Origin of the sequence: Streptomyces cinereoruber (assembly GCF_009299385.1) — a bacterium.
Classification (GTDB): Bacteria; Actinomycetota; Actinomycetes; order Streptomycetales; family Streptomycetaceae; genus Streptomyces; species Streptomyces bikiniensis.
On the sequence record NZ_CP023693.1, the window covers coordinates 5,678,878 to 5,794,220 of the forward strand.

92 protein-coding genes and 1 riboswitch (2 of these 93 only partly in view) are annotated in these 115,343 nt (G+C 73.0%); of the genes, 62 read left to right on the forward strand and 30 right to left on the reverse strand.

The window, feature by feature from the left end:
* The 4 genes from dapF to hflX form a co-directional block, all read left to right on the forward strand.
* Positions 1-80 carry the end of a diaminopimelate epimerase gene (gene dapF, locus CP977_RS25720; RefSeq protein WP_152370877.1) on the forward strand. It extends 838 nt beyond the left edge of the window, so only the last 80 of its 918 coding nucleotides appear in the window; the start codon falls outside the window, past its left edge; it ends in the stop codon at positions 78-80.
* A 137-nt stretch (positions 81-217) separates the two neighbouring features.
* Entirely contained in the window at positions 218-2,590 is a 2,373-nt protein-coding gene (locus tag CP977_RS25725) for a RelA/SpoT family protein (protein ID WP_104860380.1), read from the forward strand.
* A 162-nt stretch (positions 2,591-2,752) separates the two neighbouring features.
* Positions 2,753-4,267: a M1 family metallopeptidase gene (locus CP977_RS25730; protein WP_229991756.1), complete on the forward strand. Its 1,515-nt coding sequence runs from the start codon at positions 2,753-2,755 to the stop codon at positions 4,265-4,267.
* A 155-nt stretch (positions 4,268-4,422) separates the two neighbouring features.
* Complete coding sequence (gene hflX, locus CP977_RS25735) at positions 4,423-5,916, forward strand: GTPase HflX (protein WP_062751877.1); 1,494 nt, start codon at positions 4,423-4,425, stop codon at positions 5,914-5,916.
* A gap of 94 nt (positions 5,917-6,010) precedes the next feature.
* Here the strand turns inward: hflX and CP977_RS25740 are convergent, their stop codons facing one another.
* Both CP977_RS25740 and CP977_RS25745 read right to left on the reverse strand, forming a co-directional pair.
* Positions 6,011-7,183, reverse strand: a complete 1,173-nt coding sequence (locus tag CP977_RS25740; protein ID WP_062751876.1) for a trypsin-like serine peptidase — start codon at positions 7,181-7,183, stop codon at positions 6,011-6,013.
* Positions 7,184-7,321: 138 nt separating this feature from the next.
* Positions 7,322-8,497 (reverse strand): trypsin-like serine peptidase, encoded by a 1,176-nt coding sequence (locus CP977_RS25745; RefSeq protein WP_062751875.1) that lies wholly within the window; start codon positions 8,495-8,497, stop codon positions 7,322-7,324.
* A gap of 341 nt (positions 8,498-8,838) precedes the next feature.
* Here CP977_RS25745 and CP977_RS25750 point away from each other — a divergent pair, with 341 nt between their 5' ends.
* From CP977_RS25750 to CP977_RS25775, 5 genes are all read left to right on the forward strand, one after another.
* A complete protein-coding gene (locus CP977_RS25750; protein WP_372460783.1) occupies positions 8,839-10,422 on the forward strand; it encodes a diaminobutyrate--2-oxoglutarate transaminase family protein in 1,584 nt (527 codons plus the stop codon).
* A 37-nt stretch (positions 10,423-10,459) separates the two neighbouring features.
* On the forward strand, positions 10,460-12,673 hold the full coding sequence (locus CP977_RS25760; RefSeq protein WP_244412633.1) for an IucA/IucC family protein: 2,214 nt from the start codon (positions 10,460-10,462) through the stop codon (positions 12,671-12,673).
* Positions 12,674-12,742: 69 nt separating this feature from the next.
* Positions 12,743-13,639, forward strand: a complete 897-nt coding sequence (locus CP977_RS34925) for a GNAT family N-acetyltransferase (protein WP_079131000.1) — start codon at positions 12,743-12,745, stop codon at positions 13,637-13,639.
* Between the two features lie 62 nt (positions 13,640-13,701).
* Positions 13,702-15,624: an IucA/IucC family protein gene (locus CP977_RS25770; RefSeq protein WP_183953395.1), complete on the forward strand. Its 1,923-nt coding sequence runs from the start codon at positions 13,702-13,704 to the stop codon at positions 15,622-15,624.
* A gap of 37 nt (positions 15,625-15,661) precedes the next feature.
* Entirely contained in the window at positions 15,662-17,635 is a 1,974-nt protein-coding gene (locus CP977_RS25775; protein WP_152370878.1) for an ATP-dependent DNA helicase, read from the forward strand.
* 115 nt (positions 17,636-17,750) lie between these two features.
* Here CP977_RS25775 and lexA read toward each other — a convergent pair whose 3' ends face one another.
* Complete coding sequence (lexA, locus tag CP977_RS25780) at positions 17,751-18,539, reverse strand: transcriptional repressor LexA (protein WP_030220842.1); 789 nt, start codon at positions 18,537-18,539, stop codon at positions 17,751-17,753.
* Positions 18,540-19,042: 503 nt separating this feature from the next.
* Here lexA and nrdR point away from each other — a divergent pair.
* Together nrdR and CP977_RS25790 are read left to right on the forward strand one after the other, a co-directional pair.
* The gene (nrdR, locus tag CP977_RS25785) at positions 19,043-19,552 is read left to right on the forward strand and encodes a transcriptional regulator NrdR (protein WP_062751870.1); all 510 of its coding nucleotides are present in this window, start codon (positions 19,043-19,045) and stop codon (positions 19,550-19,552) included.
* A 178-nt stretch (positions 19,553-19,730) separates the two neighbouring features.
* Entirely contained in the window at positions 19,731-22,628 is a 2,898-nt protein-coding gene (locus CP977_RS25790) for a vitamin B12-dependent ribonucleotide reductase (RefSeq protein ID WP_062751869.1), read from the forward strand.
* A 60-nt stretch (positions 22,629-22,688) separates the two neighbouring features.
* On the opposite strand, the gene CP977_RS25795 is transcribed toward CP977_RS25790, so the two are convergent.
* Entirely contained in the window at positions 22,689-23,219 is a 531-nt protein-coding gene (locus CP977_RS25795) for a TerD family protein (RefSeq protein WP_152370879.1), read from the reverse strand.
* A 374-nt stretch (positions 23,220-23,593) separates the two neighbouring features.
* Here CP977_RS25795 and CP977_RS25800 point away from each other — a divergent pair, with 374 nt between their 5' ends.
* The 5 genes from CP977_RS25800 to CP977_RS25820 all read left to right on the forward strand — a co-directional run bounded on the left by CP977_RS25800 (position 23,594) and on the right by CP977_RS25820 (position 27,697).
* Positions 23,594-24,199 (forward strand): YdbC family protein, encoded by a 606-nt coding sequence (locus tag CP977_RS25800; RefSeq protein WP_062751867.1) that lies wholly within the window; start codon positions 23,594-23,596, stop codon positions 24,197-24,199.
* 66 nt (positions 24,200-24,265) lie between these two features.
* On the forward strand, positions 24,266-24,925 hold the full coding sequence (locus CP977_RS25805) for a histidine phosphatase family protein (protein WP_062751866.1): 660 nt from the start codon (positions 24,266-24,268) through the stop codon (positions 24,923-24,925).
* 12 nt (positions 24,926-24,937) lie between these two features.
* Positions 24,938-25,846: an ADP-ribosylglycohydrolase family protein gene (locus CP977_RS25810; protein WP_062751865.1), complete on the forward strand. Its 909-nt coding sequence runs from the start codon at positions 24,938-24,940 to the stop codon at positions 25,844-25,846.
* A 397-nt stretch (positions 25,847-26,243) separates the two neighbouring features.
* The gene (locus CP977_RS25815) at positions 26,244-26,960 is read left to right on the forward strand and encodes a ribonuclease HII (RefSeq protein WP_109184164.1); all 717 of its coding nucleotides are present in this window, start codon (positions 26,244-26,246) and stop codon (positions 26,958-26,960) included.
* Positions 26,961-27,064: 104 nt separating this feature from the next.
* A complete protein-coding gene (locus CP977_RS25820; protein WP_062751863.1) occupies positions 27,065-27,697 on the forward strand; it encodes a hypothetical protein in 633 nt (210 codons plus the stop codon).
* A 164-nt stretch (positions 27,698-27,861) separates the two neighbouring features.
* On the opposite strand, the gene CP977_RS25825 is transcribed toward CP977_RS25820, so the two are convergent.
* Positions 27,862-28,491 carry a hypothetical protein gene (locus CP977_RS25825; protein WP_109184165.1) on the reverse strand — a complete coding sequence of 210 codons (630 nt, stop codon included), beginning with the start codon at positions 28,489-28,491 and terminating at the stop codon, positions 27,862-27,864.
* A 346-nt stretch (positions 28,492-28,837) separates the two neighbouring features.
* Between CP977_RS25825 and CP977_RS25830 the strand changes: the two genes are divergently transcribed.
* Positions 28,838-30,997 carry a RecQ family ATP-dependent DNA helicase gene (locus CP977_RS25830; protein WP_152370880.1) on the forward strand — a complete coding sequence of 720 codons (2,160 nt, stop codon included), beginning with the start codon at positions 28,838-28,840 and terminating at the stop codon, positions 30,995-30,997.
* A 112-nt stretch (positions 30,998-31,109) separates the two neighbouring features.
* Here CP977_RS25830 and CP977_RS25835 read toward each other — a convergent pair whose 3' ends face one another.
* On the reverse strand, positions 31,110-32,645 hold the full coding sequence (locus tag CP977_RS25835) for an ATP-dependent DNA ligase (protein ID WP_109184167.1): 1,536 nt from the start codon (positions 32,643-32,645) through the stop codon (positions 31,110-31,112).
* Positions 32,646-32,736: 91 nt separating this feature from the next.
* Complete coding sequence (locus CP977_RS25840) at positions 32,737-33,852, reverse strand: winged helix DNA-binding domain-containing protein (protein WP_152370881.1); 1,116 nt, start codon at positions 33,850-33,852, stop codon at positions 32,737-32,739.
* A gap of 317 nt (positions 33,853-34,169) precedes the next feature.
* Here CP977_RS25840 and CP977_RS25845 point away from each other — a divergent pair, with 317 nt between their 5' ends.
* From CP977_RS25845 to CP977_RS25875, 7 genes are all read left to right on the forward strand, one after another.
* Positions 34,170-35,660 carry a DUF4192 domain-containing protein gene (locus CP977_RS25845; protein WP_152370882.1) on the forward strand — a complete coding sequence of 497 codons (1,491 nt, stop codon included), beginning with the start codon at positions 34,170-34,172 and terminating at the stop codon, positions 35,658-35,660.
* A gap of 115 nt (positions 35,661-35,775) precedes the next feature.
* A complete protein-coding gene (locus CP977_RS25850) occupies positions 35,776-37,830 on the forward strand; it encodes a glycogen debranching N-terminal domain-containing protein (protein WP_152370883.1) in 2,055 nt (684 codons plus the stop codon).
* Between the two features lie 121 nt (positions 37,831-37,951).
* Positions 37,952-38,716: an NUDIX hydrolase gene (locus CP977_RS25855; protein ID WP_152370884.1), complete on the forward strand. Its 765-nt coding sequence runs from the start codon at positions 37,952-37,954 to the stop codon at positions 38,714-38,716.
* A 121-nt stretch (positions 38,717-38,837) separates the two neighbouring features.
* A complete protein-coding gene (locus CP977_RS25860; RefSeq protein ID WP_152370885.1) occupies positions 38,838-40,637 on the forward strand; it encodes an ATP-binding cassette domain-containing protein in 1,800 nt (599 codons plus the stop codon).
* Between the two features lie 160 nt (positions 40,638-40,797).
* The gene (locus CP977_RS25865; RefSeq protein ID WP_079130998.1) at positions 40,798-41,685 is read left to right on the forward strand and encodes a FadR/GntR family transcriptional regulator; all 888 of its coding nucleotides are present in this window, start codon (positions 40,798-40,800) and stop codon (positions 41,683-41,685) included.
* A 379-nt stretch (positions 41,686-42,064) separates the two neighbouring features.
* Positions 42,065-43,609 (forward strand): RNA polymerase sigma factor, encoded by a 1,545-nt coding sequence (locus CP977_RS25870; RefSeq protein WP_152370886.1) that lies wholly within the window; start codon positions 42,065-42,067, stop codon positions 43,607-43,609.
* Between the two features lie 171 nt (positions 43,610-43,780).
* Positions 43,781-44,599: a serine protease gene (locus tag CP977_RS25875; protein ID WP_152370887.1), complete on the forward strand. Its 819-nt coding sequence runs from the start codon at positions 43,781-43,783 to the stop codon at positions 44,597-44,599.
* Positions 44,600-44,773: 174 nt separating this feature from the next.
* Here CP977_RS25875 and CP977_RS25880 read toward each other — a convergent pair whose 3' ends face one another.
* Positions 44,774-45,004, reverse strand: coding sequence for a DUF7455 domain-containing protein (locus CP977_RS25880; RefSeq protein WP_030211728.1), 231 nt, complete (start codon positions 45,002-45,004; stop codon positions 44,774-44,776).
* A gap of 434 nt (positions 45,005-45,438) precedes the next feature.
* On the opposite strand from CP977_RS25880, the gene CP977_RS25885 reads away from it, so the two are divergent.
* From CP977_RS25885 to CP977_RS25895, 3 genes are all read left to right on the forward strand, one after another.
* Positions 45,439-47,556, forward strand: coding sequence for a DNA gyrase/topoisomerase IV subunit B (locus CP977_RS25885; protein WP_062751852.1), 2,118 nt, complete (start codon positions 45,439-45,441; stop codon positions 47,554-47,556).
* A 199-nt stretch (positions 47,557-47,755) separates the two neighbouring features.
* Entirely contained in the window at positions 47,756-48,241 is a 486-nt protein-coding gene (locus CP977_RS25890) for a DUF485 domain-containing protein (protein ID WP_229991760.1), read from the forward strand.
* The gene (locus CP977_RS25895; RefSeq protein WP_062751851.1) at positions 48,238-49,830 is read left to right on the forward strand and encodes a solute symporter family protein; all 1,593 of its coding nucleotides are present in this window, start codon (positions 48,238-48,240) and stop codon (positions 49,828-49,830) included. The genes CP977_RS25890 and CP977_RS25895 overlap by 4 nt, the downstream gene beginning before the upstream one ends.
* A 32-nt stretch (positions 49,831-49,862) precedes the next feature.
* On the opposite strand, the gene CP977_RS25900 is transcribed toward CP977_RS25895, so the two are convergent.
* Positions 49,863-50,564, reverse strand: a complete 702-nt coding sequence (locus CP977_RS25900) for a DUF7342 family protein (RefSeq protein WP_062751850.1) — start codon at positions 50,562-50,564, stop codon at positions 49,863-49,865.
* A complete protein-coding gene (locus CP977_RS25905) occupies positions 50,561-52,234 on the reverse strand; it encodes an ATP-binding protein (protein WP_152370888.1) in 1,674 nt (557 codons plus the stop codon). The genes CP977_RS25900 and CP977_RS25905 overlap by 4 nt, the downstream gene beginning before the upstream one ends.
* A 355-nt stretch (positions 52,235-52,589) precedes the next feature.
* On the opposite strand from CP977_RS25905, the gene CP977_RS25910 reads away from it, so the two are divergent.
* Positions 52,590-53,645, forward strand: a complete 1,056-nt coding sequence (locus tag CP977_RS25910; RefSeq protein WP_152370889.1) for a CobW family GTP-binding protein — start codon at positions 52,590-52,592, stop codon at positions 53,643-53,645.
* 29 nt (positions 53,646-53,674) lie between these two features.
* On the opposite strand, the gene CP977_RS25915 is transcribed toward CP977_RS25910, so the two are convergent.
* Positions 53,675-56,134: a DNA gyrase/topoisomerase IV subunit A gene (locus CP977_RS25915; protein ID WP_062751847.1), complete on the reverse strand. Its 2,460-nt coding sequence runs from the start codon at positions 56,132-56,134 to the stop codon at positions 53,675-53,677.
* 181 nt (positions 56,135-56,315) lie between these two features.
* Between CP977_RS25915 and CP977_RS25920 the strand changes: the two genes are divergently transcribed.
* The 4 genes from CP977_RS25920 to CP977_RS25935 all read left to right on the forward strand — a co-directional run bounded on the left by CP977_RS25920 (position 56,316) and on the right by CP977_RS25935 (position 61,190).
* The gene (locus CP977_RS25920) at positions 56,316-57,668 is read left to right on the forward strand and encodes a M16 family metallopeptidase (RefSeq protein ID WP_062751846.1); all 1,353 of its coding nucleotides are present in this window, start codon (positions 56,316-56,318) and stop codon (positions 57,666-57,668) included.
* A 26-nt stretch (positions 57,669-57,694) separates the two neighbouring features.
* Complete coding sequence (locus CP977_RS25925; RefSeq protein WP_208421363.1) at positions 57,695-59,062, forward strand: M16 family metallopeptidase; 1,368 nt, start codon at positions 57,695-57,697, stop codon at positions 59,060-59,062.
* Positions 59,063-59,351: 289 nt separating this feature from the next.
* A riboswitch (cyclic di-AMP (ydaO/yuaA leader) is annotated at positions 59,352-59,512 on the forward strand.
* A 13-nt stretch (positions 59,513-59,525) separates the two neighbouring features.
* Positions 59,526-60,296, forward strand: coding sequence for a M23 family metallopeptidase (locus CP977_RS25930; RefSeq protein WP_062751844.1), 771 nt, complete (start codon positions 59,526-59,528; stop codon positions 60,294-60,296).
* Between the two features lie 210 nt (positions 60,297-60,506).
* Complete coding sequence (locus tag CP977_RS25935; protein WP_062751843.1) at positions 60,507-61,190, forward strand: GntR family transcriptional regulator; 684 nt, start codon at positions 60,507-60,509, stop codon at positions 61,188-61,190.
* Positions 61,191-61,337: 147 nt separating this feature from the next.
* On the opposite strand, the gene CP977_RS25940 is transcribed toward CP977_RS25935, so the two are convergent.
* A complete protein-coding gene (locus tag CP977_RS25940) occupies positions 61,338-61,619 on the reverse strand; it encodes an HPr family phosphocarrier protein (protein ID WP_030222698.1) in 282 nt (93 codons plus the stop codon).
* A 175-nt stretch (positions 61,620-61,794) separates the two neighbouring features.
* On the opposite strand from CP977_RS25940, the gene CP977_RS25950 reads away from it, so the two are divergent.
* From CP977_RS25950 to CP977_RS25965, 4 genes are all read left to right on the forward strand, one after another.
* On the forward strand, positions 61,795-64,896 hold the full coding sequence (locus CP977_RS25950; protein ID WP_208421224.1) for a bifunctional acetate--CoA ligase family protein/GNAT family N-acetyltransferase: 3,102 nt from the start codon (positions 61,795-61,797) through the stop codon (positions 64,894-64,896).
* 98 nt (positions 64,897-64,994) lie between these two features.
* A complete protein-coding gene (locus CP977_RS25955; RefSeq protein ID WP_062751842.1) occupies positions 64,995-65,591 on the forward strand; it encodes a DUF5998 family protein in 597 nt (198 codons plus the stop codon).
* On the forward strand, positions 65,591-66,796 hold the full coding sequence (locus CP977_RS25960; protein ID WP_152370891.1) for an alkaline phosphatase family protein: 1,206 nt from the start codon (positions 65,591-65,593) through the stop codon (positions 66,794-66,796). The genes CP977_RS25955 and CP977_RS25960 overlap by 1 nt, the downstream gene beginning before the upstream one ends.
* A 51-nt stretch (positions 66,797-66,847) precedes the next feature.
* Positions 66,848-67,498: a thymidine kinase gene (locus tag CP977_RS25965; protein ID WP_062751840.1), complete on the forward strand. Its 651-nt coding sequence runs from the start codon at positions 66,848-66,850 to the stop codon at positions 67,496-67,498.
* A gap of 76 nt (positions 67,499-67,574) precedes the next feature.
* Here CP977_RS25965 and CP977_RS25970 read toward each other — a convergent pair whose 3' ends face one another.
* The 3 genes from CP977_RS25970 to CP977_RS25980 form a co-directional block, all read right to left on the reverse strand.
* Complete coding sequence (locus CP977_RS25970) at positions 67,575-68,072, reverse strand: RICIN domain-containing protein (protein ID WP_062751839.1); 498 nt, start codon at positions 68,070-68,072, stop codon at positions 67,575-67,577.
* A 188-nt stretch (positions 68,073-68,260) separates the two neighbouring features.
* Positions 68,261-69,262 carry an ArsR/SmtB family transcription factor gene (locus CP977_RS25975; protein ID WP_183953394.1) on the reverse strand — a complete coding sequence of 334 codons (1,002 nt, stop codon included), beginning with the start codon at positions 69,260-69,262 and terminating at the stop codon, positions 68,261-68,263.
* 637 nt (positions 69,263-69,899) lie between these two features.
* On the reverse strand, positions 69,900-70,568 hold the full coding sequence (locus CP977_RS25980; RefSeq protein WP_152370892.1) for a TetR/AcrR family transcriptional regulator: 669 nt from the start codon (positions 70,566-70,568) through the stop codon (positions 69,900-69,902).
* 173 nt (positions 70,569-70,741) lie between these two features.
* Here CP977_RS25980 and CP977_RS25985 point away from each other — a divergent pair, with 173 nt between their 5' ends.
* The 4 genes from CP977_RS25985 (at position 70,742) to CP977_RS26000 (ending at position 76,722) form a co-directional block, all read left to right on the forward strand.
* Positions 70,742-71,371, forward strand: coding sequence for an isochorismatase family protein (locus CP977_RS25985; RefSeq protein ID WP_152370893.1), 630 nt, complete (start codon positions 70,742-70,744; stop codon positions 71,369-71,371).
* A gap of 190 nt (positions 71,372-71,561) precedes the next feature.
* Positions 71,562-74,228 carry a YfhO family protein gene (locus tag CP977_RS25990; protein ID WP_229991762.1) on the forward strand — a complete coding sequence of 889 codons (2,667 nt, stop codon included), beginning with the start codon at positions 71,562-71,564 and terminating at the stop codon, positions 74,226-74,228.
* A 148-nt stretch (positions 74,229-74,376) separates the two neighbouring features.
* The gene (locus tag CP977_RS25995) at positions 74,377-75,342 is read left to right on the forward strand and encodes a glycosyltransferase family 2 protein (protein WP_062751836.1); all 966 of its coding nucleotides are present in this window, start codon (positions 74,377-74,379) and stop codon (positions 75,340-75,342) included.
* A 3-nt stretch (positions 75,343-75,345) separates the two neighbouring features.
* Positions 75,346-76,722 (forward strand): polysialyltransferase family glycosyltransferase, encoded by a 1,377-nt coding sequence (locus CP977_RS26000; RefSeq protein ID WP_152370894.1) that lies wholly within the window; start codon positions 75,346-75,348, stop codon positions 76,720-76,722.
* A 94-nt stretch (positions 76,723-76,816) separates the two neighbouring features.
* On the opposite strand, the gene CP977_RS26005 is transcribed toward CP977_RS26000, so the two are convergent.
* Complete coding sequence (locus CP977_RS26005; protein WP_062751834.1) at positions 76,817-77,587, reverse strand: VOC family protein; 771 nt, start codon at positions 77,585-77,587, stop codon at positions 76,817-76,819.
* A 162-nt stretch (positions 77,588-77,749) separates the two neighbouring features.
* Here CP977_RS26005 and CP977_RS26010 point away from each other — a divergent pair, with 162 nt between their 5' ends.
* Entirely contained in the window at positions 77,750-78,577 is an 828-nt protein-coding gene (locus tag CP977_RS26010) for a sulfurtransferase (RefSeq protein ID WP_152370895.1), read from the forward strand.
* Positions 78,578-78,653: 76 nt separating this feature from the next.
* Here the strand turns inward: CP977_RS26010 and sepH are convergent, their stop codons facing one another.
* Positions 78,654-79,712 carry a septation protein SepH gene (sepH, locus tag CP977_RS26015; protein ID WP_079130996.1) on the reverse strand — a complete coding sequence of 353 codons (1,059 nt, stop codon included), beginning with the start codon at positions 79,710-79,712 and terminating at the stop codon, positions 78,654-78,656.
* A gap of 451 nt (positions 79,713-80,163) precedes the next feature.
* On the opposite strand from sepH, the gene CP977_RS26020 reads away from it, so the two are divergent.
* Positions 80,164-81,117 (forward strand): hypothetical protein, encoded by a 954-nt coding sequence (locus CP977_RS26020; protein ID WP_152370896.1) that lies wholly within the window; start codon positions 80,164-80,166, stop codon positions 81,115-81,117.
* A gap of 69 nt (positions 81,118-81,186) precedes the next feature.
* Here the strand turns inward: CP977_RS26020 and CP977_RS26025 are convergent, their stop codons facing one another.
* Together CP977_RS26025 and CP977_RS26030 are read right to left on the reverse strand one after the other, a co-directional pair.
* Positions 81,187-82,527 carry a D-arabinono-1,4-lactone oxidase gene (locus CP977_RS26025; protein ID WP_062751830.1) on the reverse strand — a complete coding sequence of 447 codons (1,341 nt, stop codon included), beginning with the start codon at positions 82,525-82,527 and terminating at the stop codon, positions 81,187-81,189.
* The gene (locus CP977_RS26030) at positions 82,466-83,731 is read right to left on the reverse strand and encodes an MFS transporter (RefSeq protein ID WP_062751829.1); all 1,266 of its coding nucleotides are present in this window, start codon (positions 83,729-83,731) and stop codon (positions 82,466-82,468) included. The genes CP977_RS26025 and CP977_RS26030 overlap by 62 nt, the downstream gene beginning before the upstream one ends.
* A 220-nt stretch (positions 83,732-83,951) precedes the next feature.
* Between CP977_RS26030 and CP977_RS26035 the strand changes: the two genes are divergently transcribed.
* Both CP977_RS26035 and CP977_RS26040 read left to right on the forward strand, forming a co-directional pair.
* Entirely contained in the window at positions 83,952-85,079 is a 1,128-nt protein-coding gene (locus CP977_RS26035; protein WP_062751828.1) for a ferrochelatase, read from the forward strand.
* A gap of 61 nt (positions 85,080-85,140) precedes the next feature.
* Positions 85,141-85,950: an inositol monophosphatase family protein gene (locus tag CP977_RS26040; protein ID WP_062751827.1), complete on the forward strand. Its 810-nt coding sequence runs from the start codon at positions 85,141-85,143 to the stop codon at positions 85,948-85,950.
* Between the two features lie 109 nt (positions 85,951-86,059).
* Here CP977_RS26040 and CP977_RS34210 read toward each other — a convergent pair whose 3' ends face one another.
* On the reverse strand, positions 86,060-86,233 hold the full coding sequence (locus tag CP977_RS34210; RefSeq protein WP_167308975.1) for a hypothetical protein: 174 nt from the start codon (positions 86,231-86,233) through the stop codon (positions 86,060-86,062).
* Positions 86,234-86,581: 348 nt separating this feature from the next.
* Between CP977_RS34210 and CP977_RS26045 the strand changes: the two genes are divergently transcribed.
* The 4 genes from CP977_RS26045 (at position 86,582) to CP977_RS26060 (ending at position 90,220) form a co-directional block, all read left to right on the forward strand.
* Positions 86,582-87,235 (forward strand): response regulator transcription factor, encoded by a 654-nt coding sequence (locus tag CP977_RS26045; protein WP_030211224.1) that lies wholly within the window; start codon positions 86,582-86,584, stop codon positions 87,233-87,235.
* A 4-nt stretch (positions 87,236-87,239) separates the two neighbouring features.
* Positions 87,240-88,478: a sensor histidine kinase gene (locus tag CP977_RS26050; RefSeq protein WP_062751826.1), complete on the forward strand. Its 1,239-nt coding sequence runs from the start codon at positions 87,240-87,242 to the stop codon at positions 88,476-88,478.
* A 395-nt stretch (positions 88,479-88,873) separates the two neighbouring features.
* Entirely contained in the window at positions 88,874-89,170 is a 297-nt protein-coding gene (locus CP977_RS26055; protein ID WP_003955561.1) for a DUF4193 domain-containing protein, read from the forward strand.
* 12 nt (positions 89,171-89,182) lie between these two features.
* Positions 89,183-90,220, forward strand: a complete 1,038-nt coding sequence (locus CP977_RS26060; RefSeq protein WP_062751825.1) for a hypothetical protein — start codon at positions 89,183-89,185, stop codon at positions 90,218-90,220.
* A 34-nt stretch (positions 90,221-90,254) separates the two neighbouring features.
* Here the strand turns inward: CP977_RS26060 and CP977_RS26065 are convergent, their stop codons facing one another.
* The gene (locus CP977_RS26065) at positions 90,255-90,767 is read right to left on the reverse strand and encodes a DUF3093 domain-containing protein (protein ID WP_062751824.1); all 513 of its coding nucleotides are present in this window, start codon (positions 90,765-90,767) and stop codon (positions 90,255-90,257) included.
* A 58-nt stretch (positions 90,768-90,825) separates the two neighbouring features.
* Here CP977_RS26065 and CP977_RS26070 point away from each other — a divergent pair, with 58 nt between their 5' ends.
* The 8 genes from CP977_RS26070 (at position 90,826) to CP977_RS26105 (ending at position 98,219) form a co-directional block, all read left to right on the forward strand.
* On the forward strand, positions 90,826-91,410 hold the full coding sequence (locus CP977_RS26070) for a PaaI family thioesterase (protein ID WP_030211231.1): 585 nt from the start codon (positions 90,826-90,828) through the stop codon (positions 91,408-91,410).
* Positions 91,410-91,922, forward strand: a complete 513-nt coding sequence (gene dut, locus CP977_RS26075; RefSeq protein WP_062751823.1) for a dUTP diphosphatase — start codon at positions 91,410-91,412, stop codon at positions 91,920-91,922. Before CP977_RS26070 ends, dut begins: the two co-directional genes overlap by 1 nt.
* 1 nt (position 91,923) lies before the next feature.
* Positions 91,924-92,682 (forward strand): DUF3710 domain-containing protein, encoded by a 759-nt coding sequence (locus CP977_RS26080; RefSeq protein WP_062751822.1) that lies wholly within the window; start codon positions 91,924-91,926, stop codon positions 92,680-92,682.
* 187 nt (positions 92,683-92,869) lie between these two features.
* Positions 92,870-93,598 carry an ABC transporter ATP-binding protein gene (locus CP977_RS26085; RefSeq protein WP_062751821.1) on the forward strand — a complete coding sequence of 243 codons (729 nt, stop codon included), beginning with the start codon at positions 92,870-92,872 and terminating at the stop codon, positions 93,596-93,598.
* Positions 93,599-93,694: 96 nt separating this feature from the next.
* Positions 93,695-96,241, forward strand: coding sequence for a sensor histidine kinase (locus CP977_RS26090; protein WP_152370897.1), 2,547 nt, complete (start codon positions 93,695-93,697; stop codon positions 96,239-96,241).
* Positions 96,242-96,315: 74 nt separating this feature from the next.
* Positions 96,316-97,002 carry a response regulator gene (locus CP977_RS26095; protein ID WP_062751819.1) on the forward strand — a complete coding sequence of 229 codons (687 nt, stop codon included), beginning with the start codon at positions 96,316-96,318 and terminating at the stop codon, positions 97,000-97,002.
* 68 nt (positions 97,003-97,070) lie between these two features.
* Positions 97,071-97,469, forward strand: coding sequence for an OB-fold nucleic acid binding domain-containing protein (locus CP977_RS26100; protein WP_167308974.1), 399 nt, complete (start codon positions 97,071-97,073; stop codon positions 97,467-97,469).
* A gap of 3 nt (positions 97,470-97,472) precedes the next feature.
* On the forward strand, positions 97,473-98,219 hold the full coding sequence (locus CP977_RS26105; RefSeq protein ID WP_062751817.1) for a DUF3159 domain-containing protein: 747 nt from the start codon (positions 97,473-97,475) through the stop codon (positions 98,217-98,219).
* Positions 98,220-98,333: 114 nt separating this feature from the next.
* On the opposite strand, the gene CP977_RS26110 is transcribed toward CP977_RS26105, so the two are convergent.
* Positions 98,334-99,005 carry a potassium channel family protein gene (locus tag CP977_RS26110; RefSeq protein ID WP_030211251.1) on the reverse strand — a complete coding sequence of 224 codons (672 nt, stop codon included), beginning with the start codon at positions 99,003-99,005 and terminating at the stop codon, positions 98,334-98,336.
* On the reverse strand, positions 99,005-99,673 hold the full coding sequence (locus CP977_RS26115) for a potassium channel family protein (protein ID WP_030211255.1): 669 nt from the start codon (positions 99,671-99,673) through the stop codon (positions 99,005-99,007). Before CP977_RS26115 ends, CP977_RS26110 begins: the two co-directional genes overlap by 1 nt.
* A 245-nt stretch (positions 99,674-99,918) precedes the next feature.
* Between CP977_RS26115 and CP977_RS26120 the strand changes: the two genes are divergently transcribed.
* Positions 99,919-101,970 (forward strand): APC family permease, encoded by a 2,052-nt coding sequence (locus tag CP977_RS26120; RefSeq protein WP_152370899.1) that lies wholly within the window; start codon positions 99,919-99,921, stop codon positions 101,968-101,970.
* A 58-nt stretch (positions 101,971-102,028) separates the two neighbouring features.
* Entirely contained in the window at positions 102,029-103,357 is a 1,329-nt protein-coding gene (locus tag CP977_RS26125) for a class I SAM-dependent RNA methyltransferase (protein ID WP_152370900.1), read from the forward strand.
* Positions 103,358-103,965: 608 nt separating this feature from the next.
* On the opposite strand, the gene CP977_RS26130 is transcribed toward CP977_RS26125, so the two are convergent.
* The 4 genes from CP977_RS26130 to CP977_RS26140 all read right to left on the reverse strand — a co-directional run bounded on the left by CP977_RS26130 (position 103,966) and on the right by CP977_RS26140 (position 107,558).
* The gene (locus CP977_RS26130) at positions 103,966-105,063 is read right to left on the reverse strand and encodes a PASTA domain-containing protein (protein WP_152370901.1); all 1,098 of its coding nucleotides are present in this window, start codon (positions 105,061-105,063) and stop codon (positions 103,966-103,968) included.
* Positions 105,064-105,283: 220 nt separating this feature from the next.
* Positions 105,284-106,306, reverse strand: a complete 1,023-nt coding sequence (locus CP977_RS26135; RefSeq protein ID WP_208421221.1) for an MMPL family transporter — start codon at positions 106,304-106,306, stop codon at positions 105,284-105,286.
* On the reverse strand, positions 106,297-106,698 hold the full coding sequence (locus CP977_RS34490) for an MMPL family transporter (protein WP_229991695.1): 402 nt from the start codon (positions 106,696-106,698) through the stop codon (positions 106,297-106,299). The genes CP977_RS26135 and CP977_RS34490 overlap by 10 nt, the downstream gene beginning before the upstream one ends.
* 251 nt (positions 106,699-106,949) lie before the next feature.
* On the reverse strand, positions 106,950-107,558 hold the full coding sequence (locus CP977_RS26140) for a TetR/AcrR family transcriptional regulator (protein WP_152370902.1): 609 nt from the start codon (positions 107,556-107,558) through the stop codon (positions 106,950-106,952).
* A gap of 270 nt (positions 107,559-107,828) precedes the next feature.
* Here CP977_RS26140 and CP977_RS26145 point away from each other — a divergent pair, with 270 nt between their 5' ends.
* Together CP977_RS26145 and CP977_RS26150 are read left to right on the forward strand one after the other, a co-directional pair.
* Positions 107,829-108,230, forward strand: a complete 402-nt coding sequence (locus tag CP977_RS26145) for a VOC family protein (protein WP_062751805.1) — start codon at positions 107,829-107,831, stop codon at positions 108,228-108,230.
* Between the two features lie 141 nt (positions 108,231-108,371).
* Positions 108,372-110,057, forward strand: a complete 1,686-nt coding sequence (locus CP977_RS26150) for a PP2C family protein-serine/threonine phosphatase (RefSeq protein WP_152370903.1) — start codon at positions 108,372-108,374, stop codon at positions 110,055-110,057.
* Positions 110,058-110,080: 23 nt separating this feature from the next.
* On the opposite strand, the gene CP977_RS26155 is transcribed toward CP977_RS26150, so the two are convergent.
* Both CP977_RS26155 and CP977_RS26160 read right to left on the reverse strand, forming a co-directional pair.
* On the reverse strand, positions 110,081-110,740 hold the full coding sequence (locus tag CP977_RS26155; protein ID WP_062751804.1) for a response regulator: 660 nt from the start codon (positions 110,738-110,740) through the stop codon (positions 110,081-110,083).
* A gap of 172 nt (positions 110,741-110,912) precedes the next feature.
* On the reverse strand, positions 110,913-111,899 hold the full coding sequence (locus tag CP977_RS26160) for a sensor histidine kinase (RefSeq protein WP_104860374.1): 987 nt from the start codon (positions 111,897-111,899) through the stop codon (positions 110,913-110,915).
* Positions 111,900-112,297: 398 nt separating this feature from the next.
* Between CP977_RS26160 and CP977_RS26165 the strand changes: the two genes are divergently transcribed.
* On the forward strand, positions 112,298-112,783 hold the full coding sequence (locus CP977_RS26165; protein WP_062751803.1) for a cation:proton antiporter regulatory subunit: 486 nt from the start codon (positions 112,298-112,300) through the stop codon (positions 112,781-112,783).
* 7 nt (positions 112,784-112,790) lie between these two features.
* Positions 112,791-114,065: a cation:proton antiporter gene (locus CP977_RS26170; RefSeq protein WP_079130991.1), complete on the forward strand. Its 1,275-nt coding sequence runs from the start codon at positions 112,791-112,793 to the stop codon at positions 114,063-114,065.
* Between the two features lie 80 nt (positions 114,066-114,145).
* Here the strand turns inward: CP977_RS26170 and CP977_RS26175 are convergent, their stop codons facing one another.
* Positions 114,146-115,343: the 3' portion of a flotillin family protein gene (locus tag CP977_RS26175; protein ID WP_109184195.1), read on the reverse strand. Its footprint extends 239 nt past the window's final position; the window shows 1,198 of its 1,437 coding nt (coding positions 240-1,437); the start codon falls outside the window, past its right edge; it ends in the stop codon at positions 114,146-114,148.

The following is a 115,343-nucleotide window of genomic DNA, read 5'->3' on the forward strand; positions in this document are numbered from 1 at the left end:
AGGGCACCGTCGACCCCGTCTGGCTGGCCGCGGGCCCCGGGAACGCCGCGGTCACCGGAATCGAAACGGTCGACGACTGAATTATCGCTCGAATGGGTGATCCGATTCACGCTGAGCGAGAGCGTGACTGCGCCGCGTGGTGGGGTCGGTAGCATCAAGCACCGGCCCCCGGGCACGCCTGGCCCGCCCACCGCCGGTCTGTCGCCGGAGGTGCCCCATGAGCGCAGAGGCCGCCAACCCTGTGAGCGCGGCGGAGGACGCCGCCGCCGACACGACCGTCCGCAGACGCGGACGCGCCCGCATCGACCTGCGCCGGCTCGGCCGCGCCGCCCTGCTCGGCGCCACCGCCGGACCGGCCCCCCGCGACCGGCTGCCCGACGCCATCGGCCACGTCGCCGAGGCGCACCGCGCCCACCACCCCGAGGCCGACCTGACGGTGCTGCGCCGGGCGTACGTCCTGGCCGAGTCCTCGCACCGCGGCCAGTTCCGCAAGAGCGGCGAGCCGTACATCACCCACCCGCTCGCGGTCACCCTCATCCTGGCCGAACTCGGCGCCGAGACCACCACCCTGACCGCCTCGCTCCTCCACGACACCGTCGAGGACACGGATGTGACGCTCGATCAGGTGCGCCGGGAGTTCGGCGCCGAGGTCGCCTACCTCGTCGACGGCGTCACCAAGGTCGAGAAGATCGACTACGGCGCCGCCGCCGAACCCGAGACCTTCCGCAAGATGCTCGTCGCCACCGGCAACGACGTCCGGGTCATGTCGATCAAACTCGCCGACCGCCTCCACAACATGCGCACCCTCGGCGTGATGCGCCCCGAGAAACAGGCCCGGATCGCCCGGGTCACCCGGGACGTCCTCATCCCGCTCGCGGAACGGCTCGGCGTCCAGGCCCTCAAGACCGAGCTGGAGGACCTGGTCTTCGCCATCCTCCACCCCGAGGAGTACGAGACCACGCGCGCGCTCATCGCCGGCAACCCGCACGCCCCCGACGCGCTCGGCGCCGTCGCGGAACAGGTCGAGGCCGTCCTGCGCGAGGCGGGCATCGGCGCCGAAGTCCTCGTCAGGCCCCGGCACTTCGTCTCCGTCCACCGCGTCCGGCTCAAGCGCGGCGAGCTGCGCGGCTGCGACTTCGGCCGGCTCCTCGTGCTCGTCGCCGAGGACGCCGACTGCTACGGGGTCCTCGGCGAGCTGCACACCTGCTTCACCCCGGTGATCTCCGAGTTCAAGGACTTCATCGCGGCGCCGAAGTTCAACCTGTACCAGTCCCTGCACACCGCCGTCGCCGCCCCCGACGGGGCCGTGGCCGAGGTCCTCATCCGGACCCACCGGATGCACAAGGTCGCGGAGGCGGGGGTCGTCGCCCTCGGCAACCCGCACGTGGGCCAGGAACCGGCCGAGCAGCCCGAGGGCGCGGCGCCCGCGGCGTCCCCCGTGTCCTCGGCGTCCCTCGTGTCCGAGGACGGCGAGCGCGTCGACCCCACCCGCCCCGGCTGGCTCTCCCGCCTCCTCGACTGGCAGCAGTCCGCCCCCGACCCGGACACCTTCTGGACCTCGCTGCGCGCCGACCTCGCCGAGGACGACGAGATCACCGTCTTCCGCGCCGACGGCAGCGCGCCCGGCACGATCAGTCTGCCCGCCGGCGCCAGCTGCATCGACGCCGCCTACGCCCAGCACGGCGAGGCCGCCCACGCCTGTCTCGGCGCCCGCGTCAACGGGCGCCTCGCCCCGCTGAGCACCGTCCTGGGCGACGGCGACACCGTGCAGCTGCTGCTCGCCCAGGACCCCGTGTCCGGCCCGTCCCCGGAGTGGCTGGACCACGCCCGCACCCCCGCCGCCCGGATCGCCATCACGGGCTGGCTGCGGGACCACCCGGAGGACGCCGAACCCACCGACCCCGGGCCCGATCCCCGCCCCACCGCCTCCCGCTCCACCGGCCCCCGCGCCACCGATCCCCGGTCCGGTTCCCGCTCCAACGGCCTCCGGCCCGATGCACGAGCCACCGACGCCCGGCCCGACGCCCAAGCCGATGCCCGGCCCCGCTCCCGTCCGGAGCCCCGGCCCGAACCCCGCCCGGCCGCCGACCGTCGCCCCGGCGCCGGACCCCACGCCGAGTTCCACGCCGACCTGGACGGCGAGCAGCCCGCCGCCGTCCGCCCCGCCGGGTGCTGCACCCCCGTACCCCCCGACGAGATCACCGGCTTCCGGGTGCGCGGCGGATCGGTCACCGTCCACCGCTCCGGCTGCGCCTCCGCCGACGCCATGCGCCGGATCGGGCGCGCGCCCGTCGCCGTCCGCTGGGGCGACACCGCCCAGGGCAGGGTCACCCTCGTCGCCGAGTCCTTCGGCCGGCCCGGACTCCTCGCCGACCTCACCGAGGCCATCGCCACCGCCGGGGCCGAGGTCGTCTCCGCGACCGTCGAGCCGCCCAGCGAGCAGCGGGTCCGCCACACGTACACCCTCCACCTCCCCGACGCGGCCGGGCTCCCCGCCCTCATGCGGGCCATGCGGGACGTGCCCGGGGTGTACGACGTGAGCCGCGCCCGCCACCGCGCGTCACCCCGCCCCCGCCCGCGCCGGAGCTGAGGGAACGGCACCGTGACCGGGCGGAAGGAACACGCGACCGGCGGGGACCGGCAGGTGCCCCCGGGGCGTGACCCCCTTCGGGTGGCGGGCGGGCGAGCCGCCCCCGCGCGCGGCGAAAGCCCTGGTAGCCGTAGGGCCAGTCCTCCGGAAAGGCCCTGGCCCATGCCGTTCGCCCGATCCCCCGTGCCGTTCGACCACGCCCCCCTGCCGCCCCGCGCCCGGTGGCTCCGCTCCGCCGGTCTGATCGCCTCCTCGGCCGGGCTCGTCGCCGCCGCGCTGCCCGCCCCCGCGCCGCTCGGCATCGGCGACCCCCTCTTCCCGCACCTGGGCAACCCGGGCTACGACGTCCTCGCGTACACCCTCGACGTCGCCTACCCCGGCGTGAACACGAAGCCGCTCTCCGCCGTGACCCGGATCGACGCGCTCGTCACCGACGACCTGGAGCGGATCAACCTCGACTTCACCCACGGCGAGGTCTCCGCCGTCACCGTCGACGGCCGCCCCGCCGCGTACGCGAGCAGCGGCGAGGACCTGGTGATCACCCCCGCCGCGCCCGTCGAGGCGGGCGAACCGGTCCGGATCACCGTCACCCACACCAGCGACCCCTCCGGCCCCGCCGACACCGGCGGCTGGGTCCGCACCGGCGACGGCCTCGCCATGGCCAACCAGGCCGACGCCGCCCACCGGGTCTTCCCGTCCAACGACCACCCGGCGGACAAGGCGTACTTCACCTTCCGGATCACCGTCCCCGACGGGCTCACCGCCGTCGCCAACGGCCTGCCCGCCGGCCGCGTCCGCCACGGCTCCACCACCACCTGGACCTACCGCACCCGCCACCCCATGGCCACCGAGCTGGCCCAGATCTCCATCGGCCGCTCCACCGTCGTCCACCGCGCCGGACCGCACGGACTGCCCCTGCGGGACGTGGTGCCCACCGCCGACCGGGAGCTCCTGGAACCCTGGCTCCGCAGGACGCCGGCCCACATGGAGTGGATGGAGCGGCAGGTCGGCCCGTACCCCTTCGAGACGTACGGCGTGCTCGTCGCCGACGCCACCACCGGCTTCGAGCTGGAGACCCAGACCCTCTCCCTCTTCGAGCGCCGCCTCTTCGCGGACCGGGCCCTCCCCGAGTGGTACGTCGACTCGATCATGGTCCACGAGCTGGCCCACCAGTGGTTCGGCAACAGCGTCTCGCCCCGCAGCTGGTCCGACCTGTGGCTCAACGAGGGACACGCCAGCTGGTACGAGGCCCTGTACGCCGACGAGACCGCCGGCCGGTCCCTGGAACGGCGCATGAGGGCCGCCTACGCCGCCTCCGACGGGTGGCGGGCGGCCGGCGGGCCCCCGGCCGCCCCCGAGCCCCCCTCGCCGGACCACAAGATCAGCCTCTTCCGGCCCGTCGTCTACGACGGCAGCTCCCTCGTCCTCTACGCGCTCCGCCAGGAGATCGGCGCCGACGCCTTCCAGCGCCTGGAGCGCGCCTGGGTCGCCCGGTACCGCAACGGGAACGCCGCCACCGCCGACTTCGTCGCCCTGGCCGGCCGCACCGCCGGACGCGACCTCACCGGCTTCTTCCGGGGCTGGCTGTACGGCGAGAAGACCCCGCCCATGCCCGGCCACCCGGACTGGCGCAGCAACCCGCCCCGGGACGCGGGGAGCGCCCCGGAACGCGGGTGACGGGCCCGGCGGGTGCCGGAAAACCCGGGTGACGGGCCCCCGCGGACCGTGCCACCATCGTCCGGTCGGCGACGCGGCCGGGGTCCGGGAATCTTCCGGCGCCCGCGCGCGTTGTCACCGTCACACACCTGTTTCTCCTCAGACGTAAGGATCCAATGACCTCCTCTTCATCCCCTTCCCAGGACAACCAGAGCTTCGCGGAGACGAGCCGTACCGAGAGCCTTCGGGCCGATGCCCTGATGGAAGAGGACGTCGCCTGGAGCCACGAGATCGACGGAGAGCGGGACGGCGACCAGTTCGACCGCTCCGAGCGCGCGGCCCTGCGCCGCGTCGCCGGCCTCTCCACCGAGCTCGAGGACGTCACCGAGGTCGAGTACCGCCAGCTGCGCCTGGAGCGCGTCGTGCTGGTCGGCGTCTGGACCTCGGGGACCGTGCAGGACGCCGAGAACTCCCTCGCGGAGCTCGCGGCCCTCGCCGAGACGGCGGGCGCCCTCGTGCTCGACGGCGTGATCCAGCGCCGCGACAAGCCGGACCCGGCCACCTTCATCGGCTCGGGCAAGGCGCGCGAGCTGCGGGACATCGTGGTCGAGACCGGAGCCGACACCGTCGTCTGCGACGGCGAGCTCAGCCCCGGCCAGCTCATCGCCCTCGAAGACGTCGTCAAGGTGAAGGTGGTCGACCGGACCGCCCTCATCCTCGACATCTTCGCCCAGCACGCCAAGTCCCGAGAGGGCAAGGCGCAGGTCGCGCTCGCGCAGATGCAGTACATGCTGCCGCGGCTGCGCGGCTGGGGCCAGTCGCTCTCCCGGCAGATGGGTGGCGGCGGCGGTGGCGGCATGGCCACCCGCGGTCCCGGTGAGACCAAGATCGAGACCGACCGGCGCCGCATCCGCGAGAAGATGGCGAAGATGCGCCGGGAGATCGCCGAGATGAAGACCGGCCGCGACATCAAGCGGCAGGAGCGGCGCAGGAACAACGTGCCGTCGGTCGCCATCGCGGGCTACACCAACGCCGGCAAGTCCTCCCTGCTCAACCGGCTCACGGGCGCGGGCGTCCTCGTGGAGAACGCGCTGTTCGCCACGCTCGACCCGACCGTCCGCCGGGCCGAGACGCCCACCGGCCGGGTCTACACCCTGGCCGACACGGTCGGCTTCGTCCGGCACCTTCCGCACCACCTGGTCGAGGCGTTCCGCTCCACCATGGAGGAGGTCGGCGACTCCGACCTCATCCTGCACGTGGTGGACGGCTCGCACCCCGCCCCGGAGGAGCAGCTGGCCGCCGTGCGCGAGGTCTTCCGGGACGTCGGCGCGGTGAACGTGCCGGAGATCGTCGTCATCAACAAGGCGGACGCTGCGGACCCCCTGGTCCTCCAGCGCCTGCTGCGGATGGAGAAGCACTCCATCGCGGTCTCGGCCCGCTCGGGCCAGGGCATCGAGGAGCTCCTCGCGCTCATCGACGCCGAACTGCCGCGCCCGAAGGTCGAGATCGAGGCCCTCGTGCCGTACACGCAGGGCGGTCTCGTCTCGCGGGTGCACGCCGAGGGCGAGCTGGAGTCCGAGGAGCACACCCCCGAGGGCACCCTGCTCAAGGCCAGGGTGCACGAGGAACTGGCGGCGCTCCTGGCGCCGTTCGTGCCCGCCGCGCACTGACGGGCCCGTAGCCCCTACGCCGAAGGCGCCGGCCTCCTCCCTTCCGGGAGGGGACCGGCGCCTTCGCTGTTCTCCGGTTTCTACGCGCCGCGGGTCAGCGGGCGAACTTCTTGCTGACCATCTCGTGGGCCGCCTTGGCGCCGCTGCCCAGCTGCGGTCCGGCGAGCCAGCCGTTGCGGCCGGCCGGGCCGATCGAGGTGTTCGAGACCAGCGCCGTCTTCCCGTTCGGCAGCACCCGGAACCAGCCGCCGCCGGACGAGCCCGCCGTCATCGTGCAGCCGATCCGGTACATCACCGGGGTCGCGGGCGCCGTGGTGAACCGCGTCGCCCGGTCCAGGCACTTGTGCATGATCACACCGTTGTACGGAGCGGCCTGCGGGTACCCCCAGGCGCCGATCGTCCCGGCCCGTGCGGGCGCCGGGGCGGAGAAGTCGACCGGCAGGGCGGCACCGACGGTCTCCTCCAGGGACTTGGTGCCCCGCTGCGGCTTCACGTGCAGCACGGCGTAGTCGTACGGCCAGGCCTGGTTGGTGCCGCCGGACTTGATCCACTCGCCCGAGGTCACGGCCCAGTCGGCCCAGTACTGGCCGTACGGGTACACCTCGTGCGGCTTCGCGTTGCGCAGCGCGGCGGGGGACTTGCCGAGGTCGTTGTACGAGGGCACGAAGGTGATGTTGCGGTACCAGCCGCCCTTCTTGCCCGCGTGGACGCAGTGCCCGGCCGTCCAGACCAGGTTCGACTTCCCGGGGCGGCGGGGGTCCTTCACGATGGTGCCGGAGCAGACCATGTGGCCCTGCGGCGAGTCGAAGAAGATCTTGCCGACCGGGGCCGCGTTGCGGTGGTACGGCGTCTTCTCGCGCTGCGCCTGCACGGGCCGGGGCACCGGGTCGGTGCCACTGGCACCGGCCTGGGTGGTGATCGTCTGCTCCGGGCTCTTCGCGGACTGCATGCGCGCCGGGTCCCAGAGGCCCTCGATCACCGGGTTGACGAAGTCCTCGGCCTCACGCAGCCAGGTCTCCCGGTCCCAGTTCTTCCACTCGCCGTTCTTCCACCCCTCCAGGTCGACGCCGCGCTTCTTCAGCTTGTCGGCGAGGTCCTTGGTGAGGTCGGCGCCGCCGTCACCGGCGTCGGCCGCGGGCGCGGAGCTGCTCGCCCCGCCGGCCGGCTTGTCGGCGGCCGGGGTCTCGGTGGGCCCGCAGGCCGTGGCGGTCAGCGCGAGCGCCGTGGCCAGGCCGAGGGCGGTTGGTATGAGTCGTACGGAGCGCATGTGGTGATTTCCCCCTGAGGTGTCTACCGCTGAGATGTCCGGTCGGGACGGGGCCCTGTGTCGAGACGGGTTCCTGTGCCGAGACGGGCGCGACATGGGCGGAGGCGGGACCCGGGGGCCCCGCCTCCGCCGCCGGTCCTACTGGCCGGCGTACTTCTTGCTGACCTCGTCGAAGATGCCCTTGGCCTCGGGGCCCAGGCGCGGACCCGCGAGCCAGCCCGCCGACGCCGGGCCGATCGAGGTGTTCGAAACCAGCGCCGGCTTGCCGTCGCTGCCCTTGCCCACCCAGCCGCCGCCGGACGAACCGCCGGTCATCGTGCAGCCGATCCGGTACATCGTCGGCTGGTTCGCCTTCAGGGACAGCCGGCCCGGCTTGTCCTGGCACTGGAACATCTTCTGGCCGTCGTACGGCGCCGCCGCCGGGTAGCCGGTCGCCGTCAGACTCGCGATCTTCGGCACGGCGGGCGCGTTGAACTCCACCGGAAGCGCCGAACCGACCGTCTCCTCGAGGGACTTGCCCGAGGAGCCCTTCTCCGGCGTCACCTTGATGACCGCGAAGTCGTAGGGAGCACCCGCGCCGCCCGTGCTCGCGCCCTCGGCGATCCACTGGTCGGAGGTCTTGACCCACTCCGCCCACCACACGCCGTACGGGGCGATCTGCTCCCGCGCCGCCTTCTCCAGGTCGGAGGTCGCCAGCGCCGAGTCGTTGTACGAGGGCACGAAGGCGATGTTGCGGTACCAGCCGCCCTTCTTCCCCTTGTGTACGCAGTGCCCGGCCGTCCAGACCATGTTGGACTTGCCCGGGTGCGCCGGGTCCTTCACGACCGTGGCCGAGCAGACCATGGAGCCCTCGGGGCCGTCGAAGAAGACCTTCCCGGACTCGGGGGCGTTGTCGTGGTACTTCGCGTCCACGGCCTTCGCCCGCACCGGGTCCGGAGTCGGGTCGGTGACGCCCTTGTCGCCCGAGATGTCCTCCTCCTCGACCGGCTCGTCGGGGCGCTCGGCCTCCCGCATCCGGTCCGGGTCCCAGAGGCCCTCGATGATCGGGTTGACGAAGTCCTTGGCCTCACGCAGCCACTTGTCGCGGTCCCAGTTCTTCCACTCGCCGTTGCGCCACTTGTCGAGGTCGATCCCGTGTTCCTTCAGGCGGTCCTTCAGGTCCTCCGGAATCTTGAGCTTCTCGGCCGGGTCCAGGCTCGCGGGGGCACTGGGCTTGTCCCCCGCGTTCTCCTCGCTCGGCCCGCAGGACGTAACGGTGAGCGTCAGCGCCGCGACGGCGGAAGCGGCCGTCAGCAGCGGACGAATCGATCGCATCTCGTGATCCCCCTGGGACTACGTCAACTTGTACAGCTCGTTCAGGTGCTTGCTCGCGGGCGAACAGCGGCCGGGCCCTGGCGGATTCCGGCCGACGGCCCCCACTATGCCGGTGCCCGAGGGGACGGTACGCGCCCCGTCGGCGGTTCCGGGCACCGTTCGGCCGTTGCCGTGCCGTGATCCGGGACACGCCAAGATCTTGCCTCCGGCCCGTGATCCCGGGGAGTTCCCGTCGTTGGTACGTACGGGGGACACGGCGGAGGGGCCCGGGGCGCCCCTTGCGACCGTTCCACGACGCCCCGATGTGCAACGCAACTGTTACAGCGGGAGGACACCGAGCCGTGGCCGTGACCGAACCAGCTCCGGCCGTCCCGGCGGAGCCGCACGCCCCGCCGACCCCGACGGCCGCGCCGAACGAAGCGGGCGAGACACCTGGAATTCCTCAAGAGGGTGCTCGTCGGGAGGAAAGGGGCGAGGGGAGTGGGGGAGGCGAGGGGAGTGAAGGGGGCGCGGGGGCGCGGCCGGCCCCGTCGGGGCGGACGGTGCGGGGGACCGGGTACGAGAGCATCCTGCGCCGCCAGTCCCTGCGCGAGTCCGCCGCCCGCACCTACGCCCGCTCCCTGCCGATCGTGCCCGTGCGGGCCCGGGGGCTGACCATCGAGGGTGCCGACGGGCGCCGCTATCTGGACTGTCTCTCCGGCGCCGGGACGCTCGCGCTCGGCCACAACCACCCCGTGGTCCTCGAAGCGATCAAGAAGGTCCTCGACTCGGGCGCCCCGCTCCACGTCCTCGACCTCGCCACCCCCGTCAAGGACGCCTTCACCTCCGAGCTGTTCGCCACCCTCCCCGGCGAACTCGCCGACGACGCCCGCGTCCAGTTCTGCGGACCGGCCGGGACCGACGCCGTCGAGGCCGCCCTCAAGCTCGTCCGCACCGCCACCGGCCGCGACGGCCTCCTCGCCTTCACCGGCGCCTACCACGGCATGACCGCCGGAGCCCTCGCCGCCTCCGGCGGGGCCCCTGACGTCCGCGTGACCCGGCTGCCCTACCCGCACGCGTACCGCTGCCCCTTCGGCACCGGCGGCGAACGCGGTGCGGAACTCTCCGCCCGCTGGACCGAGAGCCTCCTGGACGACCCCAAGAGCGGTGTCACCACCCCCGCCGGAATGATCGTCGAGGCGGTCCAGGGCGAGGGCGGCGTGATCCCCGCCCCCGACGACTGGATGCGCCGGATGCGCCGGATCACCGCCGACCGCGCCATCCCCCTCGTCGTGGACGAGGTCCAGACCGGGGTCGGCCGCACCGGCGCCTTCTGGGCCGTCGAGCACAGCGGCGTCGTACCCGACGTGATGGTCCTCTCCAAGGCCATCGGCGGCTCCCTCCCGCTCGCCGTCGTCGTCTACCGCTCCTCGCTCGACGCCTGGGAACCCGGCGCCCACGCCGGCACCTTCCGCGGCAACCAGCTCGCCATGGCCGCCGGCACGGCCACCCTCGCGTACGTCCGCGAGAACAGGCTGGCCGAACGGGCCGGCACCCTCGGTGCCCGCATCCTCGGGCAGCTCCAGGGCCTCGCCGCCGCCCACCCGTGCGTCGGCGACGTCCGAGGCCGGGGCCTGATGATCGGGATCGAGCTCGTCGACCCCGACGCGGCCGGACCCGAGGACACCGCCCCGCCCGCCGCCCCCGCCCTGGCCCTCGCCGTCCAGCAGGAGTGTCTGGCCCGCGGACTCATCGTCGAACTCGGCGGCCGCCACTCCGCGGTGGTCCGGCTCCTTCCGCCGCTCACCCTCACCGACGAGCAGGCCACCGCCGTACTGGACCGCTTCGCCGACGCCCTCGCCGCCGCCGAACGGGCCCGCGTCCCCCGGCCGTCGCCCTCCCGTCGGGCCCCGGCCCCCGTGCCCGCCCCCGGGCCGTCCCACTGACCCCGGACCGCCCCCGGCCCCACCCCCAAGGAAGCCCGTGAACGCCACGCCCACCTCCCCGGCGCCCACCACCGCCCCCCTCCTCACCCCCGAACCCCTCACGACCGGGACCTTCACCTCCGGAACCGTCGGAGCCACCGGAGCCACCGGAGCCACCGGAACCTCTGGCTCTGGCTCCGGCTCCGGAACGCTCGCCCCCGAGAAGCTCGGCTCCGAGGATCCCGACGTCGAGGGGTTGGGTTCCGAGAGGGCCGACGGCAGGAGGTTCGTCTCCGAGGCGTCCGTCTCCGAGGATCCCGACGTCGAGGAGCCCGCTTCCGCCAAGGCCGGCTTCACCGGGACCGATTCCGCCGAGGCCGGCTCTGTCGAGGCCGACTTCGCGGGAACCGATTTCGCCAGGACTGGCTCTGCGGGGACCGACTTCGCCAGGGCCGGTTCCGCGGGGGCCGGTTCCGCCGGGACCGGCTCCGGTGAGCCCACCGTCCCGCGCCAGCACGCCGGACCGTACGCCCCCCGGGCCCTCCGGCCCGCCGTGGACCCCCTGGACGACCCCGACCCGGCGCGTGCCGCCGACGCCGCCGCGGTCGAGAACCTCCTGCGCTGCTGGGTCCGGGAGAAGAACATCCCGGCCCCCGGCTCCCCCACCCTGCGCGTCCCCCTCGACGCCAGCGGCACCGCCCTCCTCGTCCCCGTCCACTACTGGTCGCCCACCGGCTGGCACCGCTTCGGCGCCCCCGTCCTCGAAGGGCTCCCCACCTCGGCACCGGCGGTCGACGCCGTCACCGTCGCCGCACTCCTCAGCCGGGAGACCGGCCGCCCCGAGGGCACCGAACTCGTCGGCCGGGTCGCCGACTCCGCCCGCCGCACCGCCGACTTCATCACCGAGCGCCGCCACCGGCCCCAGCCGCACCCGGACGCCGACCTGTTCCTCGCCGCCGAACAGTCCCTCCTGCTCGGCCACCCGCTCCACCCCACCCCCAAGAGCCGCGAAGGCCTCACCGAGGCCGAGGGCCGCCTCTACTCACCCGAACTGCACGGCGCCTTCCCCCTCCACTGGTTCGCCGTCGACGCCTCCCTCCTGGCCTCCGACTCCGCCTGGACCGAACAGGGCCGGCCCGTCACCGCCGAGCAGCTCGCCCTCGGCCTCGCGGAAGGCCTCGCGCTTCCCGCCGGCACCGTGCCCCTGCCCCTCCACCCCTGGCAGGCCCGCGAACTCCGCCACCGCCCCGACGTCCGCGCCCTCCTCGACGACGGCCTCCTCCACGACCTCGGTGCCCACGGCACCCCCTGGCACCCCACCTCCTCCATCCGCACCGTGCACCGCCCCGGCGCCCCGGCCATGCTCAAGCTCTCCCTCGGCCTGCGCATCACCAACTCCCGCCGCGAGAACCTCCGCAAGGAGCTCCACCGCGGCGTCGAGGTCCACCGGCTGCTCCGGACCGGCCTCGTCGACGAGTGGCAGACCGCCCACCCGGGCTTCGACATCGTCCGGGACCCCGCCTGGCTGGCCGTCGACGCCCCGGACGGCACCCCCGTCCCCGGTCTCGACGTCATGATCCGGCACAACCCCTTCGGCCCCGGTGACGACGCCGTCTGCATCGCCGCCCTCACCGCCCCCCGCCCCTGGCCCGGAGCCACCGCCATGCGCTCCCGGCTCGCCGACGTCATCGGCCGGCTCTCCGCCCGCACCGGCCGCCCCACCGCGGCCGTGGCCGCCGAGTGGTTCCTCCGCTACCTCGACCACGTGGTCCGCCCCGTCCTCTGGCTCGACGGACACGCCGGCGTCGCCCTGGAGGCCCACCAGCAGAACACCCTGGTGCTCCTGGACCCGGACGGCTGGCCGGTCGGCGGCCGCTACCGCGACAACCAGGGCTACTACTTCCGCGAGTCCCACCGGAGCGAGCTGGAGAGCCGCCTCCCCGGCATCGGCGCCCACAGCGACACCTTCGTCTCGGACCAGGTCACCGACGAACGCTTCGCCTACTACCTCGGGATCAACAACATCCTGGGCCTGATCGGCGCCTTCGGCTCCCAGCACCTCGCCGACGAACGCGTCCTGCTCGCCGCCCTCCGCAGCTTCCTCACCTCCGCCACCTGCCTGGGCTCGCCCCTCCCTCACCGGCTCCTGGAGGCCGCGACCCTGCGCAGCAAGGCCAACCTCCTCACCCGCCTGCACGGCCTGGACGAACTCGTCGGCCCGGTCGACACCCAGTCCGTCTACGTCACCGTCACCAACCCCCTCCGCGCCTGACCCCTCCGTCCCCCCCCCCCCGCACCCGGCCCCACGTTCCGACCGCACCACCGAGAGGAGAGCGACACTGTGTCACCCACCCGCCCCCCGGCCGACCCACCGGGGGACGACACCCTCGACCTGAGGGTCGACGACCTCGTCGCCCTCCTCACCCGGGGAGCCCCGCCACAGCCCCCGGCCCCCGACACCCCCGCCCCGATCCCGGACACCCCCGCTCCCGACAACCTCGCGGTCACCCCCGCCAACTCCGCGACCACCCCCGGCGGCCCCGCCACCGGTACCTTCCTCCCCGGCACCCCCGCAACCGCCGCCGGCAACACCTCCGCCCCCGTCCCCGGCACCCCCACCGGCGCTCTCTTCCGCGGCGGCCACCCGCACCGCGAACTCCTCGACGGCGACCTGCTCGACTCCGTCGCCTCCTGGAGCCCCGCCGCCACCCCCGTCGGCTCCTTCCGGCTCGTCCCCGTCCGGCTGGAACGGGACCTCCCCCTCCTCACCCGGTGGATGAACGACCCCGCCGTCGCCGCCTTCTGGGAGCTCGCCGGACCCGAGACCGTGACCGCCGATCACCTCCGCGCCCAACTGGAGGGCGACGGCCGGAGCGTCCCCTGTCTCGGCCTGCTCGACGGCACACCCATGAGCTACTTCGAGATCTACCGCGCCGACCTCGACCCGCTCGCCCGGCACTATCCGGCGCGCCCCCACGACACGGGCCTCCACCTGCTGATCGGAGGCACCGCCGACCGGGGCCGGGGCGTCGGCACCACGCTCCTGCGAGCCGTCGCCGACCTGGTCCTCGACCACCGTCCCCGGTGCACCCGCGTCCTCGCCGAACCCGACCTCCGCAACACTCCTTCCGTCTCGGCCTTCCTCGGCGGCGGCTTCCGCTACGCGGCGGAAGTCGACCTCCCCGACAAAAGGGCCGCCCTCATGATCCGTGACCGCACCCTGCGTCACGTCCTCTGAACCCGCCCCCTTCCTTGAGTCCACCGCTCGTCCCACAGCGGTTCCCACCCCGAGGAGTCCTCGTGTCGACGTTCCCTGCACCCCACGACTCCGCACAACCCGCCCCTCCCGCCCCGCCCTCCGTCCCGGCTCCCGCTCCCGCTCCCGACGCCCTGACCTCCGCGCCCACCCCTCCCGCCCCCGGGCCCGAACTGCTCTCACCCCCCGAGCTGAACGCCGCCGCCTGGACCCGGGCCTCCTCCCGGCTCCTCGCCAAGCTCCTCGCCGAGTTCGCGTACGAGGAGGTCATCGAACCCCTTCCGGTCGAACATCTCCCGGCTGAAGCCCTCCCGGCCGAACCCCGGGACGGCGAGTCCGGCCGCTACACGCTGCGGCTGGACGACGGCACCGCGCTCACCTTCCGTGCCCGCCGCGGCGCCTACGGCAACTGGCGCGTCGCCGCCGACTCGATCACCCACGAGGGCCGGCCCCTCACCGACCCCTTCGACCTCCTGGTCCGCGCCCGCGGCCTCCTCCGGCTCGACGGCGCCACCCTCGGCCACCTCATCCGCGAACTCTCCGCCACCCTCGCCGCCGACACCCGCCTCGACCACACGGCCCTCACCGCGCACGAGCTGGCCGAGCTCTCCTACGCGGAACTCGAAGGACACCAGACCGGCCATCCCTGGCTCGTCCTCAACAAGGGCCGCATCGGCTTCTCCGCCTCCGACACCGCCCGCTGGGCCCCCGAGGCGCGCCGCCCCACCCGGCTGCCGTGGATCGCCGTCAGCAACCGCCTCGCCGCCTACCGGGGGGTCCCCAGTCTCAAAACCCCCGACCGTCTCTACAGCGGGGAACTCGACCCCGAGGTCCGTGCCTCCTTCCGCGCCGTCCTCACGGCCCGCGGCCACACGCCCGACGACTACCTCCTGCTTCCCGTCCACCCCTGGCAGTGGGACGAGGTCCTGCTCCCGCTCTATGCCCCGGCCGTCGCGGCCGGGGACATCGTCCCCCTCCCCGCCGACGGCGACCTGCGCCTGCCGCAGCAGTCCGTCCGTACCTTCCTCAACACCAGCCGCCCCGACCGGCACACGGTCAAGCTCCCCCTCTCCGTGCTCAACACCCTCGTCTGGCGCGGGCTGCCCACCGAACGCACCCTCGCCGCCCCCGCCGTGACCGCCTGGGTCCACGGACTGCGCGACGCCGACCCGTTCCTGCGGGACGAGTGCCGGGTGATCCTCCTCGGGGAGGTCGCCTCCGTCACCGTCGAGCACCCGCTGTACGACCGGCTCCCCGAAGTCCCCTACCAGTACAAGGAACTGCTCGGCGCGATCTGGCGCGAGCCCCTGAGGCTGCCGCCGGGCGAGCGGGCCCGGACCCTCGCCGCGCTCCTCCACACGGACCCGGCCGGCCGGGCGTTCGTCGCCGAACTCGTCGAGCGCTCGGGACTCGCCCCCGCCGTCTGGCTCCAGCACCTCTTCACCGCTCTGCTCCCTCCGCTGCTGCACTTCCTCTACCGCTACGGCACGGTCTTCTCGCCGCACGGTGAGAACGCGATCGTCGTGTACGACACCGACGACGTCCCCGTGCGTCTGGCGATCAAGGACTTCGTCGACGATGTGAACATCAGTGCCCACCCGCTTCCCGAACACGCCACCCTTCCGGATGATGTCCGCGACGTCCTGTTGACGGAGGAGCCCGATTTCCTGACGCAGTTCATCCACTCGGGGCTCTTCGTCGGCGTCTTCCGCTACCTGGCGCCGCTCTGCGAAGAACAACTCGGAGTGCCCGAGCGGGACTTCTGGGCCCTCGTCCGCGCCGAGATCCTGCGCCACCAGGCGCGCTTCCCCGACCTGAAGGAGCGCTTCGAACTCTTCGACCTGCTCACCCCCCGCATCGAGCGTCTCTGCCTCAACCGCAACCGTCTGCACCTGGACGGCTACCGGGACCGGTCCGAGCGTCCCCACGCGGCCGTCCACGGGACCGTCCCCAACCCGCTCGCGTGACCGGGCTGTCAGTGCCGCCCCGTAGGGTGGGAGGGCTATGACGAAGCCATCCCTCCCCGACCTCCTCCACGCCGCCGTCTCCGCCGTCGGCGGCACGGAGCGGCCCGGCCAGGTCGCCATGGCCGAGGCCGTGGCCGAGGCCATCGACGACAACTCCCACCTCCTCGTCCAGGCCGGCACCGGCACCGGCAAGTCGCTCGGCTACCTCGTGCCGGCGCTGGCCCAGGGGGAGCGGGTGGTGGTGGCCACGGCCACCCTGGCGCTGCAGCGCCAGCTCGTCGAGCGCGACCTTCCCCGGACGGTCGACGCGCTGCATCCGCAGCTGCGCCGCCGCCCGCAGTTCGCCATGCTCAAGGGCCGGTCGAACTACCTCTGCCTGCACCGGCTCCACGAAGGGGTGCCGCAGGACGAGGAGGAGGGGCTCTTCGACCCCTTCGAGGCGGCCGCGCCCACCAGCAAGCTGGGCCAGGACCTGATGCGCCTGCGCGACTGGTCGGACGAGACGGAGACCGGAGACCGGGACGATCTGACGCCGGGCGTCTCCGACCGGGCCTGGGCCCAGGTCTCGGTCTCCTCCCGTGAGTGCCTCGGCGCGAGCAAGTGCGCCTACGGGGCGGAGTGCTTCGCCGAGGCGGCCCGTGAGCGCGCCAAGCTCGCGGACGTCGTCGTCACCAACCACGCGCTGCTCGCCATCGACGCCATCGAGGGCGCCCCGGTGCTCCCGGAGCACGAGGTGCTGATCGTCGACGAGGCCCACGAGCTGGTCTCCCGCGTGACCGGCGTCGCCACCGGGGAGCTCACCCCCGGCCAGGTCAACCGTGCGGTGCGGCGGTCCGCGAAGCTCGTGGACGAGAAGGTCGCCGACCAGTTGCAGACCGCCGCCGAGGGCTTCGAGCGGGTCATGGAGCTGGCGCTGCCGGGCCGCCTGGAGGAGATCCCGGAGGACCTCGCGTACGCCCTGATGGCGCTGCGGGACGCGGCCCGTGCCGTGATCACGGCCCTGGGCTCGACCCGCGACCGGTCCGTGCAGGACGAGGACGCCGTGCGCAAGCAGGCCATGGCCTCGGTGGAGACCGTCCACGGCGTCGCGGAGCGGATCACGCAGGGTTCCGAGTACGACGTCGTCTGGTACGAGCGGCACGACCGCTTCGGCGCCTCCTTGAGGGTCGCGCCGCTCACCGTCTCCGGCCTGCTCCGGGAGAAGCTGTTCACCGAGCGGTCCGTGGTGCTCGCCTCGGCCACGCTCAAGCTGGGCGGCGACTTCAACGGCGTCGGGGCCTCGCTCGGCCTCGCCCCCGAGGGCACCACCGGCGACGACCTGCCGGTCTGGAAGGGCATCGACGTCGGCTCGCCGTTCGACTATCCCCGGCAGGGCATCCTGTACGTCGCCAAGCACCTCTCCCGCCCCGCGCGTGACGGGGACCGGGGTGACATGCTCGACGAGCTCACCGAGCTGATGCAGGCGGCCGGCGGGCGGACCCTGGGCCTCTTCTCCTCCATGCGCGCGGCGCAGCAGGCGGCGGAGGAGCTGCGGACCCGGGTCCCGGAGCTGCCGATCCTGCTCCAGGGCGAGGACATCCTGGGCGAGCTGATCAAGAACTTCGCCGCCGACCCGAAGACCTGCCTCTTCGGCACGCTGTCGCTCTGGCAGGGCGTGGACGTCCCGGGCCCCAGCTGCCAGCTGGTCGTCATGGACAAGATCCCGTTCCCGCGCCCGGACGACCCGCTGATGAGCGCCCGCCAGAAGGCCGTCGAGGAGGCCGGGGGCAACGGCTTCATGGCGGTCGCGGCGACCCACGCGGCCCTGCTGATGGCCCAGGGAGCGGGCCGCCTCGTGCGGGCCACCGGCGACCGGGGCGTCGTGGCGGTCCTCGACCCCCGCCTCGCCACGGCCCGCTACGGCAGCTATCTCAAGGCCTCGCTGCCCGACTTCTGGTACACCACCGACCGCAACCAGGTGCGGAAGTCGCTCGCGGCCATCGACGCCGCCTCGAAGGCGGCGAACGCCTGAGAGCCGGCCCGGGGAGCGTTTGAGAACGGGCCCGGAAAACCGGGCCCGGAACACGGCAGGGCCCCGGAACCGGCGCAGGGGGTTCCGGGGCCCGGTCAGAGCCGACGGGATGCGGTCACACCCGTCGCAGCACCGCCACGACCTTGCCGAGGATGGTGGCCTCGTCGCCGGGGATGGGCTGGTACGCGGCATTGTGCGGCAGCAGCCAGACGTGGCCGTCCTCGCGCTTGAAGCGCTTGACCGTGGCCTCGCCGTCCAGCATCGCGGCGACGATGTCGCCGTTCTCCGCGACGGGCTGGCGGCGGACGGTGACCCAGTCGCCGTCGCAGATGGCGGCCTCGATCATCGAGTCGCCGACGACCTTCAGAACGAACAGCTCGCCGTCGCCGACCAGCTGCCGGGGGAGGGGGAAGACGTCCTCGACGGACTCCTCGGCCAGGATCGGACCGCCGGCGGCGATCCGGCCGACCAGCGGGACGTACGACGCGGCGGGCTTGCCGGTGGTGTCCGTGGGCTGGGTGCTCGGCTGGTCGGAGCCGCGCACCTCGTACGCCCGGGGGCGGTGCGGGTCGCGGCGGAGGAAGCCCTTGCGCTCCAGGGCCATGAGCTGGTGCGCCACCGAGGAGGTGCTGGAGAGGCCCACCGCCTGCCCGATCTCGCGCATCGACGGCGGGTAGCCGCGCCGCTGGACCGAGTCGCGGATGACCTCGATGACCCGGCGCTGCCGGTCGGTGAGGCCGGAGCTGTCGGCCCGGATGCCGGGAGGTCGTCCGGGGAGGGCTCGGGCGGGACGCCCGGGCTCCTCGCCGTTCACGTTCACGTCGCTCATGGCGTGCACCGCCTCGAGTCGGCCCAGGGAGCGGTCCTGGGCGGTGATGGTGGCACTGTCTGCGGTGGTGGTCACGTCGTCGGCCCCTCTCGAATGGTCTCCCTGGCTGGCACAACGGTAGTAGCTTTCGAAAGGTTGCGCCAAACACACGTTCGAGTGAAAATTCGCGGATTGCCCTGCGTCTACCTGGGGAGAGGTGTATGCGCGTCGCCGCTTCCGGCTGCCGCGACGCCGTCCCGGGACCACCGCGCCGCCGCTCGGGCTCGGCCCTTCCGATAGCCTTCGCCGCTGGGTCTCGATCGCCCGCGACCGGTCGCCGGTTCCCTCGGTGCCGCGCCCGTCGGATCAGTGTCACACCCGTCGGGGCGGAATCCCGGGAACGGGCGCGCCGCGACACGCGGGAGGCCCCGGAAACACCCCCGACCCAAGATCTAGTGGTTGGATGTCATCGGCCACCCAGGGGTAGTGGTCCCGGTCTGCCGGGGGTGCTCGCATCGCCTATGCTGGTGGTCGCTCCGCAGGGCCCGACGGGCCGCGCGGGGCCTGTCAGTCGTGCCGTGAGGGAGGCTTTGGAACCAATGCACTGCCCCTTCTGCAGGCACCCCGACAGCCGCGTCGTCGACAGTCGCACCACCGACGACGGGACGTCCATCCGACGCCGTCGCCAGTGCCCCGACTGCTCCCGTCGTTTCACGACGGCGGAGACCTGCTCGCTCATGGTGGTGAAGCGTTCCGGCGTCACCGAGCCCTTCAGCCGCACCAAGGTCATCTCCGGCGTGCGCAAGGCGTGTCAGGGACGGCCGGTCACCGAGGACGCCCTCGCCAAGCTCGGCCAGCGGGTCGAGGAGGCGGTGCGCGCCACCGGCAGCGCCGAGCTGACCACCCACGACGTGGGCCTGGCGATCCTCGGCCCCCTGCGGGAACTCGACCTCGTCGCGTACCTGCGCTTCGCGTCCGTCTACAAGGCCTTCGACAGCCTGGAGGACTTCGAGGCCGCCATCGCGGAGCTCCGCGTGCGGCCCCCCGTCGAGAATCCCGGAAGCGGCGCGACCCCAGGGGTCCCCGTTCCCGCCACCGCCGCCGACTGACCGGCGGTCCGGGCCGTCGTACGGCCCGGTGCGACCGGCCGCCGTCGCGCGGCCCGGCAGACGTGCCCCGAACGGCCTCTCGGCCCTCGTGGCAGCAGTACTGAACGACGTACCAGAAGACGGTGCCCTGGGACTATCTGGGCGCCAAAGTGTGTTTTGCCCGTATATGGGAGGCGGCATGACAGAGACGGCGAGCGGCCCGGCACGTGGTTCCCGCACCAAGGGAGCCAAGTCGGCGAGCAAGGGCCTGCGCATCGAGCGCATCCACACCACCCCCGGCGTGCATCCGTACGACGAGGTGACGTGGGAGCGCCGGGACGTCGTCATGACCAATTGGCGCGACGGCTCGGTCAACTTCGAGCAGCGCGGCGTCGAGTTCCCCGACTTCTGGTCGGTGAACGCGGTCAACATCGTCACCAGCAAGTACTTCCGCGGCGCGGTCGGCACCCCGCAGCGCGAGACCGGTCTCAAGCAGCTCATCGACCGGATCGTGAAGACCTACACGAAGGCCGGCGAGGAGTACGACTACTTCGCCTCGCCCGCCGACGCCGAGATCTTCGAGCACGAGCTGGCCTACGCCCTCCTGCACCAGATCTTCAGCTTCAACTCGCCGGTCTGGTTCAACGTCGGCACCCCGCAGCCCCAGCAGGTCTCCGCCTGCTTCATCCTGTCCGTCGACGACTCCATGGAGTCCATCCTCGACTGGTACAAGGAAGAGGGCATGATCTTCAAGGGCGGCTCCGGCGCCGGCCTGAACCTCTCCCGCATCCGCTCCTCCAAGGAGCTGCTCTCCTCCGGCGGCAACGCCTCCGGCCCGGTCTCCTTCATGCGCGGCGCCGACGCCTCCGCCGGCACGATCAAGTCCGGCGGCGCCACCCGCCGTGCGGCCAAGATGGTCATCCTCGACGTCGACCACCCCGACATCGAGGACTTCATCGAGACCAAGGTCAAGGAGGAGGAGAAGATCCGCGCCCTCCGTGACGCGGGCTTCGACATGGACCTGGGCGGCGACGACATCACGTCCGTCCAGTACCAGAACGCCAACAACTCCGTCCGCGTGAACGACGCGTTCATGAAGGCCGTCGAGACCGGCGGCAAGTTCGGCCTGCGCGCCCGCATGACCGGCGAGGTCATCGAGGAGGTCGACGCCAAGGCGCTCTTCCGCAAGATGGCCGAGGCCGCGTGGGCCTGCGCCGACCCGGGCATCCAGTACGACGACACGATCAACCGCTGGCACACCTGCCCCGAGTCCGGCCGCATCAACGGCTCGAACCCGTGCAGCGAGTACATGCACCTGGACAACACGTCCTGCAACCTCGCCTCGCTGAACCTGATGAAGTTCCTCAAGGACGACGGCAAGGGCAACCAGTCCTTCGACGTCGAGCGCTTCGCCAAGGTCGTCGAGCTCGTCATCACCGCGATGGACATCTCCATCTGCTTCGCCGACTTCCCCACCCAGAAGATCGGCGAGAACACCCGAGCCTTCCGCCAGCTCGGCATCGGCTACGCCAACCTCGGCGCCCTCCTGATGGCGACCGGCCACGCGTACGACTCCGACGGCGGCCGCGCCCTCGCCGGCGCCATCACCTCCCTGATGACCGGCACCTCGTACAAGCGCTCCGCCGAACTCGCCGCGGTCGTCGGCCCGTACGACGGTTACGCCCGCAACGCCGAGCCGCACCAGCGCGTCATGAAGCAGCACGCCGACGCCAACACCGCCGCCGTCCGCATGGACGACCTGGACTCCCCGATCTGGGCCGCCGCCACGGAGGCCTGGCAGGACGTGATCCGCCTCGGCGCCAAGAACGGCTTCCGCAACGCCCAGGCCTCGGTCATCGCCCCCACCGGCACCATCGGTCTCGCGATGTCCTGCGACACCACCGGCCTGGAGCCCGACCTCGCCCTGGTCAAGTTCAAGAAGCTCGTCGGCGGCGGCTCGATGCAGATCGTCAACGGCACCGTCCCGCAGGCCCTGCGCCGCCTGGGCTACCAGGAGGAGCAGATCGAGGCGATCGTCGCCCACATCGCCGAGCACGGCAACGTGATCGACGCCCCGAGCCTCAAGACCGAGCACTACGAGGTCTTCGACTGCGCCATGGGCGAGCGCTCCATCTCCGCGATGGGCCACGTCCGCATGATGGCCGCCATCCAGCCGTGGATCTCGGGCGCCCTCTCCAAGACCGTGAACCTGCCGGAGACGGCCACGGTCGAGGACGTCGAGGAGGTCTACTTCGAGGCCTGGAAGATGGGCGTCAAGGCGCTCGCGATCTACCGCGACAACTGCAAGGTCGGCCAGCCGCTCTCCGCCAAGAAGAAGGAGGACGAGAAGGCCGAGGTCACCGCGAAGTCCGAGGCGACGATCCGCGAGGCCGTCGAGAAGGTCGTCGAGTACCGCCCGGTCCGCAAGCGCCTGCCCAAGGGCCGCCCGGGGATCACCACCTCCTTCACCGTCGGCGGCGCCGAGGGCTACATGACCGCCAACTCCTACCCGGACGACGGTCTCGGCGAGGTCTTCCTGAAGATGTCGAAGCAGGGCTCGACCCTCGCCGGCATGATGGACGCCTTCTCCATCGCCGTCTCCGTCGGCCTCCAGTACGGCGTCCCGCTGGAGACGTACGTCTCGAAGTTCACCAACATGCGCTTCGAGCCGGCCGGCATGACGGACGACCCGGACGTGCGGATGGCGCAGTCGATCGTCGACTACATCTTCCGCCGCCTGGCGCTCGACTTCCTGCCCTTCGAGACCCGGTCCGCCCTCGGCATCCACTCGGCCGAGGAGCGCCAGCGCCACCTGGACACCGGCTCGTACGAGCAGTCCGAGGACGAGGAGGTCGACGTCGAGGGCCTGGCCCAGTCGGCCCCCCGCACCCCGGAGCTGAAGGCCGTCGCCACCGCCCCGGCCCCGAAGGCCGAGGTCCCGGCCCCGAAGCAGGCCCACACCTCGGCGGAGCTCGTCGAGATGCAGCTCGGCATCAGCGCCGACGCCCCGCTCTGCTTCTCCTGCGGCACGAAGATGCAGCGGGCCGGCTCCTGCTACATCTGCGAGGGCTGCGGCTCCACCAGCGGCTGCAGCTGATCCGTCCGTGAAAGGGGCGCCGACCGACCGGTCGGCGCCCCTTTCACATGCCCGGAGGGGTCAGGAAGCCTCGGCTCCCAGGAGGGTGCCGAAGGTCTGGGGATCGGCGTCGAAGCCGCGTGGGATCGGGCGGTACGACCAGCTGTCCGGCCCGGTGCGGGTGAATTCCACGACCGTCGCCGCCAAGGCGTCCGGGACGTCCGCGAAGTCGTGGGTCAGGAGGTCCGCGTAGCCCTCGCGGACCCGCACGCCCGTGCCCGCTATGTCACCGAAGGACAGCCGCCCGCCGCTCTGCTGTATGGCCACGCCGACCACCACGCGCGCGTACCTCGGCGCCAGCCGGTCCAGTTCCACGGTCATGGCCTCGTCGTAGCCGAACCCCTGGCCCGTACGGCTGTCGCGGTGGAGCGTGATCGTGCCGTCCGGGGAACGGCTGCCGAAGTGCACCAGCTGGACCGGCGCGCCGTGCGGGTCGTCGGCGGTGAAGACGCCGGCGACGAGGTCCAGGTCGTGGGCCGGGGAACCGGCCGGGGCGGGGTCCCACTTGAGCGTCACCTCGACGCGCCCCACCCCTTTGTTGAGTCCGCTCATGGTGCTTCCCCTCTCCGCGCGCGCCCCCGCGCACGCCTCGCCTCGTACCGCCGGCCCGTTCGGAGGACCCTCGGCCGATCCCTCGGTCGCGGGTCGATCACTCATGGTGTCATGCGCCGGTGACAGAGGGGCCGGTGCGCGAGGGGGAGAGGGGCGCGCGGAGCGGTGACGAGCCGGATCTCGACGTCGGCCTGGCTCGAATCGGTCGGGTCGGTGGGCGGGCCGGGAAGACCGCGGTGGTGAGCGGGCCCTGACGGCCCTTCACCGGGTGCGTGTACGGGCGTTCTGTTCGAGAGCGGGGGAGCGCGCGGGCCCGGAGCGCGTGCGCCCGCCGGGGACTGCCGGGGTGCTCTCCGGCCCCGTACGATGGCGCGGTGCTGGTCAAGTGGATTCGCTGCACCGTGGTGGACCGTCGAGGGTTCGAGCGGGGGCAGCGGAAATGGGCGGGGCTGCTCGGTGAGCCGGGCTTCCGGGGGCAGGGCGGCGGGTGGAGCCGGAGTCGGCCGGACGTCGCCCACGTCTTCGCGTTCTGGGAGAGCCGGGCCTTCTACGACTCGTTCATGGCGCGGTCGCACGACCGGCTCGCGGCGTCGCAGGTGGGCACGTTCCGGGACGGCCAGGTCAAGCTGTTCGACCACCGCTTCGACGTGAAGACGGGGTTCGAGCCGCGCTTCGCCGACGCCGACGTGGCACGGGTGGCGCACTGCCGTGTCCACGAGGACCGCGCCGAGCACTTCGCCCTCATGCAGGAGAAGGTGTGGAACCCGGCGATGGCCGGATCCCCCGGCATGCTGCGAGGCATGTTCGGCGAGGCGCCCGGCAGCGAGTTCCTGGTCCTCTCGATGTGGCAGTCCACCGCCGAGCACGGCAAGTACCGCGAGGAGCGGGTGGAGCGGCTCGGGCTGCGGGCCCGGACCGCGGCCGACGTGGCGGCCCTGAACGGGGACGTGGTGCGGCTCGAACCGTCCTGGACGGTCTGAGGCCCCCGCCCCGCTGGTGACCCCCTCGGCCGAGCCTTCCGGAGGACGGCGATCTAGGGTCGGGGTATGGCACGACCGCGGCGCATCGTCCTCGTACGACACGGAGAGTCCGAGGGCAATGCCGATGACACGGTGTACGAACGGGAGCCCGACCACGCCCTGCGGCTCACCGAGACCGGGTGGCGGCAGGCGGAGGCGACGGGAGAGCGGCTGCGGGAACTCTTCGGCGAGGAGGCGGTCAGCGTCTACGTCTCGCCGTACCGGCGCACCCACGAGACCCTCCGCGCCTTCCGGTTCCCCCCGGAGCAGGTCCGGGTCCGGGAGGAGCCGCGCCTGCGGGAACAGGACTGGGGCAACTGGCAGGACCGGGAGGACGTACGCCTCCAGAAGGCCTACCGCGACGCGTACGGGCACTTCTTCTACCGCTTCGCCCAGGGGGAGTCGGGCGCGGACGTCTACGACCGGGTCGGGGCCTTCCTGGAGAGCCTGTACCGCAGCTTCGAGGCGCCCGACCACCCGCCCAACGTCCTCATCGTCACCCACGGCCTGACCATGCGCCTCTTCTGCATGCGCTGGTTCCACTGGACGGTCGCGGACTTCGAGTCGCTGTCGAACCCCGGCAACGCCGAGACGCGCGTCCTCCTGCTCGACGAGGACGGGAGATACCGTCTGGACAGGCCGTTCGAACGCTGGCGTACCCCCGAACCGTACGGCAGCACCGGATAGAGTGGCAGACCGATGACCGCTGACTCCTCACCCGACCGGCGCTTCGACCGCGCCCTGGCCAGCCTGCGCGGGCTGTCCGTGGGAGACGCCCTGGGCTCCCAGTTCTTCGTACCCGTCCACTACCCCCTGCTGAAGCGGCGCGAGCTGCCCCCCGGCCCCTGGCAGTGGACCGACGACACCGAGATGGCCTGCTCCGTCCTGGCCGTCCTCGCGCGACACGACCGGATCGACCAGGACGCCCTGGCCCTGTCCTTCGCGCACCACCACGACTTCGACCGGGGCTACGGCCCGGCGGTCAACCGGATGCTCAGGCTCATCAGGGAGGGCGGCGACTGGCGGGAGCTGGCCGCCGCGCTCTTCAAGGGGCAGGGCTCCTGGGGGAACGGCGCCGCGATGCGGATCGCCCCGCTCGGGGCCTGGTACGCGGACGACCCGGAGCAGGCGACCCACCAGGCCGAGATCTCCGCGTACACGACCCACCAGCACCGCGAGGCCGTGGTGGGCGCCATGGCCGTCGCCGCCGCGGCCGCCCTCGCCGCCGATCCCGCCGGGCCGCCCACGCCCGAGGCGCTGCTCGACGGGGTGATCGCCCTGGTGCCGCGCAGCGCGGTCGGGGCGGGCCTGCGCAGGGCCCGCGACATGCTCGACTACGGCGACCCCGGCACGGTCGCCGCCGTACTCGGCAGCGGACGGCGCACGAGCGCGCACGACACGGTCCCCTTCGCCCTCTGGTCGGCCGCGCGGGCGCTCGGCGACTTCGAGCGGATGTTCTGGACGACCGCGCAGGTCGGCGGGGACGTCGACACGACCTGCGCCATCGCGGGAGGCGTGGTGGCCGCCACGGCGGTCGGCGCGCCGCCTGCGGAGTGGCTGGGACAGACCGAGGAACTTCCGGAGTGGGTCCCCACCACGGCCTCTTGAGGCCGTGACCCGGCGCCGCCGGGTGGGGGACGCCGACCGGGTTCGGGCGTGACGTCCGCCGTGTCCGGCCGTTCCTTTCCGCTTCGCGGATGCGACCTCTCCGTGTGGGGGCGGGGGCGCGATTGGCCGGTCCGGGGTGGTCCGTTCCTTGGTTCGTCTCCTCGGATTCCCTTGCCTACCTGCGCCCGAGCAGGTGATTTTCTGTTTCCGTGCGGGGAATGGAGCGGATGGTGACCCGATCTCCGTGGCTGTTCCTTTCGGGATGGCGCGTCGGTACGCGATGTGCGGAAGCGAATCCGGGAGCGGTCGGGAAATGGTGACGGTGGGACTTCCCGGGAAGCTTGGCGGGAATCCGGGTATCGCGGGCGGTGCGGGGCGGCGTAACCTGTCTGGCGCCATGCCGTACGAACCCCCCACCCACACCGTCGAGCGATCGCTCCGCGCCACCACCGGCGCCAGAATCGTCGCCGGAGTCGATGAGGTCGGGCGCGGGGCGTGGGCCGGTCCCGTCACGGTCTGCGCGGCCGTCACCGGACTGCGCCGGCCCCCCGAAGGGCTCACCGACTCCAAGCTGATCACCCCCAGGCGCCGCGCCACCCTCGCGGTGGAACTGGAGCAGTGGGTCACGGCGTACGCGCTCGGCGACGCCTCCCCGGAGGAGATCGACGACCTCGGAATGACCGCGGCCCTGCGGCTCGCGGCGGTCCGGGCCCTCGAAGGCCTTCCCGTGCGGCCCGACGCGGTGATCCTCGACGGCAAGCACGACTACCTCGGCAGCCCCTGGCAGGTCCGTACGGTGATCAAGGGCGACCAGTCCTGCATCGCGGTGGCCGCCGCCTCCGTCCTCGCGAAGGTCCGCCGGGACACCCTCATGGCGGAGCTGGAGGTCGGGACCGGAGCGGGGGAGTACGCGCCGTACGCCTTCGGGGCCAACGCGGGCTACCCCTCGCCGGTCCACCGGGCCGCCCTCGAAGAGCTGGGCCCCACCCCGTACCACCGGCTCTCCTGGTCCTACCTGGACGCGCTGCCCCGGTGGCGTCACCTCAAGAAGGTCCGTCTCTCCGTCGAGGCGGCCGCGCTGGAAAGCGGGGGCCAACTCGGCTTCGACTTCTGAACTTCCGGTCACGGGGCCGCCGAAGGGCTGCTCACGCGCCCGGGGTGCACCTCTGTGCCCACCCGCCGATGCCCCGCGCAGCGGCGTTTGATAGACATCCACCCATGCCTCTCATCCCCGAGGAGCCTCAGATTCACGAGAGCGCCCAGGGTCCCCGCGCCACCGCGGCCGCCGGCCGCCCCGCGTCGACCCCCCGTCCCGTACCCGGTCCGCGTTCCGCGGCCTCTCCGCGCCCCGGACATCCCGTTCCCGGCCCTGCCCGGCCCGCGCCGCCGAAGCCGCGCCCCGCGGCCGGGAAGTCTCCGGCCGCCGGCACGGAAAATCGTTCCGACCAGCGTTCGGCCCCGCAGCTCCAGCTGATCCCGGCCCCTGTCGACGGCGCGCTCGACGCCGCCGAGGAGGCATTGGACCTGCTCCTGGAGAGTGGCCGGACCCCTGGCGAGGTCCTGGTCCTCACCACCGGCGAGCAGCACCCGTGGGCGGCGCACGAGCTGTCCTTCGGCGAAGCCGCCTACTGGGCCCAGCAGGACACTGCCGACGACGTGTTCTTCGCCGACGCCTCAGCCGTGGAGCGGGCAGCCCCCCGTCCCGTGGTGATCGTCGCCGTCAACGGCGGGGACGACGAGGCGACCGCCCGCGCCCTGCCCGTGGCGATGGCCCGCGCGGGCGCGCTGCTCGTCGTCTGCGGCGACCCGCAGCGCATCACGGCGCTCCTCGGAGCGGGCGCCGGCGTCTGACCGGCGACGGGGCGACCGACCGACCGATCGGCGGCTGGGTGACCAGTGGCCGGGTGACCGCGTGACTGGGCGTCCGGCCGGTTCGGCCGACCGGTCGCTCCTCCGCCGGGCCGTACAGGGCCCGGCGGAGTGCGGTGCCGTCTACGTCGGTGGTGCCCGTGTGGTCAGCGCGCGGCGGCCCGGCGCAGTGGTTCGGCCGCGCCGCTCGCCGTCCTCGGCGTGATCCGGTCGAACTCGGCCGGTCCCTCACCGAGCGGCACGGGAAGCGAGTCGGAGCTCGGCCGGCGGCCTCCGCGGCCCTCGCCGAGCACCTGCCAGCCCCCTCGGGTCAGCGTGATGTACGCGCCGCAGCGCAGCCCGTGCAGCGTGCAGGCGTCCCGGAGCCCCCACATCCAGGCCCCGTCCTCCTCCGTCCAGCGCTCGTCGCCCTCGCGGCAGTACAGCAGCACCGCGGTCCGCACGGGCGCACGCCTCCGCAGGTCGTGCGGGATGACGCGCCGCAGGTGCGCCAGGAGCGCGTTGCGGAACTCCCAGCCGTCCGCCGGGACGGAACGGCGGACGAACGAAGCGCTGGCGGCGATCCGCTCCTCGTGGTCCAGGACCGCGAGGACCGCCGTCGAGGGCGTGGGCGCGTGACGGGAGTGCAGGCCGCCGACGACCTCGCGCGGATTGCGCAGCAGGGGGATCCCCGCCTCGGCCCACTCGGAGGGTTCGAGTATCCGGGCGAGGCGGCTGGCGGACCCGGACGACGATCTGAGCGAGGCGGCTGTGGGCGGAGCGAATCCGAGGGTCACGGTCCTCCCTTCGGATACGCGCCCGCTGGGCGGGCAAGGTCGGGTGAGGGCGCACCACGGCACAGTCCTTCCGGACCGCTGACGGGCCTTGTGGGGCGGTGGTCCAATTCTTGCGGGCCCGTGCGCGAGCGGCAATGAGCAATTGAGACCGCTGACGGGAATGAGTTGGTATGCCACTCATATCCCTGCCCAGTTGCCCATTGTTCACTCCCCGTTCGTCCGACGGTTTCCTCTCCACGCGGCGGACACCCCGCAGGCACCAGCGGAAACACCCCTTCCGCTCGTGGACGGGTCGTCACGCTGGGTGAGTTCGCCGATTGTCGGTGGCATCGGGTTGCATGGAGGCATGGACAACCTGGAGCTCCGCGCCGAAGCCGATGCCGTTCTCGCCGAGCTGGTCGGAGCCCCCGAGGGGACGGCGCGGCTGCGGGAGGACCAGTGGCTGGCGGTGGCCGCCCTGGTGGAGGAGCGGCGGCGGGCCCTGGTGGTGCAGCGGACCGGCTGGGGCAAGTCGGCGGTGTACTTCGTCGCCACCGCCCTGCTGCGCCGCCGCGGTTCGGGACCCACCGTGATCATCTCGCCGCTCCTCGCCCTCATGCGGAACCAGGTCGAGGCGGCGGAGCGGGCCGGCATCCGGGCGCGCACCATCAACTCGGCCAACCCCGAGGAGTGGGAGACGATCTACGACGAGGTCGAGCGCGGCGAGACCGACGTCCTCCTCGTGAGCCCCGAGCGCCTCAACTCCGTGGACTTCCGCGAGCAGGTGCTCCCCAAACTGGCCGCCACCACGGGCCTCCTGGTGGTCGACGAGGCGCACTGCATCTCCGACTGGGGCCACGACTTCCGCCCCGACTACCGCCGACTGCGCACCATGCTCACCGAACTCGCCCCCGGAGTGCCGGTCCTCGCCACCACCGCGACCGCCAACGCCCGGGTGACCGCCGACGTGGCCGAGCAGCTCGGCACCGGGGCCGGTGAGGCGCTGGTGCTGCGCGGCTCCCTGGAGCGGGAGAGCCTGCGGCTCGGCGTGGTCCGGCTGCCCGACGCCGCGCACCGCCTTGCCTGGCTCGCCGAGCACCTGGACGAGCTGCCGGGCTCCGGGATCGTCTACACGCTGACGGTCGCCGCCGCCGAGGAGACCACGGCCTTCCTGCGGCAGCGCGGCTTCCCCGTCGCCTCGTACACGGGCCGTACGGAGAACGCCGACCGGCTCCAGGCCGAGGCCGACCTCCAGGAGAACCGGGTGAAGGCGCTCGTGGCGACCTCGGCCCTCGGCATGGGCTTCGACAAGCCCGACCTCGGCTTCGTGATCCACCTCGGCTCGCCGTCCTCCCCGATCGCCTACTACCAGCAGGTGGGCCGGGCCGGCCGCGGTGTGGAGCACGCGGAGGTGCTGATGCTGCCGGGCAAGGAGGACGAGGCGATCTGGCGCTACTTCGCCGACACCGCCTTCCCGCCCGAGGCACAGGTCCGCCAGACCCTGGCCGCCCTCGCCGACGCGGGACGGCCGCTGTCCGTGCCGGCCCTGGAGGCGGCGGTGGACCTGCGGCGCACCCGCCTGGAGACGATGCTCAAGGTCCTCGACGTGGACGGCGCCGTGCGACGGGTCAAGGGCGGCTGGGAGAGCACCGGACGGCCCTGGGCGTACGACACCGAGCGGTACGCGTGGGTGGCGCGGCAGCGGGCCGCCGAGCAGCAGGCCATGCGCGACTACGTGAGCGCCACCGGGTGCCGGATGGAGTTCCTGCGCCGGCAGCTGGACGACGAGGGCGCGGCCCCGTGCGGCCGCTGCGACAACTGCGCGGGCGCCTGGGCAGACGCCTCCGTGTCGCAGGAGACGCTGACGGGCGCGACCAGGGAACTGGACCGCCCGGGCGTGGAGGTGGAGCCGCGCCGCATGTGGCCGACCGGCATGCCCGCCCTGGGGATCGAGCTCAAGGGCCGCATCCCCGCCGGCGAGCAGTGCTCCACCGGAAGGGCCCTGGGCCGGCTCTCGGACATCGGCTGGGGCAACCGCCTGCGCCCCCTCCTCGCCGAGAACGCGCCCGACGGGCCGGTCCCGGACGACGTCCTCAAGGCCGCGGTGGCGGTCCTCGCCGACTGGGCCCGTTCCCCGGGCGGCTGGGCGCCGGGCGTCCCGGACGCCTCCGCCCGGCCGGTGGGAGTCGTCGCGGTGCCCTCCCTGGCCCGCCCGCACCTGGTCGGCTCCCTCGCCCGGGGCATCGCGGACATCGGCCGCCTCCCCTACCTGGGGACCCTGACCTACACCGGGCCGGACGGCGCGCACGCGGTGCGCCGCAGCAACTCCGCACAGCGCCTCAGGGCGCTCTCCGGGGCCTTCGCCGTCTCCGAGGAACTGTCCGCCGCCCTGGCGGCCGCTCCCGGCCCCGTCCTCCTCGTGGACGACTTCACCGACTCCGGCTGGACCCTCGCGGTCGCCGCCCGGCTGCTCCGCCGGGCGGGTGCCGAGCAGGTGCTCCCCCTGGTCCTCGCCGCGGCCGGCTGACCTCTCCGGCCCCGGCTGACCCTCTCTCCGCCTCTCCGGCTCCGGCGGGCGCCTCCGGCCGGAGAGGCGGAGAGGCGGAGAGAGGCAGTCCGAACCGGTCGGGCGCTCCCGGTCAGGGGAGGAGCGCCGTCACCGATTCCACCGTGTCCGCGTCCGCGGGAAGCTTGTCGTCGCGGTAGCGGACCACGCGGGCGAAACGGAGGGTGACACCCGCGGGGTAGCGGGTGGAGCGCTGGACCCCGTCGAAGGCGATCTCGACGACGAGTTCGGGCCGTACGGTGACGCCCCAGGGCTCCTCCGTGACCACCAGCTTCCGCAGGCGCTCGGTCTGCCAGGCGAGCAGGGCGTCGGTCAGGCCCTTGAACGTCTTGCCCAGCATGGCGAAGGAGCCGTCGGCCGCCCGCGCACCCAGATGCAGGTTGGAGAGCGTCCCGGTGCGCCGGCCGTGGCCCCACTCGGCGCCGAGGACCACCAGGTCCAGGGTGTGCACCGGCTTCACCTTCAGCCAGGAGGTGCCCCGGCGCCCCGCGCTGTAGGCCGCGTCGAGGGACTTCACGACCACGCCCTCCTGGCCCCGTTCGAGCGCCTCCGACGCGAAAGCCTCCGCGGCCGCGCGTTCCTCCGGGGCGGTGGGGTCCGCCACCACCAGGCGGCGCACGCGCTGCGCCTCGGGCACCAGCCGGTCGAGGAGCGCGCGCCGTTCGGAGGCCGGAACGGCGAGCAGGTCCTCGCCGTCGACGTACAGCACCTCGAAGAAGACCGGGGAGAGCGGCACCGCCGTCTGCGCACCCACCACGTCGAGGGTGGATCCGGTCCGTCCGGACGTCTCCTGGAACGGTCGCGGCCGCCCCCGCTCGTCGAAGGCCAGCAGCTCCCCGTCCAGCACCACCTGGCGTACCGGCAGCGTGCGGACCAGCGACACCACCTCGGGGGTCCGGTCGGTGATGTCGGCGAGCGTACGGGTGAAGACGCGTACGTCGTCCCCGTCGCGGTGCACCTGGATGCGGATGCCGTCGAGCTTCTCCTCCAGGGCGCAGGGTCCCGTCCTGGCGAGAGCTTCACCGACGTTCTTGGCGGTGTGGGCCAGCATCGGCAGGACCGGGCGCCCCACCGTGAGCCGGAACCGGCCGAGGGCGGAAGGGCCTTCGGCGAGCAGGACCTCGGCGACGGCCGCCGGCGAACCGCTCAGCATGACCGCCTGCCGGACGTCGGCGACCGGTGCCCCGGCCGCGGAGGCGAGACCCTCCACGGCCACGGCGTCGAGGGCACCCTGCCTCAACTCGCCGCTGATCAGCCGTACGAGGAACAGCTGCTCCTCCTCGGTGGCCGCGCCCATCAGCTCGTCGAGGAGCCTCTTCCGCTCGCCCTGCGCGCCCTTGCCGGACACGGCGGCGATCCGGGTGAGGAGCGCGTCGACCTCCCGTACCCCGAGCCGCGGCTCGGCGGCCGGTTCCCTTCGCTCCTTGAGCGAGCTCCAGCCGACGCCGATCCTGCGCTGGGGCAGCCGCCCGGCCATATACATGATCACGACGGGGGCGTCGGCGGGATCGGCCGCCCGGAACAGCTCGGCCAGCAGCGCGACCTTCTCCGTGCGTGCCGAGGCGGCGCCGATGTCCCGGGACGCCCGTGCGATGTCGGCGAGTCTCATGCGGAAAGCCCTCTCGGTCGGTACACCCTGCTCGTCCATGCCCGTGAGGCGCGGTGCGGCGCACCGACCCGCCGTTCGCCTCGAAGAGGCCTCAGATCGTTCGCACCGACATCGCGTACGACCGGCCGTTGCACACCTCCAGGTGCCCGACCTCGGCCTCCAGCGCCTCCTTCGGCACCTCGGGGCTCTCGGAGAACAGCTGCACGTCCACGGTCTCCTCGGTGATCTCCCATACCCCGGCGACCCGCCCCCGGTACACCACCACGGGCGTGATCCACCCGGACGTACGGCTCACCGCCTTGCGGCGCTCCGCCCGCAGGATGCGCGTGTCGGACGTGCCGGGCCCCAGCACGTACTGGTCGAACCCTGCCAGCAGCCGCACCTCCTCCGACGGTCTGGTCGCCGCCAGCGCGTCCACGTCCTCGGCGCGCAGGTAGCACGCCGTTCCGTCCACCTCCACCTTTGCCAGCTCCTCGCCGAGCGAGGCGAACCAGCCCCGCACCGCCGTCTTGCGGTGCGCGTTGCGCGTCAGCCAGGCGTCGAAGGTCTCCGGGGTCGCGGGTCCGTGCGCCCCGAGGTACGCGGGGATCACGGTCCGAACCGCCTCCTCCGGCTCGACCGTCCCGGACCAGCCGGGCACCCGGTCGCGCGGCGAGGCGAAGGTGACGCGGTTGCCCTGGTTCGGGCCGTGGCACAGCTTCCCCGTCCAGGCCAACGGTTTGAGCACCGTTCCCCAGCCGGACGTCAACTGCGCCTCCAGGGCGGCGAAACCCTCGCGGGCCACCAAGGCCTCGGTGAGCTCCTGGCGGGTGAGGGTCCTGCCGGCGAGAACCTCGTCGACGGCCTCGCCGAGAGCCGTCATCTGCGTCGGCGTGACCCCGAACGCCCGTTGCCAGGCGGGCTTCTCCCAGGTCCGCGCCGCCGCCATCAGCGACAGGTAGGCCGCCATGTGCTCGGCCGCCACCAGGTGGAGCGTGCCCCGCATGACCCAGGTCTTGACCACCTCGCGGGCGTCGAGGGCCTTCTGCACGGCACCGGCCTCCGGCCTCCGCTGCCGGGTGGCGAGGGCGAGCTCCGCGGACGAGGCCACCTGCGCCTGCACCCCCGCGAGCTCCCGCACCAGCTCCGAGACAGAAGCCGTCCGCCGGGGCGCGAGGCTCTGCCTTTGCAGCCGCCAGGCGAGTACCTGATCCTGAGTCACCTGCATGGGCGCTCCTCGGTGTAGGTCGCAGATCGCCTGCCATCCTGCCCGAACAGGGGGTCGAAACGGGTCCGTCGCACCGGGGAAGGGCCGCATTCCCGCCACCCCGGCGGAACCGGACGAACGCGGCCCGCACCGCCTCGCAGCGCGATCGGATCTTCGAGAGAGTCGTGTGAGTCATACCTCCATGCAACCCGGCGCCTCGGACATCGTGGGCACCGAAGAGCCAATCTGTGGATAACTCCGAAGAGCGGCGGATGCCGCGATCCATGAGTTATCCACAGGGGTTTCGGATTTCGGGAGAACGCGAGAACGTCCTCGCCATGAACGCGAATCGCCACGAAAACAGCGGACCCTCCCGTACCCAGCAGATCACCCTGCGAGGCCCGGCCGAACTGGCCGACGCCCTGCCGTTCATGCTGGGGTTCCACCCCACCGACTCCGTCGTCCTGGTCGGCCTCCACGGCGAACGGGGCCGTTTCGGCGGCCGGGTCAGGCTCGGCATCCCGAGCTCGCCCCGCGAATGGGCGTCCACCGCCGACCACCTCGCCGAATGCCTCGTCGAGGGAGGAGCCCGGTCCGGCGCCCGCCCGGACGGCGTCGTCGTCTTCCTCTGCCAGGACCCGGCCCCCGGTGAGACGGGCCGCCACGTCATGGAGCGACTGCGCCCCTTCTCACAGCGGCTGCGCACCGCCTGCGGCGCCCTCGACATCCCCGTCTACGAAGTCCTCTGCATCTCCGACGGCCTCTACTTCTCCTACTGCTGCCCCGACGCACGCTGCTGCCCGCCCGACGGCACCCCGCTCGCGCTCAGCGGCACGACGGTGATGGCGGCGACCGCCGCGTACGCCGGAATGCAGGTGCGGGGCACCCTGCGGGACATGGAGGCCAGGCTGAAGCCGGCCGGTGGACCCGGGGAGGAAGAGCAGCGGGCCGCGCTCGACGCGGCCGCCGCCTCGATCGTCCCCCGGATCCTCGAAGGCTCCGAGGAGCAGGGACGGGTGAACGTGCGAGAGGAGACCCTGCGCCTCGCCCGCGAGATCCTCCGCCGGTTCGCCAATCCGAAGCCTCTGAAGTCCCCGAAGTCCGCGAAGTTCCCGGAGACCGCGATGTCCCCGGAGACCCGGACGGCTTCGAAGGCTCCGAAGCCGTCGGCGAACACGGCCAATCCGCCGGGCGTGACGATCCCCGGAAGGAACCTCGTCGACACGAGCGAGAGGGATGCGGCCGACGACGCCCTGATCACGCCCGAAGAGGCCGCCGCGCTGATCCTCGGCCTCCAGGACCGGGTCACCCGGGACCGTGCCGCCGAATGGATGGAAGGCTGGGAGGGCACCGCCGCCCTGCGGCTCTGGCGCGTACTGGCCCGGCGCTGTGTCACCCCCTACCAGGAGCACGCCGCCGCGCCCCTCACCCTCGTGGGCTGGACGGCCTGGTCCACCGGCGACGAGCCGACGGCCCGGGTCGCCCTCGGGCTCGCGCTCGGCGCCGATCCCGAATACGTCTTCGCCCAGCTGCTCCACCAGGCGTGCAACGAGGGCCTCGACCCCGAATCGCTCCGCTCCTGCCTGAGGAGCGAGCGGGACTCCCGGACCGCCTCGGAGCAGATCGCCCCGGCGTCCTCCCGGAGGGTCCGGATGCGCGCGTCCCACCGGCAGGGCACCCGCTCCGCCCTCGGCAGGGCCGGTCGGCAGACCGGAACGCGGGACCGGCGCGCGGCGGCCGGAGTCCGGCCCGGCGGTCCCGCCGCCGACCGGCCGGGAAACGGCTCCCCGCGCCACGGCGGACAGCGCGGCAGCAGGAGCGGCCGGTGACGACCGTGACCCGGCCGTCCGCGAACGCGTTCAGCTCTCTGGCGGAGGCGCACGCACCGTGCCGCCGACACTCCGCCGGCCGCCCGGTCCGCACAGAGAGCATCCCGCACCCGCCATGGCCCCCAGCACCGTCCCGGCCCCCGGCCGCCCCGCCGGCCACCCGACCGGCCATGTCCCCGGCAGCCCGCTTCCGCGCGTGGCACGTCCGGTGGAACTCCCACCGGTGCACGGCGCGCTCGTCTGCGTCGCCCTGCCCGCCCTCGCCGTCTGCTCCGAGCACGGACAGCTCACCGGAGAGGGACCGGAAGGCGTGTACGCGGCGGGACGGCGACTCCTCTCCCGCTGTGTCCTCCGGGTGGCGGGCCGTGAGCCCGTCGCCCTCCAGGGCCGCATGGTGTCCGCCGAACGGGCGGTCTTCCTCGGCGTTCTGCGCGTCCCCGGAGAAGCCGGACCCGACCCCGGTCTCACCGTCGAACGCACGCGGAGCGCCGACGGCACCGAGCGGGTCACCCTGCGGAGCACCGTCGGCCGTCCCCTCCGGCTCCCGGTGGAGCTCGCTCTGGGCACGGATCTCGCGGACCTGGGCGCGGTGGCGACCGGCAAGCCCGGACCAGAGCTCGCGGCAAGCGTCCACGGAACCGGACTGCGCTGGACCGGAAGCGACGGCCGGTCGGCCACCGTCACCGCGGACCCGGCGCCCACGGACTCCCTGGCGGCGGCGGGAGTCCTGCGCTGGGAGGCCGAGTTGGCTCCCGGAACCGCTTTCACGATCAGGCTTCGCATCCGAGGAGAGGCGGCGGCCCGTCCAGCGGGCGCCTCGGGAGCGCGCCCCGGCCGACCGGGCGGTCACCTCCTCGCCGAGGTTCGGGCCGAGGCCGACGACCCACGTCCCGGAGAACTGCTGCGTACATCCGTCGAGGACCTGCGGGCCCTGCTCCAGCGCACCCCGGAGCACTCCGCGGACGTGTACCTCGCCGCCGGCGTTCCCTGGCGCTGCGGACCGGTCACCGCCGAGGCGCTCTGGGCGGCCCGGATGGCCCTTCCCCTCGGCACCCGGCTCGCCGTCACCACGCTGCGTGCCATCGGCCGCACCCAACTCGCCGGCGACGGAACAGAGTCGGGCCGCTTCCCGGGGCTCCTCAGGGACGCCGGCCCGCGCCTTCCACCCCGCTGCACGGGTATCGAGGCCACGCTCGCCTTCCCGTCCGTGCTCGCCGAGGCCCGCCGCTGGGGAGTGGCGTCGACGGACCTGGAGGAACTGCTGCCCGTCGCGGAGCGCTGCCTCGAATGGCTGCGCCGCGTCGTCGGCGCGGACGGCCTCGTGCCGGACCCGGGACCCACCAGACCCCGATGGGCCGAGACGCAGGCGCACGCGCACCGGGCGGCGCTGCTCGGCGCGGACCTCCTCGACTCCTGCGGAAGACCCGGTGGTGACGCGCTGCGCGACGCGGCGGGGACACTGCGCGAGCGGTTCCGGCGCGCGTTCTGGACCGACGACCGGGCGGGCGGCCCCGTCCTCGCCCGCACGGCGGACGGCGGGACCCGGCACCGGCCGGGCGGCTGGGCGGCGCATCTGCTCGACACCGGGCTGCTGGGCGGCGGACGGTACGCGCAGGGCCTGCTGGACGCGGCGGAGACCGAGCGGGTGGCCAGGCTGCTCGGCACCCCGGCCCTCGACTCCGGATGGGGACTGCGCGGCCTGGGCGCCAAGGAACCGGACCACAACCCTTTCGGCCACCGGACGGGCGCGGTGCGGACGCACGACACGGCGGTAGCCGTGGCCGGCCTCGCCGCCGCGGGACACGGGAAGGAAGCCGCCTCCCTATTGCGGGGACTGCTCGACGCGGCGGAGGCCTTCGGATACCGGCTCCCCGAGATGTACGCGGGCGAGCAACGGACGACGGGCGGGCGCCCGGTGCCCCACCCGGCCGCGTGCCGGCCTGCGGCCGTCGCTGCCGCCGGGGCGGTCCACGCCCTTCTCGCCCTCGCCGGGATCCGGCCCGACGCGCCCGGCCGGTCCGTCTCGGTGCACCCGCTGCCCTCCGTGCCCCTCGGGGCGATCCGTCTGTCGGGGCTCGTGGTCGCGGGCGAGCCGTTCGCCGTGCGGGTGAGCGGGCTCGGTCTCGGTATGGTCGAGGAGGCCGCGGACGGTCTTCAGCTGGGGGTGTGACGGGATGACGGGTACGGACACGAGGGATGCGTCGCGGCGCACCGGGGGACATGGCGGAGAAGCCGTCGCCGAAGATCCCGCGGGGCGTGTTTATCGTCAGGAAGACGACTATGATCGCGGCATGCCTCCCTACGACCCGTCGGCCTTTCCGCCCTTCGCCGTCACCGTCGATCTGGTCGTGCTCACCGTGCGGCGTCACGCGCTCTGCACCCTGGTCGTACGGCGGGGAGAGGCGCCGTTCCAGGACCGTTGGGCCCTGCCCGGCGGCTTCGTACGGGCGGAGGAGGACCTCGGCGCCGCGGCGGCGCGCGAGCTGGTCGAGGAGACCGGCCTCCGCGCCTACGACCCGGCCGCCCCGGCCCCCGTGCCGAGCAACGGTGCGCACCTGGAACAGCTGGCCACGTACGGGGCGCCCGACCGGGATCCCCGGATGCGCGTGGTGAGCGTCGCGCACCTGGCCCTCGCCCCGGACCTGCCCGCGCCCAGGGCGGGCGGCGACGCCAACAGCGCCCGCTGGGCCCCCGTCGAAGAACTGCTCGGGGAGGACGCGGCCGCCGGCGCCGGGGGAGCGGGGGCGCTCGCCTTCGACCACTCCCGGATCCTCGCCGACGGAGTGGAGCGCGCTCGTTCCAAGATCGAGTACTCCTCCCTGGCCACGGCCTTCTGCCCGCCGGAGTTCACGGTCGGAGAGCTGCGGCGCGTCTACGAGGCCGTCTGGGGCGTGGCCCTGGACCCGCGCAACTTCCACCGCAAGGTGACCGGCACGCCCGGTTTTCTGGTCCCGGCCGGTGGCACCACGACCCGTCAGGGCGGGCGCCCGGCCCAGCTCTTCAGGGCCGGTGGGGCCACCCTGCTCAACCCGCCCATGCTGCGCCCCGAGGTCTGAGGAAGGGAGCCTCCGGCACCCCAGAGCGTCAACCCTGCGAGAAAAGTCCGAAATGTAGCGTTATCTTGCTGCGGTATCGCCGCCCTGCCGCGGAGCGGTGCCACCTACCGCGAGAGAAGCGATGCTCCAGGCAATCGGACTGACCAGCACTCCCCGCAGCGATCGCCCGCCCGCCGTGGACGATCTGACCTTCGAGGCCCGGCCGGGCGCCGTGACCGCCCTCCTCGGCCCCTCGGGCTCCGGCAAGACCACCGCCCTCCGGCTCATGCTCGAACTCGAGCCGGGGCGCGGGATCACCTATTTCCGCGGTCGGCCGCTGCACCGCATCGCCCACCCTCCCCGCGAGGTCGGCGTGCTCCTCGGTGACGTTCCCGGCCACCCCTCCCGCACGCTCGGGGGCCAGCTCCGGATGCTCTGCGCCGCCACGGGGGTCCCGGTCTCGCGGGCCGAGGAACTGCTGCGGAGCGTGGGCCTCGTCGGCCTGGAACGCCGGCCGCTCGGCACCCTGCCGATCGGCGCGGACCGCCGACTCGGCCTCGCCTCCGCCCTGTTGGGCTCTCCTCACACCCTGCTGCTCGACGAGCCGGGTGCCGGTCTCTCCGCGTCCGAGAGTGCGTGGCTTTACGGGTTCCTGCGCGCCCACGCTGCCGAGGGCGGCACCGTGCTCTACACCACGGCGGACCCCAAGGACGCGGCCCGCAACGCCGATCGGGTCGTCACCCTCGACGGCGGCAGACTCGTCGCCGCCCAGGAGGCCGCCGAGTTCGCCCGCACCCGGCTGCGCCCCCGGGTCACCGTCCGCACCCCGCACGCCGCGCGCCTGGCCGCGGCCGTCACCCAGGAGGCGAGGGCCGCCCGGCGGCCGGTGGAGGTGGTCGCGGAGGACGGCAACCGGCTGTCCGTCTACGGCAGCGACTGCGCGTCCGTCGGCGACACGGCCTTCCGACACGGCGTACCGGTCCACCGTCTCGCCGAAGAGACGGGCGACACCGGCACCGCGAGGAGCGTGCAGGGGATCGAGGGAAGCGGCACCTCCCGGGAGCCGGCCGCCGAGCCATGGGCAACCGCGTCCACCTCGCGGGAAATCGCCTCGCCCCCCGCCCGCCACGGCGTACCGGCGGAGCGGCCGACCGCTCGCCGCCGGCCGATGCGCTCCCCCCTGCGCCCGCTCCGCTACGAGGTCCGCCGGCTCCTGGGCGTGCCCTCCACATCGCTCGTCGTGGCGGGCGTCGTCCTCGTCTCCGTGACGCTCGCCCTGCTCCTCGGGCGGGGCGGCCGTGCCGCACTGCCCGCCGTCCTCGCCGGCTGGCCCGCGATCTCCCCGTTGCCGCCCGCCGCGCTGGGGGCCGGACTGCTCGGCGCCTTCTCCTTCGCGGAGGAGTACCGCTACCCCGCGCTCACCACGGGCCGTGGAACCGTGCCCCGCAGACCGGGCCTGCTGCTCGCGAAGCTCGCCGTGGCGGCGGTCGTCGCCCTCGGGCTCGGCACGCTCGTCGTGGCGGTCGACCTGGGAGCCCTGCGGCTCTTCTACGGAGCCGAGTTGATCCCCGTACCGGGGAAATGGCCGATTCTCTGCGCGAATTGGCTGGGCCTGGTCGTCGGCTGCGCCTGGGCCGGGGTGCTCGGCGCCGGTGTGTTCCGGGCCGCCGCGGCCGGGGTGGCGGCCGTCCTCGCCGTGCCGGTTGCCTTCGTTCCGCTGCTGCAGACGGTGCTGACGGGCCCTTCGATGCGGTCGGCCGCCGGACTCCCGGCGCGGCTGCGCGAGTTCGCGGGCCCGCACTGGCCCCCGGGCGTGGACCGCTGGCTGACCGGGGGGCTGCGGGTGCTCGGGCAGCCCGCGGGGGTGGCGCTCTCCCTGACGTTGACGGGACTGTTCTGCGCTTATCTGTTCACCGGCCTTCGCCGCAGGGCCCGTTGGTGACCATGTGCGGACCGAAAGGTTCCGGGCCGCCGTCAACTGCCCTGCATTATGCGCGTTATGTCCCATTAATCGTCAATTGTGTAAGGGGTGCCGATCACCCTTTCGTGTGCTTTTCACCAAAGACCTCAAGGGCCCTGGAAGCAGCGCCGACAAAGGATGCGTGAGTACCCTTGCGCACACCATGATGACCGCCGCCCGCTCCGTCGACTCCGGCCTCGGCACCCCGGGCGATCTCGACCGCTACCCCTACGCGGAGGCCCCCGCCGCCGGCCGCGCGGGCCCCTCCTCCTGGGAGGGGGTGGAGACCGACCTGGGCCGCGTCGGCCGCAGGAGCGCCGGCAACCGGGGGCGCGGGCTGCACGGGCAGCTCGTCCAGCAGCTCGGTCAGATGATCGTCTCCGGTGACCTCGGCGCCGACCGTCCGCTCGTCCCCGAGGAGATCGGCCAGCGGTTCGAGGTCTCGCGCACCGTCGTGCGCGAGTCGCTCCGCGTCCTCGAGGCCAAGGGGCTCGTCAGCGCCCGGCCCAACGTCGGCACCCGGGTCCGGCCCGTCAGCGACTGGAACCTCCTCGACCCCGACATCATCGAGTGGCGTGCCTTCGGCCCGCAGCGGGAGGACCAGCGCCGCGAGCTGAACGAGCTGCGCTGGACGATCGAGCCCCTGGCCGCCCGCCTCGCCGCCGGGCACGGCCGCGAGGACGTGCAGCAGCGCCTCGCCGACATGGTCGAGATCATGGGGCACGCGTTCGCCCAGGGCGACGCCGTCACCTTCTCCCGGGCCGACACCGAGTTCCACTCCCTCCTCATCCAGCTCGCCGGGAACCGCATGCTGGAGCACCTCTCCGGCATCGTCGCCGCCGCACTCCAGGTCTCCGGCGGCCCGGCCACCGGCTGCGACCGGCCGAGCGAGGCCTGCCTCGCCCACCACGCACGGATCGTGGACGCGCTCGCCACCGGCGACGCGCAGGGCGCCGAGGCGGCCATGCGGCAGCTCCTCACGGTCCACCCCGAGGTGGAGCGTGTCGTCCCGGCTCCCCGCGAACACTGACCGCCGGGCCGTGGCCGGGAGCGAAGGGGCGCACGCGCCGCGTGTCGCCGGATCCGGGCGCCGTCCGGGGAGCCCGACAGGGCCGTCCCGAGACGGCGCCCGGGTTTCGACGGCGCAAAAGTGAGCAGATAGACCTGTCTGGAAGTTTCGTCGCAAATGAGGTGTGACTCGGGCCACGAAGATTGGGCGTAACACTCCTCCGAGCCGTGCGATGACCTAAGAGGTGACAGCCGAGGAAGGAATACAGCAGCCGACGGAGGCGCTGTGCAGTTCCCCGGTCCAGCCCGCGCCGTCGGCACATCCCCCGTCGACGGTCGTCGGCTCCAGTCCGATCCAGGGCGGGGCCGGAAGCCGTTTCCATCGTTCCGAGAGGTTGTTCGTGTCGGCCAGCACATCCCGTACGCTCCCGCCGGAGATCGCCGAGTCCGAGTCTGTGATGGCGCTCATCGAGCGGGGAAAGGCTGATGGGCAGATCGCCGGCGATGACGTGCGTCGGGCCTTCGAGGCTGACCAGATTCCGCCAACCCAGTGGAAGAATGTTCTGCGCAGCCTCAATCAGATCCTCGAGGAAGAGGGTGTGACGCTGATGGTCAGTGCAGCGGAGTCGCCGAAGCGCGCCCGCAAGAGCGTCGCAGCGAAGAGCCCGGCCAAGCGCACCGCCACCAAGACCGTCACCGCCAGGGCGACCGTGACGAAGTCCGCCGTCCCGGCCGCGGCCCCCGCCGCCGAAGGCGCCGACCCGGCCGACGAGGCCGGTTCGACCGCCAAGAAGGCGGCCGCGAAGAAGACCGCCACCAAGAAGACGGCGGCCAAGAAGACCGTCGCCAAGAAGACGGCGGCCAAGAAGACCACGTCCAAGAAGGACGCCGAAGAGCTCATCGAGGGCGAGGAGCTCCTCGAGGACGTCGCTCCCGGCAAGGGCGAGGACGAGGAGACCGAGGGCGAGACCAAGGGCTTCGTGCTGTCCGACGAGGACGAGGACGACGCTCCGGCGCAGCAGGTCGCGGTCGCCGGCGCCACCGCCGACCCGGTCAAGGACTACCTCAAGCAGATCGGCAAGGTCCCGCTGCTCAACGCCGAGCAGGAGGTCGAACTCGCCAAGCGCATCGAGGCCGGTCTGTTCGCCGAGGACAAGCTCGCCAACTCGGACAAGCTCGCGCCGAAGCTCAAGCGCGAGCTGGAGATCATCGCCGAGGACGGCCGCCGGGCCAAGAACCACCTCCTGGAGGCCAACCTCCGTCTGGTGGTCTCCCTGGCCAAGCGCTACACCGGCCGCGGCATGCTCTTCCTGGACCTGATCCAGGAGGGCAACCTGGGTCTGATCCGTGCCGTCGAGAAGTTCGACTACACCAAGGGCTACAAGTTCTCCACGTACGCCACCTGGTGGATCCGTCAGGCGATCACCCGCGCCATGGCCGACCAGGCCCGCACCATCCGTATCCCGGTGCACATGGTCGAGGTCATCAACAAGCTCGCACGCGTGCAGCGCCAGATGCTCCAGGACCTGGGCCGCGAGCCCACCCCGGAGGAGCTGGCCAAGGAGCTCGACATGACCCCGGAGAAGGTCATCGAGGTCCAGAAGTACGGCCGTGAGCCGATCTCCCTCCACACCCCGCTGGGTGAGGACGGCGACAGCGAGTTCGGCGACCTCATCGAGGACTCCGAGGCGGTCGTCCCGGCCGACGCGGTGAGCTTCACGCTCCTCCAGGAGCAGCTGCACTCCGTCCTCGACACCCTCTCCGAGCGCGAGGCGGGCGTCGTCTCGATGCGCTTCGGCCTCACCGACGGCCAGCCGAAGACGCTGGACGAGATCGGCAAGGTCTACGGCGTGACGCGCGAGCGGATCCGCCAGATCGAGTCGAAGACGATGTCGAAGCTCCGTCACCCGTCGCGCTCGCAGGTGCTCCGCGACTACCTCGACTGACGCGATCGGCACACCCGCCCCGGTACGGATCCGAAGATCCGTACGAGGCACACGGCGGTACGCGAAGGGCCCGGCTCCCCGAAAGGGGGAGCCGGGCCCTTCGGGTGTGCGGCGCGGCTCCGGGTGCTGGACGCTGGGTGAACCGACATCACCGGAGAGTCAGGAGGCTCCATGCGTGGTTCCCTCACCCGAGCATTGACGGGTGCTCTGGGACTGATCACCGCGGCGGCGGGACACCTCGCCCTCGCCGCCCCCGTGGTCGCCGACAGCGTCGTGGTGGGCGGCCGCCAGGTCGGGATCGCGGACGCGCCGTGGGTCGTGGCGCTGTCCAGCCGTGACCGGTTCGGGGGTACGCGCGCGGGGCAGTTCTGCGGAGGCGTGGTCGTCGCACCCACCAAGGTGCTCACGGCGGCCCACTGTCTGGGCCGGGAGGTGCTGGGCGGCGAGCCGTGGGAGGTGCGCGACTTCGCGGTCATCGCCGGCCGTGCCTCGCTGCGCGGCCAGGGCGGCCAGGAGGTGCGGGTCTCCGACACGTGGATCAACCCCGACTACGACCCGACGACCAACTCGGGCGATCTGGCGGTCCTGACGCTGGTGAGCCCGCTGCCCGAGTCGTACGTGATCGGCGTCGCCCGCCCGGAGGACGCCGCGTACGCGCCCGGTACGGCGGCGGACGTCTACGGCTGGGGGGACACGACCGGCAGGGGGAGTTACGCCTCGGCGCTGCGGACGGCGCGCGTCCAGGTGCTGCCGGACACGGCGTGCGAGCGGGCGTATCCGGGCGGTTCCGGCGTCCGGTACCGGGGCGACACGATGGTGTGCGCGGGCGACCCGCAGGGCGGCAAGGACGCGTGCCAGGGGGACAGCGGAGGCCCGCTGGTGGCCGGGGGGCTTCTCATCGGCCTGGTGTCCTGGGGCAGCGGCTGCGGGGAGGCCGAGAACCCGGGCGTCTACACGCGCGTCTCGACGGTGCTGCCGGAGCGCTTCTGAGACGTGTTCGGGAAGGGCCTCGGGGCCGGGCCGTAAAAGCTCCTGCGGCCCGGCCCCGAGGCCTCTCCCGGAAGGTTCCGGAAACGAGAACGGGCGGTCACTCCCCGCAGTACGGGGGCGACCGCCCGCCGTCCGGTCAGCGACCGGCCCTGGGCTCGTCGTGGATGCGGGGCGTCAGTGCTCGTCGCCCACCGTGCGGGCCGGCACGTCCGTGAGCCGGTCCGTCTCATCCTGTATCTCAACGGCGATCTTCTTGAGTTCCGGCTCGAACTTACGTCCGTGGTGGGCGCAGAAGAGCAAGTCACCTCCGCTGGTCAGGACGACACGCAGGTAAGCCTGGGCGCCGCAGCGGTCGCAGCGGTCAGCGGCCGTCAGGGGGCTCGCGGGGGTCAGAACAGTAGTCACGTCGCCTCTTCTCTAGCTCGACGAGCTGTCGTACCAGGGTCAACATCCAACCAGGCCGAAAACGTTCCCGCTCGTGCCTTTTCCTTGAAACTTCTTCCAAGGTGGCTGTCTGCTGCCGGTTGGCGGCGAATGAGCCGTATTGCGTCGCTCTACGGATTTCGCGTTGCTTGTCTCGGTCAGGCCCTCCCGGCGTGGTTGCCGGTTGTTCATGAGGACGTGCCCGGAGCCTAAATGGTTCATGCCTGGAAGGGAACGTGATGTTCACGTCACCCGATCGAGGGATCGAACGTACATGCGAAGCTGGACTAGCATGAGGAACCGGGGAGGGTGGCGTGACAACGGCTCTACCAGGCATCGGTACCCTCTGAAGCCGGTGACCGACGCCGGGCCTTACCCACCGGGCCAGATTTCAAATTCAGCGAGGAGCGAACCGCGTGACCGCCGAGACGTCCGTGCCGTCCAGTGCGCTGCTGACCGCAGACCGTGACGGTTCCAACTACACCGCGCGGCACCTGCTCGTACTGGAAGGGCTCGAAGCGGTTCGCAAGCGCCCCGGCATGTACATCGGGTCCACCGACAGCCGCGGCCTGATGCACTGCATCTGGGAGATCATCGACAACTCGGTCGACGAGGCCCTCGGCGGTTACTGCGACCACATCGAGGTCGTCCTCCACGAGGACGGCTCCGTCGAGGTCCGGGACAACGGCCGGGGCATCCCCGTCGACGTCGAGCCGAAGACCGGCCTCTCGGGCGTCGAGGTCGTCATGACCAAGCTGCACGCCGGCGGAAAGTTCGGCGGCGGCTCGTACGCGGCGTCCGGCGGTCTGCACGGCGTCGGCGCCTCCGTGGTCAACGCCCTGTCGGCCCGCCTCGACGTCGAGGTCGACCGGAACAGCGCCACCCACTCGATCAGCTTCCGCCGCGGCGTCCCCGGCGTCTTCACGGAGCAGGGCCCCGACAGCCCCTTCGACCCGGCCAACGGCCTCCGCAAGGGCAAGCGGATCCCCAAGACCCGCACCGGCACCCGCGTCCGCTACTGGGCGGACCGCCAGATCTTCCTCAAGGACGCCAAGCTCTCCCTGGAGACGCTCCACCAGCGCGCCCGGCAGACCGCCTTCCTCGTCCCCGGGCTCACCATCGTCGTCCGCGACGAGCGGGACCTGGCCGGGGTCGGCAAGAGCGAGGAGACCTTCCGCTTCGACGGGGGCATCAGCGAGTTCTGCGAGTACCTCGCGCAGGACAGGGCCGTCTGCGACATCCAGCGCCTCACCGGACAGGGCACCTTCAAGGAGACCGTCCCGGTCCTTGACGAGCGCGGCCACATGACCCCGACCGAGGTCACCCGCGAGCTCGCCGTCGACGTCGCCCTGCGCTGGGGCACCGGCTACGACAGCACGATCAAGTCCTTCGTCAACATCATCGCCACCCCCAAGGGCGGCACCCACGTCTCCGGCTTCGAGCAGGCCGTCACCAGGACGGTGAACGAGGTGCTGCGCTCGGCCAAGATGCTGCGCGTCGCCGAGGACGACATCGTCAAGGACGACGCCCTGGAGGGGCTCACGGCCGTCGTGACCGTGCGCCTCGCGGAGCCGCAGTTCGAAGGCCAGACCAAGGAGGTCCTGGGCACCTCCGCCGCCCGCCGGATCGTGGCGAACGTGGTGGCCAAGGAGCTCAAGGCCTTCCTCACCTCCACCAAGCGGGACGCCAAGGCGCAGGCCCGCGCCGTCCTGGAGAAGGCCGTCGCCGCGGCCCGCACCCGGATCGCGGCCCGCCAGCACAAGGAGGCGCAGCGCAGGAAGACCGCGCTCGAGTCCTCCTCCCTGCCGGCCAAGCTGGCCGACTGCCGCAGCGACGACGTGGAGCGCAGCGAGCTCTTCATCGTCGAGGGCGACTCGGCCCTCGGCACGGCCAAGCTCGCCCGCAACAGCGAGTTCCAGGCCCTGCTGCCGATCCGCGGCAAGATCCTCAACGTCCAGAAGTCGTCCGTCGCGGACATGCTCAAGAACGCCGAGTGCGGCGCGATCATCCAGGTCATAGGAGCGGGCTCGGGCCGCACCTTCGACATCGACGCGGCCCGCTACGGCAAGGTCATCATGATGACCGACGCCGACGTCGACGGGTCCCACATCCGCACGCTGCTGCTCACGCTCTTCCAGCGGTACATGCGGCCCATGGTCGAGGCGGGGCGGGTCTTCGCCGCCGTTCCGCCGCTGCACCGCATCGAGCTCGTCCAGCCGAAGCGGGGCCAGGACAAGTACGTCTACACGTACTCGGACAACGAGCTGCGGCAGACCCTTCTCGAGTTCCAGCGCAAGGGGGTCCGCTACAAGGACTCCATCCAGCGCTACAAGGGTCTGGGCGAGATGGACGCCGACCAGCTCGCGGAGACCACGATGGACCCGCGCCACCGCACCCTGCGCCGGATCAACATCGGCGATCTGGAGGCCTCGGAGCAGGTCTTCGACCTCCTCATGGGCAATGACGTCGCCCCCCGCAAGGAGTTCATCACCAGCTCCGCGGCCACTCTCGACCGCTCGCGCATCGACGCCTGAGGAACCCGTCCGTGGGCGGGGCCGAACGCTCCGCCCACGGGCCGTGCGGTACGCATATCAGCACGGTTTTGTCAGGCCACCTGGGAAAAGAGTCACCTGATGAGGTGAAGTGAGGGAGGAGAAGAGTCCGGGAAGTTCCCGCTCTGTCCATCCTTGTGCACGCGGCCGAAACGGTTCGCTGACAAGGAGAGTTGGACCGGTGGAGCAGGTGGACAAGCAGGAGGGGCGCGGCGCTTCGGCGGTGCCGGTCGACGACCCCTGGGACAACGCGCCGACCCCCGGCCGGGACGGGCGGGTGGAGAGCGGGACGACCGGCGACGGTCACCCGGGCGCGGTGCCGCGCCAGCGGGTCCCCAGCGCGGCGGAGATCTATCTGGAGGTCCAGCGGAGCCCCGCCTTCCAGGAAGTGCGCCGCCGCTACCGCCGGTTCGTCTTCCCCGCCACCTTCGCCTTCCTGGCCTGGTACCTCGCCTACGTCGTGGCGGCGACCGCCGCGCCGGAGCTCATGGCCCGGCCGGTCGCCGGAGCGGTGAACGTGGCGATGGTCGCGGGCCTCGGCCAGTTCCTCACCACCTTCCTGCTCACCTGGGCGTACGCGCGCCACGCGCGGCTGCGCAGGGACCGGGCGGCCCTCGAACTGCGCTGGGACACGCAGGAGATGACCCGAGGGGCGGTGCGGCGGTGACCGGAGACCACCAGACCCTGGCGCTCGTGCTGTTCAGCGTCTTCGTCGCCGTGACCCTGGGCATCACCACCTGGGTGAGCCGCAGCCGGCGCGGTTCGGCGGAGGAGTTCTACGCCGGAGGGCGTCTCTTCTCGCCCATGGAGAACGGCTTCGCCATCGCCGGCGACTACATGTCGGCGGCGTCCTTCCTCGGCATCTCCGGCCTGATCGCGCTCTACGGCTACGACGGCATGCTGTACTCCGTCGGCTTCCTCGTCGCCTGGCTCGTCGTCCTCCTCCTCGTCGCCGAACTGGTCCGCAACTGCGGACGGTTCACCCTGGCCGACGTCGTCGCCGCCCGGATGGCCGAGCGGCCCGTGCGGATCGCCGCCGGAACGTCCTCGGTGGCCGTCTCCGTGCTGTACCTGGTGGCACAGATGGTCGGCGCCGGAAGCCTGGTCGCCCTGCTCCTCGGCGGCACCAGCGAGGCGGCCCGGTCCTGGACGGTGATCGGAGTGGGCGCGCTGATGGTGATCTACGTGTCGCTCGGCGGCATGCGGGCCACCACCTGGATCCAGATCGTCAAGGCGGTCCTGCTCATGGCGGGCACGGTCGCGCTCACCGTCCTCGTCCTGTTCCGCTTCCACGGCGACGTGAACAGCCTGCTCTCCACCGCGGCCGAACGCAGCGGCCACGGAACGGACTTCCTCGCCCCCGGGCTCCGCTACGGCGGGGACTGGACGGCCCGTCTCGACTTCATCAGCCTCGGCCTCGCCCTGGTCCTGGGCACCGCCGGCCTGCCGCACATCCTGTCGCGCTTCTACACCGTGCCGACCGCCCGGGCCGCCCGCCGCTCCGTCGTCTGGTCCATCGGGCTCATCGGCAGCTTCTACCTGATGACGATCGTGCTCGGCTTCGGCGCCGCCGCCCTGATCGGCCCCGACGAGGTCCGGGCGTCCAACGCGGCCGGGAACACCGCCGTACCGCTGCTCGCGCTCGACCTCGGGGGCGGCGCGGGCTCCACCGGGGGCACGGTGCTCTTCGCGATCGTCGCCGCCGTCGCCTTCGCGACCATCCTCGCCGTCGTCGCCGGGATCACCCTCGCCTCCTCGGCCTCCGTCGCCCACGACCTGTACGCCTCGCTGCGCCGCAAGCACGCCAAGCAGTACAGCGAGGTGGCCGTGGCCCGGGTCGCCGCGGTGGTGATCGGCGCCGCCGCGATCGGCCTCGGGCTGCTCGCCAGCGACCTCAACGTGGCCTTCCTCGTCGGTCTGGCCTTCGCCGTGGCGGCTTCCGCCAACCTGCCGGTGCTGCTCTACTCGCTGTTCTGGCGCAAGTTCACGACCAGGGGCGCGGTCTGGGCCGTGTACGGCGGGCTGATCCCGGCCGTCCTGCTCGTCCTGGTCTCGCCGGTCGTCTCCGGCAGCCCGGAATCGCTCTTCCCCGGCGTCGACTTCCACCTCTTCCCGCTGCAGAACCCGGGCGTGGTCTCCATCCCGCTCGGCTTCCTCGCCGGATGGGTCGGCACGGTCACCTCGACCGAGCCGCCCGACGAGGCACGGCACGCGGAGACCGAGGTCCGCGCACTGACCGGCGCGGGAGCGGTCTGACGGGGCACGGACACGGGGGCCGGGAAGGGGCGTCAGACGGCGGGCGGTGAACTCGCCCAGGCGTACCGGTGCTCGGGGCGGCCCGTCTCGCCGTACCGGAGCGACAGGCGCACCCGGCCGGTCCGCTCCAGGAGCTTGAGGTAGCGCTGCGCGGTCTGGCGGCTCACGCCGGACCGCTCGGCGATCTCCTGCGCGGACAGCGGCCCGTCGGCGGCGAGCAGCACCTGCCGGACCAGCTCGGCCGTGGTGGGGGAGTGCCCCTTCGGCAGGTCGGGGGCGACGGAGCCCGCCGCCAGGGCCCCGAAGATGCGGTCCACCTCCGCCTGCTCGGCCTCGCCCCCGCCCGCTAGGGCGCGGCGGAGCGTCGCGTACGCCTCCAGCTTCCCGCGCAGGCCGGCGAAGTTGAACGGCTTCACCAGGTACTGGAGGGCGCCGTGCCGCATCGCCGCCTGCACGGTGGCCACGTCCCGGGCCGCCGTCACCATGATCACGTCGCACTGGTGGCCGCGCGCGCGGAGCTTCCGCACCGCCGCGAGGCCGTTCTCGTCCGGCAGGTAGTGGTCCAGGAGGATCAGGTCCACCGGCCGCTCGTCCAGGACGGCGAGCGCACCGGCGGTCGAGTGGGCGGTGGCGACGACCCGGAAGCCGGGCACCTTGGCGACGTAGGCGGCGTTGATCCGCGCCACCCGCACGTCGTCGTCCACCACGAGCACGTCGATGGGCACGTCGGTCATCGCGCCTCCCCGGCGGGCTCCGGGACGACCGGGGCGTCGGCCGGGGCGTCGCTCAGGGCGTCCGGGAGGACGACGGTGAACTCGGCCCCGCCGCCGGGGCCTCCGGCCACGGTCGCGCCGCCGCCCCGGCGCTCGGCGAGCCGGCGCACCAGGGCGAGGCCCAGCCCCCGCTTCCCGTGGGACGGGAGGGCCTTCGTCGTCCAGCCCTCGGTGAAGATCAGCTCGCGCCGCTCCTCCGGCACCCCCGGGCCGCTGTCCGAGACCCGCAGCACGACCGTACGGTCCTCGCAGCGGAAGGAGACGCCGACCCGGGCGTCCGGGGTCCCGACGGCCGCGTCCAGGGCGTTGTCGACCAGGTTGCCGACGACGGTGACCAGTTCGCGCGGGTCGACCAGCCGGTCCGGAAGCAGCGAGTCCGGCGCGATCCGCAACGAGACGCCGCGCTCGGCGGCGACGGTGGCCTTGCCGACGAGCAGCGCGGCCAGGAGCGGATCGTGGACCTTCTCGGTGACCTGCTCGGCGGTGGCCCGGTGCACCCCGACCACCTCGGTGACGAACTCCACCGCCTCCTCGTGCATCTCCAGCTCCAGGAGGCCGAGGAGGGTGTGCATCCGGTTGGCGTGCTCGTGGTCCTGGGCGCGCAGGGCGTCGATGAGACCCCGCGTGGCGTCCAGCTCGCGGCCGAGGTGCTCCAGCTCGGTGCGGTCACGGAGGGTCGCCACCGCGCCGCCGTCGTCCGTGGGCATCCGGTTCGCGATCAGCACCCGGTGCCCCCGGACCGTGACCAGGTCCTCGCCGGTGACCCGGCCCGCCAGGACGTCGGCGGTACGGCCCCGGCCGAGGACCTCGTCGAGCGGCCGCCCCGCCGCCTCGGGGCCGAGGCCGAGGAGCCGCTGCGCCTCGTCGTTCATGAGCCGTACGGAGCCGTTGCGGTCCAGGGCCACCACGCCCTCCCGGATGCCGTGCAGCATGGCCTCGCGTTCGGCGAGGAGCGCGGAGATGTCCGAGAATGCCAGGTCGTGGGTCTGCCGCTGGAGCCGTCGGGAGATCAGGTACGCGGCCAGGGCCCCGGCGGCGAGCGCGCCGCCCGCGTAGGCGAGGAGACCGGGGATCGCGCCGAGGAGCCGGTCGCGGACGCTGTCGTACTCGATGCCGACGGAGACCGCGCCGACGGTCCGCCCGTCCGCGTCGCGCAGCGGCACCTTGCCGCGCGCCGACCGGCCGAGGGTGCCGCTGTCGATCTCCATGACCTCCCGCCCGGCCAGGGCCTCGCTCGGATCGGTGGAGACGCGCCTGCCGATCTGCACGGGGTCGGGGTGTGACCAGCGGACCCCGCGCACGTCCATGACGACGACGTACTCGGCGCCCGTGGAGGTCCGCACCCGTTCGGCCTCCGCCTGTACCGGGCCCCGCGCGGACGGCGGTCCGGCGGTGAGGTCGGCGGCGAGCCGGGGCGACGCGGTGGTCCCGGCGATGGCCAGGGCCCGCCGCATGGCCTGGTCGTCGAGCTGGGCGCTCAGCGGGGCCAGGAACAGGCCGGTGGCGAGGACGGTCACCCCCGTCGCGACGGCCAGCTGCATCAGCAGGACCTGCGAGAACACCCGCCGGGGCCACCCGAGCCGCCGACGGCGCGTGAGGGGGCGCGAGGGGCCGGTCCGTACGGGGTTCATGTCCGAAAAGGTACGGGGACAGGCCCCGGCACCGGAAATGGGCGGGGGAGGGGGAGGGAAGGCGTGCGGTGCCGGAGCGGGGGTAGGGCCCAAGAGACCGCAGTCCGTCCCGGGGCACCCGCCCCGAGGGACCGAAACCCGTTCCGGGGCGTCCGCCCATGTAACCCGAACCCGTCCTGGGGCGTCCGCCCCCGGGACCCGAACCCGTCCCGGGGCACCCGCCCCGTACGCACGCACCCGCGTCGCCCCGGGAGCCCGTCGCCGGCTCGCGGCCCGCCTATCCTGGGCCTTCCCGCGGAACGGCCGAGCGGCGCGGCGCGGGCACCACGACCGAGCACGACCGGAGGCACGTCCCTTGACCACGCAGCAGATCCCCGTCGTCGTCCTGGCCGGGTTCCTCGGGGCCGGGAAGACCACGCTCCTCAACCATCTGCTGCGCAGCGCCCGGGGCACCCGCATCGGGGTCATGGTCAACGACTTCGGCGACATCGGCATCGACGCGATGACCGTCGCCGGCCAGGTCGGCTCCACCGTCTCCCTCGGCAACGGCTGCCTGTGCTGCGCCGTCGACGCCAGTGAGCTCGACGAGTACCTGGAGGTCCTGACCCGGCCCGAGTCCCGGCTCGACGTGATCGTGATCGAGGCGAGCGGACTCGCGGAGCCGCAGGAACTGGTCCGCATGGTCCTCGCCAGCGAGAACGAGCGGATCGTGTACGGAGGGCTCGTCGAGGTCGTCGACGCGGCCGAGTTCGGGGCCACCCGGCAGCGGCACCCCGGGACCGACCGGCACCTGGCCGTCGCCGACCTCGTGGTCGTCAACAAGGCCGACCGGGTCTCCGCCGACGAGCTGCGGAGCGTACGGGAGACGGTCGCGGGCCTCGCCGGGCGCGCCGCCGTGATCGAGGCCTCCCACGGCCGCGTCGACCCGGAACTGCTCTTCGACCGGGTCGTGCCGGACGGCGAGATCGAGGGCCAGATGTCCATCGAGGACGTCCTGTACGGCTCCGACGACGCCGCCGAACACGCGCACGCGTCCTACGAGACCGTCTCGCTGACGGCCTCGACGCCGCTCCACCCGCGCCGCCTGATGGCGTTCCTCGACTCCCGCCCCGAAGGGCTCTACCGGATCAAGGGGTTCATCGACCTCGGCGCCGCCGACCCGGCCAACCGCTACACCGTGCACGCCGTCGGGCGCTTCCTGCGCTTCTACCCGGAGCCCTGGCCCGCCGGCGAGGAGCGCCTCACCCAGCTCGTCCTGATCGGCTCCGGCATCGACGCGGCCGGCCTGCGCAAGGAGCTCGCCGCCTGCGAGCTGAGCGGCCCGCAGGACGTGCCCGACGAGTCCGGCATGTGGGGCCTGCTGCGGTACGTGCCGCAGACGGAGGAGGAGCCGGAGGAGACCCTGTTCTAGGGCCTCTTCCGACTCCTCCTGATGGTGCTCTAGCTGGCCGGGCCCGCCAGCACCTCCACCGGCTTCGCCAGCGGCGTGCCCGAGCCGTCGCGGCGGGGGTCGATCTCCGGGAGCTCGACCGGAGTGCCGTTCTTCTGGGCGGCGCGGGCCGGGACGGCGCCCGCCCACGCCAGGATCAGGACGTCCTCGCCCTTCAGGAAGCGCTGGCAGCGGACGCCGCCGGTCGCACGTCCCTTGCGCGGGTACTGGTCGAAGGGCGTCAGCTTCGCCGACGTACCGGCGGAGGAGTCCAGGGCGCCCGTGGAGCCCGCGACCGTGAAGACCACCGCGTCCGACGCCGGGTCCACCGCCGTGAACGAGAGGACCTCGGCGCCCGCGGCCAGCTTGACGCCCGCCATGCCGCCCGCGGGCCGGCCCTGGGGCCGCACCTGGGAGGCCGGGTAGCGCAGCAGCTGGGCGTCGGAGGTGATGAAGACCAGGTCCTCCTCGCCCGTCCGCAGCTCGGTCGCGCCGACGATCCGGTCACCGTCCTTGAGGGTGATGACCTCCAGCTCGTCCTTGTTCGCCGGGTAGTCCGGCACGACCCGCTTCACCACGCCCTGGAGCGTGCCGAGGGCGAGCCCCTGCGAGGCCTCTTCGAGGGTCGTCAGGCAGACCACCGTCTCGTCCGCCTCCAGGGAGACGAACTCCGACAGCGGCGCGCCACCCGCCAGGTTCGGGGCGGCCGCGGTGTCCGGCAGCTGCGGCAGGTCGATCACCGCGATCCGCAGCAGCCGGCCGGCCGAGGTCACCGCGCCGATGTCACCGCGCTGGGTGGCGGCCACCACCGACACGATCACGTCGTGCTTGACCCGCTTCGCGTCCGGGTCGGTGGGCGGCAGCTCCTCCGTCGCCGTACGGGCCAGCAGGCCGGTCGAGGAGAGCAGCACCCGGCACGGGTCGTCCGCGACCTGGAGGGACGTGGCCGCGACGGGCGTGCCGGCCGATTCGAGCAGGACGGTCCGGCGGTCGGTGCCGAACTTCTTGGCGACCGCGGCCAGCTCCGCCGAGACCAGCTTGCGCAGCTCCGCGTCGGACTCCAGGATCCCGGTCAGCTCGTCGATCTCGCCGTTGAGGCGGTCCCGCTCGCCCTCCAGCTCGATCCGGTCGAACTTGGTGAGGCGGCGCAGCGGGGTGTCCAGGATGTACTGCGTCTGGATCTCGCTCAGGGAGAAGCGCTCCATCAGGCGCTCCTTGGCCTGCGCCGAGTTCTCGCTCTCCCGGATGAGGCGGATGACCTCGTCGATGTCGAGCAGGGCCACCAGCAGGCCCTCGACCAGGTGGAGCCGGTCGCGCTTCTTGGTGCGGCGGAACTCGGAGCGGCGGCGGACCACCTCGAAGCGGTGGTCCAGGTAGACCTCCAGGAGCTCCTTGAGGCCGAGGGTGAGCGGCTGCCCGTCGACGAGCGCCACGTTGTTGATGCCGAAGGACTCCTCCATCGGCGTCAGCTTGTAGAGCTGCTCCAGGACCGCCTCGGGCACGAAGCCGTTCTTGATCTCGATGACCAGGCGCAGGCCGTGGCTGCGGTCGGTGAGGTCCTTGACGTCCGCGATGCCCTGGAGCTTCTTGGAGCCGACCAGGTCCTTGATCTTGGAGATGACCTTCTCCGGGCCGACCGTGAACGGCAGCTCGGTCACGACGATGCCCTTGCGGCGGGCCGTGACGGTCTCCACGGTCGTGGTGGCGCGGATCTTGAAGGAGCCGCGCCCCGACGCGTACGCGTCCTTGATGCCGGAGAGGCCGACGATCCGGCCGCCGGTCGGCAGGTCCGGTCCCGGCACGAAGCGCATCAGCGTCTCGAGGTCGGCGTTCGGGTGCCGGATCAGGTGGCGGGCGGCCGCGACGACCTCGCCGAGGTTGTGCGGGGGCATGTTGGTCGCCATGCCGACCGCGATGCCGGACGCGCCGTTGACCAGCAGGTTCGGGTAGGCGGCGGGCAGCGCCGCCGGCTCCTGCTCCTGGCCGTCGTAGTTCGGCGCGAAGTCGACCGTGTCCTCTTCGATGGACTCGGTCATGAGCAGCGCGGCCGGGGCCATCCGCGACTCGGTGTACCGCATGGCGGCCGGCGGGTCGTCGTTGCCGAGGGAGCCGAAGTTGCCGTGGCCGTCGACGAGCGGGAGGCGCATGGAGAAGGGCTGCGCCATGCGGACCATCGCGTCGTAGATCGACGCGTCGCCGTGCGGGTGCAGCTTGCCCATCACCTCGCCGACGACCCGGGCGCACTTCACGAAGCCGCGGTCGGGGCGCAGCCCCATCTCGTTCATCTGGTAGACGATGCGGCGCTGGACGGGCTTCATCCCGTCGCGGGCGTCCGGGAGCGCGCGCGAGTAGATCACCGAGTACGCGTACTCGAGGAAGGAGCCCTGCATCTCGTCGACGACGTCGATGTCGAGGATCCTCTCCTCGTACGCGTCGTCCGGCGGCGGTGTCTTCGTGCTGCGGCGGGCCATCGCGGCTGCGGCTCCTTCACCAACAAGGTTGATCTGACGCGGACCATTGTGGACCGTGCCACCGACAACGCCGACCGCGACCCGGAAGAGGGACATCTCGCGGGGACGGGAACTTCGCCAGGTGTCGGCGCGCTTGCATACAGTGGCAGGACTTTTTCACATCGCGATCGAAGGGACGTACATGCCCATGGGTCACACGGCCACGGCCGAGGCCGGCTCCGGCGGCCTGACAGCGACCGAGCACCGGTTGGCGAACGGCCTGCGCGTGGTGCTCTCGGAGGACCACCTGACCCCGGTCGCCGCGGTCTGCCTCTGGTACGACGTCGGCTCGCGCCACGAGGTCCGGGGCCGCACGGGGCTCGCCCACCTCTTCGAGCACCTGATGTTCCAGGGCTCGAAGCAGGTCCACGGCAACGGGCACTTCGAGCTGGTGCAGGGCGCGGGCGGCTCGCTCAACGGCACGACGAGCTTCGAGCGCACCAACTACTTCGAGACCATGCCCACGCACCAGCTGGAGCTCGCGCTCTGGCTGGAGGCCGACCGCATGGGCTCGCTGCTCGCCGCCCTGGACGACGAGTCCATGGAGAACCAGCGGGACGTCGTCAAGAACGAGCGCCGCCAGCGCTACGACAACGTGCCGTACGGCACGGCCTTCGAGAAGCTGACCGCCCTCGCCTACCCGGAGGGGCACCCCTACCACCACACGCCGATCGGCTCCATGGCCGACCTGGACGCGGCCACCCTGGAGGACGCGCGGGAGTTCTTCCGCACGTACTACGCCCCGAACAACGCGGTGCTCTCCGTCGTCGGCGACATCGACCCGGAGCAGACCCTCGCCTGGATCGAGAAGTACTTCGGCTCCATCCCCGGCCACGACGGCAAGCCGGCCCCGCGCGACGGCTCGCTGCCCGACGTCATCGGCGAGCAGCTGCGCGAGGTCGTCGAGGAGGAGGTCCCTGCGCGCGCCCTGATGGCCGCCTACCGGCTGCCGCACGACGGCACGCGCGAGTGCGACGCCGCCGACCTGGCCCTGACGGTCCTGGGCGGCGGGGAGTCCTCCCGGCTGCACAACCGCCTGGTCCGCCGGGACCGCACGGCCGTCGCCGCCGGCTTCGGCCTGCTGCGGCTCGCCGGGGCGCCCTCGCTCGGCTGGCTGGACGTCAAGACGTCCGGCGGCGTCGAGGTCCCCGAGATCGAGGCCGCCGTGGACGAGGAGCTCGCCCGGTTCGCCGCCGAGGGCCCCACCCCGGAGGAGATGGAGCGCGCGCAGGCCCAGCTGGAGCGCGAGTGGCTGGACCGGCTCGGCACCGTCGCGGGCCGCGCCGACGAACTGTGCCGGTTCGCCGTGCTGTTCGGCGACCCGCAGCTCGCCCTCACCGCCGTCGACCGCGTCCTCGACATCACGGCCGAGGAGGTGCGGGAGGCCGCCGCGGCCCGGCTGCGCCCGGACAACCGCGCGGTCCTGGTCTACGAGCCGGTGGCCACCGAACAGAGCGAGAGCGACAGCGACGAGGAAGAGGGAGCGGACCAGTGACCGACGCTGCCGCGTCTTTGACGAGCATGGACTTCCACCCGCAGCCGACGCCGGGCACCGCCCGCCCCTGGGCCTTCCCGGCCCCGGACCGCGGCACCCTGGAGAACGGTCTGACCGTCCTCACCAGCCACCGCCCCGGCCAGCAGGTCGTCGCCGTGGAGCTCTTCCTGCCGGCCCCGCTGGACGCCGAGCCCGCCGGCCTCGACGGCGTGGCCACCATCATGGCCCGCGCGCTCTCCGAGGGCACCGACAAGCACAGCGCCGAGGAGTTCGCGGCCGAGCTGGAGCGCTGCGGCGCCACCCTCGACGCGCACGCCGACCACCCGGGCGTACGGGTCTCCCTGGAGGTCCCGGTCTCCCGGCTGCCCAAGGCGCTCGGGCTGCTCTCCGAGGCCCTGATCGCCCCGGCGTTCCTGGACACCGAGGTCGAGCGCCTGGTGCGCAACCGCCTCGACGAGATCCCGCACGAGACGGCCAGCCCGGCCCGGCGCGCCGCCAAGCAGCTCTCCAAGGAGCTGTTCCCGGCCGCCTCCCGGATGTCCCGGCCGCGCCAGGGCACCGAGGAGACCGTCGAGGCGATCGACGCCGCCGCGGTCCGCGCCTTCTACGAGGCGCACGTGCGGCCCGCCACGGCCACCGCCGTGGTCGTCGGCGACCTGACCGGCGTCGACCTGGAGAAGGTCCTCGCGGAGACGCTGGGCGCCTGGACCGGCGAGCCCGGCGAGCCGCTGCCGATGCCGCCGATCACCGCCGACGACACCGGCCGGGTCGTCATCGTGGACCGTCCCGGCGCCGTCCAGACCCAGCTGCTCATTGGCCGGATCGGCCCCGACCGGCACGCCCGCGTCTGGCCGGCCCAGGTCCTCGGCACGTACTGCCTCGGCGGCACCCTGACCTCGCGTCTGGACCGGGTCCTGCGCGAGGAGAAGGGCTACACGTACGGCGTGCGGGCCTTCGGGCAGGTGCTCCGCTCGGACGCCGAGGGGAACGGCGCGGCGATGCTCGCCATCAGCGGCTCCGTCGACACCCCCAACACGGGCCCGGCCCTGGACGACCTGTGGAAGGTGCTGCGCACCCTGGCCGCCGAGGGGCTCACGGACGCCGAGCGGGAGACCGCCGTGCAGAACCTGGTGGGGGTTGCCCCGCTCAAGTACGAGACGGCCGCCTCCGTCGCCGGGACGCTCGCCGACCAGGTGGAGCAGCACCTCCCGGACGACTTCCAGGCCCAGTTGTACGCGCGCCTGGCCGAGACCGGCACCGTCGAGGCGACCGCGGCCGTGGTCAGCGCCTTCCCGGTGGACCGGCTCGTCACGGTCCTGGTGGGCGACGCGGCACAGATCGCGGAGCCGGTGCGGGCGCTCGGCATCGGTGAGGTGACCGTCGTCACCGGCTGATCGGACCCTGTCCGGCCGGCGGCCCACCGCTGCCGACCGGACGGGCGGACCAGCGAGCGGACGGAGGGCCCCGGCGTGACGGAACGTCAGGGCCCTCCGCCCGTCCGTGCGAGTCCCGTACAGGGGTCGCACGGAAACTCCCCGGTGAATTGTCCGGATTTGAGGCAAGCGTGATCATCTGCCCTGTGGCATGCCTTACAAAAGACCATGTTCGGTTGGTGATCGACTGGCGGTCCGCATAGCGTCGGTGCGGCTGTTCGCCAGTTGCACCCGCCGCGCCCGCGGCACCGGACAGTCATCGCCGAGTCCCCGTCAGGCGCGAGCCTGGGGAGCCGGGGACCCACAGTCCCTGGGGTGAATCGGACGCCTTCGCCCGGTGCGGAGGGGCCCGTAGGAGACCTTCCTGCTCCGAACCCGTCAGCTAACCCGGTAGGCGAGAAGGAAGGAAAGGAACAACGTCTTCATGGCGTTCACCCGTGCCACCGGGAAGCATCGTGGTTCGAGCCGGATGGGGCGCCGCAGCGCGGGCATCGCCGGCGCGGCGACGCTCGCCACCACCGGCGTCATCGGAACCCTCGCCTCTCCGGCGCTCGCCGCCGACACGGACAACCGCTCCCCCGAGGACACCGGCCTCACCAAGGTGATCGCCGAGGACTCCCTCGTCGACCGGCTCAACGCCCAGGCCGACGCCCAGGACCGCGAGGCCTTCGAGGCCGCCGCCGAGCAGAAGGCCCTGGCCGAGGCGAAGCGCAAGGCCGAGGCCCGCGCCAAGGAGATCCGCGAGGAGCGGGCCCGCGCCGCCCGCGAGGCCGAGCGCCGCCGCCTGAACTCCTTCCAGCTCCCCATCGCCGGCTCGTACGTCTCCACCGGCTACCAGACCGGCGGCTCGCTCTGGTCCTCCGGCAGCCACTCCGGCGTCGACTTCCACGCCGCCTACGGCAGCCGGGTCGTCTCCGTCGGCTCCGGCACCGTCGTCGAGGCCGGCTGGGGCGGCGCGTACGGCAACAACATCGTCATCCGGATGCACGACGGCACGTACACCCAGTACGGTCACCTCTCCTCCATCGGGGTGTACGTCGGCCAGACCGTCGAGCCGGGCCAGCAGATCGGCATCTCGGGCTCGACCGGCAACTCGACCGGGCCGCACCTCCACTTCGAGGCCCGCACGGGCGCCGACTACGGCTCCGACATCAACCCGATCTCCTACCTCCGCGCCCGCGGCGTCGCCGTCTGACCCGGCCTCCCGCGCGCCCCTGACCACCGGGGGCCCTCCGCGTCGCAAAAGCCCCGGCTCGTACTGAGCCGGGGCTTTTCGTCGGCCACAACGCGGTCATGGATTCCATGGGGGCATCGGAAATTCCGGCGGGCTGCAATAGAGTCGCGGATCAGGCGCAGAACAGGCGCCGCTCGAATTGTCTCGCGCGGACCAAGGCGGAGGTCGGACATGCGCATTCCCGCGCATTCGGTATGCACGGCGATCCGGGACGACATCGTCTCCGGCGTCTTCGAGCGGGGCAGCCGGCTGACCGAGGAGCAGCTCGCCCGCCGGTACGGGGTCTCCCGCGTCCCGGTCCGCGAGGCGCTGCGCACCCTGGAGTCCGAGGGCTTCGTCCTCACCCGGCGCCACGCGGGCGCGCACGTCGCCGAGCCCACCGAGCAGGAGGCGGCCGACCTGCTCGACATGCGGGCGCTGCTCGAACCGCTGGGGGCCGCCCGGGCCGCGCAGCGGCGCACCGACGCCCACCTCAAGGTGCTGCGCGGCCTGGTCAGGCTCGGGCAGGAGCGGGCCAGGCGCGGTCAGGGCGAGGACCTGCGCTCGCTCGGCGGCTGGTTCCACGAGACGCTCGCGCAGGCCTCCGGCAGCCCGCCGCTGACGGCGCTGCTCACACAGCTCCGGCACAAGATCGCCTGGATGTACGCGGTCGAGCAGCCCGAGCGGCCGGTGGAGGCCTGGGCCGAGCACGGCGCGATCGTGGACGCCGTGGCGCGCGGCGACGCCGAACGGGCGAGGGCCCTCACCGCGCTGCACGCGGAGCGCTCGATGTCGCTGCACCGGCTCAAGAGGCCGGAGCGGGGGCGTGTGAGGGTTTCGCAACACGTCGTCAACACGACGAGCGCCCGGAATTAACACGCGCACCGTATACAAAGAATAGGAATTGCGCGGGGTTTTTCGTGCTGCCCGAAAACGGGGGGGCGTGGGAACGGAAAGGCGAAAGGATGTGGCCGTCGGAATTCCGACGGCCACACCCTTTCGAGTGCGGGAGGCGTAAAGGGGTCAGACGGTCTCGGGAAGCTCGTCCAGGCCCTCGGCGACCAGCTTCGCGAGGCGGTCCAGCGCGGCCTCGGCGCCCTCGGCGTCCGACGCGAGCACGATCTCCTCGCCGCCCTGCGCGCCCAGGCCGAGCACCGCGAGCATGGAGGCGGCGTTCACCGGGGTGCCGTCGGACTTGGCGATCGTCACCGGAACGCCGGAAGCCGTGGCGGCACGGACGAAGATGGACGCGGGGCGGGCGTGCAGGCCCTCGGCCCAGCCGACGTTGACGCGGCGCTCAGCCATGGTGTTGCCCTTCAAGTCTCAAGCGGGTTGTCTAGACCAGTCTCTCACGGGATGCGAGGTGCTCACGCCGACCTCCGGCCCGGACCGGACCGCCTCTCGGCTCCCCCCACCTTGCAACGCGCACCCCCACCGCGCGACCGGTGCTCCCGGCGCGTCCCGGCCGTAGGCTGACCCCATGCAGAGCGCGTCGGAGCAGTCGGAAGCGACGGAACCGCAGGCGGAGCCGGCACGGCCGGCGCCACCGGAGCACGCCTACCCCGACCACTGGGAGGCGGACGTGGTGCTCCGCGACGGCGGCACCGCGCGCATCAGACCCATCACCACCGACGACGCCGACCGGCTCGTCAGCTTCTACGAGCAGGTCTCGGACGAGTCGAAGTACTACCGCTTCTTCGCCCCCTACCCGCGCCTCTCCGCCAAGGACGTGCACCGCTTCACCCACCACGACTTCGTGGACCGGGTCGGACTCGCGGCGACCGTCGGCGGCGAGTTCATCGCCACCGTCCGCTACGACCGCATCGACGACCGCGGACTGCCCGCCTCCGCCCCGGCCGACGAGGCCGAGGTCGCCTTCCTCGTCCAGGACGCGCACCAGGGGAGGGGCGTCGCCTCCGCCCTGCTCGAACACATCGCGGCGGTGGCCCGCGAGCGGGGCATCCGGCGCTTCGCCGCCGAGGTGCTCCCCGCCAACACCAAGATGATCAAGGTCTTCACCGACGCGGGCTACACCCAGAAGCGCAGCTTCGAGGACGGCTCCGTCCGGCTCCACCTCGACCTCGAACCCACCGACCGGTCCCTCGCCGTCCAGCGCGCCCGCGAGCAGCGCGCCGAGGCCCGCTCCGTACAGCGGCTGCTCACCCCCGCCTCCGTCGCCGTGGTCGGCGCCGGCCGCGCACCCGGCGGCGTCGGCCGGACCGTCCTGCGCAACCTCCTCGGAGCGGGCTTCACCGGACGCGTGTACGCGGTGAACGCCGCGCTCCCCGCAACCGGTGGCGACGGCGGCGGACCGGTCGAGCTCGACGGGGTCCCCGCGTACCGCTCCGTCGGCGCCATCGGCGAACCCGTGGACCTGGCGATCGTCGCGGTCCCCGCCGAACGGGTGCCGGAGGCCGTCGCGGACTGCGGCGAGCACGGCGTGCGGGGCCTCGTCGTGCTCTCCGCCGGATACGCCGAGAGCGGGCCGGAGGGCCGCGAACGGCAGCGCCGGCTCGTCCAGCAGGCCCGCTCGTACGGCATGCGGATCATCGGCCCCAACGCCTTCGGCATCATCAACACCGCCGACGACGTGCGGCTCAACGCCTCGCTCGCGCCGCAGATGCCGGCCGCCGGGCGGATCGGGCTCTTCACCCAGTCCGGCGCGATCGGGATCGCCCTCCTCGCCGGACTGCACCGGCGGGGCGCCGGGCTCTCCTCCTTCATCTCGGCCGGCAACCGCGCCGACGTCTCCGGCAACGACTTCCTCCAGCACTGGTACGACGACCCCGGCACCGATGTCGTCCTCCTCTACCTGGAGTCGATCGGCAACCCCCGGAAGTTCACCCGGCTCGCCCGCCGCACCGCCGCCGTCAAGCCGGTCGTCGTCGTCAAGGGCGCCCGGCACAGCGGCAGCGCCCCGCCCGGCCACCGGGTGCCCGTCACCCGCGTCCCGCACGCCACGGTCTCCGCGCTGCTCCGGCAGGCCGGGGTGATCCGCGTCGACACCGTCACCGAGCTCGTGGACGCCGGGCTGCTCCTCGCCGCCCAGCCGCTCCCCGCCGGGCCCCGGGTCGCGATCCTCGGCAACTCGGAGTCGCTCGGCCTCCTCACGTACGACGCCTGCCTCACCGAGGGGCTGCGCCCGCTGCGGCCCCTCGACCTGACGACCGCGGCGGTGCCGGCGGACTTCCGGGACGCGCTGGTGGCGGCCCTCGCGGACGAGACCTCCGACGCGGTCGTCGTGACCGCGATCCCGTGGGTCGGCGAGGACGGCGCCACCGAGTTCGGCGACGGCGAGGTCCTGGCGGCCGCCCTCCGCGAGGCCGTCGCCTCCGCCCCCGCCCCGGCGAAGCCGGTCGTCGTCGTCCACGTCGAGATGGGCGGCCTCGCGGAGGCCCTGGCGGCGGCGACGAGCACGAGGCCGCCTGCGGCGGGGCGGGGGGCCGGGGGCGGTACGGGTACGGCCGGGGGCGCGGGTACGGGGGTCGGGCCCGTTGCGGTCGCCTCCGTGGGGGAGAACCGTTCCGCCGGTCCTGCCGCACCTGGATCCGCCACGTCCGGGTCCGTCGCACCTGAATCCGCCACGTCCGCGCCCACCGCACCCGGCCCCGTGCCGGCGACCGCGCCGCCCGCCGCCGAACCCGCGCCCTCCGTACCCGTACCCGGACACGTCACCGAACCGGCGCCGCCCGGCCCGGTCCGGGAGGCCGGGCCGGTCACCATTCCCGCCTATCCCGCCGCCGAGCGGGCCGTGCGGGCGCTGGCCGAGGCCGTGCGGTACGGGCAGTGGCGGCGGCAGGCGGCCGACCCCGGGCGGGTGCCCGAGTACGAGGACATAGACGAGACCGGGGCCGCCGCCCTGATCCGGCGGGTGCTCGGCGGCGCGGACGCGCGGGGCGCCACCCTCGGCACCGACCAGGCCGGCGAGCTGCTCGCCCGGTACGGGATCACCGTCCTGCCGACCCTGCCCGCTCCCACGCCCGACGCCGCCGTCGCGGCCGCCGCCCGGCTCGGCTACCCCGTCGCCCTCAAGACCACCGCCCCGCACCTGCGCCACCGCCCCGACCTCGGCGGGGTCCGGCTCGACCTGGCCACCGAGGAACAGCTCCGCACGGCCTACGCCGAGCTGACCGAGGTCCTCGGCAAGCCCGAGGAGCTCCAGCCGGTCGTCCAGGCGATGGTGCCCCGGGGCGTCGACACCGTCGTCCGCTCCGCCATCGACCCGGCCGTCGGCGCCGTCCTCTCCTTCGGCCTCTCGGGCGCGGCCTCCGAACTCCTCGGCGACACCGCCCACCGGCTGGTCCCGGCCACCGACCGGGACGCGGCGGAACTCGTCCGCTCCCTCCGGACCACCCCGCTGCTCTTCGGCTGGCGCGGCTCCGCCCCCGTCGACACCCCGGCCCTGGAGGAACTCCTCCTCCGGGTCTCCCGGCTCGTCGACGACCACCCCGAGGTGGTCGCCGTCTCCCTGGAACCGGTGGTCGTCGCACCCCGCGGCCTCTCCGTCCTCGGCGCGACCGTCCGCCTGGCCCCGCCCCCGCCCCGCACGGACCTCGGCCCGCGCAGCCTGCCGAACTACTGACGCGGGGAGTCCTATGTCACAGCCCCCGCGCTCCCCCGCGACCCCGCCGTCCCCGCAACCGGCCGAGCCGTCCTTACCCGGGGCTTAGGATGGAGTCCATGGCGAAGACCGGTACGACGACCCAGGGGCTGCGCGCGGCGATCGAGCGCAGCGGCTACTACCCGGCCCTCGTGGCCGAGGCGGTGGAGGCCGCCGTCGGCGGCGAGGCCGTCGCGTCGTACGTGGTGCACCAGGAGACCACCTTCGACGCGAACGAGGTCCGCCGCCACGTCACCGTCCTCGTCCTGACGCCGAACCGCTTCATCGTCAGCCACACCGACGAGCAGGCCGCCGACACCAGCTCCCCGACCCCGTACGCCACGACCTCCACCGAGTCCGTGAAGCTCGACCGGATCTCGTCGGTCGTCGTCAGCCGCGTGGTCGCCAACCCCGAGTCGTACACGCCGGGCACCCTGCCCCGCGAGGTGGTCCTCACCATCGGCTGGGGCGCCGTCTCCCGCATCGACCTGGAGCCCGCCGCCTGCGGCGACGCCAACTGCGACGCCGACCACGGCTACACGGGCAACTCCACCGCCGACGACCTCAGCCTGCGGGTGAGCGAGGCCGGGGACGGTCCGGACACCGTCCGGCAGACCCTCGCCTTCGCCCAGGCGCTCTCCGAAGCCACCGCGGCCACCGCCGCCCCCGCCCGCTGATGGCGCAGCCCACCGCGGTGTCCCAGGGCTGGCCCGACGACCCGGTCCCGCTCGCCCCGGAGACCGCGCCGGTGCCCGAGTACGCCACCGGCTCCCTCGGCGACCTCCTCCCGACGCTCGTCGCGGGCCAGGGGGTGCCCGGCTTCACCCCCCGGATCGCCGAACTCGCCCCGGCCGACCGGAACTGCGTCTTCCTGATCGACGGGCTCGGCTGGGAGCAGATCAAGGACCACCCGGACGAGGCGCCCTACCTGACCTCGCTCCTCGGCTCCTCGCGGGGCGGCACGGGCCGCCCGGTCACCGCCGGCTTCCCCGCCACCACCGCGACCTCGCTCGCCTCCGTCGGCACCGGCCGCTACCCCGGCACCCACGGGCTGCCCGGCTACACCGTGCGCAACCCCGACACCGGCGAGCTGATGAACCAGCTCCGCTGGAAGCCGTGGACCGCGCCGCGCGCCTGGCAGCCGTACCCCACCGTCTTCGGGCTCGCCCACGAGGCCGGGGTCCACACCGCCCAGGTGTCCTCCCCGATCTTCGAGCAGACCCCGCTCACCCAGGTCGCGCTCAGCGGCGGAACGTTCCACGGGCGGCTCTCCGGCGAGGAGCGCATGGACTTCGCCGCCGAGCAGCTCGCCGCCGGCGACCGCTCGCTGGTCTACACGTACTACAGCGAACTCGACGGCGCCGGACACCGCTTCGGCATCGACTCCGACGCCTGGCGCGGCCAGCTGATGTTCGTCGACCGGCTCGTGCAGCGGCTCGCCGAGCAACTGCCGCCCCGCTCGGCCCTGTACGTCACGGCCGACCACGGCATGGTCGACATCCCCTTCGACGAGCAGCACCGCATCGACTTCGACGAGGACTGGGAGCTGCGCGCCGGCGTCGCCCTCCTCGGCGGCGAGGGGCGCGCCCGCCACGTCTACGCCGTGCCCGGCGCCGAGGCGGACGTCCTCACCTGCTGGCGCGAGGTCGTCGGCGAGCAGTTCTGGGTCGCGAGCCGCGACGAGGCGATCGCCCTCGGCTGGTTCGGGGACGAGATCGACGAGCGCGTGTACGGACGGATCGGGGACGTCGTCGCGGCGGCCCACGACGACGTGGCCATCACGGCCTCCGTCAACGAGCCCCACGAGTCCGCGATGACCGGCATGCACGGGTCCATGACCCCCGCCGAGCAGCTCGTCCCGCTGCTCGAAGTGCGCTTCTGACCCCCTCCGCCCTCCCCTCTTCTCCACGCCCCGAAAGGTCCCCGCCCCGTCATGCCCGAGCTGGTCTTCTTCTCCGGAACCATGGACTGCGGGAAGAGCACCCTGGCGCTCCAGATCGCCCACAACCGCGACGCGCGCGGCCTCCAGGGCGTGATCTTCACCCGTGACGACCGGGCGGGCACGGGCAAGCTGTCCTCCCGGCTCGGCCTGGTCACGGAGGCGGTCGAGGCGCCGCGGGGCATGGACCTGTACGCGTACCTCGTCGGCCAGCTCTCCCAGGGCGGCAAGGCCGACTACGTGATCGTGGACGAGGCGCAGTTCCTCGCCCCCGAGCAGATCGACCAGCTCGCCCGCATCGTGGACGACCTCGAACTGGACGTCTTCGCCTTCGGCATCACCACCGACTTCCGCACGAAGCTCTTCCCCGGCTCGCAGCGGCTGATCGAGCTGGCGGACCGCATAGAGCAGCTCCAGGTCGAGGCCCTGTGCTGGTGCGGCGCCCGGGCCACGCACAACGCCCGTACCGTGGGCGGGGAGATGGTGGTCGAGGGCGAGCAGGTCGTGGTCGGCGACGTGAACCGCCCGGCGGAGGAGGTCGGTTACGAGGTCCTCTGCCGCCGCCACCACCGCAAGCGGATGACCGCGACCTCGGCCCGCGCGGGCGCCCTCTCCCCGGACGTCCTCCCCGTCAACCACGCCTGACGCACCTGCCCGGCCGGGGAGGGGATCCGCCGACCCCCGTCCGACGGCTCCCCTCCCCGGCCGAGCAGGTCCCGGCTCAGCGCCAGGTCTGGTTGCGGCCGCCGTTGCACCGGATCGTCCGCAGCCCGAACTCGCTGTCGTCCAGGCACTCGCCGGTGGCCTGACTCTGGAGGGTCACCTTGTCGCCGCTCTTGTGCGGGAACCAGCTCTGCTCGCGCGACGAGTCGCAGGTCCGGGTGTCGAGCGTGACGCCGTTGTCGTAGAGGCACTCGTTGGTCGCGATGTTCCGGAGCTGACGGGTGCCGTCGTTCCACGCGCGCACGTTCCACTGCTGGTGGACGCCGCCGTTGCAGCCGTATCCGCGCAGGCCGTACTGGCGGCTGTCGTCGAGACAGGACCCGGTGGCCATGTTCGCGAACGTCTGGATCACGTCGGCCGTGCGCAGGACGCCGACGTCGGTGCCCGCCCCGGCGTGGGCGGCCGGCTGGGCCCCCACCGCCGTGGTGCCGGTGGCCAGGAACCCGGCCGCGGCCAGAAGCGCGAGGGCCCCCGTGCGGAAGGAATGCGAACGCATCTCTCTTCTCCTCTCGTCGTGCCGCCGCGAGCGACTCCGGCGACTCCGCGCCGGCCGGACCCGGTGACACACCGGTCGATGCGTGGCGTGGCCGGTCGGCGCGGGCCCACCGTAGGTTCGGGACCGGTGAGGGGGCCAAGCTTTCGAGCCCCGTCGAAACCACCGGTCCGTACCCGGCCGGTGGCCGGTCAGAGGAGGCGCGAGCCCGGCTCCAGGAGGGCCATGCCCATCGACGTCACGGTGTGGAGGACCGCCTTGCCCTCGCGCCGGGTGGTGATCAGGCCGGCCTTGCGGAGCACCGAGGTGTGGTGGCTCGCGGTCGCCGGCGAGATGCCGAGCCGGCGCGCCAGATCGGTGGTGCTGCGACCGTCCGCCGCCGCCTCCAGGACGGCGGCGCGGGTCCGCCCCAGCAGCTCCTCCAGGGCCTGACCGGTGGACGCGTCGCCGCCGTCCCACAGCGTGCCGCAGGCCACGGCGTCGGTGACGGTCGGGACGGCGAGCACGGGGGCCTCGTCCGGATCCAGTGCGGGATGCATCAGTTCGGCCCGCCGCGTGGAGAACACCGTGGGGGCGATGACGAGACCGCGCCCGTTCAGGTGCACGTCCGCCTCGTACGGATGCTCCAGTTCGAGGACCGGCGGCCGCCAGCGCAGCACCGGGCCGCACAGGCTCTTCAGCAGGTGCTCGACCCCGCCCTCGGCCATCGCGTTCACGTACGCGGCGCGGACCTCGGCCAGATGCGCGCGCACCCCGTCCCAGTACGGGGCGACGGTCACGCTGTGGCAGGCCCGGAGGGCCGTGGCGACCTGGAGCCACGTCTCGCGGTCGCCGTCCACCAGGTTGCGGGCCCAGGTGCGGTGCGCGGGACGGAAGCGGATGTTCTCGAACTCGGCGCGCAGCAGGGCGGGAGGGGCGCCGAGCAGCCGGTCCAACGCCTCCTCGATGCACGCCGAGTCGCCCGCCAGGCTCCGCACGTCGACCTCGGGGCCCAGGGGCGGCAGCAACGCGACGAGGGGCCGCGCCCGTTCGTCCAGGCGCCCCCGGACCGCGACCTGCCAGCGCCGGAAGGCGGGGCCGGCGTCGGGGGCCCGCAGCAGCTTCACGCTGTCGAACGTCTCGGCCGCCGTACCGATCGACGCGGCCACCCGGGTCCGCATGAGGTCCTGGGCCGTGAAGTGGATCCGTTTCACCGAGCGTTCCGTTCCCGTGTTCCCGTGCGCACACGTCAGTCTGGGATCCGGGACGGTGGCCGCACAACGCCCGATCAGGCCAGGTGCCTTCGGCGGGGAGCCGGGGGCAGGAGGGGAGCGGAAGTTCTGCTTTCCGGGTGCGTCCCAGTCCGCGGTCGCTGGTCGTCCAGGCCCGCCGGACAGGGGAACCGCACCAGCATCTGCACGGCGTGGCTCCTCCTCCGGTGCCCTTCCAGATCCCTCCCGCCGTGGCGCACTTCGAGAACCGCCTGGCCGAACAGGACGGGATCACCCGGGCCGTCGAGGAGCACACCGGCCGGGCCGCTGGTCGTCGTCACCAGCCGGGGCCGGCTCCACGACCTCGACGGCGTGGTGAGGGTCGAGGTGCCCGTCGAGCCGCCGGCGGTGGAGGACGCCGTACGGTTGCTCGGGTACACCGTGGACCACCCCCGGCCGAGCGCGGAGCCGGACGCCGCGTACGAGGGCCTCGGGCCGGAGGCGCACGGCTCTACCGCCTGCTCTCGTGCTGCCCGGGCGGACCTCCTCGTGGCGAACCGTCGTCCTCGACGGCGAACTCCGGACCGGGCACCAGGGTGAACCGGACGGCGACGAGCACGGCCCGCTGCCCGCAAACGGTTCATTCCGCCGGAAACGCCGTCAATCGGTCGAGTGCGGCGCCGTTCACGGGCGCCGTCCCCGTCAGCGTCCCGAGCAGGGCCTGGGCCAGGACGGTCGCGGTGCCGATGCGGGTGTCCTCCTCCTCGGCTCCGGTGACCCGGTCGATCACGGCGTCCCGTACCGCCCGCGAGATGTCGGGCTCGCCGAAGAGTTCGGGGAAGGAGAGCGCCGTCATGCAGACGCCCACGTTGGCGGAGAGGATCGACTGGCCGGCCCGTTCGGGGGGCATGCGCAGGCGGCCGGCGTCGCGGCAGCGCTCCACGGCCTTCAGCAGGATCGCCTGGGCCTCCTTGATGGCCTGCGGCTTGGCGTCGCCCGTCGGCGTGAACATCAGGCGGTAGAGGTACGGGTTGCGCAGCGCGAACGTGACGTGGCTGTCCCAGGCCGTGCGCAGGTCCGCCACCGGGTCGTCGGTGAGCGGGTTCCGCCTCTTCTCGGCGAGGAAGCGCGCGAAGCCGATGTCGGCCACCGCCGTGAGCAGCCCCTGCTTGTCGCCGAACTGCCGGTAGATCTCGGGCATGCCGACCTTCGCCCGGTCGCAGATGGCCCGGGTCGAGATCGCCAGCGCGTCCTTGGTGGCGAGCAGTTCCTCGGTCGCTTCCAGGATGCGCTCTCGGGCCGTCGACATGCTCCCACGGTAGCAGCGCTAACAGGCCGGACCTGGGTGAATCCTCGTCCCTGAGCTCCGGGGCCGTAGCGGTGACCACATTCTTGTAATCATTGATTACGAGCTGTGTTAGCGTTGCAAACGTTCGCGGGCGGCCCCGCCGGAGCCGTCCCGCCCGACCGAAAGGAACCGCCATGACCGCGTCCACCACCCTGCGCGAAGTGATCGGCCTCCCCCAGGAGCCGCCGCGGCTGGGGGAGTCGGCCCTGATCATGATCGACTTCCAGAACACCTACCGCGCCGGCGTCATGCGGCTCGACGGGGCCGAGGAGGCCGTGGCCGCCGGCGCCCGGCTGCTCGCGGCCGCCCGCGCCGCCGGCGCGCCGGTCGTCCACGTCGTCAACGACGGCGGCGAGGGCACCCCGTACGACATCCGGGCCGAGATCGGCGCCATCAGCGACGAGGTCGCCCCGGTCGAGGGCGAGAAGGTGGTCGTCAAGCGGTTCCCCGACGCCTTCCACGCCACGGACCTGGAGGAGGTCCTGAAGGACCTCGGCGCCGGCGGCGACCTGATCCTCGCCGGGTTCATGACCCACATGTGCGTCCTGTTCACCGCCCAGGGCGCCTTCAACCGCGGCCACCGTCCGACCGTCGTCGCCGAGGCCACCGCGACCCGCCCCCTGGAGGCGCCGGACGGCACCCTCCTGTCGGCCGACGCGCTGGCGGCCGCGAGCCTGACGACGGTCTCCGACCTGTTCGGGACGGTGGTCCGTACGGTCGACGACATAGTGGACCCCGCCCCGGCCCCGACTCCGGTCTCCTGACGCGCCGGGCACCAGGCGGCGCCGGTCCGTACCGGTCGGCGCCGGTCCGCACCGGGAGTTCACCCAGGGTGTACCCGGACATCCCCCGTCGATCGTTCGAAGGTCGCCCGCCTCGGCGGTAATGACGTCCGGCCCGTGCGTGACGACCCCACCTCCGGGCGTTCCGCGCCGTACGACCCCTGGAGGACGCGTGCCCCCCGTCGCCGAGACCGTGCTCGACGAAGTCGAGGCCGAGGGCGGCGAGGACGCGGGACCCGGGCCCCGGACCGGCGCCCCGGCCCGGCGGGGGGCGCGGGCCGCGGGCGCCGCCGCCCTCCTCACCGCCGTGCTGTTCTGCCTCGCGACCGCGCTCTCCCGCAGCCACCCCTTCGGCCCGGTGACCAGGAACGTCGTCGACCTGGGCCAGCAGTACCTGCCGTACCACGCCTACTGGCGCTCCTTCCTCCGCGGCGAGACGCACGGCGACGCCTTCCTCAACTGGAACTCCGGCTTCGGCGCCAACTTCCTCGGCGACGTCGGCACGTACCTGAGCAGCCCCGTCGACCTGCTCGTCGTGTTCTTCCCGGCGGACCGGATCGAACTCGCGCTGTACGTCGTCACCGCCGTCAAGATCACCGCCGCCGGGGCCGCCATGGCGGCCCTGCTCCTGCGGCTGCGCCCCGGCCCCTGGCCGGTCGCCGCCGCGCTCGGCACCGCGTACGCCCTCTCGGGCTGGACCTTCAACTTCGGCTCCACCGTCCCGATGTGGCTCGACGGGCTCGCCGCCTTCCCGCTGCTCTGCCTGGTCGGCGAGTGGGCCCGCACCGGCCGCCGCCCCGTCCTCGGGCCGCTCGTCGTCGCCCTCGCCTGGATCGCCAACTTCTACACCGCGTACATGGCGACCCTCGGCGCGGCCGTCGTCCTCGCCGTCCGGCTGCTCACCGCCGAGGAGACCGCCACCGTCCGGCGGCGCCTCGCCGGGGCGCTGCGGGCCGCCCGGAGCGTCCTCGTCGGCGTCGGGCTCGCCGCACCGCTCGTCGCGGTCGTCTTCCTCGGCACGAAGACCGCCGACCCCACCCCGGAGGTCACCTTCGCGCCCGCGGCCTGGACGGACGTCCTCGCCCGGTTCCTGCCCGCCACCGCGAGCACGGCCAGCCCCGCCCTCTTCATCGGCACGCCCGCTCTGCTCCTCGCCCTCACCCTGCCCTTCAACCGGGCCGTCGCCCCGCGCGTCCGGGCCGCCCTGACGGCCGCCGTCGTCCTGGTGACGCTCTCCCTCCAGTGGGAGCCCACCCATCTGCTCTGGCACGCGGGCGCCTCGCCCAACGGCGTCCCGTACCGCCAGGCCTTCGTCCTGTGCGGCCTGCTGCTGATCGCGGCCTGGTTCTCGGTCGCCGGGGGAGTGCCCCGGCCGGCCGCGCTCCTCGCGGGCGGCGCCCTGCTCGGCGGCCTCGCGTGGGCGGCCCGGGGGAGCGTGGACATCGACCGGTGGACCTTCCCGGCCTCCGGCGCGGCCGTGCTCCTGGCGCTGATCGCCGCGCTCCTCGCCCTGGCGGCCGCCCGCAGGGAACCCTCGGGAGCCGTCGGCGGCAACCACCGGGACTCCACCGGTACCGCCCCCGAAGCGCCCACCGGCGACAACCGCGAGAACTCCACCGCCACCGCCCGACAGGACTCCGCCCGTACCGCCCTCAAGGCACCCGCCCGCCCCGCCCGCCTCCTGCCCGTCCTCGCCGTCCTCCTCCTCGTCGCCGCCCAGGCGGGCGAGGCGGCCGTCACCGGGAAGCGGATCGAGGAGCAGCAGCGCGCCGAGGTCGCCTGGTCGCCCCGGACCGGCCCCTGGCACGAGGCCGCGGCGCGCGAGGTGGCCCGCGCGGACGCCTGGCCCCGCCACCGCACCGACCCCGGGGAGGTCCCCGGCGGCAACGACGTCCTGCTCGTCGGCGGACAGGGCGCCGACCACTACAGCAGCCTCACCTCCGAGACGACCTCCCGCACCCTCGTCTCCCTCGGCTTCGGCGCCTACGCCAAGGGCCGGCACCCGGTCACCCTCGACAACCCCGTCACCGACGCCCTGTTCTCCGTCGGCACCCGGATGCGCTCGGAACCCGCGGAGCCGGTACGGCAGGACGCGCCGCCCCGCGCCACGGTCACCGCCACCACCGTCCCCGTGCCGCCCCTGGTCACCGTCCGCCCCTCGGCGCGACCGGCGGGCCCCTCCGGGGACTCCGCCTTCGCCCGGCAGGAACGACTGCTCGGCGCCTCCGTGTACGAGCTGCCCGCCCCCCGCCGCACCGGCCGCGCCCTCGCCGCCCACTGCCCGGCCGGCTCCGAAGTCTGGTTCTGGGCGCCCGAGTACCGGGGCACGGCCACCCTCGCGGGGCAGCGGCCCGTGAGGTTCGACGGCAAGCCGCCGGCCGTCAGCGCGGCCATGGGCGCCCTCGGCACCGTGCCCGCCTCCGGCGAGGTGCGGATCGCCCTCGACCCCGAGGGCAGGGCGCGACTGCCCCGGGAGCCGGTCGGCTGCCTGGTCCGCGCCCGGCTCGACACCGCCGTGGACCGGCTCACCGCCACCGGCGCCACCCGGGTCCGCACCACCGGACACACCGTCACCGCCGCACTCCCGCCGGGCAGTACGGGCGTCGCCGTCCTCGCCGTGCCCCGGATCTCCGGCTGGAGCTGCGCCGCCGGGGACGCGGACCTCCGCCCCGCGCGCGCGTACGAGGGGCTCGTCGCCGTCCCCCTCGACGGGCGGGCGGACACGGTCCACTGCTCCTTCCGGCCGCCGGGCCTCCGGCTGGGCGGCGCCGTCGGCGCGGCCGCGCTCCTCGCGCTCGCCGCGACGGGCGTCCTGCACCGCCGGCGGTCCCGCGGGTGACGGCCTCCGCCGACCTCCCCCGCTTTTCCGGGAGGACGGCGAACGTTCACCCGCCGTGCACGCACGGCTCGTTCGCCCGGAGAAGGGGAGCGTTACCGTACCCGCCGTCAACGGCGTTCCATCGTCCGATCCAGCATGGGGAAACCGAGTGCCGAAACTGTCCGTCGTCGTACCGTTCCACAACGTCGGGGCCTACGCCCCCGACACCCTGCGCAGTCTCGCCCACAACGCCGATCCCGCATTCGAGTTCCTGCTGGTCGACGACTGCTCGACGGACGACACCCCGGAGATCCTCGACCGCTGGCGCGACCGCCTGCCGAACGCCACCGTCATCCGGCACGAGACGAACCTGGGTGTCGCCCAGGCGCGCAACACCGGGATCGACGCGGCGCGCGGCGACTACCTCACCTTCCTCGACGGGGACGACTGGTACGCCCCCGGCCACCTGAGCGCCGCCGTCGCCGGAATCTCCCGCCTGGACTGCGACTTCGCCCGCACCGACCACGTCCTGTCGGAGGGCCGCAAGCGCCAGATCCGCTACGCCCCCGCCAAGCGGCGCGACACCGTGATGGACCCCAGGGACGGCATCGCGCCGGCCAGCATGGTGACGATGGTGGACTATCCCTTCGTCCCCTTCGGCATTTACAGCAGCCGCCTCTTCGAGAACGGCGCATCCCGTTTCGAAACGTCCCTGAGGACCGCCGAGGACCGCCTCTGGATCTGGCGGCTCCACCTCAAGGCCCGCACCTTCGCGGCGCTCTCCCTGCACGGCGTCTTCTACCGGCGGGGCGTCACCACCTCGCTCACCCAGATCACCGACAACCGGCAGCTGGACTTCATCCCCTCGTACGACCTCCTGCTCGACGACGTCTCCCGGGACGCCGAGGCGGACCGGTTCCTGCCGAAGGCGGTCCGCACGTACTGCGCGATGATCGCCTTCCACATGGGCAAGGTCGGGAAGTACGACCCCGCCGTCGCCGAACGGCTGCGCGCCGACGTCGGCGACGCGCTGCGCCGCATGCCGCAGCGGGTCCTCGACGAGACCCTCGCCACCATGGACACCCGCCGCGGCACCCTCCTCCGGAGCCTGCGCGAGACCGGAAGGACCGCCTGAACCATGGCCTCCGACACGACTCCCGGCGCGGCCCCCGCCCCGGACGCCCGCCCCGTCCAGGTCTTCCAGGTCTCCACCCTCTACGGCGCCGCCACCCTGGCCGCCGCCCTCGACGCCGGGCGGTTCGGGCCACGCGGGGACTCCCGCCGGCTCCTGCTCATTTCGCGCAACGCCGAGATCCCGGAGACCGCGCTGCGCCTGGAGGCCATGACCGGCTACGGCCGGATCGCCGCCCGCTTCGACGGCGTCCTCGACTGGAACGAGACGATCCACCCGTACCACCCCGCCGCCTGGGCCCCCCGTCCCGAGGAGGCCCCGCTCTGGCAGCGCGTGCTGCGCACCGCCTGGGACCTGGGCGACGCCCCGGTGGAGCTGGCCGTCGAGTCCATCCAGGTCAACCCCGCGAAGGCGCTCGCCGTCGCCTTCCCCGAGAGCTCCCTGCACGTCTACGCCGACGGCCTGATGAGCTACGGCCCCACCCGCAACGACCTCGCCCAGTCGGTCGCCTGCCGCGTCCGCCGGGTCCTCCACCTCGACCTGGTGCCGGGCCTGCGGCCCCTGCTCCTGAGCGAGTACGGCGTCGAGCCCGAACTCGTCCCCGACGACGCCTTCCGCGCCGTCCTCGCCGAGATCGCCGAGGAGGCGGCCGACGACCCGGCGCTCGCGCGGGCGGCCGCCGCCGGGCCCACGGCCCTCCTGCTCGGCCAGTACCTCGCCGCCCTGAGCCTCCTCACCGCCGAGGAGGAAGAGGAGCTGCACGTGCGGATGCTGCGCGGGGCGGCCGCCGCCGGACACCGCTCGATCGTCTTCAAGCCGCACCCGAGCGCCCCCGTCCGCTACTCCCGGGCCCTCGACGAGGAGGCGGAACGGACCGGCGTGCGCCTGACGGTCCTCGACGGGCCGCTGCTCGCCGAGACCTTCTACGAGCGGTGCAGGCCCCGGCTCGTCGTCGGTTGCTTCTCCACGGCGATGCTCACCGCCGCCGTGTACTACGGCGTGCCCGTCGCGCGCGTGGGCACGGCCGAGGTCCTGGCACGGCTCACCCCCTTCGAGAACAGCAACCGCATCCCGCTCACCGTGGTCGACCACCTCGTCGCGGACCTGGAGCGGGGCGAGGAGCCCGCCGTCCCCGGGCCTGCCCCCGCCTCGCTCACGCCCCTGGTCCGGGCCGTCGGCTACTGCATGCGGCACGGGAGCCACCCGGGGCTCCGGGAGGAGGCCGCCCGCTTCCTGGCCGCCCACCACGACGCCCCCGGCACCGCCCACCACTTCGACGCCGAACGGCTGACCCTGCTGGGCCTGCCGGGCGGAACGGCGGCCCCGGCCCCGGGCGCCGCGTCCCGGCTGCGCCGCAGCCTCGCGCGCAGCCGCCGCGGCTGAGCGACCGGGGCTGAGTGACCGCGGCTGAGCGACCGGGGCCGACCGGCCGCGGTCGCACGAGTACGCGGGCCGCCCCGGTCGGCGCCCGACCAGGTCAGCGCCCGACCGACCTGACCAGGGTGAAGACCGCGCCCTCCGGGTCCGCCACCAGGGCGAGCCGCCCCGCCGTGCCGTCGCGCGGCGGGGACAGGACCCGGCCGCCGAGCTCCACGACGAGCCGGGCGGCCGCGTCCACGTCCGCCACCTCGAAGTACGTCATCCAGTGCGGCCCCCGGTCCCGGGGCAGCGCGTCGCCGACGCCGTGCAGGGACGCCACGGGGGTTCCCTCCACGAAGAGCGTCGCGTAGTCGTCCCCGGGCGGGTCGGCCGGCTCCAGCTCGAAGCCGAAGACCGTCCGGTAGAACTTGCCGATCGACGTCTCGTACGTGAGGAGCTCGTTCCACACCGGGGTCCCCGGCGGTCCCGCCGTCGCCGTGCCGTGGTGCGCCTCGGCCTGCCAGATGCCGAAGACCGCGCCCATCGGATCGGAGCAGATCGCCATGCGGCCCGCCTCGCCGGCGTCCAGCGGGCCCACCGCGACGGTGCCGCCGCAGCCCCGGACGCCCTCGGCGGTCTCGTCGGCGTCCTCGGTGGCCAGGTAGGGGGTCCAGGCGATGCGCAGGTGCCGGTCGGCCGGCAGCCGGCCGATGCCCGCCACCTCCTTGCCGCCGAGCAGGGCGCGGACGTACGGGCCGAGCTGCTCGGGGCCGGGCACGAACTCCCAGCCGAAGAGCGCCCGGTAGAACTCCTGCGTGGCGTCAAGCCCGTGCACCATCAGGCTCACCCAACAGGGTGTGCCGGGTGGGCGCCGAGTCGCCTCGGTCATCGTCACCCTCTCCTCGGACCATCGTCGTGGCCGTGCCCCCGTCCGGCGGTGAAACCGGTGGTGGCGCGGTGCGCCCCGGACGCACCACGTCGTGGCGCGCTTCCGCGGGGAAGACGCCGGGTCCGTCCCGCGCGGCCGTGCGGCTGCGCGAGTATGGCATCCATGAAGCCCATCATCTCCGCAAGCGAACTGCTGAGCGAGTCGGCCGGGGCCCGGCCGCCGGTCCTCCTGGACGTCCGCTGGGCGCTCGGCGGCCCGCCCGGGCGGCCCGCCTACGAGGCCGGTCACCTGCCCGGCGCGGTCTACGTCGACCTGGACACGGAACTCGCGGGACCGCCCGGGAGCGGCGGCCGCCACCCGCTGCCCGACCCGGAGGTCTTCGGCGCCGCGATGCGCCGCGCGGGTGTCTCCGCGGACCGGCCGGTCGTCGTCTACGACGGCGGCTCCGGCTGGGGCGCCGCCCGCGCCTGGTGGCTGCTCCGCTGGGCGGGCCACCCGGACGTGCGGGTCCTGGACGGGGGCCTCGCGGCCTGGACGGGCGAGCTCACGGAGAAGGTCCCCGCGCCCGAGCCGGGCGACTTCCGGCCGGAGCCGGGCGCCCTCGGCCTCCTCGACGCCGACGGGGCGGCGGCGTTCGCCCGCTCGGGGCTGCTCCTGGACGCGCGGGCGGCCGAGCGCTACCGCGGGGACGTGGAGCCGATCGACCGCGTCGGCGGGCACATCCCGGGCGCGGTCTCGGCCCCGACGACCGAGAACGTCGGTGCCGGGGGCCTCTTCCTGGCCGCCGACGCCCTGCGGGACCGGTTCACGGCCCTGGGCGCGGCCGAGGGGACCCCGGTCGCGGTCTACTGCGGCTCCGGCGTCTCCGGCGCCCACGAGGTGCTCGCCCTGGAGATCGCGGGCATCCCGGCCGCCCTCTACGCCGGCTCCTGGTCGGAGTGGTCCGCCGACCCGTCCCGCCCGGTGGCCACGGGCCCGGACCCGCAGTAGGGCCGGACACGACGGGGCCCGCGCCGTAACCGTGGCGCGGGCCCCGTCGTACACCTCCGTCACCTCCGTACGGAGGTCAGTCCTGCTTCTTCCTCCGGGTGCCGAAGACGATCTCGTCCCAGCTGGGCACCGCCGCGCGCCGCCCCGGGCGGACGCCGTCCGCCTCGGCCTGGCGGTCCGTGGTGCCGGTGAGGCGGTCGCGGTGGCCCGAGACCGCGCGGGGCATGAGGACGTCGGCGTACGCGGCGCCCGCGCCCGCCGAGGCGGCCGGCGCCGGCGGCTCCTCCGCCTCGGGCTCCTCCACGGGCTCGGAGGAGTCCGGCTGCTCGGGCACGACCATGTCGCCCCGGAAGCTCGGCACGGCCTCCAGGAGGCTCGTCAGGGAGTCCCGCTCGTCCTCCGCCTCGGGCGGCGGCGCGGGGGCCCGCTCCAGCTGGCGGTCCAGGGCGCGGTCGAGCGGCCGGTCCCGGGGCAGCCGGGCGATGCGCGGCACGAACGGGAAGCTGGGCTCCGGTGCGGCGGCGATCGTGTCGTCCGTCTCGCCGATCAGGGCCCGCGCCTCGTCGTCCACGGCCTGGACGAGCCGCCGGGGCGGGTCGTACGTCCAGCTGGCCGTGTGGACCTCGCCCGCGACGCGGTAGACGAGCAGCACCTCCCAGGTGCCGTCGTCCCGCCGCCAGGAGTCCCACTGCACGGTGTCCTTCTCGGCGCCGCGCAGCAGCAGCCGCTCCTGCACCGCCTCGCCGAGCTGGGGGCCGCTGTTCTCCCCGGGCCTGCGGACCGGGGTCTTGCGGGCCCGCTCCGCCATGAAGGCGCGCTCCGCGAGCACGGGGCCCTCGAAGCGGCGCACGCGGTCGACGGGGATGCCGGCGAGCTGGGCGACCTCCTCCGCGGAGGCACCGGCTCGTATCCGCGCCTGGATGTCGCGGGGGCGGAGGTGGCTCTCCACCTCGATCTCGATCTGGCCGAGGCGCGCGCGGTCGTTGCGCACGGCGGCGCGGAGCCGCTCGTCGATCGGAAGTGTGTACTCCGTGCTGTCAGCAGCCTTCAGCACCAGTCGTGTGCCGTCGTTGGAGACGGCCACGACACGCAGTTCGGGCATGGGGACCTCCCGGGTGGTGCCTGCCGACGTCACGTGCGTCGCTGCTTCCGCTAGTCGAGTGTGGCCTGCCCGGGTGCAGCCTGCCACTACCTTGCCGAGTTGCCCGCGTGTCGGGCGTGGACCCTGGAACGCCGTTATGGCACGGTTACCCATCTGCTACACGGAGTGACTGGCGGTCACTCTGTGCAGCCGGTTCCCGTGCGATGCCGAGCGCCGCCGGTTCGAGTGCCGTCTCCGGCTCCCTTCCCGCGATCCCGGGCACCCGTGAGGGCGCCCGGACCCAGGTTTCGTCAATGTACTCCATTCGGGCCACCTGGGTGGACCGGCGCGCCGCCCAACTTCTCGGGCGGTGCGGGAGTTGAGTCTCCGCGCCCTTCCCCCGCGCGTGGCGCTCTTCACAGAAAGAGCGGAAACGGAACTATTCACTTCCCCCATTTGTCCCTTCTGGGTGCAAGGCACCCGGATGAGTCGGCAGGGGTTGGAGATGCGCCAGAGGTCGGAGACCGACACGGACGAGCCGAAGGAGGCGAAGGCGGAGGAGCGGGAGAAGGGCGAGGAGACCGGCAGGAGAAGGGTCGACCTGAGCGTGGCCCAGGTCTCGGGCAGCGCCCTGGCCGCGGTCATCGCCGCCAAGCTCGCTTCCACCCTCGGGGTGTACGGCACGATCGTCGGCGCCGGTGTGATCAGCGTCATCGCCACCTGCGGCGGTCCGTTCTTCCAGTACGTCTTCCGGCGCACCGGCGAGCAGGTCCGCGGCGCGACCGCCGCCGCCAGGCCGAGGCCCCGCCGGCTCCCGCTCGCGGCCCGGACCGCCGCCGTACCCCGCACGGACGACCCCACCCTGCTGCTCGCCACGGTCCCGCCGCCCCTCCCCGAGCGGGAGGAGTTCGGCGAGGCGACCGTCCACGGCACCCGGGTCCGGGGCTGGAAGCGCCCGGTGATCGCCGCCGCCCTGGTCTTCGGCGTCACCATGGGCGGCATCACCGCCTACGAACTGGTCGCCGGGGAGGACTTCGGCGGCCGGCAGGGGACCACCACCTTCGGCTCGGCCGTCCGGGGCGGCGGGCACGACGGACGGGACGCGCCGGACCCGGGCGGGGAGACCACGCCCGCGCCCTCCGGTTCCTCCGACGGCACCGGGCGGCCCGGGGACGGCACCCCCTCCGGCCCCGGCTCCACCCCGAGCGGGGACGGCCGGAGCTCCGGGCGGCCGGACACCGGACGGACCGGGACCCCGTCGGCCGAGCCGGCCCCGTCCCCGCCCACCGACGGCGGGACGACGCCCGCGCCCGTGCCGACCGGCCCCACCACGGGACCGACCGCCCCGACCGGGGAGCCGTCCACCGGCACGGGACCGACCGGGGCCCCGACCGCCCCGTCGGCCCCGGCACCGGAGGGACCCGACACCGGAACGGGCGCGGAGCCCGGAACCGAATGACGCCGCATCGGACGGGAACGGCCGCCACGCACCCGCGTGGCGGCCGTTTTCGCGCTCGGCGGGGCGCTCTCAGTCGCCCAGGATCCGCCGCAGGTGGTCGTTGGCGAAGAGCCGGTCCGGGTCGAGCCGGTCGCGCAGCGCCGTGAACTCGGCGAAGCGCGGGTAGACCTCGGAGAAGTAGGCGGCGTCGCGGGTGTGCAGCTTGCCCCAGTGGGGACGGCCCCCGTGCGCCGTCATGATGCGCTCCACCGCGGTGAAGTACGCCCGGTGGGGCGTCCCCTTGTAGAGGTGGACGGCGATGTAGGCGGTCTCCCGGCCCTCGGCCGTGGACAGCGCGATGTCGTCCGCCGGGGCCGTGCGCACCTCCACGGGGAAGCTCACCTTGAGCGGCGACCGCTCGACCATCGCCTTGACCTCGCGCAGCGCGGCGACCGCGGCCTCGCGCGGCAGCGCGTACTCCATCTCCACGAAGCGCACCCGGCGCGGGGAGGTGAAGACCTTGTACGGGATGTCGGTGTACGTACGGGCCGACAGGGCCCGGCTGGAGACCTTGGCGAGGGCGGGGACGACCGGCGGCACCGCCCTGCCCAGCGAGCAGGCGAGCTGGAAGACCCCGTTCGAGAGGAGTTCGTCCTCCACCCAGCCGCTGATCCGCCCGGGAGGGGCGGCGGGGCCCGCGCTGCGGTTGTTGCGCTTGGTGTTGCAGTTGTCCGTGTGGGGGAACCAGTAGAACTCGAAGTGCTCGTTCTCCGCGTGCAGCGCGTCGAACTCCGAGGTGACCCGGTCGAAGCTCATCGGCTCCTCGCGCGCGGTGAGCAGGAAGACCGGCTCCACCGCGAAGGTGATCGCGGTGACCACGCCGAGGGCGCCGAGCCCGATCCGGGCGGCCGCGAAGACCTCGGGATTCTCCTTCTCCGAACAGGTCAGCAGCTGCCCGTCGGCCGTCACCAGTTCGAGGGCGCGGATCTGCGCCGCTATCGACGCCGAGTCGCGGCCCGTGCCGTGGGTGCCGGTGGAGACGGCCCCGGCGACGGTCTGCTCCATGATGTCGCCCATGTTCGTGAGCGACAGGCCCTCCCGGGCCAGCGCCACGTTGAGCCGCTTCAGGGAGGTGCCCGACTCGACCGTCACGGTCATCGCCTCGCGGTCGATCCGCCGGATCCCGGTCAGCAGCCCCGGCCGGATCAGCACGCCGTCGGTGGCCGCGATCGCGGTGAAGGAGTGGCCGGTGCCGACCGTCTTCACCCGCAGCCCGTCCTCGGCGGCCCGGCGCACCGCCTCGGCGAGCTCCTCGGCCGAGGCCGGGCTCACCTCGCGGACCGGCCGGGAGGTGACGTTCCCCGCCCAGTTACGCCACGGACCGCTCGCCGTCCTGCTGCTCCCCGACCCCGCTGTGGTCGTCCCGCTCACGCTGCCCCTCCCGCTTCGGCGCCGGCGTGCGCAGCCGGCGGTGTCCGAGGAGACCCACCACGACCGCGGCCGCGCCCGAGACGACGGGCACCACGTACCCCGCCTCCGCTCCCGACGCGTCGACCACCCAGCCGGCGGCCGAGGAGCCGAGCGCCACGCCGATCGCGAGACCCGTACCCGTCCAGGTCATGCCCTCGGTCAGCTTGGTGCGCGGTACGTGCGCTTCGACGAGGGCCATCGTGGTCACCATCGTAGGTGCGATGGAGAGGCCCGCGACGAAGAGCGCCACGGCCAGCAACGGCAGGTTCCCGGCCAGTAGGAGGGGGATCATACTCACGGCCATCGCGCAGACGCCCAGCAGCCACCTGCGGGACGGCTCGCCCTTGAGGTGGAGCAGCCCGAAGACGGCCCCGGCCAGGCAGGAGCCCAGCGCGTAGACGGCCAGGACGAGGCTGGCGGCGGCCTTGTGCCCCTGCTCCTCGGCGAAGGCCACGGTCACCACGTCCACCGAGCCGAAGACGGCGCCGGTGGCGACGAAGGCGAGGACCAGGACCCGCAGACCGGGGGAGCGGAGCAGGGAGGCGTCCCGCTCGCCGCCCCGCCGGGGGTGCGGCCGGGGCTCCGTGGCGCGCTGCGCGGTCAGCCAGAAGACGCCGATCGCGAGGAACACCCCGGCGAGCAGCGGACCGGCCTCGGGGAACCAGGTCGTGGACAGGCCGATGGAGATGATCGGGCCGAAGATGAAGCACACCTCGTCCACGATCGACTCCCAGGAGTACGCCGTGTGCAGGCTCCGCCCCTCGCCCCGGTAGATCTCCGCCCAGCGGGCCCGGATCATCGCGCCGACGCTCGGCACGCAGCCGATCGCGGCGGTGAAGAGGAAGTACGTCCAGTCCGGCGCCCCCCGCTGCACGCAGAGGAGGAGCCCGGCGCCCGCGGCCAGCGACACCAGCGTCACCGGCCGGAGCACCCGGCGCTGCCCGTGCCGGTCGACCAGGCGCGAGACCAGGGGGCCGAGGAACGCGGCGGACGCCGCGAGCGTCGCCGAGAGCGCGCCGGCCAGCCCGTACCGGCCGGTGACCTGCGAGATCATGGTGACGATGCCGATGCCCATCATGGACAGGGGCATCCGGCCGAAGAACCCGGCGACGGAGAACGACGCCGCTCCGGGCGCCGCGAAGATCGCGCGGTAGGGACTGGGCAAGAGGGTCTCCGGAATCTCCGTGCTTCGGAGCTGGCTCCGCGCGACGACTCGTCACGCGCCCCTGCGCGACCGCCGGGCACGTGTAGTTAACAGCTAAAGCCTACGGCTTTGAACTGAATGGGTCACCCCCCTTTTCGGACGGCCCGCGCCGACGCCCGCCGACACCCCTTCCGACGGGCCGCGCCACCCGCCCCCGGGCCCGGGTGGGAGGATCGGTGCCATGTCCGATCAGCACGATCCCGCCCCGTACGACGCCCTGCTGCTGCTCTCCTTCGGCGGTCCCGAGGGCCCGGACGACGTGGTCCCGTTCCTGGAGAACGTGACGCGCGGCCGCGGCATCCCGAAGGAACGGCTCAAGGAGGTGGGGCAGCACTACTTCCTCTTCGGCGGCGTCTCCCCGATCAACGACCAGAACCGCGCCCTCCTCGACGCGCTGCGCAAGGACTTCGCGCAGGCCGGACTCGGCCTCCCGGTCCACTGGGGCAACCGGAACTGGGCGCCGTACCTCACCGACACCCTCCGGGAGATGGTCACCGACGGACGGCGCCACATCGCCGTCCTCACCACCAGCGCGTACGCCTCGTACTCCGGCTGCCGCCAGTACCGCGAGAACCTCGCCGACGCGCTCGCGACCCTGGAGGCCGAGGGGCTCCCGCTGCCCCGCGTCGACAAGCTCCGCCACTACTTCAACCACCCCGGCTTCGTCGAGCCCATGACCGAGGGCGTCCTCGCCTCCCTCGCCGACCTCGACCCCGCCGTGCGCGACGGCGCCCACCTGGCCTTCACCACGCACTCCATCCCCGACTCCGCCGCCGACACCTCGGGACCGGCCACCGGGCACGGCGACGGCGGGGCCTACGTGCGCCAGCACCTCGACGTGGCACGGACGATCGCCGACGCCGTCCGCGAGCGGACCGGCGTCGACCGCCCCTGGAAGCTCGTCTACCAGTCCCGCAGCGGCGCCCCGCACATCCCGTGGCTGGAGCCCGACATCTGCGACCACCTGGAGGAGCTGCACGGCGCCGGGGCGCCCGCCGCCGTCATGGTCCCGATCGGCTTCGTCTCCGACCACATGGAGGTCCTGTACGACCTCGACACCGAGGCCACGGCCAAGGCGGCCGAACTCGGCCTGCCCGTCCGGCGCTCGGCCACCGTCGGCTCCGACCCCCGCTTCGCCGCCGCCGTCCGCGACCTCGTCCTGGAGCGGGCCGCGACAGAGCGGGGGACCAGGGTGGAGCGGTGCGCCCTGGGCGCCCTCGGACCCTCCCACGACCTGTGCCCCATCGGCTGCTGCCCGGCAAGGACGGAACGACCCGCGGCGGCCGGCGCCGACAGCCCCTACGCATAGGAACCCCGCCCGTGCGGGTGAAGCAGGTGACCAAGTGAAGCCGTACGCGCAAGGAGATCCCATGACCGAGGTTCCCGACCCCCTGCTCACCGAACTGCGCGAGCTCGCCCTGGAGGCCGCCCGGCGGGCCGGAGCGCTGCTGCGCGACGGCCGGCCCGACGACCTGGCCGTGGCGAGGACCAAGTCGAGCCCCATCGACGTGGTCACCGAGATGGACATCGCCGCCGAGAAGCTGATCACCGACTTCCTCGCCGAGCACCGCCCGCAGGACGGCCTCCTCGGCGAGGAGGGCGCCGCCACCCCCGGCACCAGCGGTGTCCGCTGGGTCATCGACCCGCTCGACGGCACCGTGAACTACCTCTACGGCCTGCCCACCTGGGGCGTCTCGATCGCCGCCGAACGGGACGGCGAGACCGTCGTCGGCGTGGTCGAGGCCCCGATGCGCGGCGAGACCTACCACGCGGTCCTCGGCCGCGGCGCGTACGCGGGGGACCGGCGGCTCGCCGTCCGCCCCTCGCCCGCGTTCGACCAGGCCCTGGTCGGCACCGGCTTCGCCTACGTGCAGACCCGGCGCGCCCACCAGGCCGAGGTGGCCCGGCAGGTGATCCCGCGCGTCCGCGACATCCGGCGCGGAGGCTCGGCCGCCCTCGACCTCTGCGACGTCGCCGCGGGCCGCCTCGACGCGTACTACGAGCGCGGCCTCAACCCCTGGGACCTCGCGGCGGGCGCGCTGATCGCCCGCGAGGCGGGCGCCCTGACCGGCGGCCGCCCGGGGGAGCCGGAGTCCGGCGACCTGACGGTGGCGGCCTCCCCGGGCCTCTTCGCACCCCTCCAGGAGCTCCTGGAGGAGCTGGGGGCCTGGCACGACTGACCCCGTCCCGCACGCCCCGTACATCCCGTACGGGCGAGGGCCCCGGTGCCGTCCGTGGCACCGGGGCCCTCGCGCGGGCGTACGGCTCCGCCGGTGGGAGCGGGCGGGGTCAGGCGCCCGGCGCGGCCACCTCCACACCGTGCTCGGCGGCCAGGCGGTGCAGGTCCTCCAGCTCCGCCTGCTCCACCTCCACCAGGTAGTCGTCTCCCGTCTCACGCGCCCGCGTGAGGTCCGTCTGCGTGGTCCTGATGCGCTGCAGCAGGCCGGCGGTGAAAGCGTCCATCGTGCGCCCCCTCGTCATGGGTCGAGTGGCACGGGGGTGTGCCGAGGGTGGGTCGGATCACGCACCGTGGTCTCTGGGGGACAGAGAGCGCCGGGTGGTACGCCACATACAGGGCGTGATCGCGGGGTGTGCAGTCGTCCTCCCCAGCCCTTTCCCCGGGGAAACCTCAACTGGCCCGCGAATCAGGTGAATTCTCGGCGCCCCTCGGCGGGGTCCCGCCCGCCCCGGGCCCGCACCGCCGCCTTACAGCCGGTTTACGCGCGTACGGGGCAGGATGGACACCCACAGTCAGCTCAGGTACCGGCCGGTCCCCGTCCCGGGTCGCGGCTCAACGGAAGGATGTACGACGTGCGCGTACTCGTCGTCGAGGACGAGCAGCTGCTCGCCGATGCGGTGGCCACCGGACTGCGCCGGGAGGCCATGGCCGTCGACGTCGTGTACGACGGAGCGGCGGCCCTGGAGCGCGTGGGGGTCAACGACTACGACGTCGTCGTCCTCGACCGCGACCTGCCCCTCGTGCACGGCGACGACGTCTGCCGCCGGATCGTCGAGCTGGGCATGCCCACCCGCGTCCTGATGCTCACCGCCTCCGGCGACGTCAGCGACCGCGTGGAGGGCCTGGAGCTGGGCGCGGACGACTACCTCCCCAAGCCCTTCGCCTTCACCGAGCTCACCGCGCGCGTGCGGGCCCTCGGCCGGCGTACGACCGTCCCCCTCCCGCCCGTCCTGGAGCGCGCCGGCATCAAGCTCGACCCGAACCGCCGCGAGGTCTTCCGCGACGGCCGCGAGGTCCAGCTCGCGCCGAAGGAGTTCGCCGTCCTGGAGGTCCTCATGCGCAGCGAGGGCGCCGTCGTCTCGGCCGAGCAGCTCCTGGAGAAGGCCTGGGACGAGAACACCGACCCGTTCACCAACGTGGTCCGCGTCACCGTCATGACCCTGCGCCGCAAGCTCGGCGAGCCCCCCGTCATCGTCACCGTGCCCGGCTCCGGGTACCGGATCTGAGCCCATGGCCACCACCCCAGCGCCCCACCCCCAGGCGCCTCCCAAGCCGACCTGGGACCCCAGGGACCCGGTCCGCCCGCTCCTGCGCCCGACCATCCGGATACGGCTCACCCTGCTGTACGGCGGGATGTTCCTGATCGCGGGCATCCTGCTGCTCTCGATCATCTACCTCTTCACCGCGCAGGCCCTCAGCGACAGCGCGGCCCAGCTGCCCTTCAAGGTGGTCGACGGCACGGTCCAGCCGACCACCTCCTGGTGCGAGCTGCCCGTGAAGAGCACCGGCGACCAGCTCAACGACGCCGTCACGCTCTGTCTGCGGCACCAGGGCGACCGGGCCCTGGAAGACCTCCTGCGCCGCTCGCTCTTCGCCCTGCTGGGCCTGAGCATCATCGCCTTCGCCTTCGGCTACGCCATGGCGGGACGGGTGCTCTCCCCGCTCGGCCGGATCACCCGCACCGCCCGCCAGGTGGCCGGCTCCGACCTGTCCCGGCGGATCGAGCTGGACGGCCCGGACGACGAGCTCAAGGAGCTGGCCGACACCTTCGACGAGATGCTGGAGCGCCTGGAGCGGGCCTTCACCGCCCAGCAGCGGTTCGTCGCGAACGCCTCGCACGAGCTGCGGACCCCGCTCGCGATCAACCGCACCCTCCTGGAGGTGCACCTCTCCGACCCCGGGGCGCCCGTGGAGCTCCAGCAGCTCGGCAAGACCCTGCTCGCCACCAACGAGCGCAGCGAACAGCTCGTCGAGGGCCTGCTGCTGCTCGCCCGGAGCGACAACCAGATCATCGAGCGCAAGGCCGTCGACCTCGCCGAGGTCGCCGAGCGGGGCATCGACCAGGTGCACGCGGAGGCCGAGGCCAAGGGCGTCGAGATCCGGGGCGAGCGGGCACCCGCCGTCGTCCAGGGCAACGGCGTCCTGCTCGAACGGATCGCCCTGAACCTGCTCCAGAACGCCGTGCGGTACAACGTGCCGGAGGGCGGCTGGGTGGAGGTCGCCACCGAGGTCGAACACGGCCGGGCGGTGCTGCTCGTCTCGAACACGGGACCCGTGGTCCCCGCGTACGAGATCGACAACCTCTTCGAGCCGTTCCGGCGGCTCCGGCAGGAGCGGACCGGCAGCGACAAGGGGGTCGGGCTCGGCCTGTCGATCGCCCGGTCCGTGGCCCGCGCCCACGGCGGCCGCATCATGGCGGAGCCCCGCGAGGGCGGCGGCCTCGTGATGCGCGTCACTCTGCCGATCTGACACACTGCACGTGCCGACCGGTTCCGTTCGCTTTGCGCGGAATTCCGTGACCTCACTCCTGAGACGCTCATGTGTGATCGATCACAGGAGGGGGTGTGCGGACACCCACTCTCCGTGACGGGTAAATCCCTCCGAAAACCGGGAAAAGTCCGGGTTTCCGGGCCCCTGAATGACGGGAAGTACACGGGGTGGCACCCGCGAGGGACGCCCGCGGGACCGTGTACGGTCCGGTTCGCCACCCGAAGCCGATCACTCGTGAGAGGGCGCGACGGGTGTCGATTGAGTAACAGACCTTGATGTGAGGCAAAATCTCCGCCTCAGGTCGGGCACAAGTCCGACCTCTCACGCGTTACGTGCGCTGGAGACACCGCAACCACCCAGAGGGGGAGAGCGACATGGCAACGGATTACGACACCCCACGCAAGACCGACGACGACGTCGACTCGGACAGCCTTGAGGAACTGAAGGCCCGCCGGAACGACAAGTCGACCTCGACCGTCGACGTCGACGAGTTCGAGGCCGCCGAAGGCCTGGAGCTTCCGGGCGCCGACCTCTCGAACGAGGAGCTGGCCGTCCGGGTCCTGCCCAAGCAGGCGGACGAGTTCACCTGCATGAGCTGCTTCCTCGTGCACCACCGGAGCCAGCTGGCCCGGGAGAAGAACGGTCAGCCCATCTGCCGCGACTGCGACTGAGAACGCTCGGCCGTGGCAGGCGACACACCGTCCCGGAAGCGGCGTCTGCGGCTCCCCGGGAGCTCGCGGACGGACAAGGGCGGACCAGGCCCGGCAGAGGGCGCCCAGGAGGCCCCCGACGCCGAGCCCACCGCCTCCCTGCCCTCCCTCGGCGCACGTGACGACGAGCGGGGCCTACCGGCCTCGCTCGAAGCGGTCACCGCACCGGAGGCGGCACCCCTCCCCGCGGAGCGGGGCACGGGGCAGGACGACGGGTCGCCCGTCGAAGCACGACGAGCCGGGCGCCTCGACGCCGTCAAACGGCTCGCCGACCCCGCACGGGGCCGGCTCGACAGACTGAAGATCGACCCCGACCGGATCGACGCCGTCCGGCGCGGCGTCGCGCAGGGCGTGAAGCGCGGCGGAGACAGCGCCAGGGCCGGCATCGGTCATCTGGCCGACCGGCTGATCGACCTCGCCCCGCGGATCCCCGTCCGCGACCTGGCGACCCTGCGCAAACAGTTCCCCGGGCTCGGCCCCGAGGAGATCGCCGACAAGCTCGTCACCGGCGCGGCGAACGCCTCCTCGACCGTGGGCGCCGGCATCGGCGCCGCCGCCATGCTCCCGGTCCCCCCGGCCATGCCCGCCGAGCTGGCGGCCGAGATCACCGGCGTCGCCGCCGTGGAACTCAAACTCATCGCCGAACTGCACGAGGTGTACGGACTGCGGCCCCCCGGCCGGCTCACCCAGCGCTCGGCGGCCTATCTGACCTCCTGGGCCGAGGAGCGGGGCATCGACCCCACCAAGCCCACCACCGTCAACGCGGCGCTCGGCGGACAGCTCAAACGCGAACTGCGCCAGCAGATCATGAAGCGCATGGTGCGCAACCTGCCGAACCTCATGCCGTTCATGGTGGGCGCCGCCGTCGGCGCCGTCATGAACCGCCGCGACACCAAGAAGCTCGCCTCGCGCATCCGCAAGGACCTGCGCGAGCGCCAGATCCCCTGGGACGCCCTCCCGGAGCTGCCCCCGCTGGAGCAGCCCGAGAACCCCGAGGAGCTGGGCTTCTAGGCCCCCTGCGCCGCGTGGGCGGCACCTTCGGCATTCAGCCCTCGGTGCCGGTCCGTACGGCCTCGACGGCCGCCTCCAGGGCCTCCGGCTCGCGAGTGGACAGGTACACGTACGGCGTCGGGTCCGCCGGGTCCGTCACCTCGATCCGCACCGCCCGCGGCACGTAGCTGCGCATCAGCATGAAGGCGCGCGGATCGGCCTTGTGCGTGCGCCAGGCGCGCGCCTCCTCCGCGTCGAGGACCTCGACCGCCCCCAGGGCGGAGACCGGGATCCGCGCGTCCCCCGCCACCAGCGAACCGGCCACCACCCGGACGCGGGCGGAGCCGTACGAGGAGACCGCGGCACCGGCGAGCACCGCCGCCACGATCAGACCGCCCAGCATCGGGACCGTGCCGAACGGGAACATGATCAGACCGCCCGACAGGCCGAGCAGGCCCGCGATCGCCCACCAGGAGCCGGGCGCCGTCAGCCGCTCGTCGAAGCGCGGCGCGGCCGGGGCGGCGGAGGACTCGGGGGAGGGGGCCGGGGACGGTACGGAAGGCTGCATGCGTCCAAGCTTGGCACGGCGCGACCCGCGTCCGTCCGCGCGGGTAAGGTCTGCGCCTGTGACTGCAACATCTGCCGCCCTCACCCCGCCGGCCGACGCCATACCGCCGGTACGCCACCCCGACGCACCGGCCCCCGGCGAGCTGCTCGGCTCGCACTACGGGCACTGTTTCGGATGCGGCGGCGGGCAGCCCCACGGCCTCCACCTGGAGGCGCGGGCGGGCGAGGGCGTGACCGTCACCGCCGAGTTCACGGTCACCGCCGACCACCAGGGCGCCCCCGGCCTCGCGCACGGCGGCGTCCTCGCCACCGCGCTCGACGAGACCCTCGGCTCCCTCAACTGGCTGCTGCGGGTCATCGCCGTGACCGGACGCCTGGAGACCGACTTCCTCCGGCCCGTGCCGGTCGGCACCGTGCTCCACCTGGAGGCCGCCGTCACCGCCGTGCACGGCCGCAAGCTCTACTCGACCGCCGTCGGCCGGATCGGCGGGCCCGAGGGCCCCGTCGCCGTCCGCGCCGACGCCCTCTTCATCGAGGTCAAGGTCGACCACTTCATCGACAACGGGCGCCCGGAGGAGATCCGGGCGGCCATGTCCGACCCCGACCAGGTCAGGCGCGCCCGCGCCTTCGAGGTGAACCCCTGATGCGCAACCCCGTCGACGTACTGATCCGGCGCGTGGACCCCGAGGTCCCCATCCCGGCCTACGGACACCCCGGCGACGCCGGCGCCGACCTCGTGACCACGGAGGCCGCCGTCCTGGCCCCCGGCGAGCGCGCCGTCCTGCCCACCGGCGTCTCCCTGGCCCTCCCCGACGGGTACGCCGCCTTCGTGCATCCCCGCTCCGGCCTCGCGGCCCGCTGCGGAGTGGCGCTCGTGAATGCCCCGGGGACGGTGGATGCCGGGTACCGTGGAGAGATCAAGGTGATCGTGGTCAATCTCGACCCGCGCGAGAGCGTGCGGTTCGAACGATTCGACCGGATTGCCCAACTCGTCGTCCAGCAGGTCGAGAAGGTGCGCTTCCACGAGGTGGCGGAACTTCCCGGTTCGGCGCGGGCCGAGGGGGGCTTCGGGTCCACCGGCGGCCACGCCGCCGTGGACGGCACCACGGGTGGGAATCGATACGCTTCGGTCGTATCCGACCGGGAAGGACAGTGACGTGTTCGGACGTCGCAAGAAGAGCGGTGCCGCCGAGGACGCGGCGGGCGAGGCCGAGCAGGTCGTCGACGCGGTGGAGGACGAGGACGCGGCCGCGCCGCGCCGGGTGAACCTTCCGCCCGCGCCCCGGCCCGACGGGCCCTGGGACATCTCCGAGGTCACCAAGCCCGACGAGGGCCGCGTGGACCTCGGCGGGATCTTCGTACCCGGCGTCGAGGGCATGGAGCTGCGGGTCGAGGTGGCGGGCGACGCGATCGTCGCGGCCACCGTCGTGCTGCGCGACAGCGCCGTGCAGCTCCAGGCCTTCGCCGCCCCCAAGAACGAGGGCATCTGGGGCGAGGTCCGTGACGAGATCGCCACGGGCATCGTGGAGCAGGGCGGTGTCATCGACGAGGTCGAGGGACCGCTGGGCTGGGAGCTGCGCGCGCAGGTCCCCGTGCAGCTGCCGGACGGCAACCGGGGCGTGCAGCTCGTGCGCTTCGTGGGCGTCGACGGGCCCCGCTGGTTCCTGCGCGGAGTGATCTCCGGGCAGGGCGCGGTCCAGCCCGAGGCGGCCGGCCTCCTGGAGCAGATCGTCCGCGACACCGTGGTCGTCCGCGGCGACGGCCCGATGGCCCCGCGCGACCCGATCGTCCTCAAGCTGCCGAACGACGCGCAGATGGTGCCGGACGGCGTGCAGCAGGAGGAGCAGGAGAACTCCCGCTTCTCCGGCGGCATGGGCCAGCTCCAGCGCGGCCCGGAGATCTCCGAGATCCGCTGAACGACGGGCTGCGGAAGCCCATGGACAAGGCCGGTGGGCCGTCCCCCGACCGCGCGGTCGGGGGACGGCCCACCGGCGTTTTCCGCCCTCCCCCGGTTGTCCACAGGCCGGAGCCCCGCCCCTGGCCCTCCGGCCCCGCGCCGGACCATACTGGCGAGCGCACACGTTCGAAGAGGGGGAGCACACGGTGAGCGAGAGCAGCACGGGGTCCGCGACGGCCGTCGTCGAGGACCCGGCGGACCGGCCCATGGTCCGCGTCGAGGACCTGCGCCGCTCGTACGGCACGGGCGAGGCCGCGGTCCACGCCCTGCGCGGCGTCTCCTTCGACATCCCGCGCGGCGAGCTCGTCGCGCTCAAGGGCCGCTCCGGCTCCGGCAAGACGACCCTGCTCAACCTCGTGGGCGGCCTCGACAGCGCCGACGGCGGCCGGATCGTCATCGACGGCACCGACCTCTCCACGCTCGGCGAGAGCGGGCTCCTGGAGCTGCGCCGCGACCGGATCGGCTTCATCTTCCAGTCCTTCGGTCTCCTCCCGATCCTCTCCGCCGCGGAGAACGTGGGCGTCCCCCTGCGGCTGCGCAGGGCCGACCCGAAGGAGCGCGAGGAGCGGGTGGCCCTGCTGCTCGGACTGGTGGGCCTCGCCGACCACGCGGCCCAGCGGCCCGGCGAGCTCTCCGGCGGCCAGCAGCAGCGCGTCGCCATCGCCCGCGCCCTCGCCAACAGGCCGGCCCTGCTCATAGCCGACGAGCCGACCGGCCAGCTCGACGCCGAGACCGGCCTCGCCGTCATGCAGCTGCTGCGCGCGGTGGTCCGCAGCGAGGGCTGCACGGCCCTGGTCGCCACCCACGACCCCCAGCTCCTCGGCCTGGCGGACCGGGTCCTGGAGCTGCGCGACGGCGAGATCCTGGAGACCTGAGGCTTAGGGCCTGTCCGGCATCAGGATCACGTCAATACCGCCCCGGACCGTTCTCCGCGTGCGGGGCGTCCGATCGGCTGGACGTATGGTCGGTCCATGGGACGCGGCAAGCTACGCATCTACCTCGGCGCTGCGCCGGGCGTCGGCAAGACCTACGCGATGCTCTCCGAGGGCCACCGCCGGGTGGAGCGCGGCACGGACTGCGTGGTGGCGTTCGTGGAGCACCACGGACGCCCGCGCACGGAGACCGTGCTGCGCGGCCTGGAGCAGGTGCCGCGCCGCACCCTGGAGCACCGGGGCGCCGCCCTCACCGAGATGGACGTCGACGCGGTCCTGGCCCGCCGCCCCGCGGTCGCCCTCGTGGACGAGCTCGCCCACACGAACGCGCCCGGCTCCCGCAACCCCAAGCGGTGGCAGGACGTCGCCGAACTGCTCGCGGCCGGCATCGACGTCGTCTCCACCGTCAACATCCAGCACCTGGAGTCGCTCGGCGACGTGGTCGAGGCGATCACGGGCGTGCGCCAGCGGGAGACCGTCCCCGACGAGGTCGTGCGCCGGGCGGACCAGATCGAACTGGTCGACATGAGCCCGGAGGCGCTGCGCCGCCGGATGGCCCACGGCAACGTCTACACCTCCGACAAGGTCGACGCGGCCCTCTCCAACTACTTCCGCCCCGGCAACCTCACCGCCCTGCGCGAGCTGGCGCTGCTCTGGACCGCCGACCGGGTGGACGAGTACCTCCGCAAGTACCGGGGCGAGCACAACATCCGCTCCACCTGGCAGGCCCGGGAGCGCATCGTCGTCGGCCTGACCGGCGGACCCGAGGGCCGCACCCTCATACGCCGGGCCACCCGGCTCGCCGAGAAGGGCGCCGGCGGCGAGGTCCTCGCCGTCTACATCGCCCGCAGCGACGGCCTCACCGCGGCCTCCCCGAAGGAGCTGGCCGTCCAGCGCACCCTGGTCGAGGACCTCGGCGGGACGTTCCACCACGTCATCGGCGACGACGTCCCCACCGCGCTCCTGGAGTTCGCCCGCGGCGTCAACGCCACCCAGATCGTCCTCGGCTCCAGCCGCCGCCGGTCCTGGCAGTACGTCTTCGGCCCCGGCGTCGGCCAGACCGTCGCCCGCGACTCCGGGCCCGACCTGGACGTCCACATCGTCACCCACGGCGAGGTCGCCAAGGGCCGCGGCCTGCCGGTGGCGCGCGGCGCCCGCCTCGGCCGCTCCCGGATCCTCGCCGCCTGGACGATCGGCGTCGCCGGACCCGCCTGCCTCGCCCTGCTCCTCACCCATGTCGACGCCGACCTCGGGCTCGCCAACGACATGCTGCTCTTCCTCGCCCTGACGGTGGCCGCCGCGCTGCTCGGCGGGTTCCTGCCGGCGCTCGCCTCGGCCGCCGCCGGCTCGCTCCTCCTCAACTGGTTCTTCACCCCGCCCGTCCACCGGCTCACCATCGCCGACCCCAAGAACATCGTCGCCCTCGCCGTCTTCCTCGGCGTCGCCATGTCGGTCGCCTCGGTGGTCGACCTGGCCGCCCGCCGCACCCACCAGGCCGCCCGGCTGCGCGCCGAGTCCGAGGTGCTCTCGTACCTCGCGGGCAGCGTGCTGCGCGGCGAGACCAGCCTCGACGCGCTCCTCGAACGGGTCCGCGAGACCTTCTCCATGGAGTCGGTCGCCCTCCTGGAGCGCGAGGACGAGGTCGAACCGTGGACGCCCGTCGCGAGCGTCGGCCCCCACCCGGCGGCCCGCCCGGAGGAGGCGGACGCCGACATGCCGGTCGGGGACCGCCTGGCGCTCGCCCTCTCCGGCCGGGTGCTGCCCGCCGAGGACCGGCGGGTCCTCGGCGCCTTCGCCGCCCAGGCCGCCGTCGTCCTCGACCGGCAGCGGCTCGTCGGCGAGGCGGAGGAGGCCCGGAAGCTGGCCGAGGGCAACAAGATCCGCACCTCCCTGCTCGCCGCCGTCAGCCACGACCTGCGGACCCCGCTCGCGAGCATCAAGGCCTCCGTCTCCTCCCTCCGCTCCGACGACGTCGAGTGGTCCGAGCAGGACCGGGCCGAGCTCCTGGAGGGCATCGAGGCCGGGGCCGACCGCCTCGACCACCTCGTCGGCAACCTCCTCGACATGTCCCGGCTCCGCACCGGCACCGTCGCCCCCCTCATGCGGGTCGTGGACCTCGACGAGGTCGTCCCCATGGCCCTCGGGGGAGTGCCGGACGGCAGCGCCGAGCTCGACATCCCCGAGACGCTGCCCATGGTCGAGGTCGACAAGGGCCTCCTGGAGCGGGCCGTCGCCAACATCGTGGAGAACGCCGTGAAGTACAGCCCCGGGGGCGTGCCCGTCACCGTCGCCGCCAGCGCCCTGGGCGACCGGGTCGAACTGCGGGTCGTGGACCGCGGCCCCGGTGTCCCCGACGAGGCCAAGGACGGCATCTTCGAGCCCTTCCAGCGCTTCGGCGACGCCCCGCGCGGCTCCGGCGTCGGCCTCGGCCTGGCGGTGGCCCGCGGCTTCGCCGAGGCGATGGGCGGGACCCTCGGCGCCGAGGACACCCCGGGCGGCGGCCTCACCATGGTGCTCACCCTGCGGGCCGCGCGCGGCGGGCCCCCGGCCCACGCCGCCGACCTGCCGGCCCACGCGGTGACCTGAACCGCGCCCCCGCCCCGTACCCGTACCACTGCCCCGTCCGCCCGTACGGCGGCCGAAAAGGAAGGCGTTCCCCCATGACCCGGGTCCTCGTGGTCGACGACGAGCCCCAGATCGTCCGCGCCCTGGTGATCAACCTCAAGGCGCGGAAGTACGAGGTCGACTCCGCCCCCGACGGCGCCACCGCCCTCCGGCTCGCCGCCGACCGGCACCCCGACGTCGTCGTCCTCGACCTCGGCCTGCCCGACATGGACGGCGTCGAGGTCATCAAGGGCCTGCGCGGCTGGACGCGGGTGCCGATCCTGGTCCTCTCGGCCCGGCAGACCTCCGACGAGAAGGTCGAGGCCCTCGACGCGGGCGCCGACGACTACGTCACCAAGCCGTTCGGCATGGACGAACTGCTCGCCCGGCTGCGCGCCGCCGTGCGCCGCAACGAGCCGGTCGGCGTCCCCGAGGGCGGGATCGCCCTGGTCGAGACCGAGGACTTCACCGTCGACCTGGCGGCGAAGAAGGTCCACCGCGACGGCCGGGACGTCCGGCTCACCCCCACCGAATGGCACCTCCTCGAAGTCCTCGTCCGCAACGGCGGCCGCCTGGTCGGCCAGAAGCAGCTCCTCCAGGAGGTCTGGGGACCCTCGTACGGCACGGAGACCAACTACCTCCGGGTGTACATGGCGCAGCTCCGCCGCAAGCTGGAGCGCGACCCGTCCCACCCGCGCCACTTCGTCACCGAACCGGGCATGGGGTACCGCTTCGAACGCTGAACGGAGTGCCGTACGGAGGGGTGCCCCGGGCCCGGTCCCGTGACGGCGGCGGCCGGTACGCTTTCTGTATGAGTGCTGCACCGCGTACAGAGAAGCCGGCCGGAAGGTTCCGCCGGATGCTCGACCGGCTCTCCTCCTCCGTCGAGGACCTGGAGTCCGAAGAACTCCAGGAGGACGCCGAGGCGTCGGGCTGCACGCGTATCTCCGACTGCTCCGACCGCCAGATAGTCAAGGTGACTGGTACCTTGCGCACGGTCACGCTGCGCCCCCGGGCCGGCGTGCCCGCTCTTGAGGCCGAGCTCTTCGACGGCACGGCGCCGCTCGACGTCGTCTGGCTCGGCCGCCGCTCCATCGTGGGAATCGAGCCCGGCCGCAGGCTGATCGCCTCCGGCCGGATCTCCATGAGCCACGGACGGCGGGTCCTCTTCAACCCCAAATACGAGCTCCGACCGCTCGGACAGGAGTAGCCGGTGACGTCCCTCGACAAGCCGACCAGCACGGACCAGGGCGACCAGGACGCCCGCGCCTCGAAGGAGGCCACCGAGGCCGCGCTGTTCGAGGCCTTCGGCGGTCTGCGGGGCATGGTCGAGACGGTCGTGCCGGGCCTGCTGTTCGTCACGATCTTCACGATCAACAAGAACCTGTACGCCTCGGCGATCGCCGCGGTCGCGGTCTCCCTCGTCCTCGTCGTCGTCCGGCTGATCCGCCGCGACACCGTCAAGCACGCCTTCAGCGGCGTCTTCGGCGTCGGCTTCGGCGTGGTCTTCGCGATGATGACGGGCAACGCCAAGGACTTCTACCTGCCGGGCATGCTGTACACGCTGGGCCTCGCCCTCGCGTACATCGTCACGGCCATGGCCGGAGTGCCCCTGATCGGCCTGATCCTCGGCCCGGTCTTCAAGGAGAACCTCTCCTGGCGCACCCGCAACCCGGGCCGCAAGAAGGCGTACACCAAGGCCAGCTGGGCCTGGGGCCTGATCCTGCTCGGCAAGTGCGCGATCCTCTTCCCGCTGTACTTCTGGGCCGACCCGACCCGGTTCGGCTGGGTCTCGGTCGCACTGAAGATCCCGCCGTTCCTGCTCGCGGTCTATCTGACCTGGGTGTTCCTGGCGAAGGCCCCGCCGCCGATCGACGTCTTCGCCGAGATGGAGGCGGAGGAGCGCGCGGAGAAGGCCCGCAAGGAGGCGGCCGCGGCCGAGAGCCGGCCGGAGGTCTGAGACCCGGGGCCTGAGACCCGGGGCCGCCCGGCCCCAGGGACGTACACCGCATGCACGGAGAAGGGCCCGGACCTGATGAACAGGTCCGGGCCCCTTCCGTACGACAGCCCGCCGTCAGGGCGTCTCGCGACGCACCTGCAACAGGTCCTCCAACTGCTCCTCACGGGCCTGCGCGGCCACGAACAGCAGCTCGTCACCGGCCTCCAGGGTCTCCTCGGGGCTCGGCGTGAGCACCCGCGAGCCGCGGATGATCGTCACGAGCGAGGTGTCCTGCGGCCAGTCCACGTCCCCGACCGAGGTGCCGGCGACGGCCGACTCCGGCGGAAGCGTCAGCTCGACCAGGTTCGCGTCGCCGTGGCTGAAGCGCAGCAGCCGGACCAGGTCGCCGACGCTCACCGCCTCCTCCACCAGGGCCGACATCAGACGCGGCGTCGAGACGGCCACGTCCACGCCCCACGCCTCGTTGAACAGCCACTCGTTCTTCGGGTTGTTCACCCGGGCGACCACCCGCGGCACGCCGTACTCGGTCTTGGCGAGCAGCGAGACGACCAGGTTCACCTTGTCGTCGCCGGTCGCCGCGATCACCACGTTGCAGCGCTGGAGCGCCGCCTCGTCCAAAGAGGTGATCTCGCAGGCGTCGGCGAGCAGCCACTCCGCCTGCGGCACCCGCTCCACCGAGATGGCGGTCGGCGCCTTGTCGACGAGGAGCACCTCGTGCCCGTTCTCCAGGAGCTCGCCCGCGATGGAACGGCCCACCGCACCCGCGCCCGCAATGGCGACACGCATCAGTGACCACCCTCCTCGGGACCCTCGGCGAAGGCCTCCTCGACCTTCGCGATCTCGTCCGTACGCATCATCACGTGCACCAGGTCGCCCTCCTGGAGCACCGTCTGCGAGGAGGGGATGACGGCCTCGCCGAGCCGGGTCAGGAACGCCACGCGCACCCCCGTCTCGTCCTGGAGCCGGCTGATCTTGTGGCCGATCCAGGCCGGCGAGGTGTGCACCTCGGCGAGCTGCACGCCGCCGCTCGGGTCCGTCCACAGCGGCTCCGCGCCCGAGGGCAGCAGCCGCCGCAGCATCTGGTCGGCGGTCCAGCGGACCGTCGCGACCGTCGGGATGCCCAGGCGCTGGTAGACCTCGGCGCGGCGCGGGTCGTAGATGCGCGCCGCCACGTTCTCGATGCCGAACATCTCGCGCGCGACCCGCGCCGCGATGATGTTCGAGTTGTCACCGCTGCTCACCGCGGCGAAGGCCCCGGCGTCCTCGATCCCGGCCTCGCGCAGCGTGTCCTGGTCGAACCCCACGCCCGTGACGCGCCGACCGCCGAAACCCGACCCCAGGCGACGGAAGGCCGTCGGGTCCTGGTCCACGACCGCGACCGTGTGCCCCTGCTGTTCGAGGGTCTGCGCGAGAGCGGCTCCCACTCGCCCGCAGCCCATGATGACGATGTGCACGTCCCCTTACCCCGCACTCCTGATCGCCTTGCTGACCTGCGAAAACAACCTGCTCACAACTTTCCTCGCCCGATCCGCCCGGGCCGCGGCGGGCGACGCCCTGCCGGGTCGCCCGCTCCGAGCTTAAGCGGCAACACCGACGGGGACCGCATCCGAGGTGGTGGGCGGAAAGATTCCGTATGGATCCGTGAGGACAAGGGGGTCGCGGTGAACTCGGCTCTTTTCGAACGCTTACGATCCTCTCCGTGTCCAAACTGACCGACGTGCCCAAACGGATCCTGATCGGGCGGGCCCTGCGCAGCGACAAGCTCGGAGAAACGCTCCTCCCGAAGCGGATCGCCCTCCCCGTCTTCGCCTCCGATCCGCTCTCCTCGGTGGCGTACGCACCCGGCGAGGTCCTCCTCGTCCTCTCCGCAGCAGGTCTGTCGGCCTACCACTTCAGCCCCTGGATCGCGCTCGCGGTCGTCGTCCTGATGTTCACGGTCGTCGCCTCCTACCGGCAGAACGTGCACGCCTACCCGAGCGGCGGCGGCGACTACGAGGTCGCCAACACCAACCTCGGGCCGAAGGCCGGACTCACCGTGGCGAGCGCCCTGCTCGTCGACTACGTCCTGACCGTCGCCGTCTCCATCTCCTCGGGCATCGAGAACCTCGGCTCGGCGATCCCCTTCGTCGTCGAGCACAAGGTCGCCTGCGCGGTCGCCGTCATCGTGCTGCTCACCCTGATGAACCTGCGCGGGGTGAAGGAGTCCGGCACCCTCTTCGCCATCCCGACGTACGTCTTCGTCACCGGCGTCTTCCTGATGATCGCCTGGGGCGCATACCGGGGCATCGTCCTCGGCGACACGATGAAGGCCCCCACCGCCGACTTCGAGATCAAGCCCGAGCACCAGGGACTGGCCGGCTTCGCCCTCGTCTTCCTGCTGCTGCGCGCCTTCTCCTCCGGCTGCGCCGCCCTCACCGGCGTCGAGGCCATCTCCAACGGCGTCCCCGCCTTCCGCAAGCCCAAGTCGAAGAACGCCGCCACCACGCTCGCCCTCATGGGCGGCCTGGCCGTCACCATGTTCTGCGGCATCATCTTCCTGGCCATGGCCACCGACGTGCGGATGGCCGAGAAGCCCGCCAGCGACCTGATCCACAACGGGGTCCCGGTCGGCCCGGACTACGTCCAGCACCCGGTCATCTCGCAGGTCGCGGCCGCCGTCTTCGGCGACGGGACGTTCCTCTTCGTCGTCCTCGCCGCCGCCACCGCGCTCGTCCTCTTCCTGGCCGCGAACACCGCGTACAACGGCTTCCCGCTCCTCGGCTCGATCCTCGCCCAGGACCGCTACCTGCCGCGCCAGCTGCACACCCGCGGCGACCGCCTCGCCTTCTCCAACGGCATCGTGCTCCTCGCCGGCGCCGCCATCCTCCTCGTCTGGCTCTACGAGGCCGACTCGACCCGGCTGATCCAGCTGTACATCGTCGGCGTCTTCGTCTCCTTCACCCTCAGCCAGACCGGCATGGTCCGGCACTGGAACCGGCACCTGAGGACCGAGCGGGACCCCGCCAAGCGCCGCCACATGATCCGCTCCCGCGCGATCAACGCCTTCGGCGCCTTCTTCACCGGCCTCGTCCTGGTCGTCGTCCTCGCCACCAAGTTCACCCACGGCGCCTGGGTCGCCCTGCTCGGCATGGTGATCTTCTACGGAACGATGACCGCGATCCGCAGGCACTACGACTCGGTGTCCGCGGAGATCGCCGCCGCCGAGGAGCGGCCCGACGAGTACGTGCGCCCCTCCCGGGTCCGCTCCATCGTCCTCGTCTCCAAGCTCCACAAGCCCACCCTCCGCGCCCTGGCCTACGCCAAGCTCATGCACGCGAACGAGCTGGAGGCGCTGACCGTCAACGTCGACCCGGCCGAGACGAAGGCGCTCAAGGAGGAGTGGGAGCGGCGCGGCATCAACGTCCCGCTCAAGATCCTCGACTCGCCGTACCGCGAGGTCACCCGCCCGGTGATCGAGTACGTCAAGAGCCTGCGCCGCGAGAGCCCGCGCGACGCCGTCTCCGTCTACATCCCCGAGTACGTCGTCGGCCACTGGTACGAGCACCTGCTGCACAACCAGAGCGCCCTGCGCCTCAAGGGCCGGCTGCTCTTCACCCCGGGCGTGATGGTGACCTCGGTCCCGTACCAGCTCCGGTCCTCCGAGGCCGCGCGGAAGCGGGCCAGGAAGCGCCAGGACTGGAACGCGCCGGGCGCGGTCCGCCGGGGCCCGGTGGAGAAGGGCCAGCGGGAACCGGCCGGAAAGAACAACTAGACTGGTGGGCTGCCGTCCGAACGGCAGCCCGCCTCTCTTTCCTTTGGAGCTCCCCGCCATGCAGAACACCCCTGTCTCGTCGCTGGTCGGGGAGGAGTACGAGGTCGAGGTCGGCCCGGTCGCCCACGGAGGCCACTGCATCGCCCGTACGGAGGCCGGCCGGGTCCTCTTCGTCCGCCACGCCCTGCCGGGGGAGCGGGTCGTCGCCCGCGTCACCGAGGGCGAGGAGACCTCCCGCTTCCTGCGCGCCGACGCGGTCGAGATCCTCGACCCGTCCAAGGACCGGGTCGAGGCCCCCTGCCCCTTCGCCGGCCCCGGCAAGTGCGGCGGCTGCGACTGGCAGCATGCCAAGCCCGGCGCCCAGCGCCGCCTCAAGGGCGAGGTGATCGCGGAGCAGCTCCAGCGGCTGGCCGGGCTCACCCCGGAGGAGGCCGGCTGGGACGGCACGGTCATGCCGGCCGAGGGCGACAAGCTGCCCGCGGGCGAGGTCCCGCAGTGGCGCACCCGCGTCCAGTACGCGATCGACCCCGAGGGCCGCGCGGGCCTGCGCAAGCACCGCTCCCACGACGTCGAGGCCATCGACCACTGCATGATCGCGGCGGAGGGCGTCTCGGAGCTGGGCGTCGAGAAGCGCACCTGGGAGGGCATGGCCTCGGTCGAGGCGATCGCCGCCTCGGGCTCGAACGACCGCCAGGTCATCCTGACCCCCCGCCCGGGCGCCCGCCTGCCCCTGGTCGAGCTCGACAAGCCGGTCTCGGTCATGCGGGTGGACGAGAAGGACGGCGGGGTCCACCGCGTCCACGGCCGCGCCTTCGTCCGCGAGCGCGCCGACGAGCGCACCCACCGGGTGGGCAGCGGCGGCTTCTGGCAGATCCACCCGAAGGCCGCCGACACCCTGATGAAGGCCGTCATGCAGGGCCTCCTGCCGCGCAAGGGCGACACGGCCCTCGACCTCTACTGCGGCGTCGGCCTCTTCGCGGGCGCCCTCGCGGACCGCGTCGGCGACCGGGGCGCGGTCCTCGGCATCGAGTCCGGCAAGCGCGCGGTGGAAGACGCCCGCCACAACCTGCAGCACTTCGAGCGGGTCCGCATCGAACAGGGCAAGGTCGAATCGGTCCTCCCGCGCACCGGCATCACCGAGGTCGACCTCATCGTCCTCGACCCCCCGCGCGCCGGCGCCGGCAAGCAGACGGTCCACCACCTGACGACCCTCGGCGCCCGCCGCATCGCCTACGTCGCCTGCGACCCGGCGGCCCTGGCCCGAGACCTGGCCTACTTCGGGGAGCGGGGCTACCGGGTGCGGACGCTGAGGGCGTTCGATCTGTTTCCTATGACGCATCACGTGGAGTGCGTGGCGATCCTGGAGCCCGCTGAGAAGGGTCGCTGACCTGCCGTTTATCGGGTGTGCGTGACGGGTGTCATGTGTGCTCGCCCAACTCCTTTGTCAGGGCTTCGGGCCTGGGAAGACAAGAGTCGGATCTTCGCCGCACCACCCGCGAGCTGGTGGTGCGGCGGTGGCGATGATCTCCCGGTGCGATGTATGGGCGGTCCGGCCCGCTCGGTGATCAAGAATGCGAGAGGTGCCGTCAAGTGAGTGAGGCAGGACGTGTGTCCGGTGCGGCGCGCGGATCGTGGACGGTCGTGCTCGCCCTCGTGGATCTGCTCGGCTGCTACTTGGCATACGGCGCCCTGTTCATCCGGCCCGGGGGCGACTGGGACGCGGCCGCGATCGAAGGGATCGCCGCGGCCGCCGTGTTCCTGTGCGTCCTCGGCGCGCTCGGTCTCCTCCTCTCGTACGTGCCCGTGCGGCGCGGCACCCTCGCCCGCGGGTGGCTGCTGCCCCCCGCGGCGTTCCTGCTGTTCGGCATCGCGCGCCTGGCCCACATCGAGTACGCCTGTCCGGTTGTTCGAAGTTCCCTTACGGATACGGATACGGATACGGAGGCGTTGGGCTCAGGCGCCGGGTGCTCCTGGACCCGGCGGGTCGTCGGCGCGTCAGCACCAGCGCGTACGGGGGCAGTTCCACCCTCCGCCGCTGCCGTTGCCGTCCGACGAGCCACCCGACCCGCCCGGCAGTCCGTTCGGGAAAGTGCTGTTGCGGTGCCGGTCACCGGGGAACGGATCGCGGTAGTCGGGGTCGCCGTCGTCGTCCCGGTCCGGCAGGCTCGGCCGATCGCCGTCCTCCCGGTCGGGAGCGGGGCAGCCGTTGTCCGGGTGGGTCAGTTCGAGTGTCACCCACAGGTCGACGGTGACGTCTTCGCCCTTCGCCGGGTCGGTCACGCACACCCGCCAGTCGTCGTACTCCCCCTCGTCGGGGAGCTGGTCATTGACGTACGCCGTGGACGCCATGACGCGGTCGGCCGGTACGGTCCCGAGGGCGGCGACCTCCTTGTGCGCCGTCCTCCACGTCTTCCAGACCAGGTTCGGCATCGTCGGCCACGGGATCGCGCCCCCGTCCTCCCGAGGACACGGGGCGCCCTTCTTCACCGCTCCGAAGTCGATCGTCTTCGTGCCGGACGAGGTCCAGCCGGTGCGCTGGAAGCAGACGGTCCAGTTGAGCCGCATCCAGATGCTCTTGTCCTGGTCCGACGCGTCGTGCTCGTCCACGCCGAAACCAGCGGCCTCCGCAGCCTTCCGCGCGTCGTCCAGGGACATCCCCCGGTAGTCCTTCGCCGCGGGGCGGGGTCTGGCGGTCGGTGACGGCGAGGGCGGCGGAGACGGAGTCGTCCGGGCCGGGATGCCCACCATGCCCGTGTTCCCCGTGCCCGCGCCCACCGCGGCTTTCCCGTCCGGTCGCGCCTCGGTGTCCCGGGTCCCGTCCTCGGGTCGATCCGGGGCGACCGAGCCGAGCAGCGCGAACGCCACCACCGTGGCGGCCACCTTCGTGCCCCGGCTCCAGGAACCGTCCTTCCAGACCAGGAAGACGGCGACGACCATCACCGCGAATCCCAGATACGGGCTGATCAGCCCCAGCACGGGGACGGCGAGGAAGAATCCGACGCGGGCGCGGACGGTCTGCCACCACCGGGTGCGGGGAGCCGCCGGAACCGGCGGCGGGGAGGAAGAAGAGGAAGGGGCGGACGGGCGGTGCATGGGCGGTGTCTTCTCTGGCGCTGGGGCATGACGGCCCGCAAGGTCCCTGGGGACGTCTGTCGAGCGACCGCATCGTACAAAGAGCGGAAGGCACCGGTCGCACGGCATCGGCGTCCGCCGTGTGCCCGTCCGCGCCGGTCGTCCGTGCCGGTCGTCCGAGAGCTCGCCGGGCTCAGCCGGGGAGCCGGCCCCCGGTTTCTCCGGGCACGCGCGAGGGGCGTCATGGACGGCCGGTGGCCGTCGGGCGGACCGCCCAGCCCCGATTGCGGCTTCGGCGGGCGGGGGTGAGGTTTCCCGGCCACCGGTTCCAGCGGCCGAGGGCCGTCATCAGGACCGGCAGGACGAAGACGCGGATCACCACGGCGTCCAGCAGGATCGCCGCCGCCAGGCCCACGCCCAACTGCTTGAACTCCACCGTGCTGAGCGTGCCGAAGACCGCGAACACGGCCACCATGACGATCGCCGCGCTGGTCACGACGCCGGCGGAGCGGGTGATGCCGTCCCGGACGGCGTCGCGGACGTTCGCCCCGTCGGGGGCGGCCTCCCGGATCCGGCTCACGACGAACACGTGGTAGTCCATGGAGAGGCCGAACAGGACCACGAAGAGGAAGAGCGGGAGCCAGGCGACGACCGCTCCGGAGCTGTGGAAGTCGAGCAGGTCCTCCGCCCAGGTGTTCTGGAAGACCGCGACCAGCACGCCGAAGGAGGCGGCCGCCGACGGCAGGTTGAGGAGGATCGCGGAGAGCGCCACGGCGAGGGAGCGGAAGACGGCGCCCGTGGTGACGAAGGTCAGCAGCAGGACGAAGCCGACCGCCCAGGGCATCCGGTCCTTCAAGTGGCCGGTGAAGTCGACCCCCTGGGCGACCTTGCCGCCGACCGCGCCTTCGGCGCCCCGGACGGGCGCGATCGCCTCGGGCACCCATGCCCGCAGCAGTTCGAGGGACTCCCGCGCCCCGTCGCTCTTCGGCGAGTGCGGTGTGCCGACGGCGACGGTGTGCACACTCCCGTCGGCCGACGCGCGGATCGCGGGCGTCCGGTCGTGGGCGAACAGCTCCTGCCCCTCGGTGCGGCTCGGCAGGGTTTCGAGGGCCGCCCGGACCTCGCCGGCCCGCTCGGCAGGGGCCCGCACGGCCACCTGGTGCACGGTCCCCTCGCTGGGGAAGGCGGAGGTCAGCCGGTCCATCGCCCGGACGACCGGGATGTCGTGCGACAGGTCGTCGGAGCCGGGCTGCTTCAGCTCCATGTCGAGGGCAGGCCGTGCAAGGCCAGGGAGGACGAGCCGATCGCGGCGCCGACCCAGGACATGGCGAGCAGGACCGGCACGCCGGCGGCGATGACCGCGCCGAAGACGACGAGCAGGATCAGCAGGGTCAGCGGAAGGCTGATCGGCTCGGCCCTCTCGAAGTCCTCGCCCAGGGTCTCGCCGGGCCCCTTGGCGGTCGATCCGGTGCCGACCTGGTCGATCCTGATGCCCTCGTGGGCCTTCTCGGTAGCCTCGCTCGCGTCGAGCAGCGGCTGGACCCGCGTGTCGGCGTCCTCGGTGTCGCCCCCATGGTCACGGGGGAGCAGCAGGGCCTTGCCGTCGGGGGAGGGGACGACGGTACCGACGCTTTCCACCTCGGGCGGGGCCTTCATCCTCACGGCGAGTTCCCCGGCCGCCCTCCGCGCGGCGGCGACGGAAGAGGCACAGGGCGACGAAGAGCGCCCGCAGGCCGATGGCGGACCACGGATGTGTGGCGCTCCAACGCGCGATCCGTACCGTTGCCGGTTTCTCGCCCACCTTGTGTTCCCTTCTGTTGCTGCGGAAGCCGCAGGGGCGGCTGCCGTTTCGCGACGGAGGGAACGCTATGCACGGAGAGAGCGGGAGCACGGGATAAACCACCTGGTCAGCCCCGGTCCGGTGGGGGCGGGTCGGTGGCGTAGGCGCGCATGAACATGTCCAGCAGGTTGTCGATCGCGGTCTCGTCGACCGGTCTGGTCGTGAGCAGGTGGCGGTAGTAGAGGCCTCCGCACAGGATCTCGGTGGCGAAGGTCAGGTCCATGTCGGCGCGCAGTTCGCCGGTGCGCTGGCCGAGGGCGATGCGGTCCAGGGTGCGTTGTTCGACGGTGTGCAGGAAGCGCTCGTCCAGGGCGGCGCGGAGGGCGGGGTCGGACTGGGCCTCGGCGATGACGGCGCGGTAGACCGGTCCGATCGGGGGTTCGGACAGGGCCGCGGCGGAGCGGACGAACTGTTCGCGCAGGTCGTGGTGGACGTCGCCGGTGTCGCGGTGGTCCAGGTCCGTCGTCCAGACGCGGTGGAGCGCGTCCATCAGCAGCGCCGCCTTGGAGGGCCAGCGCCGGTAGATCGTGTGCTTTCCGACCTCGGCCCGGCGCGCGATGGCCTCGATGCTCAGGCCCGCGTATCCGACCTCGGCCGCCAGTTCGAGCGTCACCTGGAGCAGTGCGTCGGTGCGTGCGGTGCCCCGGCGTCGTGGGGACGGGGGTGTGTTCGGCATGGGCCCGATCCTAACGGCACGCACCGTGCCATTGACATAGGGTGACTCCGTAAGCAAGATGATCAACCGAACGGCACGCACCGTGCTGTTCGGTTGCCGGGATGAACCCTCGTCGGCGAGGAACGGCAGCCCGTCATGCCCGGCACCGCCGCCGAATCGGAGCCCGTCTTCTCCTGGGCACGGCCTTGTCGGACGTACCTCCGTCGGATGCGCAGAGCGCCCGACCGTGGCACCCCCACCCCGTCCCTCCGCACCCCTCAAGGAGCCGCCGTGAAGGTCACCACCACGACCCTCTCCCTCACCGTCGCCGATGTGGACGCCTCGCGTGAGTTCTTCTGCACCCACCTCGGTTACGAGGTCGCCATGGCCGCCGACGGCTTCGCCTCCCTCACCCGGGGCGAGGCCGACGCCGCCGCCGACATCGTGCTGCTCCGCACCGGAGCCGAGGTCCTCCCGCCCGAGCAGCGGGACCGGCAGGCCGGTGGCCTGATCCTGGCGCTCACCGTCAGCGGCCTCGACGCCGAGGAGCGCCGGCTGCGCGACGCCGGCGCGCCGATCACGATGCCGCTGCGCGAAGAGCCCTGGGGCGAGCGGCTGTTCCAGATGACGGACCCGAACGGCATCGTCGTCCAGCTCGTCGAATGGGTCACCCCGGCCGGCCCCGCCGTGTAGCGGCGCGCACCGGGGGCGGGCAGGACTTCGGCCGGTTTCCGTCGGACAGGTCGGCGCGCTTCCGGAAGGCGGCCCCGAAACCGGGCGACGGAACGAGGGACGTCCGGGAGTGCCCAAGGCCATTCGTGGCATGCTCGTTCCATGACGGGTAGCCGCGACGAGCCGGACGTCCCCGAGCCGGGAACCAGCGGCTTCGGAGGAGCCACCGCGCTCTCCCGCGCCGCCGGTGAGGGCTCCGTCTTCTCGTCGAGCCGCTACGTGGCCCGCCGGCAGCCGACGGGGACGGCCCCGGGCACGCCCGCGCCCGCCCTGGCGGAGTCCGCCATCCAGGAGATGCTCGACGGACTGCCCGGCTCGGCGATCTTCCTCGTGCCGCTGTACGGGGCGGACGGCGAGGCCGAGGACTTCCGGGTCGCGGCGGCCTCGCCCGACGCCCTGGACATCGGGGGCCGCAGGGGCAAGGAACTGGTGGGACTCAGCGTCCTGGAGACGTACCCGAGCGTGCTCGGCACGGACCTGTGGCGCGGCTACCTCGAAGCGCTCACGGACGGCGTCCGCTACGAGGGCGAACCCTTCGCGTACGAAGAAGTGCTCGCCGGCATCCCCCGCCTCTCCCGGTTCGCCGTCCGCGCCGCGCCCTGTCAGGGCGGCCTGATCGTCTCCTGGGTGCGCCTCGACAGCGGGGAGCGCGAGCAGCGCCGACTGGAGGTGATGCAGCGCCTGGGCAACATGGGCTGGGCCAACTGGGACCTCGTCCGGAACGTCATCACCTGGTCGGAACAGGTCTACGACATCTTCGCCCGCGACCCCTCCCTCGGCCCCATGACCCTGGAGGAGCTGCCCGGGCACGTCCTGGCCGACGACCTGCCCGCCCTGGGCGACGAGGTGCGCCGCCTCCTCGGGGACGGGCGGTCCATCGACCACACCTTCCGCATCACCACCCCCCGCGGCGAGGTCCGGCACCTCCGGATCGTCGCGGAGGCCGAGGCGGACGCCCACGGCTCGCCGGTCGAGGTCCACGGCTTCTTCCAGGACCTCACCACAGTGAAGCGGACCAAGGAGCAGCTCCTCGAACGCGAGCGGGCCGCCCTCGCGCAGCAGGAGACGCTGACGGCCGAGCGCGTCCTCGCCGCCCGGCTCCAGCACGCCCTGCTGCCCCTTCCCCAGCAGTCGCTGCGCCTGGCCGGCCTCACCGTCGACGTCGCCTACCGACCCCTCCAGCAGGGACTCAACGTCGGGGGCGACTGGTACAGCGCGATCGAACTGCCCGACGGCAGCGCCCTGCTCGTCGTCGGCGACGTCGCCGGCCACGGGCTCGACGCCGTGGCCACGATGGCCCAGCTCCGCTTCACCGCCAAGGGCATGGCCATCACCGGCACCCCGCTCGCCACGATCCTCGCCCGGCTCAACACCCTCCTGTGGCACAGCGCCGACCGTGCCTACAGCACCGCCACGATGATCATGGGCCGGTACGAGCCCTCCTCCGGCATCCTCACCTGGGTGCAGGCCGGCCACCTGCCGCCCCTGCTCCTGCGCGACGGCGAGGCCCGGTACCTGTCGTCGCCCCGCGGCGTCCTCCTGGGCGCCACGACCGCACCCCGCTACGACTCCTCCGCCATCCGCCTGCTGCCCGGCGACCACCTGCTCTTCTTCACCGACGGCCTGGTCGAGGCCCCGGGCGTCCTCCTCGACGACGGCCTCGACCACCTGGCCCGCACGGTGGCCGGGCTCGGCGACGGCCCGCGTCCCCTGGACGGCATCCTGGGCGCCCTCGTGGACCCGGTCGCCCGCCGCGACGACATCTGCGTCCTGCACGTCAGCGTCTGACGGGCCCGACCGGGCCCCTCGCCCTACGGCTCGATCAGGCCCACCCGGATCGCGTACCGCGTGAGTTCGAGGCGGTCGCGCATGCCCAGCTTCTGGAGGAGGTTGGCCCGGTGGCGTTCGACCGTCTTGGGGCTGATGACGAGGAGGTCCGCGATCTCCTTCGAGCTGTGCCCCTCCGCGACGAGCTTCAGGATCTCCTCCTCGCGTTCGGTGACCGCCTTGTCGGGCAGCGGCCTGCCCTGCTCCGCCCGGTCCAGGTAGGTGCGGATCAGGGCGGTCTCGGCGCCGGGGTAGATGAACGGCTCGTCGCGCACCGCCGCCCGGCACGCCTCCACCAGGTCGCGGTCGGCCACGGACTTCAGGACGTAACCGCTCGCCCCGGCCTTGAGGGCCTCGAAGAAGTACTGCTCGTTGTCGTACATCGTGAGGATCAGGATCCTCAGCTCCGGCTGGAGGCGGCTGAGTTCACGGGCCGCCTGGAGCCCCGTCCGGCGGGGCATGGAGATGTCGAGGACGGCCAGGTCGATCCGCTCGGAGCGGGCCAGGGCGACGGCCTCCGCCCCGTCCGCGGCCTCGGCGACGACCGTGAGGTCCGGCTCGGCGTCGAGGATCAGCCGCACCCCGTTGCGCACCAGGGCGTGGTCGTCCGCGAGCAGGATGCGGGTCGGGAGTGCTCCCGTCATGACACCCTCTTCCTCGCGCCGCCGGCCATGGCACTCTCCTTCGCGCCGCCCGTCATGACGCCTTCTTCCCCGTACCGCCCGTCGCGCGAGCCCTCTTCCCCGCGCCGCCGGTCGTGCGGGCCCTCTTCCCCGCGCCGCCGGTCACGGCGTCCCCCTCCGCAGGTGCCCTCTGTCACGGCGCCCCCCTCTCCCGGTCGTTCTCCGCCTCGGTGCGGGCCCCCGTGGCGGCCGTCGTGTCGAGGCGGACCTCCGTCCCGCCGCCCCGGCCGTCGCGCACCGTCAGCTCCGCGCCGATCAGCAGGGCCCGCTCGCGCATGCCCCGCAGCCCGGCGCCCTCGGGCGCGTCCCCGATGCCCCGGCCGTCGTCCCGTACGAGCAGGCCCACCCCGCCCCCGGGCAGGAGCCGCAGCCGCAGGTCGACGTGGCTCGCGCCGGAGTGGCGGGCGGTGTTGGTCAGGCCCTCCTGTGCCACCCGGTAGAGCACGAGCTCCGTCTCGTGGTCGAGCTTCGGCAGACCGGCCTCGATGTGCGGCCGCACCGTCAGACCGCGCGTGGAGAACTCCGACGCCAGCGACCTGAGCGCGCTGTGCAGGCCCAGCTCCTCCAGGACGCCCGGCCGTAGCCGGCGCGCTATCCGCCGGATCTCGTCCAGGCTGCCCCGGGTGGTCTCCTGCGCCTGGAGAAGCTCGGCCCGCAGGTCGACGGGGGCGTGGTCGGCGGAGTGCTTCAGCTGGAGCAGTACGGCGGTGAGGGTCTGCCCCACCTCGTCGTGCAGCTCCTGCGCGATCCGCCGGCGCTCGGCCTCCTGGGCGGACAGCACCCGGGCGCTGCTCGCAGCCCGCTCGGCCTCCAGCCGGTCGAGCATCGTGTTGAACGTACGGGTCAGGTCCGCGATCTCGCCCCGCCCCGCCACCTCCGCGCGCCGGCCGGGCCGCAGCAGGTCCGCCGTCCGCATCACCCGGGTGAGGCGCTGGAGCGGCGCGAGGCCCACCCGCAGCAGGAAGGCGTTGGCCACGAGCATCGCCACCAGGCCGGCCACGAGGACGAACGCCTCGCCGACGAGGACCGGGGTGGAGACCGTGACGGGGCCGAAGAGCAGCAGCACGGCGACGACCAGGATCGCGGCGTTCAGCAGGAAGAGGCGCCAGTACAGCGACACCGTCCCGCCTCTCCCCGGGCCCGACGCTGTCGCCCGGCCGCTCGATACCCGTCACGTGTCCGATGCCCGCCACGCGTCCGGTCCGCACCACGCGTCCGGTACTCGCCGCGCACCCGGCGTCCACCGCGCACCCGGCGTCCACCACGCACCCCGTGCGCACCGCGTGCCCTCCGGCCCGCGGCGGGACCCGTGTCCCCGCCTCATCCTGACCGGTTTGTCGGTGTTCTGTCCATCCGTGCTGACACCCATGTTCCGCGTCTCCGCGCGGATGGCACCATAACGGGGCCGCGGGGCGCGGGACGGCGCCGTTCCCCCCGTGGCGCATCCCTTTCCACGAAAGGCCGGCGACCGGCCCCGGCCGACTGCGGCCGGTCACGACGACAGGAGGCGACGGGCCAGTGCCTGCCCCGCGGACCAGAACGACACCCCTGCCCGGAATCGGAGTCCAGTACGACTTCACGACGCGCGAGCACCAGCACCTCTCGGTGATCGCGCACCGCGACGGAACGCGGACGGTGAACGTCTACCGGGCCGACGACCCCGACGCCTGCGCCCAGTCCCTCCACCTCACCGAGGGGGAGACGGCCTCCCTGATCGACGCGCTGATGCCCGCGCACCACAGCCCCAACGTCCTGCACACCACGGACCTGGGACTCGTCGCCGAGCGGATCGAACTGTCCGCGCACTCGTACTGGAACGGGCGCGTGCTCGGCGACACCCGGATGCGCACCGAGGCGGGTGCCTCCGTCGTCGCCGTACTGCGCCGCTCCGGAGCGATCCCGTCCCCGACGCCGGCCTTCCGGCTCGCGGGCGGCGACACCCTCATCGTGATCGGCACCCGCGAGGGCGTCGACGCCGCGGCCGCGATTCTCGGACAGGAGTGAGGCGAGGGTGCATTCCGCTGTCTTTCTGATCGAGTTCGGCGCCATCATCCTCGGGCTGGGCCTGCTCGGCCGCTTCGCGGCCCGGTTCAGCTTCTCCCCGATCCCGCTCTACCTCCTCGCGGGCCTCGCCTTCGGCAACGGCGGCCTGCTGCCGCTCGGCGCCAGCGAGGAGTTCGTCGCCATCGGCGCCGAGATCGGGGTCATCCTCCTGCTCCTGATGCTCGGCCTGGAGTACACGGCGAGCGACCTCGTCTCCAACCTCAAGACCCAGTACCCGGCCGGGCTGGTCGACTTCACCCTCAACGCCCTGCCGGGCGCCGTCGCCGCCCTGCTGCTCGGCTGGGGGCCGGTCGCCGCCGTCGTCCTGGCGGGCGTCACCTGGATCTCCTCGTCCGGGGTCATCGCCAAGGTCCTCGGCGACCTGGGACGCCTGGGCAACCGCGAGACCCCGGTGATCCTCAGCATCCTGGTCCTCGAAGACCTGGCGATGGCCGTCTACCTGCCCATCGTCACGGCCCTGCTCGCCGGCGTCGGCCTCGCCGCCGGCAGCGTGACGCTCGCGATCGCCCTGGGCGTGGCCGGGCTCGTGCTCTTCCTCGCCCTCCGGTACGGGCGCCTGATCTCCCGGTTCGTCTCCAGCGACGACCCCGAGAAGCTGCTCCTGGTGGTCCTCGGACTGACCCTGCTCGTCGCCGGTGTCGCCCAGCAGCTCCAGGTCTCCGCCGCCGTCGGCGCGTTCCTCGTCGGCATCGCCCTCTCCGGCGAGGTCGCGGAGGGCGCCCACACCCTCCTGAGCCCGCTGCGCGACCTGTTCGCCGCGGTGTTCTTCGTCTTCTTCGGCCTGCACACCGACCCCGCCAGCATCCCGCCGGTCATCCTGCCGGCGCTCGCCCTGGCGATCGTCACCGCGCTGACCAAGATAGCCACCGGCTACTGGGCCGCGCGCCGGGCCGGGATCGGGGTCAAGGGCCGCTGGCGGGCCGGCGGCACGCTGGTCGCGCGCGGCGAGTTCTCCATCGTCATCGCCGGACTGGCCGTCAGCGCCGGCGTCCAGCCGCAGATGGGGCCCTTCGCCACCGCCTACGTCCTGGTCCTCGTCGTGATCGGGCCGCTCACCGCCCGCTTCACCGAGCCGATCGCCGCCTACGTCGCCCGTCGCCGGAGCACGCCGACGACTCCGGCCGCGGGAGACGGGGCGGTGCTCGCGGGGTCCGCCCCGGACCTCTCGAAGGCCGACAGCGGTGACGTGGAGGCGGGCAGCGGGGCCTCCGGCCGCGTCTGACACCACGTCGTGGGTACGGGAAAGGCCCGGGGGACGCGTCCCCCGGGCCTTTTCGTGCCCGTTCCTCTCGTGCCCGACCCTCAGCCGGTGATCTCGACGGCCTCGCCCTGGGTCCCCTGGGGCTTCCGCGGCTCCGTCTCGCTCGGCTTCTGCTTCTGGGTGATGCCCTGGAGCAGCTGCGCCAGGTCGACGCCGGTGGTGGCGGAGAGCAGTTCGACGCCCTGGGCGACGTTGTCCGCGACCGTACGGGACAGCTGGCTCGCGCCGTCGGTGGAGATGACGGTCATCTTGTCGACGGCCGACAGCGGCTCGGACGCCTTGGCGACGACCTGCGGCAGGACCTCGACGAGCATCTGGAGGACGGCCGCGTCCCCGTACTGGGCGAAGGCGTCGGCCTTCTTGCGCATGGCCTCGGCCTCGGCGGCGCCCCGCGCGGCGATGGCGGCGGCCTCGGCCTCGCCCTCGATCCGTACGGCGTCGGCGAGGGCCGCGCGGTGCGCCTTCTCGCCCTCACCGGTCAGGCGGGAGCGCTGGGCGTCGGCCTCGGCCTGCTTGACCAGGGCGATGCGGCGGGCCTCGGCCTCCTGCTCGGCCTGGTAGCGGGCGGCGTCGGCGGGCTTGCGGACCTCGGTGTCGAGCTGGCGGTCGGTCAGCGCGGCCTGCCGCTCGGCGACCTTCTCCTGCTCGGTGAGGATGTCCTGCTGGCGGGCGGCCTCGGCGAGCGGACCGGCGGCGTTGGCCTGGGCGGCGGCCTCGTCGGTCTGCGCCTTGATCTCGGCCTGCTTCAGGTAGAGGGTCCGCTGCGCGACGGCGATCTCCTCCTCCGCCTTCAGCCGGGCCTGCTCGGCGGCACGGCGGGCGACGGCCTCGGCGATGTCGGCCTCCTGCTTGGCGCGGGCGGCTTCGGGGCGTCCGAGGTCTTCGAGGTAGGAGCCCTCGGTGGTGATGTCCTGGATCTGGAAGGCGTCCAGGACCAGGCCCTGGCCGGACAGGCTGGCCTCGGCCTCTTCGGCTACCTGCCCGGCGAACGCGGCGCGGTCGCGGATGATGTCCTCCACCGACATGCGGCCCACGATGGAGCGCAGCGCCCCGGACAGCACCTCCTGGGTGAAGCCGACGATGCCGTTCTGCTGCATCAGGAAGCGCTGCGCGGCCGCCCGGATGGAGTCCTCGGTGCCGCCGACCTTGACGATCGCGACGCCCTCCAGGTTCGCCTTCACGCCGCGCAGGGTCACCGCGCCGCGCACCGCGACCGGGATGTGCCGGCTGGAGAGGTCG

Bases quoted from the DNA above. Each gene is read 5' to 3' on its own strand.
- CP977_RS26040 (WP_062751827.1), top strand. From the start codon at position 85,141: ATGACCGAGGTTCCCGACCCCCTGCTCACCGAACTGCGCGAGCTCGCC.
- CP977_RS25820 (WP_062751863.1), top strand. From the start codon at position 27,065: ATGCCTCTCATCCCCGAGGAGCCTCAGATTCACGAGAGCGCCCAGGGT.
- CP977_RS25950 (WP_208421224.1), top strand. From the start codon at position 61,795: ATGCAGAGCGCGTCGGAGCAGTCGGAAGCGACGGAACCGCAGGCGGAG.
- CP977_RS26110 (WP_030211251.1), bottom strand. From the start codon at position 99,005: ATGCGTGTCGCCATTGCGGGCGCGGGTGCGGTGGGCCGTTCCATCGCG.
- CP977_RS25965 (WP_062751840.1), top strand. From the start codon at position 66,848: ATGCCCGAGCTGGTCTTCTTCTCCGGAACCATGGACTGCGGGAAGAGC.
- CP977_RS25985 (WP_152370893.1), top strand. From the start codon at position 70,742: ATGACCGCGTCCACCACCCTGCGCGAAGTGATCGGCCTCCCCCAGGAG.
- CP977_RS26140 (WP_152370902.1), bottom strand. From the start codon at position 107,558: ATGCCGAACACACCCCCGTCCCCACGACGCCGGGGCACCGCACGCACC.
- CP977_RS26000 (WP_152370894.1), top strand. From the start codon at position 75,346: ATGGCCTCCGACACGACTCCCGGCGCGGCCCCCGCCCCGGACGCCCGC.
- CP977_RS25915 (WP_062751847.1), bottom strand. From the start codon at position 56,134: ATGGCCCGCCGCAGCACGAAGACACCGCCGCCGGACGACGCGTACGAG.
- CP977_RS25740 (WP_062751876.1), bottom strand. From the start codon at position 7,183: ATGCGCTCCGTACGACTCATACCAACCGCCCTCGGCCTGGCCACGGCG.
- CP977_RS25845 (WP_152370882.1), top strand. From the start codon at position 34,170: ATGAACGCGAATCGCCACGAAAACAGCGGACCCTCCCGTACCCAGCAG.
- CP977_RS25900 (WP_062751850.1), bottom strand. From the start codon at position 50,564: ATGACCGACGTGCCCATCGACGTGCTCGTGGTGGACGACGACGTGCGG.
- CP977_RS25875 (WP_152370887.1), top strand. From the start codon at position 43,781: ATGCGTGGTTCCCTCACCCGAGCATTGACGGGTGCTCTGGGACTGATC.
- CP977_RS25930 (WP_062751844.1), top strand. From the start codon at position 59,526: ATGGCGTTCACCCGTGCCACCGGGAAGCATCGTGGTTCGAGCCGGATG.
- CP977_RS25970 (WP_062751839.1), bottom strand. From the start codon at position 68,072: ATGCGTTCGCATTCCTTCCGCACGGGGGCCCTCGCGCTTCTGGCCGCG.
- CP977_RS25790 (WP_062751869.1), top strand. From the start codon at position 19,731: ATGACAGAGACGGCGAGCGGCCCGGCACGTGGTTCCCGCACCAAGGGA.
- CP977_RS25860 (WP_152370885.1), top strand. From the start codon at position 38,838: ATGCTCCAGGCAATCGGACTGACCAGCACTCCCCGCAGCGATCGCCCG.
- CP977_RS25840 (WP_152370881.1), bottom strand. From the start codon at position 33,852: ATGCAGGTGACTCAGGATCAGGTACTCGCCTGGCGGCTGCAAAGGCAG.
- hflX (WP_062751877.1), top strand. From the start codon at position 4,423: ATGACCTCCTCTTCATCCCCTTCCCAGGACAACCAGAGCTTCGCGGAG.
- CP977_RS26065 (WP_062751824.1), bottom strand. From the start codon at position 90,767: ATGCAGCCTTCCGTACCGTCCCCGGCCCCCTCCCCCGAGTCCTCCGCC.
- CP977_RS34490 (WP_229991695.1), bottom strand. From the start codon at position 106,698: ATGAAGGCCCCGCCCGAGGTGGAAAGCGTCGGTACCGTCGTCCCCTCC.
- nrdR (WP_062751870.1), top strand. From the start codon at position 19,043: ATGCACTGCCCCTTCTGCAGGCACCCCGACAGCCGCGTCGTCGACAGT.
- dut (WP_062751823.1), top strand. From the start codon at position 91,410: ATGCGCAACCCCGTCGACGTACTGATCCGGCGCGTGGACCCCGAGGTC.
- CP977_RS26010 (WP_152370895.1), top strand. From the start codon at position 77,750: ATGAAGCCCATCATCTCCGCAAGCGAACTGCTGAGCGAGTCGGCCGGG.
- CP977_RS26095 (WP_062751819.1), top strand. From the start codon at position 96,316: ATGACCCGGGTCCTCGTGGTCGACGACGAGCCCCAGATCGTCCGCGCC.
- CP977_RS25810 (WP_062751865.1), top strand. From the start codon at position 24,938: ATGACCGCTGACTCCTCACCCGACCGGCGCTTCGACCGCGCCCTGGCC.
- CP977_RS25920 (WP_062751846.1), top strand. From the start codon at position 56,316: ATGCCCATGGGTCACACGGCCACGGCCGAGGCCGGCTCCGGCGGCCTG.
- CP977_RS26155 (WP_062751804.1), bottom strand. From the start codon at position 110,740: ATGACGGGAGCACTCCCGACCCGCATCCTGCTCGCGGACGACCACGCC.
- CP977_RS25795 (WP_152370879.1), bottom strand. From the start codon at position 23,219: ATGAGCGGACTCAACAAAGGGGTGGGGCGCGTCGAGGTGACGCTCAAG.
- CP977_RS25855 (WP_152370884.1), top strand. From the start codon at position 37,952: ATGCCTCCCTACGACCCGTCGGCCTTTCCGCCCTTCGCCGTCACCGTC.
- CP977_RS26020 (WP_152370896.1), top strand. From the start codon at position 80,164: ATGCGCCAGAGGTCGGAGACCGACACGGACGAGCCGAAGGAGGCGAAG.
- CP977_RS25980 (WP_152370892.1), bottom strand. From the start codon at position 70,568: ATGTCGACGGCCCGAGAGCGCATCCTGGAAGCGACCGAGGAACTGCTC.
- CP977_RS25805 (WP_062751866.1), top strand. From the start codon at position 24,266: ATGGCACGACCGCGGCGCATCGTCCTCGTACGACACGGAGAGTCCGAG.
- CP977_RS25955 (WP_062751842.1), top strand. From the start codon at position 64,995: ATGGCGAAGACCGGTACGACGACCCAGGGGCTGCGCGCGGCGATCGAG.
- CP977_RS26125 (WP_152370900.1), top strand. From the start codon at position 102,029: ATGCAGAACACCCCTGTCTCGTCGCTGGTCGGGGAGGAGTACGAGGTC.
- CP977_RS26035 (WP_062751828.1), top strand. From the start codon at position 83,952: ATGTCCGATCAGCACGATCCCGCCCCGTACGACGCCCTGCTGCTGCTC.
- CP977_RS25830 (WP_152370880.1), top strand. From the start codon at position 28,838: ATGGACAACCTGGAGCTCCGCGCCGAAGCCGATGCCGTTCTCGCCGAG.
- CP977_RS25775 (WP_152370878.1), top strand. From the start codon at position 15,662: ATGACGAAGCCATCCCTCCCCGACCTCCTCCACGCCGCCGTCTCCGCC.
- CP977_RS25730 (WP_229991756.1), top strand. From the start codon at position 2,753: ATGCCGTTCGCCCGATCCCCCGTGCCGTTCGACCACGCCCCCCTGCCG.
- CP977_RS25835 (WP_109184167.1), bottom strand. From the start codon at position 32,645: ATGAGACTCGCCGACATCGCACGGGCGTCCCGGGACATCGGCGCCGCC.
- CP977_RS26150 (WP_152370903.1), top strand. From the start codon at position 108,372: ATGACGGGTAGCCGCGACGAGCCGGACGTCCCCGAGCCGGGAACCAGC.
- CP977_RS26055 (WP_003955561.1), top strand. From the start codon at position 88,874: ATGGCAACGGATTACGACACCCCACGCAAGACCGACGACGACGTCGAC.
- CP977_RS26050 (WP_062751826.1), top strand. From the start codon at position 87,240: ATGGCCACCACCCCAGCGCCCCACCCCCAGGCGCCTCCCAAGCCGACC.
- CP977_RS34210 (WP_167308975.1), bottom strand. From the start codon at position 86,233: ATGGACGCTTTCACCGCCGGCCTGCTGCAGCGCATCAGGACCACGCAG.
- CP977_RS25850 (WP_152370883.1), top strand. From the start codon at position 35,776: ATGGCCCCCAGCACCGTCCCGGCCCCCGGCCGCCCCGCCGGCCACCCG.
- CP977_RS25925 (WP_208421363.1), top strand. From the start codon at position 57,695: ATGGACTTCCACCCGCAGCCGACGCCGGGCACCGCCCGCCCCTGGGCC.
- CP977_RS26090 (WP_152370897.1), top strand. From the start codon at position 93,695: ATGGGACGCGGCAAGCTACGCATCTACCTCGGCGCTGCGCCGGGCGTC.
- CP977_RS25935 (WP_062751843.1), top strand. From the start codon at position 60,507: ATGCGCATTCCCGCGCATTCGGTATGCACGGCGATCCGGGACGACATC.
- CP977_RS26100 (WP_167308974.1), top strand. From the start codon at position 97,071: ATGAGTGCTGCACCGCGTACAGAGAAGCCGGCCGGAAGGTTCCGCCGG.
- CP977_RS25960 (WP_152370891.1), top strand. From the start codon at position 65,591: ATGGCGCAGCCCACCGCGGTGTCCCAGGGCTGGCCCGACGACCCGGTC.
- CP977_RS25745 (WP_062751875.1), bottom strand. From the start codon at position 8,497: ATGCGATCGATTCGTCCGCTGCTGACGGCCGCTTCCGCCGTCGCGGCG.
- CP977_RS26130 (WP_152370901.1), bottom strand. From the start codon at position 105,063: ATGCACCGCCCGTCCGCCCCTTCCTCTTCTTCCTCCCCGCCGCCGGTT.
- CP977_RS26005 (WP_062751834.1), bottom strand. From the start codon at position 77,587: ATGACCGAGGCGACTCGGCGCCCACCCGGCACACCCTGTTGGGTGAGC.
- CP977_RS26135 (WP_208421221.1), bottom strand. From the start codon at position 106,306: ATGGAGCTGAAGCAGCCCGGCTCCGACGACCTGTCGCACGACATCCCG.
- CP977_RS25905 (WP_152370888.1), bottom strand. From the start codon at position 52,234: ATGAACCCCGTACGGACCGGCCCCTCGCGCCCCCTCACGCGCCGTCGG.
- CP977_RS25940 (WP_030222698.1), bottom strand. From the start codon at position 61,619: ATGGCTGAGCGCCGCGTCAACGTCGGCTGGGCCGAGGGCCTGCACGCC.
- CP977_RS25725 (WP_104860380.1), top strand. From the start codon at position 218: ATGAGCGCAGAGGCCGCCAACCCTGTGAGCGCGGCGGAGGACGCCGCC.
- CP977_RS25815 (WP_109184164.1), top strand. From the start codon at position 26,244: ATGCCGTACGAACCCCCCACCCACACCGTCGAGCGATCGCTCCGCGCC.